Annotated in this window: 108 protein-coding genes and 1 pseudogene (1 of these 109 only partly in view); 57 read left to right on the forward strand and 52 right to left on the reverse strand. The window is 69.3% G+C overall.

Annotated features, from left to right (window positions below):
• Positions 1-1,392, forward strand: a 1,392-nt coding sequence (locus MUN33_RS08245; RefSeq protein WP_244804447.1) for a cbb3-type cytochrome c oxidase subunit I, incomplete at its 5' end; no start/stop codon positions are given.
• A 101-nt stretch (positions 1,393-1,493) separates the two neighbouring features.
• Here the strand turns inward: MUN33_RS08245 and MUN33_RS08250 are convergent.
• From MUN33_RS08250 to MUN33_RS08265, 4 genes are all read right to left on the reverse strand, one after another.
• Positions 1,494-2,363 (reverse strand): alpha/beta hydrolase family protein, encoded by an 870-nt coding sequence (locus MUN33_RS08250; RefSeq protein ID WP_244804448.1) that lies wholly within the window; start codon positions 2,361-2,363, stop codon positions 1,494-1,496.
• A 94-nt stretch (positions 2,364-2,457) separates the two neighbouring features.
• On the reverse strand, positions 2,458-2,898 hold the full coding sequence (locus tag MUN33_RS08255; protein ID WP_244804449.1) for a hypothetical protein: 441 nt from the start codon (positions 2,896-2,898) through the stop codon (positions 2,458-2,460).
• Positions 2,899-3,180: 282 nt separating this feature from the next.
• Complete coding sequence (locus MUN33_RS08260; RefSeq protein ID WP_244804450.1) at positions 3,181-3,630, reverse strand: hypothetical protein; 450 nt, start codon at positions 3,628-3,630, stop codon at positions 3,181-3,183.
• A gap of 166 nt (positions 3,631-3,796) precedes the next feature.
• Positions 3,797-4,123: a YbjQ family protein gene (locus MUN33_RS08265; protein WP_244804451.1), complete on the reverse strand. Its 327-nt coding sequence runs from the start codon at positions 4,121-4,123 to the stop codon at positions 3,797-3,799.
• Between the two features lie 144 nt (positions 4,124-4,267).
• Between MUN33_RS08265 and MUN33_RS08270 the strand changes: the two genes are divergently transcribed.
• Both MUN33_RS08270 and MUN33_RS08275 read left to right on the forward strand, forming a co-directional pair.
• On the forward strand, positions 4,268-4,666 hold the full coding sequence (locus MUN33_RS08270; RefSeq protein ID WP_244804452.1) for a (deoxy)nucleoside triphosphate pyrophosphohydrolase: 399 nt from the start codon (positions 4,268-4,270) through the stop codon (positions 4,664-4,666).
• Entirely contained in the window at positions 4,663-7,548 is a 2,886-nt protein-coding gene (locus MUN33_RS08275; protein WP_244804453.1) for a DEAD/DEAH box helicase, read from the forward strand. The genes MUN33_RS08270 and MUN33_RS08275 overlap by 4 nt, the downstream gene beginning before the upstream one ends.
• A gap of 537 nt (positions 7,549-8,085) precedes the next feature.
• Here MUN33_RS08275 and MUN33_RS08280 read toward each other — a convergent pair.
• Genes MUN33_RS08280 through MUN33_RS08290 form a run of 3 tightly spaced genes read right to left on the reverse strand, consistent with a single transcriptional unit; the run spans position 8,086 to position 10,302 of the window.
• Positions 8,086-9,141 (reverse strand): FAD-dependent oxidoreductase, encoded by a 1,056-nt coding sequence (locus tag MUN33_RS08280; protein ID WP_244804454.1) that lies wholly within the window; start codon positions 9,139-9,141, stop codon positions 8,086-8,088.
• Between the two features lie 37 nt (positions 9,142-9,178).
• Positions 9,179-9,739: a pyridoxamine 5'-phosphate oxidase family protein gene (locus MUN33_RS08285; RefSeq protein WP_244804455.1), complete on the reverse strand. Its 561-nt coding sequence runs from the start codon at positions 9,737-9,739 to the stop codon at positions 9,179-9,181.
• Positions 9,736-10,302, reverse strand: a complete 567-nt coding sequence (locus MUN33_RS08290) for a dihydrofolate reductase family protein (protein WP_244804456.1) — start codon at positions 10,300-10,302, stop codon at positions 9,736-9,738. The genes MUN33_RS08285 and MUN33_RS08290 overlap by 4 nt, the downstream gene beginning before the upstream one ends.
• Before the next feature lie 78 nt (positions 10,303-10,380).
• Between MUN33_RS08290 and MUN33_RS08295 the strand changes: the two genes are divergently transcribed.
• Entirely contained in the window at positions 10,381-10,689 is a 309-nt protein-coding gene (locus MUN33_RS08295) for a helix-turn-helix domain-containing protein (RefSeq protein WP_255806701.1), read from the forward strand.
• Here MUN33_RS08295 and MUN33_RS08300 read toward each other — a convergent pair.
• The 5 genes from MUN33_RS08300 to MUN33_RS08320 form a co-directional block, all read right to left on the reverse strand.
• Positions 10,661-11,266: a ClpP family protease gene (locus MUN33_RS08300; RefSeq protein WP_244804457.1), complete on the reverse strand. Its 606-nt coding sequence runs from the start codon at positions 11,264-11,266 to the stop codon at positions 10,661-10,663. The genes MUN33_RS08295 and MUN33_RS08300 overlap by 29 nt on opposite strands.
• A gap of 1 nt (position 11,267) precedes the next feature.
• Complete coding sequence (locus MUN33_RS08305) at positions 11,268-11,900, reverse strand: ClpP family protease (RefSeq protein ID WP_244804458.1); 633 nt, start codon at positions 11,898-11,900, stop codon at positions 11,268-11,270.
• A 225-nt stretch (positions 11,901-12,125) separates the two neighbouring features.
• On the reverse strand, positions 12,126-13,334 hold the full coding sequence (gene nagA, locus MUN33_RS08310) for an N-acetylglucosamine-6-phosphate deacetylase (protein WP_244804459.1): 1,209 nt from the start codon (positions 13,332-13,334) through the stop codon (positions 12,126-12,128).
• Positions 13,331-14,116, reverse strand: coding sequence for a glucosamine-6-phosphate deaminase (nagB, locus tag MUN33_RS08315; RefSeq protein WP_244804460.1), 786 nt, complete (start codon positions 14,114-14,116; stop codon positions 13,331-13,333). Before nagB ends, nagA begins: the two co-directional genes overlap by 4 nt.
• 8 nt (positions 14,117-14,124) lie before the next feature.
• Positions 14,125-16,170: a PTS sugar transporter subunit IIABC gene (locus MUN33_RS08320; protein ID WP_244804675.1), complete on the reverse strand. Its 2,046-nt coding sequence runs from the start codon at positions 16,168-16,170 to the stop codon at positions 14,125-14,127.
• 235 nt (positions 16,171-16,405) lie between these two features.
• Between MUN33_RS08320 and MUN33_RS08325 the strand changes: the two genes are divergently transcribed.
• Entirely contained in the window at positions 16,406-17,101 is a 696-nt protein-coding gene (locus MUN33_RS08325; protein ID WP_244804461.1) for a GntR family transcriptional regulator, read from the forward strand.
• Between the two features lie 53 nt (positions 17,102-17,154).
• Here MUN33_RS08325 and MUN33_RS08330 read toward each other — a convergent pair whose 3' ends face one another.
• The 4 genes from MUN33_RS08330 to MUN33_RS08345 all read right to left on the reverse strand — a co-directional run bounded on the left by MUN33_RS08330 (position 17,155) and on the right by MUN33_RS08345 (position 21,733).
• On the reverse strand, positions 17,155-18,810 hold the full coding sequence (locus tag MUN33_RS08330) for an OPT/YSL family transporter (protein WP_244804462.1): 1,656 nt from the start codon (positions 18,808-18,810) through the stop codon (positions 17,155-17,157).
• A gap of 66 nt (positions 18,811-18,876) precedes the next feature.
• Positions 18,877-19,821: a DUF1177 domain-containing protein gene (locus MUN33_RS08335; RefSeq protein ID WP_244804463.1), complete on the reverse strand. Its 945-nt coding sequence runs from the start codon at positions 19,819-19,821 to the stop codon at positions 18,877-18,879.
• Positions 19,821-20,549: a dipeptidase PepE gene (gene pepE, locus MUN33_RS08340; protein ID WP_244804464.1), complete on the reverse strand. Its 729-nt coding sequence runs from the start codon at positions 20,547-20,549 to the stop codon at positions 19,821-19,823. Before pepE ends, MUN33_RS08335 begins: the two co-directional genes overlap by 1 nt.
• Positions 20,546-21,733 (reverse strand): aminotransferase class V-fold PLP-dependent enzyme, encoded by a 1,188-nt coding sequence (locus MUN33_RS08345; RefSeq protein ID WP_244804465.1) that lies wholly within the window; start codon positions 21,731-21,733, stop codon positions 20,546-20,548. The genes pepE and MUN33_RS08345 overlap by 4 nt, the downstream gene beginning before the upstream one ends.
• 125 nt (positions 21,734-21,858) lie before the next feature.
• Here MUN33_RS08345 and MUN33_RS08350 point away from each other — a divergent pair, with 125 nt between their 5' ends.
• A complete protein-coding gene (locus tag MUN33_RS08350; protein ID WP_244804466.1) occupies positions 21,859-22,611 on the forward strand; it encodes an IclR family transcriptional regulator in 753 nt (250 codons plus the stop codon).
• 54 nt (positions 22,612-22,665) lie between these two features.
• On the opposite strand, the gene MUN33_RS08355 is transcribed toward MUN33_RS08350, so the two are convergent.
• Together MUN33_RS08355 and MUN33_RS08360 are read right to left on the reverse strand one after the other, a co-directional pair.
• On the reverse strand, positions 22,666-22,842 hold the full coding sequence (locus MUN33_RS08355) for a hypothetical protein (protein ID WP_244804467.1): 177 nt from the start codon (positions 22,840-22,842) through the stop codon (positions 22,666-22,668).
• Positions 22,843-22,867: 25 nt separating this feature from the next.
• Positions 22,868-23,563: a TetR/AcrR family transcriptional regulator gene (locus MUN33_RS08360; RefSeq protein WP_244804468.1), complete on the reverse strand. Its 696-nt coding sequence runs from the start codon at positions 23,561-23,563 to the stop codon at positions 22,868-22,870.
• A 91-nt stretch (positions 23,564-23,654) separates the two neighbouring features.
• On the opposite strand from MUN33_RS08360, the gene MUN33_RS08365 reads away from it, so the two are divergent.
• From MUN33_RS08365 to MUN33_RS08375, 3 genes are read left to right on the forward strand one after another with little or no spacing between them, the layout of a single operon-like run.
• Positions 23,655-24,410, forward strand: coding sequence for an SDR family oxidoreductase (locus MUN33_RS08365; protein ID WP_244804469.1), 756 nt, complete (start codon positions 23,655-23,657; stop codon positions 24,408-24,410).
• A 13-nt stretch (positions 24,411-24,423) separates the two neighbouring features.
• Positions 24,424-24,795: a nuclear transport factor 2 family protein gene (locus MUN33_RS08370; protein WP_244804470.1), complete on the forward strand. Its 372-nt coding sequence runs from the start codon at positions 24,424-24,426 to the stop codon at positions 24,793-24,795.
• 4 nt (positions 24,796-24,799) lie between these two features.
• On the forward strand, positions 24,800-25,966 hold the full coding sequence (locus MUN33_RS08375) for a low temperature requirement protein A (protein WP_244804471.1): 1,167 nt from the start codon (positions 24,800-24,802) through the stop codon (positions 25,964-25,966).
• A 24-nt stretch (positions 25,967-25,990) separates the two neighbouring features.
• On the opposite strand, the gene MUN33_RS08380 is transcribed toward MUN33_RS08375, so the two are convergent.
• The 8 genes from MUN33_RS08380 to MUN33_RS08415 all read right to left on the reverse strand — a co-directional run bounded on the left by MUN33_RS08380 (position 25,991) and on the right by MUN33_RS08415 (position 37,376).
• The gene (locus MUN33_RS08380) at positions 25,991-27,385 is read right to left on the reverse strand and encodes an aldehyde dehydrogenase family protein (RefSeq protein ID WP_244804472.1); all 1,395 of its coding nucleotides are present in this window, start codon (positions 27,383-27,385) and stop codon (positions 25,991-25,993) included.
• Positions 27,386-27,410: 25 nt separating this feature from the next.
• Positions 27,411-29,063 (reverse strand): amidohydrolase, encoded by a 1,653-nt coding sequence (locus MUN33_RS08385; RefSeq protein ID WP_244804473.1) that lies wholly within the window; start codon positions 29,061-29,063, stop codon positions 27,411-27,413.
• Positions 29,064-29,071: 8 nt separating this feature from the next.
• Complete coding sequence (locus MUN33_RS08390) at positions 29,072-30,406, reverse strand: purine-cytosine permease family protein (RefSeq protein ID WP_439647846.1); 1,335 nt, start codon at positions 30,404-30,406, stop codon at positions 29,072-29,074.
• A 149-nt stretch (positions 30,407-30,555) separates the two neighbouring features.
• Complete coding sequence (locus tag MUN33_RS08395) at positions 30,556-32,355, reverse strand: amidase (protein WP_439647844.1); 1,800 nt, start codon at positions 32,353-32,355, stop codon at positions 30,556-30,558.
• Positions 32,348-33,409 (reverse strand): agmatine deiminase family protein, encoded by a 1,062-nt coding sequence (locus MUN33_RS08400; protein WP_244804475.1) that lies wholly within the window; start codon positions 33,407-33,409, stop codon positions 32,348-32,350. Before MUN33_RS08400 ends, MUN33_RS08395 begins: the two co-directional genes overlap by 8 nt.
• A complete protein-coding gene (locus tag MUN33_RS08405; protein WP_244804476.1) occupies positions 33,406-34,965 on the reverse strand; it encodes an APC family permease in 1,560 nt (519 codons plus the stop codon). Before MUN33_RS08405 ends, MUN33_RS08400 begins: the two co-directional genes overlap by 4 nt.
• Positions 34,962-35,885 carry a universal stress protein gene (locus MUN33_RS08410; protein ID WP_244804477.1) on the reverse strand — a complete coding sequence of 308 codons (924 nt, stop codon included), beginning with the start codon at positions 35,883-35,885 and terminating at the stop codon, positions 34,962-34,964. The genes MUN33_RS08405 and MUN33_RS08410 overlap by 4 nt, the downstream gene beginning before the upstream one ends.
• Before the next feature lie 3 nt (positions 35,886-35,888).
• Entirely contained in the window at positions 35,889-37,376 is a 1,488-nt protein-coding gene (locus tag MUN33_RS08415) for a flavin monoamine oxidase family protein (RefSeq protein WP_244804478.1), read from the reverse strand.
• 250 nt (positions 37,377-37,626) lie between these two features.
• Here MUN33_RS08415 and MUN33_RS08420 point away from each other — a divergent pair, with 250 nt between their 5' ends.
• Positions 37,627-38,361: a TetR/AcrR family transcriptional regulator gene (locus tag MUN33_RS08420; RefSeq protein ID WP_244804479.1), complete on the forward strand. Its 735-nt coding sequence runs from the start codon at positions 37,627-37,629 to the stop codon at positions 38,359-38,361.
• On the opposite strand, the gene speB is transcribed toward MUN33_RS08420, so the two are convergent.
• Together speB and MUN33_RS08430 are read right to left on the reverse strand one after the other, a co-directional pair.
• On the reverse strand, positions 38,321-39,316 hold the full coding sequence (speB, locus tag MUN33_RS08425; RefSeq protein ID WP_244804480.1) for an agmatinase: 996 nt from the start codon (positions 39,314-39,316) through the stop codon (positions 38,321-38,323). The two genes, MUN33_RS08420 and speB, sit on opposite strands and share 41 nt — an antisense overlap.
• A 37-nt stretch (positions 39,317-39,353) precedes the next feature.
• Positions 39,354-39,920, reverse strand: a complete 567-nt coding sequence (locus tag MUN33_RS08430; RefSeq protein ID WP_244804481.1) for a helix-turn-helix domain-containing protein — start codon at positions 39,918-39,920, stop codon at positions 39,354-39,356.
• A gap of 179 nt (positions 39,921-40,099) precedes the next feature.
• Here MUN33_RS08430 and MUN33_RS08435 point away from each other — a divergent pair, with 179 nt between their 5' ends.
• Positions 40,100-41,605 (forward strand): sodium:solute symporter family protein, encoded by a 1,506-nt coding sequence (locus tag MUN33_RS08435; protein WP_244804482.1) that lies wholly within the window; start codon positions 40,100-40,102, stop codon positions 41,603-41,605.
• A gap of 116 nt (positions 41,606-41,721) precedes the next feature.
• Entirely contained in the window at positions 41,722-43,446 is a 1,725-nt protein-coding gene (locus MUN33_RS08440) for a thiamine pyrophosphate-binding protein (RefSeq protein ID WP_244804483.1), read from the forward strand.
• 10 nt (positions 43,447-43,456) lie between these two features.
• Here MUN33_RS08440 and MUN33_RS08445 read toward each other — a convergent pair whose 3' ends face one another.
• Entirely contained in the window at positions 43,457-44,965 is a 1,509-nt protein-coding gene (locus MUN33_RS08445; RefSeq protein ID WP_244804484.1) for a PucR family transcriptional regulator, read from the reverse strand.
• Positions 44,966-45,123: 158 nt separating this feature from the next.
• Between MUN33_RS08445 and gabT the strand changes: the two genes are divergently transcribed.
• From gabT to aqpZ, 3 genes are all read left to right on the forward strand, one after another.
• Positions 45,124-46,455: a 4-aminobutyrate--2-oxoglutarate transaminase gene (gabT, locus tag MUN33_RS08450; RefSeq protein ID WP_244804485.1), complete on the forward strand. Its 1,332-nt coding sequence runs from the start codon at positions 45,124-45,126 to the stop codon at positions 46,453-46,455.
• 25 nt (positions 46,456-46,480) lie between these two features.
• Positions 46,481-47,944 carry an NAD-dependent succinate-semialdehyde dehydrogenase gene (locus MUN33_RS08455; protein ID WP_244804486.1) on the forward strand — a complete coding sequence of 488 codons (1,464 nt, stop codon included), beginning with the start codon at positions 46,481-46,483 and terminating at the stop codon, positions 47,942-47,944.
• 201 nt (positions 47,945-48,145) lie between these two features.
• Complete coding sequence (gene aqpZ / locus MUN33_RS08460) at positions 48,146-48,922, forward strand: aquaporin Z (protein WP_244804487.1); 777 nt, start codon at positions 48,146-48,148, stop codon at positions 48,920-48,922.
• Positions 48,923-48,945: 23 nt separating this feature from the next.
• On the opposite strand, the gene phnE is transcribed toward aqpZ, so the two are convergent.
• From phnE to MUN33_RS08480, 4 genes are read right to left on the reverse strand one after another with little or no spacing between them, the layout of a single operon-like run.
• Complete coding sequence (phnE, locus tag MUN33_RS08465) at positions 48,946-49,770, reverse strand: phosphonate ABC transporter, permease protein PhnE (protein ID WP_244804488.1); 825 nt, start codon at positions 49,768-49,770, stop codon at positions 48,946-48,948.
• On the reverse strand, positions 49,767-50,540 hold the full coding sequence (locus MUN33_RS08470) for a phosphonate ABC transporter ATP-binding protein (RefSeq protein ID WP_244804489.1): 774 nt from the start codon (positions 50,538-50,540) through the stop codon (positions 49,767-49,769). Before MUN33_RS08470 ends, phnE begins: the two co-directional genes overlap by 4 nt.
• Complete coding sequence (locus tag MUN33_RS08475; RefSeq protein WP_244804490.1) at positions 50,537-51,463, reverse strand: phosphate/phosphite/phosphonate ABC transporter substrate-binding protein; 927 nt, start codon at positions 51,461-51,463, stop codon at positions 50,537-50,539. The genes MUN33_RS08470 and MUN33_RS08475 overlap by 4 nt, the downstream gene beginning before the upstream one ends.
• Before the next feature lie 8 nt (positions 51,464-51,471).
• Positions 51,472-52,593, reverse strand: coding sequence for a TIGR03364 family FAD-dependent oxidoreductase (locus MUN33_RS08480; RefSeq protein WP_244804491.1), 1,122 nt, complete (start codon positions 52,591-52,593; stop codon positions 51,472-51,474).
• Positions 52,594-52,750: 157 nt separating this feature from the next.
• On the opposite strand from MUN33_RS08480, the gene MUN33_RS08485 reads away from it, so the two are divergent.
• The 25 genes from MUN33_RS08485 (at position 52,751) to MUN33_RS08605 (ending at position 74,459) form a co-directional block, all read left to right on the forward strand.
• Positions 52,751-53,521 (forward strand): GntR family transcriptional regulator, encoded by a 771-nt coding sequence (locus MUN33_RS08485; RefSeq protein ID WP_244804492.1) that lies wholly within the window; start codon positions 52,751-52,753, stop codon positions 53,519-53,521.
• Positions 53,518-54,249: an HAD family hydrolase gene (locus MUN33_RS08490; protein WP_244804493.1), complete on the forward strand. Its 732-nt coding sequence runs from the start codon at positions 53,518-53,520 to the stop codon at positions 54,247-54,249. Before MUN33_RS08485 ends, MUN33_RS08490 begins: the two co-directional genes overlap by 4 nt.
• 124 nt (positions 54,250-54,373) lie before the next feature.
• Entirely contained in the window at positions 54,374-54,739 is a 366-nt protein-coding gene (locus MUN33_RS08495) for a RidA family protein (RefSeq protein WP_244804494.1), read from the forward strand.
• Positions 54,736-55,254: a MarR family winged helix-turn-helix transcriptional regulator gene (locus MUN33_RS08500; protein WP_244804495.1), complete on the forward strand. Its 519-nt coding sequence runs from the start codon at positions 54,736-54,738 to the stop codon at positions 55,252-55,254. The genes MUN33_RS08495 and MUN33_RS08500 overlap by 4 nt, the downstream gene beginning before the upstream one ends.
• Before the next feature lie 411 nt (positions 55,255-55,665).
• On the forward strand, positions 55,666-57,240 hold the full coding sequence (locus MUN33_RS08505) for an aldehyde dehydrogenase (RefSeq protein WP_244804496.1): 1,575 nt from the start codon (positions 55,666-55,668) through the stop codon (positions 57,238-57,240).
• Positions 57,237-58,169 (forward strand): VOC family protein, encoded by a 933-nt coding sequence (locus MUN33_RS08510; protein ID WP_244804497.1) that lies wholly within the window; start codon positions 57,237-57,239, stop codon positions 58,167-58,169. The genes MUN33_RS08505 and MUN33_RS08510 overlap by 4 nt, the downstream gene beginning before the upstream one ends.
• 29 nt (positions 58,170-58,198) lie before the next feature.
• A complete protein-coding gene (locus MUN33_RS08515) occupies positions 58,199-59,062 on the forward strand; it encodes an alpha/beta fold hydrolase (protein ID WP_244804498.1) in 864 nt (287 codons plus the stop codon).
• A gap of 30 nt (positions 59,063-59,092) precedes the next feature.
• Positions 59,093-59,611, forward strand: a complete 519-nt coding sequence (locus MUN33_RS08520; RefSeq protein WP_244804499.1) for a cupin domain-containing protein — start codon at positions 59,093-59,095, stop codon at positions 59,609-59,611.
• A gap of 5 nt (positions 59,612-59,616) precedes the next feature.
• Positions 59,617-60,363 carry an SDR family NAD(P)-dependent oxidoreductase gene (locus tag MUN33_RS08525; protein WP_244804500.1) on the forward strand — a complete coding sequence of 249 codons (747 nt, stop codon included), beginning with the start codon at positions 59,617-59,619 and terminating at the stop codon, positions 60,361-60,363.
• Positions 60,364-60,402: 39 nt separating this feature from the next.
• Entirely contained in the window at positions 60,403-61,185 is a 783-nt protein-coding gene (locus MUN33_RS08530) for an SDR family oxidoreductase (protein ID WP_244804501.1), read from the forward strand.
• Positions 61,178-62,905, forward strand: coding sequence for a thiamine pyrophosphate-binding protein (locus tag MUN33_RS08535; protein ID WP_244804502.1), 1,728 nt, complete (start codon positions 61,178-61,180; stop codon positions 62,903-62,905). Before MUN33_RS08530 ends, MUN33_RS08535 begins: the two co-directional genes overlap by 8 nt.
• Entirely contained in the window at positions 62,898-63,857 is a 960-nt protein-coding gene (locus tag MUN33_RS08540; protein ID WP_244804503.1) for a PDR/VanB family oxidoreductase, read from the forward strand. Before MUN33_RS08535 ends, MUN33_RS08540 begins: the two co-directional genes overlap by 8 nt.
• Before the next feature lie 44 nt (positions 63,858-63,901).
• Positions 63,902-64,117 carry a recombinase-like helix-turn-helix domain-containing protein gene (locus tag MUN33_RS08545; protein WP_244804504.1) on the forward strand — a complete coding sequence of 72 codons (216 nt, stop codon included), beginning with the start codon at positions 63,902-63,904 and terminating at the stop codon, positions 64,115-64,117.
• Positions 64,118-64,124: 7 nt separating this feature from the next.
• Positions 64,125-65,195, forward strand: a complete 1,071-nt coding sequence (locus MUN33_RS08550) for a Rieske 2Fe-2S domain-containing protein (RefSeq protein WP_244804505.1) — start codon at positions 64,125-64,127, stop codon at positions 65,193-65,195.
• 41 nt (positions 65,196-65,236) lie between these two features.
• Positions 65,237-66,397 carry an FAD-dependent monooxygenase gene (locus MUN33_RS08555; RefSeq protein ID WP_244804506.1) on the forward strand — a complete coding sequence of 387 codons (1,161 nt, stop codon included), beginning with the start codon at positions 65,237-65,239 and terminating at the stop codon, positions 66,395-66,397.
• Positions 66,394-67,185, forward strand: coding sequence for an ABC transporter permease (locus MUN33_RS08560; RefSeq protein ID WP_244804507.1), 792 nt, complete (start codon positions 66,394-66,396; stop codon positions 67,183-67,185). The genes MUN33_RS08555 and MUN33_RS08560 overlap by 4 nt, the downstream gene beginning before the upstream one ends.
• Entirely contained in the window at positions 67,182-68,042 is an 861-nt protein-coding gene (locus MUN33_RS08565; RefSeq protein WP_244804508.1) for an ABC transporter permease, read from the forward strand. Before MUN33_RS08560 ends, MUN33_RS08565 begins: the two co-directional genes overlap by 4 nt.
• Positions 68,035-68,865, forward strand: a complete 831-nt coding sequence (locus MUN33_RS08570) for an ABC transporter ATP-binding protein (protein WP_244804509.1) — start codon at positions 68,035-68,037, stop codon at positions 68,863-68,865. Before MUN33_RS08565 ends, MUN33_RS08570 begins: the two co-directional genes overlap by 8 nt.
• 80 nt (positions 68,866-68,945) lie before the next feature.
• The gene (locus MUN33_RS08575; protein ID WP_244804510.1) at positions 68,946-69,953 is read left to right on the forward strand and encodes an ABC transporter substrate-binding protein; all 1,008 of its coding nucleotides are present in this window, start codon (positions 68,946-68,948) and stop codon (positions 69,951-69,953) included.
• A 79-nt stretch (positions 69,954-70,032) separates the two neighbouring features.
• A complete protein-coding gene (locus tag MUN33_RS08580) occupies positions 70,033-70,593 on the forward strand; it encodes a 2-oxo-4-hydroxy-4-carboxy-5-ureidoimidazoline decarboxylase (protein WP_244804511.1) in 561 nt (186 codons plus the stop codon).
• A complete protein-coding gene (uraH, locus tag MUN33_RS08585; RefSeq protein ID WP_244804512.1) occupies positions 70,590-70,934 on the forward strand; it encodes a hydroxyisourate hydrolase in 345 nt (114 codons plus the stop codon). The genes MUN33_RS08580 and uraH overlap by 4 nt, the downstream gene beginning before the upstream one ends.
• 5 nt (positions 70,935-70,939) lie before the next feature.
• Positions 70,940-72,358, forward strand: a complete 1,419-nt coding sequence (locus tag MUN33_RS08590; RefSeq protein ID WP_244804513.1) for a nucleobase:cation symporter-2 family protein — start codon at positions 70,940-70,942, stop codon at positions 72,356-72,358.
• Between the two features lie 24 nt (positions 72,359-72,382).
• Positions 72,383-73,450 carry an MBL fold metallo-hydrolase gene (locus MUN33_RS08595; protein WP_244804514.1) on the forward strand — a complete coding sequence of 356 codons (1,068 nt, stop codon included), beginning with the start codon at positions 72,383-72,385 and terminating at the stop codon, positions 73,448-73,450.
• Positions 73,447-74,109 carry a DUF6226 family protein gene (locus MUN33_RS08600; protein WP_244804515.1) on the forward strand — a complete coding sequence of 221 codons (663 nt, stop codon included), beginning with the start codon at positions 73,447-73,449 and terminating at the stop codon, positions 74,107-74,109. The genes MUN33_RS08595 and MUN33_RS08600 overlap by 4 nt, the downstream gene beginning before the upstream one ends.
• A gap of 62 nt (positions 74,110-74,171) precedes the next feature.
• A complete protein-coding gene (locus MUN33_RS08605; RefSeq protein WP_244804516.1) occupies positions 74,172-74,459 on the forward strand; it encodes a chorismate mutase in 288 nt (95 codons plus the stop codon).
• 29 nt (positions 74,460-74,488) lie between these two features.
• Here the strand turns inward: MUN33_RS08605 and MUN33_RS08610 are convergent, their stop codons facing one another.
• Positions 74,489-74,977 (reverse strand): glutathione peroxidase, encoded by a 489-nt coding sequence (locus MUN33_RS08610; RefSeq protein WP_244804677.1) that lies wholly within the window; start codon positions 74,975-74,977, stop codon positions 74,489-74,491.
• Between the two features lie 399 nt (positions 74,978-75,376).
• A pseudogene (locus MUN33_RS08615) lies at positions 75,377-76,114 on the reverse strand (helix-turn-helix transcriptional regulator); the annotation flags it as partial.
• On the opposite strand from MUN33_RS08615, the gene MUN33_RS08620 reads away from it, so the two are divergent.
• Positions 76,113-76,496 carry a VOC family protein gene (locus tag MUN33_RS08620; RefSeq protein WP_244804517.1) on the forward strand — a complete coding sequence of 128 codons (384 nt, stop codon included), beginning with the start codon at positions 76,113-76,115 and terminating at the stop codon, positions 76,494-76,496. The pseudogene MUN33_RS08615 and the gene MUN33_RS08620 sit on opposite strands and share 2 nt — an antisense overlap.
• Here MUN33_RS08620 and MUN33_RS08625 read toward each other — a convergent pair.
• From MUN33_RS08625 to MUN33_RS08650, 6 genes are all read right to left on the reverse strand, one after another.
• Positions 76,471-76,794, reverse strand: coding sequence for a GtrA family protein (locus MUN33_RS08625; RefSeq protein ID WP_244804518.1), 324 nt, complete (start codon positions 76,792-76,794; stop codon positions 76,471-76,473). The two genes, MUN33_RS08620 and MUN33_RS08625, sit on opposite strands and share 26 nt — an antisense overlap.
• Entirely contained in the window at positions 76,767-78,311 is a 1,545-nt protein-coding gene (locus MUN33_RS14160; RefSeq protein WP_305037382.1) for an NAD(P)-binding domain-containing protein, read from the reverse strand. Before MUN33_RS14160 ends, MUN33_RS08625 begins: the two co-directional genes overlap by 28 nt.
• A gap of 151 nt (positions 78,312-78,462) precedes the next feature.
• Positions 78,463-79,530: an allantoicase gene (gene alc, locus MUN33_RS08635; RefSeq protein ID WP_244804519.1), complete on the reverse strand. Its 1,068-nt coding sequence runs from the start codon at positions 79,528-79,530 to the stop codon at positions 78,463-78,465.
• A gap of 8 nt (positions 79,531-79,538) precedes the next feature.
• Complete coding sequence (gene allB / locus MUN33_RS08640) at positions 79,539-81,146, reverse strand: allantoinase AllB (RefSeq protein WP_244804520.1); 1,608 nt, start codon at positions 81,144-81,146, stop codon at positions 79,539-79,541.
• Positions 81,147-81,167: 21 nt separating this feature from the next.
• Positions 81,168-82,514: a DUF6986 family protein gene (locus MUN33_RS08645; RefSeq protein WP_244804521.1), complete on the reverse strand. Its 1,347-nt coding sequence runs from the start codon at positions 82,512-82,514 to the stop codon at positions 81,168-81,170.
• Between the two features lie 66 nt (positions 82,515-82,580).
• On the reverse strand, positions 82,581-84,695 hold the full coding sequence (locus tag MUN33_RS08650; protein ID WP_244804522.1) for a PhoX family protein: 2,115 nt from the start codon (positions 84,693-84,695) through the stop codon (positions 82,581-82,583).
• A 356-nt stretch (positions 84,696-85,051) separates the two neighbouring features.
• Here MUN33_RS08650 and MUN33_RS08655 point away from each other — a divergent pair, with 356 nt between their 5' ends.
• The 3 genes from MUN33_RS08655 to MUN33_RS08665 all read left to right on the forward strand — a co-directional run bounded on the left by MUN33_RS08655 (position 85,052) and on the right by MUN33_RS08665 (position 88,172).
• The gene (locus MUN33_RS08655) at positions 85,052-86,488 is read left to right on the forward strand and encodes an MFS transporter (RefSeq protein ID WP_244804678.1); all 1,437 of its coding nucleotides are present in this window, start codon (positions 85,052-85,054) and stop codon (positions 86,486-86,488) included.
• A gap of 7 nt (positions 86,489-86,495) precedes the next feature.
• The gene (locus MUN33_RS08660) at positions 86,496-87,020 is read left to right on the forward strand and encodes a TetR/AcrR family transcriptional regulator (RefSeq protein WP_244804523.1); all 525 of its coding nucleotides are present in this window, start codon (positions 86,496-86,498) and stop codon (positions 87,018-87,020) included.
• A 141-nt stretch (positions 87,021-87,161) separates the two neighbouring features.
• Positions 87,162-88,172, forward strand: a complete 1,011-nt coding sequence (locus tag MUN33_RS08665) for a tetratricopeptide repeat protein (RefSeq protein ID WP_244804524.1) — start codon at positions 87,162-87,164, stop codon at positions 88,170-88,172.
• 66 nt (positions 88,173-88,238) lie between these two features.
• On the opposite strand, the gene MUN33_RS08670 is transcribed toward MUN33_RS08665, so the two are convergent.
• A complete protein-coding gene (locus MUN33_RS08670; RefSeq protein ID WP_244804525.1) occupies positions 88,239-89,336 on the reverse strand; it encodes a GTP-binding protein in 1,098 nt (365 codons plus the stop codon).
• A complete protein-coding gene (gene aztA, locus MUN33_RS08675; RefSeq protein WP_244804526.1) occupies positions 89,333-89,968 on the reverse strand; it encodes a zinc ABC transporter ATP-binding protein AztA in 636 nt (211 codons plus the stop codon). The genes MUN33_RS08670 and aztA overlap by 4 nt, the downstream gene beginning before the upstream one ends.
• Positions 89,969-89,997: 29 nt before the next feature.
• Between aztA and aztB the strand changes: the two genes are divergently transcribed.
• From aztB to aztD, 4 genes are all read left to right on the forward strand, one after another.
• Entirely contained in the window at positions 89,998-90,849 is an 852-nt protein-coding gene (gene aztB / locus MUN33_RS08680) for a zinc ABC transporter permease AztB (RefSeq protein WP_244804527.1), read from the forward strand.
• A gap of 102 nt (positions 90,850-90,951) precedes the next feature.
• Entirely contained in the window at positions 90,952-92,136 is a 1,185-nt protein-coding gene (locus MUN33_RS08685) for a hypothetical protein (protein ID WP_244804528.1), read from the forward strand.
• On the forward strand, positions 92,136-93,050 hold the full coding sequence (aztC, locus tag MUN33_RS08690) for a zinc ABC transporter substrate-binding protein AztC (protein WP_244804529.1): 915 nt from the start codon (positions 92,136-92,138) through the stop codon (positions 93,048-93,050). The genes MUN33_RS08685 and aztC overlap by 1 nt, the downstream gene beginning before the upstream one ends.
• A 40-nt stretch (positions 93,051-93,090) precedes the next feature.
• Complete coding sequence (gene aztD / locus MUN33_RS08695) at positions 93,091-94,371, forward strand: zinc metallochaperone AztD (RefSeq protein ID WP_244804530.1); 1,281 nt, start codon at positions 93,091-93,093, stop codon at positions 94,369-94,371.
• Positions 94,372-94,456: 85 nt separating this feature from the next.
• Here aztD and MUN33_RS08700 read toward each other — a convergent pair whose 3' ends face one another.
• The 4 genes from MUN33_RS08700 to MUN33_RS08715 form a co-directional block, all read right to left on the reverse strand.
• On the reverse strand, positions 94,457-95,371 hold the full coding sequence (locus MUN33_RS08700) for an RCC1 domain-containing protein (protein WP_244804531.1): 915 nt from the start codon (positions 95,369-95,371) through the stop codon (positions 94,457-94,459).
• A 69-nt stretch (positions 95,372-95,440) separates the two neighbouring features.
• Positions 95,441-96,049: a hypothetical protein gene (locus MUN33_RS08705; RefSeq protein ID WP_244804532.1), complete on the reverse strand. Its 609-nt coding sequence runs from the start codon at positions 96,047-96,049 to the stop codon at positions 95,441-95,443.
• A 24-nt stretch (positions 96,050-96,073) separates the two neighbouring features.
• Positions 96,074-97,660, reverse strand: a complete 1,587-nt coding sequence (locus MUN33_RS08710; protein ID WP_244804533.1) for an SAM-dependent methyltransferase — start codon at positions 97,658-97,660, stop codon at positions 96,074-96,076.
• Positions 97,661-97,672: 12 nt separating this feature from the next.
• Positions 97,673-99,064 carry a YibE/F family protein gene (locus MUN33_RS08715; protein ID WP_244804534.1) on the reverse strand — a complete coding sequence of 464 codons (1,392 nt, stop codon included), beginning with the start codon at positions 99,062-99,064 and terminating at the stop codon, positions 97,673-97,675.
• A 112-nt stretch (positions 99,065-99,176) separates the two neighbouring features.
• On the opposite strand from MUN33_RS08715, the gene MUN33_RS08720 reads away from it, so the two are divergent.
• The 6 genes from MUN33_RS08720 (at position 99,177) to MUN33_RS08745 (ending at position 104,811) form a co-directional block, all read left to right on the forward strand.
• Entirely contained in the window at positions 99,177-99,773 is a 597-nt protein-coding gene (locus tag MUN33_RS08720; protein WP_244804535.1) for a TetR/AcrR family transcriptional regulator, read from the forward strand.
• Entirely contained in the window at positions 99,770-100,675 is a 906-nt protein-coding gene (locus MUN33_RS08725) for an ABC transporter ATP-binding protein (protein WP_244804536.1), read from the forward strand. The genes MUN33_RS08720 and MUN33_RS08725 overlap by 4 nt, the downstream gene beginning before the upstream one ends.
• Entirely contained in the window at positions 100,672-102,285 is a 1,614-nt protein-coding gene (locus MUN33_RS08730; protein ID WP_244804537.1) for an ABC transporter permease, read from the forward strand. The genes MUN33_RS08725 and MUN33_RS08730 overlap by 4 nt, the downstream gene beginning before the upstream one ends.
• A 193-nt stretch (positions 102,286-102,478) precedes the next feature.
• Positions 102,479-104,125 carry an ATP-binding cassette domain-containing protein gene (locus MUN33_RS08735; RefSeq protein ID WP_244804538.1) on the forward strand — a complete coding sequence of 549 codons (1,647 nt, stop codon included), beginning with the start codon at positions 102,479-102,481 and terminating at the stop codon, positions 104,123-104,125.
• Positions 104,126-104,188: 63 nt separating this feature from the next.
• A complete protein-coding gene (locus MUN33_RS08740) occupies positions 104,189-104,608 on the forward strand; it encodes a hypothetical protein (protein WP_244804539.1) in 420 nt (139 codons plus the stop codon).
• On the forward strand, positions 104,608-104,811 hold the full coding sequence (locus MUN33_RS08745; RefSeq protein WP_244804540.1) for a hypothetical protein: 204 nt from the start codon (positions 104,608-104,610) through the stop codon (positions 104,809-104,811). Before MUN33_RS08740 ends, MUN33_RS08745 begins: the two co-directional genes overlap by 1 nt.
• Positions 104,812-104,815: 4 nt before the next feature.
• On the opposite strand, the gene MUN33_RS08750 is transcribed toward MUN33_RS08745, so the two are convergent.
• The 3 genes from MUN33_RS08750 to MUN33_RS08760 all read right to left on the reverse strand — a co-directional run bounded on the left by MUN33_RS08750 (position 104,816) and on the right by MUN33_RS08760 (position 107,258).
• Positions 104,816-105,301, reverse strand: a complete 486-nt coding sequence (locus tag MUN33_RS08750; protein ID WP_244804541.1) for a hypothetical protein — start codon at positions 105,299-105,301, stop codon at positions 104,816-104,818.
• Between the two features lie 135 nt (positions 105,302-105,436).
• Positions 105,437-106,672: a Dyp-type peroxidase gene (locus MUN33_RS08755; protein ID WP_244804542.1), complete on the reverse strand. Its 1,236-nt coding sequence runs from the start codon at positions 106,670-106,672 to the stop codon at positions 105,437-105,439.
• Complete coding sequence (locus MUN33_RS08760; RefSeq protein WP_244804543.1) at positions 106,659-107,258, reverse strand: copper chaperone PCu(A)C; 600 nt, start codon at positions 107,256-107,258, stop codon at positions 106,659-106,661. The genes MUN33_RS08755 and MUN33_RS08760 overlap by 14 nt, the downstream gene beginning before the upstream one ends.
• 194 nt (positions 107,259-107,452) lie before the next feature.
• Here MUN33_RS08760 and MUN33_RS08765 point away from each other — a divergent pair, with 194 nt between their 5' ends.
• Positions 107,453-108,925, forward strand: coding sequence for a PepSY-associated TM helix domain-containing protein (locus MUN33_RS08765; protein ID WP_244804544.1), 1,473 nt, complete (start codon positions 107,453-107,455; stop codon positions 108,923-108,925).
• Here the strand turns inward: MUN33_RS08765 and MUN33_RS08770 are convergent.
• Both MUN33_RS08770 and MUN33_RS08775 read right to left on the reverse strand, forming a co-directional pair.
• Positions 108,906-110,288 carry an L-serine ammonia-lyase gene (locus MUN33_RS08770; protein ID WP_244804545.1) on the reverse strand — a complete coding sequence of 461 codons (1,383 nt, stop codon included), beginning with the start codon at positions 110,286-110,288 and terminating at the stop codon, positions 108,906-108,908. The two genes, MUN33_RS08765 and MUN33_RS08770, sit on opposite strands and share 20 nt — an antisense overlap.
• Before the next feature lie 2 nt (positions 110,289-110,290).
• The gene (locus MUN33_RS08775) at positions 110,291-111,505 is read right to left on the reverse strand and encodes an amidohydrolase (protein WP_244804546.1); all 1,215 of its coding nucleotides are present in this window, start codon (positions 111,503-111,505) and stop codon (positions 110,291-110,293) included.
• Between the two features lie 137 nt (positions 111,506-111,642).
• Between MUN33_RS08775 and MUN33_RS08780 the strand changes: the two genes are divergently transcribed.
• Together MUN33_RS08780 and MUN33_RS08785 are read left to right on the forward strand one after the other, a co-directional pair.
• Positions 111,643-112,635, forward strand: a complete 993-nt coding sequence (locus tag MUN33_RS08780; protein WP_244804547.1) for an Lrp/AsnC family transcriptional regulator — start codon at positions 111,643-111,645, stop codon at positions 112,633-112,635.
• Positions 112,636-112,808: 173 nt separating this feature from the next.
• Positions 112,809-113,208: the beginning of a DUF3100 domain-containing protein gene (locus MUN33_RS08785; protein ID WP_244804548.1), read on the forward strand. 953 nt of this gene lie beyond the right edge of the window; 400 of the gene's 1,353 nt are visible here — the first part of the coding sequence; it begins with the start codon at positions 112,809-112,811; the stop codon falls past the right edge of the window.

The following is a 113,208-nucleotide window of genomic DNA, read 5'->3' on the forward strand; positions in this document are numbered from 1 at the left end:
TTCGCCAACTACATCATGCCGCTGCAGATCGGTGCACCGGACGTGGCCTTCCCCCGGCTGAACGCCTTCGGCTTCTGGCTGACCACCTGGGGCGGCATCATCATGCTCACCGGCTTCCTCACCCCCGGTGGCGCGGCGGACTTCGGCTGGACGATGTACATGCCGCTGGCGGACGCCATCCACTCGCCCGGTGTGGGCTCGCAGTTGTGGATCGTCGGTGTCGGTGTCGGCGGCGTCGGCAGCATCCTCGCCGGCGTCAACATGATCACCACGATCCTGTGCCTGCGTGCGCCCGGTATGACGATGTTCCGCATGCCGGTGTTCACCTGGAACATCCTGGTGATGTCCCTGCTGGTGCTGCTGATCTTCCCGCTGCTGACCGCGGCCGCACTCGGTGTGCTCTACGACCGCCTGCTCGGCGGCCATATCTACGACCCGGCCAACGGTGGCGCGATCCTGTGGCAGCACCTGTTCTGGTTCTTCGGCCACCCCGAGGTCTACGTCCTGGCCCTGCCGTTCTTCGGCATCGTCTCCGAGATCTTCCCGGTGTTCTCCCGTAAGCCGATGTTCGGTTACGTCGGCCTGGTGTTCGCCACGCTGTCGATCGCGGCGCTGTCGCTGGCGGTGTGGGCGCACCACATGTTCGTCACCGGTGCGGTGCTGCTGCCGTTCTTCAGCTTCATGACCTTCCTGATCGCCGTGCCGACCGGCATGAAGTTCTTCAACTGGCTGGGCACGATGTGGAAGGGCCGGATCACCTTCGACACGCCGATGATCTTCGCGATCGGCTTCTTCGTCACTTTCCTGTTCGGTGGTCTGACCGGTGTGATGCTGGCCTCGCCGGCACTGGACTTCCAGCTCTCGGACTCCTACTTCGTGGTGGCGCACTTCCACTACACCCTGTACGGCACGGTGGCGTTCGCGACCTTCGCCGGCGTGTACTTCTGGTTCCCGAAGATGACCGGCCGGATGCTGGACGAGAAGCTGGGCAAGATCCACTTCTGGCTGACCTTCATCGGCTTCCACGCCACGTTCCTGGTGCAGCACTGGCTGGGCAACATGGGTATGCCGCGTCGCTACGCCGACTACCTGGATTCGGACGGGTTCACGGTGCTGAACCAGGTGTCCACCATCGGTGCCCTGATCCTGGGTGTCTCGGTGCTGCCGTTCGTGTGGAACGTGTTCAAGTCCTGGCGTTACGGTGAGGTCGTCACCGTGGACGACCCGTGGGGGTACGGCAACTCGTTGGAGTGGGCCACGTCCTGCCCGCCGCCGCGGCACAACTTCACCTCGATGCCGAAGATCCGTTCGGAGCGTCCGGCGTTCGAGCTGCACTATCCGCACATGGTGAAGACCGTTCGCGGAGAGGCGCACGTGGGACGCCACTTCTGAGATCCCGGCGTCCTGCCCCGTCCGTTCCCCCTGACCGCCCCGTCCGGCTTCGGCCGGCGGGGCGGTACGGGTGTCTCCGGTGTCTCCGGTGTTTCCGGCCCCTACGGCTGCGCGGTGACCTGGTCGGACAACCAGTCCGACACCCGGGTCCAGTACCCGGAGTTCCTGGTCCGGAAGAACCCCATGTGCCCGAGCGAGTCCCCGGCCCGTGGGGTGACGTCGACCTCGTCGATGTCGGCCGAGCGCATCCGGCGGGTCAGCACGGTGGTCGCTTCACGGGTCGCCCAGAGGTCGTCGGTGAAGCACACCGACTGGACCGGCATGTCCGCGGCGGCGTACCGGGCCCCGAAGTCGAAGCCGGGGTCGTCGAAGAAGTAGTTCTCCTTCCTGCTCCAGCCCGCCCACTGCGTCAGGGCACCGACCGGGATAGGTTTGCCCATGCCGAGCCGCGCGACCGGCACCCTCCCCGTGATCCGCGCTGTCAACGGGATGATGATGTTGAAGAAGGCCCACACCCTCGCCTTCTCCTTCACCTCCGGGATGAGGGCGGTGACGCCGGCGTGACTGGCGACCATGGCCAGCGCGTCGACCGGGGACTGCTGTTGGACCGCGATCTGCCCGTGCGCGCCGACACTGTGGCCCACGGCCAGGAGGCCGAGGTCGGGCCACCGCTCCCTGGCGAACGCGTTCGCGGCGGGGATGTCCTCGAACATCCAGGTGGACATGGCGATGTCCCGGCGGCGGTCGTCGCCGGGTGCCGCGGTGTCCCCGCATCCGGAGTAGTCGTAGATCAGTACCGAGAACCCCTGGTCGGCGAGGTGTCCGGCGAAAGCCCGGTAGAGCCCCTGGGACACCGCCGTCGCGGGGTGGACGACGACAGCGGCCCGTGCTCCCGGGGTGTCGATGATCCCCGCCGTCAGGGCGCGCCCGTGGGACGTGGGGATCTCGACCGTCTCGAAAGTATGTGTCATGCAACACACTCTAGTGGTGGGAGGCGCTCATGTGTCTCTATCTGCATAAGCACACTCCCGGTGGCGCGGCCCTGTTCCCGCGCTCTGGAGGGTGTCAGCGGATGAGTGCGAGGATCTGCGTGATCCAGCCCTTCTCGATGAGGAAGAGGACGGTCTTCAGCGCGGCCGGGTTATCCGCCAGGAAGGAGAACACCGCGATGATGTCGCTGACGCTCACCCCGGCGCCCTGCAGTGCCATGAAGATGGTGACGATGTCGCCCACACTCACGCCGGCCTGGAGCAGCGCGGTGACCACGGTGACGGCGGCGCCGATCTCGCCGCCGTTGATCTCACCGAGGCTGCCGACGGCGTCGAAGGGGCCGGCCTTCTCGCCGTTGAGGCTGCTGACCAGGTCGGCGGGCAGCGAGGAGGTTGCGGAGGCGCCGGCGTCGCCCGTGGAGTCGGCGACGGCCGTGGGTGCGAAGACGAGGGCGGGGGTGACGACGACGGCGGCGATACCGGCCTTGATGCGGCGGGAGACGGGTGGGAGGTTCATGGCACATGCTTTCTGCTCGTGAAATGTCTGGCCTAGAACCATAGCAGTGCAGCGCACGGGGCGCCCACGGAGTGGAGCGCGACCCGTGCCGACCCGCGCTGGCAGAGGTGCCGGTCCATTGGCAGAGTTCCCGGTCGTTTCGGACCGGTAGAACGACGGTCGCCTCTGTCACGCTGCCGACTGCTCTGCCACCGGCACCGGGCGGACAGAAGAAGGAGGCCCCCGCGTCGTGCGGAAACCTCCTGACAGGTTCAGCCGGTGCTGCAGGTGCAGTCGGTGCTGCTACTCGGCGGTGGCTGCGCCGTCTGCTGCGTCGGACGCGCCGTCGGCGCCATCAGTGTCGTCGGTGTCGTCGGCGCCGGACTCGTCGCCGAGGGAGCCGGTGACGGACCCGATGACGTCGCCGACCGTGGCGTCGTCGCCGTTGACCAGGGAGATGACCTCGAGGATGGTGTCCAGGGAGACACCGCCACCGACGACGTCACTGATGACCCCGGCGACCTTCGACCAGTCGGCGTCGGACAGGGAGGACGCGGCGTCCTCCGAGCCGATGCCCTCGGGAAGCGAGCCGCCGGTGGTGTCCTCCGGGGAGGTGGTGGGCGCGTCCGCCGAGGGGGAGTCAGTGTCGTCGGCGAGCGCGGCCGGCGCGGCGAGGACCAGGGCGGGTGCGAGTGCGACGGCGGCGATGCCGGCGCGGGAGAGGCGGGAGGAGCGGAGAGTGGAGAGGCCCATGGTGGGGTCCTTTCAGGTGAGGGGTGTCGTACGTCTGCGAAGTGTAGGGGACGTTCCGGAGGCTGTCCAGGGTTCGGTGCGGTCCGTATCCCCGATGAACACCGCGTCTGCGGTGGCCGGGAGGACGTTCGTGTTGGCAGGACGAGGACGATAGTCTCTGGCTGTGTCAGGCGTGGGGGCCGAGTGTGACGGCGGTACCGGACGCGCAGACCATCATCATGCCGCCCTGGCCGAGGTTCTCGTAGTCCAGGTCGACCCCGACGACGGCGTCTGCCCCGAGCTCGGTGGCCCGCTGGACCATCTCACCGAGGGCGTTCTCTCGCGCACGGAGCACTTCGCCCTCGTAGCTGTTACTCCGGCCGCCGACGATGTTCCTGATGCCGGCGCCGATGTCCTTGAACATGTTGATGCCGACGATCGTCTCCCCGGAGACGACGCGGAGGTAACCGGTGATGGCGTGGCCTTCGACGCCGTTGGTGGTGGTGACGATCATGACTGCGCTCCTTCGGATTGGTGGCGTGGGGTTGAGCCCTGTCACGGGCATCGGCTTCCATGATGCCCGAACGGGAACGGTGTCGCTTGGTGCTATGCCTTGGACGGCGCGAGGCCGGATGTAATGCTTGTTAGGCTGAAGCGCATGACAAAGCGGATCAATGTCGTCGGAGCGGTTCTGACGGACGGGACGAGGGTTCTCGCAGCGCAACGTGGCGAAGGCATGTCGTTGGCCGGCATGTGGGAGTTTCCAGGCGGCAAAATCGAGGCGGGGGAAAGCCCTGAGGAGGCGCTTCGCCGGGAGCTTAAAGAAGAGCTCTTGTGCGTGGCAGAGATCGGGGACCGGGTGGAGACAACGGAGTATGAGTATGACTTCGGCACCGTGGTACTGACGACATACTTTGGGACGATCATTGACAGGGAACCAACGTTGACTGAACACTCCGAAGTGCGTTGGGTCGAAGCGCATGACCTTCCCGAGCTGCAGTGGGCCCCTGCCGATATCCCGGCAGTTAATCGCGTCGTCGCATACCTCGGCGCATGAGCATGGAGGATAACCCGGTAAGTGCCGGGACAGCATACGGATTCCTCGACCGGGAGGTCGACTCGGAGCACCTCTACCACCCCAGGCTCATCGCCAACCGGGATGGTAACACTATGGTCCGTGCGATCACTGAGGAGATGCGTCGCTCGGTACGAGTTGACTTTTCAGTAGCCTTCATTACGCCGGGGGCTTTGGGGCTGATCAAGCAGGCGCTGCGCAATTTTGACGGTGTCGTCCGGATCATCACATCGACCTACCTTGACTTCAATGAGCCTGATATGTTTCGAGAACTCCTTAATCTCGATAATGTAGAAGTGCTTATCCATCCTGGCACGGAAGGCGGATTCCATGCCAAGGGCTATGTCTTCACTCAGGAGGAGACGCTTTCTGCCATCATCGGTAGTTCTAACCTCACCCGAAATGCTCTGACGAAGAATCAGGAGTGGAACCTCCGTTTCTCCGCGCTTCCTGAAGGCGATATCACGTATCAATTACGTGCAGCAATCGACGAGCAGTGTGCAGAGTCTCGGCCCCTGACCCGAGAATGGATTGACAACTACGAGCAGGATCGACAGATTCGCATCGTACCGATGATGTCACAGGCCATCGAAAACGGCGAGATTCCGTTAGGTCCGATCGTTCCCAATGCGATGCAGAAGGAAGCGCTGACCGAAATCCGTTCGGTGCGGGATGCAGGGGAGGGGCGCGCTCTCGTTATCTCCGCAACGGGAACGGGAAAGACCATTCTGGCAGCCCTTGCGGCGCGCGAGTTTAACCCCCGCCGCATGCTCTTCATCGTGCACCGAGAGCAGATTCTCGACAAGGCAATGAGTGAGTTCCGTCGTGTCCTCGAAGCTGACCCGGACGAGATTGGCCGCGTTGTCGGAAATCAGAAGGAGGACGATAAGCGGTTCGTCTTCGCCATGGTCCAGACTCTATCTAAGGAGGAGTATATCCAGAGTCTTGCTCCTGATTCCTTCGATCTCATCATTATTGACGAGGTGCATCGTGCCGGCGCCGCCAGCTATGAGCGCGTGATTGAGCATTTCGATCCAGAATTTCTTCTAGGTTTGACCGCAACCCCCGAGCGGACCGATGACACAAACATATTTGAGATGTTTGACCATAATGTCCCATATGAAATTCGCCTCCAGGAAGCTCTTGAGGCGGATATGCTGGCACCCTTCGACTACTACGGCGTTACGGAATATATCGACGATATCGGTGATCTTCAGGAAGATACCGGACGTCTTAGTAAGCTAGTTGCTCCGGACCGCGTCGAGTACATTCTCGAAATGCTACGCGCGTATGGCTTCCCTTCAGGCGTCAAGGGACTGATGTTCTGCAGCAGCCGGCAGGAGGCGCATGAGCTCTCGGAATTGTTAAATACGAGGACCCTCAACGGCCGGGAACTTCGGACACGTCCTCTGACCGGCGAGTCGACCGCGGAAGAGCGTGAAGTGGCGATGGGGGACCTTGCGGATGGTCGGCTCGACTATATTCTTACTCGCGATATCTTCAACGAGGGAATCGATATTCCGTCAGTGAATCAAGTCGTGATGCTGCGCAATACCGATTCTAGTATTGTGTTTACCCAGCAGCTTGGTCGAGGGTTGCGGAAGAGCGAAGGCAAGGACCATCTCCGTGTCATTGACTTCATCGGAAACTATAAGAACAACTTCCTCATCCCTGTTGCGCTGTTCGGCGATCATAGTTTGAACAGTGATTCTGTCAAGGAGAAGTTGATCAAGGCGCAGACCTCGGGAGTGATCGCTGGGATCTCAAGTGTGAACTTCGATGAGATTTCACGCCAGCGTGTCCTTGATTCGCTCGCGAAATCGAGACTAGACAGCGCGCATAATCTCAAGAGTGCTATTCGCAGTCTCGGAAATAGGATTGGCCGAACGCCGATGCTTATCGATTTTGCACATCATGAGACGGCGGACCCGGTAGTTCTTGCTACGAAGAAGCGTTGCTATTGGAACCTTCTTTCGGGCTTCGGTCTTTCTGCTTCGGTGCCGTACGCCGACGAGGCTTCATATCTTTCGTTGCTCGATAGTGAACTATTGAACGGGAAGCGTCCGCATGAGCTCCTCCTTATTCAGGCACTATTGAATCAGAGGACGATCACGCGGGATTCTTTCGCGCAGCTTCTGGTTGAGCGTGGGTGTGCTGCCGACGACGCGACCATTTCGTCTGTGGAGCGCATCCTGACTCTGTCTTTCTTTACGAAGGAAGAGAAGAAAAAGTATGGCCCTCACCCGGTGATAGATATCTCTGATGGTCAGTATCGACTGAACCGCGAATTCGTCCGACTGTATGATGCCGGCACGGCATTCGCAACTCATGTCGATGACGCTGTCGCGACCGGAATATACCTGTCGCGCCATAGTAAATCATGGCAGGGTAAGCTCGTCGAGGGGCATCAGTACACCCGTAAGGATGTCTGCCGCTTGCTGAACTTTGAAACTAATCAGTACAGCACGCTCTACGGTTATAAGACAGACTCTTATTCGAATACGTGTCCAATCTTCATTACCTATGAGAAGTCGGATGAGATTTCCGCGACCACTCAGTATGAGGATGGGTTCGACGATGAAGCAACCATCAACTGGTTTACGAAGAGTCGAACTTCCTTGAGAAGCAAACGAGAAATGGATATTGCAGCGAACGCGTTCCCGCTACATGTCTTCGTGAAGAAGGATGACGTGGATGGAAGCGATTTCTTCTACTTGGGTGGCGCTAAAGCTAGGGACGCATTCGACACGCATATCAAGGATAAGAATGGCAAGGACGTCCCGATCGTAAACATGAAGCTGGATCTGGAACATTCGGTGAGTGCCGGGCTCTATGGCTATCTCACTGCGCCATCAATGAAGTAGTCACGCTGTTGGCTACATTGCCGTGAATGCATCTCGCAATGCATGTGCGGCTGCGGGCTCTCGTCGCCACACCCGTTCGCCGCTCAGTTCCATGTAGGCCTGTTCAAGGGTGCATCCTCGGAGGAGCCGGCGAGCTCGGATGGCGTCGTCGGCGTCACGGATCCATTCCGCTCGTTCGGTGTGGCTGAGTGAGTCCATGGTCGTCTTTCATCTGGGGGATCTGTCTCATCCAAGGGTATCCGGGCGGTGCGACGCGATGAACGGCGTGTTCCCACGTGTACTGGATCCTTGATGCGTTATCGCGTTCGTAGCCGGGCCGCCGGTAACTCGAACGTGCTGAGGGGACGTGCAGCGACCGGTCGCCGAGCTATGAGCCCCGATGCCTCGGGCCTGGGCCGGTGACGAGGCTGATCGCCGACACAACCTAGAGACACGGCGGTCCGGTTGTGGATGGAGTGGGGTGCCGAACCCCGAAGTTATCCACAGGGGTGGGGGTCAATGTGAACACATTGTGGACAACGCTGTGGATAAGTTTCGTCAGGACAGCCCGCCGCGCCCGCCGACACCGACAGCCTCGCCGACAAGCTCCACCACGCGCTCCGCCGTGCCCCACGACAGCGTGACCCCTGCGCCACCGTGACCGTAGGCGGCGATCACGGGAAGGGCGTACCCGTCGACCCGCTCCAGGCGCACCGTCTCCCGCGTCGGGCGCAGCCCCGCCCCGTGCCCGAGTATCGGCAGCTCCTTCAGCTCCGGGACCAGCGCCTCCGCGCGGGACAGGATCGCCTCGGCCGTGGCCTGGTCCGGCGTCTCGTCCCAGGACCCCGCCTCGGCCGTCCCTCCGACCACGATCTCGTCCTCCCGGGGGAAGACGTAGGTCATGGCCGTGGGGTCGTCGGAGTCCACGGTCCACCCGATCAACCGCGGCCCGTCCTCGCCGCCGTCACCGTTGGCGAAGACCATCACCTGGCCCCGCACCGGGGCCACGGCGTCGTCCCCGCCGAGGAGCTCACCGCCCCGCAGCCCGCCGGCGACGACCACAGCGTCCGCCGACCCCGACAGGTCATCCAGCGAGGTCACGGTGCGCCACTGGAAGGCCACGCCGCTCATCCGGCACGAGTCCATCAGCCACGCCAGGTAACGGGAGGTCATGATCATCGGCAAGGTGGCCCGGACGCCTCCCTCGACCGGGCGGACGGCGTCGTCGCCCAGCACGGACACGACCGGCGGCACCCACGAGCGGTCCGGCGGGTCGAGGCGTTCGTGGAACATGCCGGTGCGCATCTGCACCGGTGGGACGTCGTCGGTGAAGTCGTCGGCACCCGCCGATGGGTCGTCTGTATCAACGCTCTCGGCGAGGGTCGCCAGTTCGACGAACCGCCGCAGGGAGCGTTCGAGGACGGCCTCCGCTCCCTCGGCGCGGTACGGGAACCACAGGGCGCCGGCCAGCGCGGAGACCGTGTCGCCGGGCCCGTGGTCGGCGACGACGGTGACCTCGTGGCCGGCCTCGGCGAGGTCGTGGGCGCAGGACAGGCCGATGACGCCGGCGCCGATGACGGTGACTCTGGATGGGGTGGGGGATGTGGATGGCATGGGGCCCATTGTCTCACCGGGGTCGCCGTGGTCGCCCTCAGCCCGGCAGGACGCTGGTCGTCCACCCGCTGGTGGTACGGGTGTACCGTACCCGACGCGACGGTCCGTCGTCGTCACCCTCCCAGAACAGGTACTCACGGGGGACCACGGCGAAGACCGCCCACGTCGCCGGCGGGTCCTGCCTGCCCAGGTCAGGGTTCTCCCGGTCGAACTCCGCCCACCGACGGCGCCGCTCCCGAGGCGATGCCCGGGCCAGGTCAGGGCTGTTCATCCAGGCGAGTAGCTGCAGGTAGCGGGGCTGACCGGCGTAGATCACGTGTTCGGTCTCCTCGTCGGCCCGGACGACGTCGCCGACCACCGTGGCCTGCCGGGAGCCGTCACCGGTCAGTACCGTCAGGGAGGCCCTGGGGTCCGAGCCGATGTCATGCACCTTCTGCGACCGGCTGTCAGTGTGGAACAGCACGCCACCGTCCCCGCGGACACCGTTGACGTTTACCGTGCGGGTCCGTGGATAGCCGTCCCCGTCCACCGTGGCAAGTGTCATCAGGGTGGGGGAGTCGTCGAGGTGGTCGATGAACAGCCGGACGGGACCGCTCACAGGCGCTCCCCGGAGACCACGTCGTACTTCAGCTGCACCATCCCGTTACCGAAACCCCGCGACGAACGCAGCGCCAGCGACATCGCCACGTCGGGCAGGAACCGCAGGCCGCCGCCGACGGTGACCGGGCAGACGAGCATGTGGATCTGGTCGACCAGTCCGAGCCGCAGTGCCTCCGCGGCGAGGGTGGGGCCGTCGACCGTCAGGTCACCGTCGGCGTTCTTCAGGCGCTGCACGTCGGCGGCACGGAACTCGCGCTCCAGGGTCGTGTTCCCGGTCCACACCTCCGGCAGGGTGGTGGAGTAGACGACCTTCTGCGCCGCACACCAGATCCCCGCCCAGACGGCGGACTCCTCCGACTGTGCGGCGGCCTCGGGGTCGGTCTCCCAGACGTGCATCATCTCGTACATCCGACGGCCGTACAGGTAGGTGCGGACCGACGCGGTGTCGGCGTTGATGGCGGCGAGCACCTCCTCGTCGGGCACGGCCCAGTCGAAGTGTCCGTCCCGGTCGGCGACGAAACCGTCCGCCGACACGATCATCGAGTAGATCAGATGGCCCATGGCGTGCCTCCTGGTGTCGCGTACCCCGAGGATACGTGTCTCCACCGACGGGCGGGCCGGACGTTCTACGATGGTGCCATGGGCACCGAAGCGCAGCACGACGAGACCGTCATCCCGTTCCGGCGGAAGACCGGGCGGCCGGCGACGCTCTGGCGTGAGGTCCTCGGCCGTGAGATCCGTCGCGAACGCGCCGCGCGGCAGGACCGCCTGGTCGACACCGCCGAACGGGCCGGCATCTCGGCGCAGTACCTCTCGGAGCTCGAGCGGGGGCTGAAGGACCCGTCCTCCGAGGTCCTCGAGGCGGTGGCAGGGGCACTGGGGAAGTCGTCGTTCGACCTGGTGCGGTCGGCGGCGGCACCTACCGGGCCGGTGCTCCTCGCCGCGTGAGGACCCGGTCGACCACCCCGTAGTCCAGCGCCGCCTCCGGCGTCAGGACGAGCTGGCGTTCGGTGTCCTCCCGCACCTGTTCCGGGGTGCGGCCACAGTGCAGGGCGAGGATCGCCTCCTGCAGCCGCCGGACCCGCTCCATCTCCTCGGCCTCGATGATCAGGTCGGGGATGGTGCCGCGTCCGCCCTCGGCGGCGGGCGGCGTGAGGACGACGCGGCCGTTGTGCAGGATTGACCGGTGGCCGTGTTCGCCTCCGGCCAGCAACAGCGCGGCGGAGGCCACCGCCTGCCCCACGCAGGTGGTCTCCACCCGGGGCCGGATGAACTGCATGCAGTCGTAGATCGCCATGGTCGCGGACTGCGAGCCGCCGGGGGAGTTGACGTACAGGGACAGCGGCGCGTCGGGGTTGTCGCTCTCCAGGTGCAGTAACTGGGCGATCACGGTGTTGGCGACCCCGTCGTCGACGGGGGTGCCGAGGTAGATGATGCGTTCGTCGAGCAGGCGGCTGTAGATGTCGACGGTCTTCTCGCCGGTGGGCGTCTGGGTGGTGACGTACGGGACCGGGTACGACGACATCTCAGTTCACCCCCAGTCCGAGCGCCGCACGGCGGGCCGTCAGTCCGTCCGGCCCGGTGATCAGGCCGAGGTCGTCGATGACCCGGTCGACGAAGCCGTACTCCTTCGCCTGCTCGGCGGTGAACCACCGGTCGCGGAGGGAGTCGCGGGTGACCTTGTCGAGCGGCTGCCCGGTGTCCTCGGCGACGCAGGTCAGGACGGTGTCCCGGGTGTGCCTGATGTCGGCGGCCTGGATCTCGATGTCCTGGGCGGTGCCGCCGATCCCGCCGGAGCCCTGGTGCAACAGCACCTTTGCGTGGGGCAGGGTGAAGCGTTTGCCGGGGGTGCCGGCGGAGAGCAGGAACTGGCCGGCACTGTAGGCCATGCCGATGTTCACGGTGGCGACGTCGTTGGGGATGCCGCGCATGGTGTCGCGGATGGCGAGCATGCCGGGGACGGAACCGCCGGGGGAGTTGATGAGCAAGATGATGTCCGCGGTGGCGTCGCGGGAGGCGAGGAGCAGCAGTGAGGTGCACAGCCGGTTGGCGGTGTCCTGCTCCAGCGCGTCGCCGAGGACGATGATGCGGCGTTCGTAGAGATCCCGGTAGATCTCCTGGTCGAGGGTGCGGGTGGGGTCGGGGTTGTTCTCTGGCATGGGACCCACCCTGCGGACGGTCGCGGTGCAGGGCAATGCCCCGCTGCCGACGGCGGATCTGCTGTGAGCGGATCGCCGGCCGGCCAGCGGGGCAACCGTCGCACCCCATCAGTTTCCTAAGTAAAACTGACCTGGGGTTTTACGAGAGTAAGAACCTTATCGGGTGCGACTGTCGCAGCGCCGCGGGCCGGTGCGCCCGGCCCACCGGCCCCCAACCTCGCCCCGTCACCCGCCGGCGACCACGGTCCCGCCACGCAACACCGTGGTGACCTGCAGGTCGGCATCCAGGACGACCATGTCGGCACGTCCGCCGACCTGGAGGCCGACGACCGGGAAGCCGACGGCGCGGGCCGGGTTCACCGAGGTCTGACGGACGGCCTGGAGCAGCGTGGCATCGGCGTCGGAGACGTCACCGCCCCCGGGGCAGCTGTGTGCCACGGCGAACCGGAAGAGCTGGTCCATGGTGGCGGTGCTGCCGGCGATGGTGTCGGTGCCTGCCACGTGGGCGACGCCACCGGTGACGTCCACACCCAGGGTGCCGAGACTGTAGCTGCCGTCGGGCATGCCGGCGGCAGCCATGGCGTCGGTGACCAGGGTGACGCGGTCGGGGCCGACGAGCTCGCAGACCCCCCGGTAGAGCGCGGGGTGCAGGTGCACGCCGTCGCCGATCATCTCCACGGTGACCCGCGGGTCCTCGACCAGGGCGGTGACGGGCCCGGGTTCGCGGTGGTGGACCGGGCGCATGGCGTTGAACAGGTGGGTGCCCACCCGGGCGCCGGCGTCGATGGCGGCGATGGTCTGTTCGTAGGACGCGTCGGTGTGGCCGACGGCGGCGACCGCTCCGGCGTCGACGACCTGCCGGACGGCGTCCAGGGCACCGTCGAGTTCGGGGGCGATGGTGACCATGCGGACGGTGCCGTCGGCGGCGTCGAGGACGCGGGCGAGTTCGCCGGCGTCGGGGTGTCCGGGGTGGCGCAGCGCCGTGGGGTCGTGGGCCCCCTTCTTCGACGGGGCCAGCCAGGGTCCTTCGAGGTGGATGCCGGCGACGAGGCCGTCGCGGACGTGCCGGGACAGCACGTCGACTTCACGGAGCAGCTCCCCGGGGTGGGCGGAGACCAGGGAGGCCATGATGGTCGTCGTCCCGTGGGCGGCGTGCATGGCCACGGCGGTGGCGGTCTCCTCGTCGGTGGCGACGGGGAATGCGCCGCCACCCCCGCCGTGGACGTGCATGTCCACGAAGCCGGGGACGACGGTCGCCGCGCCGAGGACGAGGTCGCCGTCGGCGGTGGGCCGGGGTGGTTCACCGGCGCCGAGGGCGGTGACGGTCCCGTCGGTGACCTCCACCCAGCCGGGGCGCAGGACCTCGTCGCCGGTGACGAGGACGTCGGCGGTGACGAGCCTGGTCGGCCCCGTCGGCCCAGTCGGCCCCGTCACAGCCCCTGCCAGACGGGCTTGGCGGCGTAGGTCTGCCGGTAGTAGTTCGCCAGCTGGAGACGTCCGGCGGCGGCTTCGTCGACCAGCACGGAGACGTGCGGGTGGTGCTGCAGGATCGTGGCGGGCCACAGGGCGCTCACGCCGCCTTCGGCCAGCTGGTGCACGGCCTCGGCCTTGTTCTGCCCGGTGGCGACGAGCACGATGTGGCGTGCCTCCATGATGGTCCCGAGTCCCTGGGTGAGGCACTGGGTGGGGACCCGGTCGAGGTCGTCGTCGAAGAAGCGGGCGTTGTCGATGCGGGTCTGGCGGGTGAGGGTCTTGATGCGCGTGCGGGAGGCCAGGGACGAGCCGGGCTCGTTGAAGGCGATGTGGCCGTCGGTGCCGATGCCCAGGATCTGCAGGTCCACGCCACCGGCGGCGCGGATGGCGTCCTCGTAGTTCTGGCAGGCCGCGGGGATGTCGGTCGCCAGTCCGTCGGGGCCCTGGACGGAGCCGGGCCGGAAGTCGACGCGGGAGGTGAACTCGCGGTGGATGACGTTGGCGTAGCGCTCCGGGTGGGCGGCGTCGAGGCCGACGTACTCGTCGAGGGTGAAGGCGCGGGCCTGGGCGAAGGAGACCTCCCCGGCGTCGTGCCGGGCGGCGAGGTCGTTGTAGATCGGCAGGGGGGAGGAGCCGGTCGCCAGGCCGAGGACGGCGTCGGGCTTACGGTCGAGCAGTGCGACGACGGCGCCGCCGGCGAGTTCACCGGCGGCGTCGGCGTCCGGGAGGATGATGATTTCCATGTGGGTCCCTACTTCTTCTTTTTCTTCGTGACGGTGAACAGCGGGCGCATGGTGGACACCGGCGCGGAGGGCTCGACGAGGCCGTCGACGGTGGCGCCGCGGGCGTCCATCACCACCACGGGTACCACGGTGGGGTAGCCGGTCGCGGCGACGGCGCCGACGTCGTAGGTGATGACCGGCTGGCCCTGGACCACGCGGTCGCCCTTGGCGACGTGGGCGGTGAACCCCTCGCCCTTGAGCTTCACGGTGTCCAGGCCGAGGTGCACGAGCACGGCGGTCTTGTCGTCGGTCATGATGGCGTAGGCGTGCGGCAGCAGCTGCATGATCTTGCCGGACACCGGGGCGACGGCCTCGACCACGCCGTCGGCCCCACCGTCGGGCTCGATGGCCAGGCCCGGGCCGACGGAACCGGCGGCGAAGGTCTTGTCCGGGACCTCGGACAGGGCGACGGTGCGGCCCTGGACCGGGGCGCGGACCAGCGTGGGTTCGGGGAGTGCGTCGGTGTCCGCTGCGGGTGTCTCGGGCTCGACCGGTGCGACGACGGGTTCGGTCGCCGGTGCGGGGGCCGTCGCCGGGGCGGCGCCGGCCAGGGCGGCCCGGATCTCCTCCTTCAGGACGTCCGACTGGGTGCCGAAGACGGCCTGGACGTTGTTGCCGACCTCCATGACCCCGGCGGCGCCGAGGGCCTGCAGGGCGCCCTTGTTCACCACGCTCTTGTCGGCGACCTCCATGCGCAGGCGGGTGATGCAGGCGTCGACGCCCACAAGGTTGTCGCGTCCGCCGAATGCGGCGATGAACTGCTCGGCACGCTCGGAGCCGACGGCACCGTCGGCGTCCTGGGCGGCCTGGGAGGCCTCGAACTCGTCGTCGGGCAGGCGGCCCGGCAGGCGCAGGTTCCACCGGGTGATCGCGAAGCGGAACATCAGGTAGTAGACCACGGCGAAGACCAGACCCTGGGCGATCAGCAGCAGGATGTTGTGTGCGGCGGGGGCCCGGCCGTAGAGTAGCAGGTCCACGAGTCCGGCCGAGAAGGAGAAGCCGAGGTGGATGTCCAGCATGTTGGCGATCGCCAGGGACAGGCCGGTCAGCACGGCGTGGATCACGTACAGCGGGAACGCCAGGAACATGAAGGCGAACTCGAGGGGCTCGGTGATACCGGTGATGAAGGCGGTGAGTCCGGCGGCGCCGAAGATGCCGACGGCCACGGTCCGCTGCCGCGGCTTGGCGACGTGGATCATCGCCAGGGCGGCGGCGGGCAGGCCGAACATCAGGATGGGGTAGAAGCCCGAGGTCAGCGTGCCGGCGGCGGGGTCGCCGGCGGCGAAGCGGGTGAGCTCACCGCTGACGAGGCCGTTGGCGCCCTCGTAGTCGCCGTAGATGAACCAGATGAAGGTGTTCAGGATGTGGTGCAGGCCCAGCGGGATCAGCATGCGGTTGGCGAAACCGTAGACGAACGCGCCCAGCGCCCCGGAGCCGGCGATGAACTCACCGACGGAGGTCAGGCCGCTGTTGAACAGCGGGTAGACGTAGGACATGGCGAAGCTGACGAAGAGCACCGCCAGGGAGACGACGATGGGCACGAAGCGGCGTCCGCCGAAGAAGCCCAGGTACGGGGGTAGCTCGATGTCGTGGTACCGGTCGAACAGCCACGCGGTGATCAGACCGACGATGATGCCGCCGAAGACGCTGTAGTCGATCATCGCCTGGTCGCCGGCGGCGTCGGTGACACCCTCCAGGACGACCGGGGACATGGATTCGAAGACGGCGGTCATCACCAGGTAGCCGGCGACCGCGGCGAGGGCGGTGGAGCCGTCGGCCTTCTTCGCGAAGCCGATGGCCACACCCACTGCGAAGAGGAACGCCAGGCTGCCGAAGAGGGAGTCGCCGGCGGCGCTCATCGAGTCGAAGAACGGGCCGATGACGGGGATGTCGGTGCCGCCGAGCATGTCGTCCTGGCCGAGGCGCAGCAGGATGCCGGCGGCGGGCAGCAGGGCGATCGGCAGCATGAGGCTCTTGCCGAGCCGCTGCAGTTGGGCGAATCCGGGGATGCTCAGTCCCTTGCGCTTCCCGGTCTTCTTTCCCGTGTTCTTCCCTGTGTTCTTCCCGGGGCCGCTGTCGGCGGGTCCGGGGTCCTGGGTGGTGTCTGGGGTGGTCACGTGAGGCTCCTCGCGTCAGTGGGGCCCGGGCCGGGCCAGTACGGACAATATTGGACTAGACCAATTCGCTGTGTCAAGGGTCACGTCGGACGGCCGATTGTCTGGTCTACACCAGTGCCGGTACGGTGGAGCCATGAAGGTGCCCAAGTATTACCTGGTCAAGAACCAGATCATCGAGCTCACCGCGGGGCTCGAGCCCGGCACCGCCGTGCCCGCCGAACGTGAACTCGCCGAACGGTTCGGCACCTCGCGCACCACCGTGCGTCAGGCCATCGCCGAGCTGGTCGCGGACGGACGACTCGAGCGCGCCCAGGGCAGGGGCACGTTCGTGGCGTCGCCGAAGATGCTGCTGCTGCCGCAGGTCTCGTTCTCCAGCAACGCGATGTCGCAGGGCTGGCGTCCCGGTCGCGTCGTCGTCTCCGCCCGCTGCGAGGGGGCATCCGGGGTGGTGCGGGAGAAGCTCCGGCTGGAGGAGGGGGAACAGGTCACCCGTTTCGAGGTGCTGCGGACCGTGGATGGCGAGCCGCTCGCCCACGAGACCGTGCACCTGCCCGGGGACCTCACCGAACTGTCTGAACGGCTGGAGGCGCAGGACTCGCTGTACCGGATGCTGGGCGCCGACTACGACATGGGCATCCGGGAGGTCGAGGACGTCGTAGAGACGATCCCGTGTGACCCGGTGCGCGCCGACCTGCTCGGGGTGAGCACGGGGCAGCCGCTGCTCCTGGTCCACCGCACCGGGTTCGGTGAGGGGGGACGTCCCGTGGAGTGGACGGAGTCCGCCTTCCGCGGTGACCGTTACCGGTTCGTCTCGCGGCGGACGTTGTAGCGCTGCCGTCGCTGAGGCGGTAGAGCCTGCCGGGACTACTGGTACTACTGTTCCTACTGTGCGACCTTGCCGACGTTGAACACACTGTCACCGGCGATGATGCCGGCACCGAACAGGGACAGGCTCGTGTCGTCGGGGCCGCGCAACCGCCGCCACACCACCCGGGTCGCCAAGGCGATCAGAACAAGCCAACCGGCGTGCGGGGTGGCCACGAGTAGCCCGGTGGCGAACAACACCCCCATTTGTCGGGTCGAGCCACCCACGAGCTGGATCACTGCCCCGGGGATCGCCCACAGCGCCATCGTTGTCGCTACATCGGGGTCGGAGATCCCCGCGGTGATCGTCTCGGCGAAGACGGTGGCGGACGGTGGGATGCCTCCGTCCCCGAACAGCCCCTGCCAGGACACCGCGACGACGCCGATCGCCACGACGATGGCGATGATGGACGCCTTGAGCTGTTCGCGCCGCCCGACGAGTTCGTACTCCCGCCAGGGGCGGGTCTCCCGGCGCAGGATCCAACCGGCCTTGTAGTCGTAGCCCATGTCGGCGAACGCTGGCCCAGTGGCCGAGCAGTAGGCCACGAGGATGACCAGTGGAACGGTCGGGATGCCGAGGAACAGTCCGAAGATCAGGAAGATGAGTGTGACGGCGAAAGCAGGGAACCAGCCCGCGTGCATGGCGGCCAGGCCGACGATCAGTTCGTGGACTATGGCGGCGACACCGGCGAACAGCACGAATCCGAACAGGCCCGATCCGGAGAGGTCGGAAGTCGCACCTCCGATGAGTGCGATGAACAGGGCGCCCAGCACGAAGAGGATGTACCCGGTGCTCATCGCACGGCCCAGCGCGGCATCGGTGATGGTGTAACCGAGGGTCTCGTCCTTCGCGACCTCATCCAGACGAGCGGCTTCCGAGCGCTTTCCGGAGGTGGTCCGTGACTTGACGATGATCCACGCGACCTGCAGCAACGCGACGACACCGGCGCCGATCATGAAGCCGTGGGCGACGTAGAGTTCGCTGAGGTCGATGTCCCACAGCACCGGCGTGTACTGCGCGATCAGTAGTCCGAAAGCGAACATCAGCAGGGCCCAGAGGTTGCCGATCAAGGCGACACCCGCAGCTGACATCGGCAACGACAGCAGGGACCCCGCGACACCGACGACGGCCCCGCCGAGGAGGATGACGACGCGTCGTCCGCCGACCACCCCGGCACGGATGGTCTCCGCCGAGGCGACACCGGGTGGCCACGGGGCCGACGCCGGCATGAACCGGGACCCGAAGGCGCGGAACAGCACGAACACGTCGACCGCGACGCCGATGGAACAGCCGAGAAGCATCGGCCACACGAGTTCGGGCTGCCCGAGTGCATACGGGATGGCTATGGGGGCGAGGAGGCCGTTGGCGGCGGCGAACGTCGACGTCGAGATCGCCGTCTGCAGCAGGTTCTGCCGGTGCGGGTTCTTGAACTTACGTAGTCCGGCGAAGGACGCCCGGCCGATCATCATCGCGATAACCGCGCCGATGACACTGGTGTTGGCCGAGATGCCCAGTGTGGTGATCAGGTGGACGCCGATGATCGAGCCGAGCAGGCTCAGCACTACACAGAGGACGAGGACACCGGGTTCGTAGGCCCGGGGATGGCGTGGCGGCGTAGCGGGAGGCGCACCTGGAGGTGTGGTGGTGCCGTGTGCTGCGGGTGGATTGTCCATGATGGCTCTTTCTCACGGGGGAGGGTGGGGCCGGGCGCGGTGCGGTGGCAGCGCGCCCTGACCGCCCTATTGCTGGAAGCGGTCCATGGGGCCGTAGCGTTCGGTCAAGGTGGCGACCTCGACGGAATCGACGAAGCTCACCTCTCCCCGGCCGAACTGTTTGGCCGCCTGGACGGCGAAACGGGTGGCGTCGAACAAGGCTGTCTCGTAGCTCGCGCCGGTGGAGGACCCGGGGACGACTGCTTTGGCGGTGAGCGCAACGCCCACGACCGGGGCATCTGTGGCGACCGTGGGCTGCATGATCGAGTTGAAGTGCCTCAGGCCGTTGTCGTACGGCGTGATGTCCTGCTGCGCCAGGGGGAACGTCCTGGCAGGCTCACCTGTCGCGTACTCCAGCAGTGTGACCAGGTCATTAGCGACCGGAAGCAGGTAGCCCGACTGGGCGGTCGGGGAGATCGCGACACCACGGTGATTGATCAGTCGGTTTCCCTTCGAGGTGTCGAAGGACAGGATCGCGTCCATCGAGGTGTCGACCTCGTGGGTGTTCATGACGTCCGATGCCAGCGGGGTGCCCATGAAGTCGACCGGTTCCCTCGGGGTGATGCTCACGTGGGTCGCCACGTGGGTGGTGACGACGACGTCCCCGTCGGCCTGTCCGCCGGCGGCTGCGAGGCGTATGAGCCGAAGCGCCGCCGCAAGCACGACTATCGACCCGTCGGCGTCGGACACGAAGCCGATCCGCTCCGGTTGCGCCTGCTGGGCCCCGAGGCGGCCGATCAGGCCCAGGGTCGGGGCATCGCCACCGGACGAGGCACCGTCCGTCCCCGGGATCGTGACCTTGATGAAGTCGCAGAGCCTGGAGGTGTCCTCCGGCTCGTCGTAGCTGACCCGTTCCACGTCGACGCGGACGCCGGGTGCGGCCGGGGAACGAAGCAGCCCGGCGATGCGCTCTCCGGTGAGCCCCGGGTCGTCCATGAGGTCGCAGATTTCCATGATTTCGCGGAGTGACATCAGTTGACCGGTCCTTTCAGGTCGGTGAGGGGGAAGCGTCGGTTCCGCCCGAGGTCGGCCGGGGTGGCCCCGTGTGTGAAGACGAGTGCGTCGTGCTCGCCGAGAATCTCTCCGTCGGTGCCGTCGACCAACAGGGCGCCGCCCTCGTAGAGCGCCAGGACATCCTCGGTCGGGTTGATCTCCGTGAACTCCAGGAGCCGTTCTTCCCGGCTCTCACCGTTGTGGCCCTGAGGCTTGCCGGGAATGAAGTGGGGGTTGATCTGGAAGGGGACGAGACCGATGGCGGTGAGCGTCGGGGGTTCGACGATGGGCATGTCGTTCGTCGTGCGGATGGTGGGGGTGGCCACGTTCGTCCCGGCGCTCCATCCGATGTAGGAGGCATGTCCACCGGTGACGCGGTCCCGGATCGCGTCGACGAGTCCGGCCTCGTAGAGCCGGTTCAGGAGAGCGAAACTGTTGCCCCCGCCGACCGCGATGACGTCGGCGTCGTTGACGGCGGCCACGGGGTCGTCGAACCTGTGCACCGAGGTCAGCTCCGCGTCCGCGGCGATGAACGCAGGGGATGCAAGGGCCTCGTAGGTGTCGTAACTGAAGGAGACCGCGGCGTAGGGGATGAAGAGGACCTTGCGGCTCGTCCCGTCCAGAATGGTGCGGAGTTGCCGGTCGGCATGTTCCAGGTAGCCCAGGTTGTCCTTGCGGGAACTGCTCATGAGGAGTGCTCGTGTCATCGGGCGTGGTCCTTCCTTGTCGAGACCGCGTCGATGAACCGGTCGATCTCCTGGCGGGTGTTGAAGTAGTTGAGCGAGATGCGGGCCATCTTCTCGATGCCGTACTCCGCGAGGATCGGGCCGGCCATGAAATGACCTGACTCGATGATGATGCCCCTGTCTTCCAGGGACGTCGTGAGGTGGTCCGGGTCAACGCCGCGGAGGTTGAAAGGGATGATTCCCAGGCGCCGTGAATCGTCCTCCGGGCCGTAGATGTCCACCTCGCCGAGGGCCCGTAGGCGGCCGGCCGCATAGTCCGTGAGCTCGCGGACGGTCTGGTGGATGTGGTCGATGCCGGTCTTCCGGACGGCCTCGACGGCGCCGCCCAGGGCGAGGATGGCTGGGACGTTGGGGGAGCCGGCCTCCAGGCGGCGGGCGGTCGGGGGAACGGTCACGTCGCCGGTCCCGGGATCGATCTGTGTGTTCCACCATCCGGCGAGTGTCGGACGGAGCTGGTCGGTGAGTGCGGAGCGTACGGCGAGGACGCCGGACCCTTCGATTCCGCGCAGCCCCTTGCGGGTGCACGCGGAGATGAAGTCGCAGTGCCAGTCGTCGAAACCCAGGGGGACGATGCCGAGCGACTGCGCGGCATCGACATGGGTGAGGACCCCGTGGGACGCGGCGACCTCGCAGATGTCGCGGACGGGTTGGACGACGCCCGTCACGTTGGACAGTGAGGCGAAGGTGACCAGCCGGGTGCGGTCGGTGATCGCCTCGGCGATTGCCTCGGGGTCGAGTACCCCGGTTGCCCCGGCTTCCACGGTGACGACCGTGACTCCCACGTCCTGTTCAAGCATGCGCCAGATGGCGACGTTGCTCAGCATCTCGGTGTCGGGGACGATGATCTCGTCACCCTCGTTCCACCGCAGTCCACGGGCCACGAGACAGATCGCTTCGGTGCCGTTGCGGGTGAATGCGATTTCTTCGGGAGTGGCCTGGAACAGGGTCGCGGTTTCGGACCGGATCTCCTCCAGCCGCGTGTAGATCTCGCTCCTGAAACGGGGCAGGTAGGGGCCGACGTCCCCGGTCTTCCTGAGGTACTCGACGGCGGCGTCGACGGCTTCCCGGACGGGCGGCGCTGCGGCGGCGGTGTCGAAGTACACATAGTCCGTGCCGGGCTCATCAGCTGAGGTCACGTCTGTCACAGAGAACTCCTTCCTTGGTGTCGTGGGTCTCATCCGGCGGTAGGTTCCGTCTCGGATCACTTCCCAGACTCAGGTACCCGTTTCGTGAGAGCAATAGCTTTCCCGCTATGCGGTAAAGTGGTTACATGGTTGACACGCTGAAGAGCGCGGAACGGGTCCTCGCGACACTTCTGTTGTTCGACGCTGACCGGAGGGAGGTCGGCGTCTCTGAACTGGCACGCCTCCTGGGATGCTCGACGTCGACGGCGATGAGGACGATCACCGCTCTCACGGCGATGGACTTCCTACGCCAGGACCCGCGCCGTAGGACCTACCGGCTCAGTGGTCGGGTCCTCGGGCTGGCACGGACCTGGCACGGAACGGCCTCACTGGCTAACCAGACCAGAGGGGTGGTCGCGAAGTTGGCGGAGGACACGGGGTTCACAGCGACGTTCGCCGTCGCCGACCATGCGCACATGAGGGCAGTGGTCGCGGTAGACGGCGTCGAAGGGCCGCTGCGCAATTATCCGATGACCGGCGAGCTGTTCCCTGCGCATGTGGGTGCGATCTCGAAGGCCTACTACGCGTTCCTTCCGTCGATCATGCGTGACCAGTTCACCGGCAGGCGGCCGATGGCGCACTACACGGAGAACACCAGGACCGGAGCGACGGATATCGAGGAACAGTTCGCCGAGATCCGGAAGAACGGCTACTGCTCAACGAAGGGCGAGTACGACGCGGACGTTGCCGCACTCGCGATGCCGATCCGGACGACGAAGGACCCGCTCGGATCGGTGTCCGTGGCGACGAAGGGCGAGCTCGAGATCACCCAGGAGTTGCTGGACCGGGTCGCCGAGGCCGCGAAGGAGATCGGTGGCCTGATGGGGCGACGGCAGTGATTCCTCCCGCGTGACTTCCCACGGGGGCGGTAGGCGTGTGCCCGTCGCCGGTGGTCAGCCCTGCTGGCCCATCTTGTTGGCGCGGAGCTTGGCGAGGATGCCGACGACCATCAGCAGCAGGCCTGCGGCGAGGAACCGGTCGGGGAGGACGCTGAGCACGCCGAGGATCACGACGAGCAGGCCCAGGAGCTCGGCGGTCCAGGCGAGGGCGTTCATTCTTCCGGTGGTCATGGGGTGTCTCCTCGGGTCGTGGGGTTCACGGGGTCATGTTTTGCAGGCGGTGCAGCCACTCCTGGAGCAGCCGGGTCTCGGCGGTGCCGAGGGTCTCCGGGTGGGCGGCGGCGAGTTCCGACACCATGGAGAGGGCCCGGTGGGTCGACGCGTCCTGTCCGGGGGCGGTTCCGGTGATGGCACCTATTACGCCTTCACGCACCGCGGTCGACAACTCGGGGTCGGCGTACCCCTGAATGATCTGCCGCAGCGTCACCCCGATGTTGGTGGCCAGGATGTGGGCTTTCGCCTGTTCCGGGGGAACGACGAGGCGCCCCTGTTCCGCGGCTGCCGTGGTGAGCCCGAGCAGGATCTCGGCGGGACGGGACTGGGCGGCCGGGGCCTGGCCGGGCTGCACCTTGCCGTACATCAGGGCGTAGAAGCCCGGGTTCGCCAGGCCGAAGTCGACGTGGGCATCCCACCCGGTGCGGATGTCCTGGATCGGGTCGCCGGACCATTCCATGGCCTGTTTCTCGGAAATGTACATGTCGAAACCGTGCTCGACAACGGCGTCGGCGAGGCCCTGTTTGGAGCCGAAGAAGTGGTACGCCGTCGGGAGTTTGACGCCTACGACCTCGCACACTGCCCGCAGGGAGAAGTCCTCGCCGGGGGAGCGGGCGATCATGTCTGCGGCTGCGTCGATCAGCTTCTCCCTCGTTCCTGTCGACACGTCCCTGGCCATGCTGCTACAGTAGCGCACATATCACCGATATATGAACCCATGTCGTTGATAATGAGCACTGTCAGACACCCACGCACCACAGGAGGAACCCATGACTGCACACTCACTCGAAGGAAAGAACGTCCTGGTCGCCGGCGGCGGCAAGAATCTCGGCGGGCTGGTGGCACGCCAGTCCGCCGAGGCCGGCGCCAACGTGGTGATCCACTACAACTCGGACTCCAGTCGCGGGGACGCGCAGGAGACCCTCGCCGCGGTCGAGGCGCAGGGTGTCCGGGCGGCACTCGTCCAGGCCGACCTGACCGTCCCGGAGAACGTCGCGACCCTCTTCGCCGAGGCGGAGCAGGCCGTGGGGCGTATCGACGTCGCGGTCAACACCGTGGGCAAGGTGCTGCGGAAGCCGATCGTGGACACTACCGAGGACGAGTACGACTCGATGCTCGACATCAACGCCAAGGCCGCCTACTTCTTCCTCAAGGAGGCCGGACGGCACCTGGCCGACGGCGGCAAGGTCATCACCGTCGTCACCGCTCTGCTCGCCGCCTTCACCGACGGCTACTCCACCTACGCCGGCGGCAAAGCCCCGGTGGAGCACTTCACCCGCGCCGCGGCCAAGGAGTTCGCCGACCGCGGGATCTCGGTGAACGCTGTGGCGCCCGGCCCGATGGACACGCCGTTCTTCTACGGGCAGGAGACGCCTGAGCGGGTCGAGTTCCACAAGTCCCAGGCCATGGGGAACCAGCTCACCCAGATCGAGGACATCGCCCCGATCATCCGGTTCCTCGCCACCGAAGGATGGTGGATCACCGGGCAGACGATCTTCGCCAACGGCGGCTACACCACGCGGTAGGAGGGGGTTGACCATGGATACACCCGGAAACAATGTCAACAATGTCAACAATGTCAACAATGTCAACAATGTCGCTGAACCGGTGGCGTCTTTTCTCGCTGCGGTGAACGCGCATGACCGGCAGGCGTTCCGCGACACGTTCACACAGGACAGCGTCGTGAACGACTGGGGTCAGGTCATTACCGGTCGTGACAACATCGAAAAGTGGAGCGACACGGCGTTCGTCGGGTCACAGCCCCACTTCACCGTCGAGCGGACGTCCACCACCGACGGTACGGTCACCGTCATCGGTGACTGGCGGTCAACCCACGCCAACGGGCCGTCACGGTTCGACTTCGACATCGACGGTGACAGGATCACCACGATGACGATCAGTGAGGGATGAGCGAGTGCGTGTGCAGGTACCGTCCGTGGAACGCGCCGGGGCCCACCGCTCCGAGGTCGGACCGGTCGAATTGTTCTTCGACCTGGTCTACGTGTTCGCCATCATCCAGCTCTCCCACCTGCTGATCGGCAACCTGTCCTGGGGCGGGGCGGCACAGACCGGTGTCATCTTCGCGGCGGTCTGGTGGGGATGGAACTACACGGCCTGGGCGATGAACTGGTTGAACCCCCGGAGTCCGTCTGTCCAGCTTCTCAACGCTGTCCTGATGCTGACCGCCCTCGGTATGTCCGTGGCCATACCCGACGCATTCGGTGGTGGTGCATGGTTGTTCGTCGGGTGCTACCTGGCGATGGGGATCCTGCGGCCTGTGTTCATGATGGTGGCCTTCCGTGGGCGACAACTCGCCTCGAACTACCGGATGTTGCTCGGGTGGACACTCCTGGCGGGGGTGTTCTGGATCGCTGGCGCGGCCTTGCCGGAGCAGTGGCGGCTGGGGCTGTGGCTGGTCGCGGTGATCGTGGATTACGCGGCACCGTTGCTGCACTACCGGCTGCCCGGCATCGGGGCAGCCCCCATGGACCGGTGGGACACGGACGCGGAGCACCTGGCCGAACGTAACCGCCTGGTGTTCATCATCGCGCTCGGCGAGTCCATACTCCTCATGGGCGGTGTGCTCGTCGAGAGGGGTGAGGCCAGCCTCTCACTCGCGCTGAGCCTGGTGGTCGGTTTCGCTTCGTTGTTCGTCCTCTGGTGGAACTACTTCGCTGCGGCGGGCCCCACCGCGACCGGTGGAAGCGAGTCGACCGGGGCTCTACGTTCCGCGTACGCCTACGCACACGCGCTCATGGTGCTCGGGGCCATTCTCGTCGCGGTATCCACTGAACTGCGGCTGTCGCATGACCACCTCGACTCGGCGACTGTCGTGGTCACCATCGGCGGGCCGGTGGTGTACCTGGTGGGAAACATCCTCTTCCTCCGGTCGAGGTTCGGGAGGCTCGCTGCCTCCCGGCTCGTCGCGACGGCTGTCCTGGGCGTCATGGCGGTGGTGGCACTGCTCTACGTCGACGAGATACCGGTGATCGTGCTCAGTCTCTGCGTGTTCGCGGTGACCGGGTCACTGGCAGGGTATACGGTGCGGAACGGACGCGGCGTCCGGACCCCGGCGTCGTGATGTCGCCGGGGCCGTGAGCCTGCTCTACTTCTTCACGGAGAACAGACGCTTGTTGACGAACTCGTCCATGCCCAGCGGTCCGAGCTCCCGGCCGTAGCCGGAGCGCTTCACCCCGCCGAAGGGCATCTCCTCGGTCTCCGGGGCGGACTGGTTGACCCCGACCATGCCGGCCTGGAGGCCCTCGGCGAAGGCCTCGGCGCGGCCCTCCTCGGTGGCGAAGACGGTGGAGCCCAGGCCGTACTGGGTGTCGTTCGCCAGTGCCAGCGCCTCCTCGTCCGAGGCGACCTTGTACACCTGTACCACCGGGCCGAAGAACTCCTCGTAGTAGATGTCGGAGCCGACCTCGATGTCGGTGAGCACGGCGGGGGAGACGTAGAAACCGTCGGCGTAGTCCCCGCCGAGGCGCTCGCCGCCGGTGCGCAGCGTCGCGCCGGCATCCACGGCCGTGGTGATCTGCGAGACGATCTTGTCCGCGGCGGCCTCGGACGACAGCGGCCCGAAGGCCTCGAGCACGTTGTCGACCTTCGCCGGGTCGGCCGGGGTGAGGGCGCCGATGATGTGGACGGCCTCGTCGACGAACGCGTCGTAGATGTCCTCGTGGACGATGATGCGCTTGTTGGAGTTGCAGGCCTGGCCGGTGTTCTCCAGGCGGACCCCCAGCGCGGTGCGTGCCGCGGCGCGGACGTCGTCGCTGGACAGGATCACGTAGGGGTCGGAGCCGCCGAGTTCGAGCACGGCCTTCTTCAGGGCCGCGCCGGCCTGGGCGGCGATCGCGGCCCCGGCACGCTCGGAGCCGGTGAGTGAGACGCCCTGGACGCGCGGGTCCTCGATGACGGTGGAGATCTGGTCGTGGGTGGCGAAGATGTTGGTGTACACGCCGTCCGGCACCCCGGCGTCGGCCATGATCTTCTCGATGGCCAGGGCGGACTCCGGCACGCTCTCGGCGTGCTTGAGCAGGATGGTGTTGCCCAGCATCAGGTTCGGCGCGGCGAAACGGGCGACCTGGTAGTAGGGGTAGTTCCACGGCATGATGCCCAGCAGTGCGCCGACGGGACGCCGCTGCACCACCGTCCGGGACTCCGCGGTGTCCTCGATGACGAGGTCCTCGGTGAGCGTGGCGGCGTGGTCGGCGTAGTAGCGGAAGATGTCGCCGCTGAACTCGGCCTCGCCGGGCGCCTCGGCGACGGGCTTGCCCATCTCGCGGGTGATGATCGCCCCGAGCTCGTCCTGACGCTCGGCGAACAGGTCGGCGACCCGGCGGACGATCTCGGCACGCTCGGCGATGCTGGTCGCGCCCCAGGACGCCGCGGCACGGTGCGCGGCGTCGAGTGCGGCGCTGATCTGCGCGTCGGTGGCGTGGTCGTGCTCGGACAGGACGGCACCGGTGGCGACGTCGATGCTGCGGTAAGAGATGGTCATGGTGTGCTCCTTGGTGGTCGGGAAGTCAGTTCTTGTCAGCGTGGTCTGTGGCGGCGGAGTACGCGCATTCCCCGTGGACGTGGGTGGCGATGACCTCGGCGCCGAGCAGTTCTCGGGGATCGGTGTCGAGCGGGTTGACGTCCAGTTCGATGAAGTTCGCCCGGAACCCGGGGCGAATACGTCCGACATTCTCCATATACCCAGCGTAGGCACCTCCGGCAGTGAGTGCAGTGAGCGCCTCGGCCGGGGTGAATGCACGCTCCGGATGATAAGGGGGAAGGCCCGGGGACAGTGACGATCCTCCGGTCAGCGCGATGTAGAGGTTCGGCAGTGCCTCATGGGGTGCCGTCGGTGCGTCGGTACCGAGGGTGATGGGAACCCCGGACTCCCGGAACTTGTGCCACGGGAAGCCCCGTTCCTGCCGTTCATCACCGAGGACGGCCTTCCAGTTGTCCATGATCGCCGGATCGCTGTGTACCGGCTGCATGGATGCGACGGCTCCGAGGTCGGCCATCCGCCGGATGGTGCCGTCGGTGACACTCTCGAGGTGTTCGATGCGGTGCCGGCGGGACCTGATGCCGCTCCCGTTTTCCGCGGAACAGTACTCGAGGACCTCGATCGCGATCTCGCTGGTGCGGTCGCCGATGGCGTGCATGGCGATCTGCAGCCCGGCGGCATCGGCGGCAGCGGCCACCGGCTTCATACGGTCGGCGTCCCAGATGGGGTCGGTGTTGGAACCGTCGGCGTACGGGCAGCACATTGTGGCGGTCTTGGCGTCGATGACCCCGTCCATGATGAACTTCACCCCGGAGATCCGGAACCATTCGGATTCTCCGCTGCGCTCCAGCTCATCGCGTAATGCGGTGGCCCGGTCCACCTGGTTCAGGTTCGCCCGGGCGTCGCTTTCGGCGATCATCAGGATGTGTCCGGTGACGGGGAACGGCAGCCGTCCATCGCGTGCGACCAGCGTACGCAGGGCCTCGATCTCCGGTTCTGTCAGCGCCATGTCGGTCACTCCGGTCACGCCGGACGCCAGGTAGGCGGTGAACGCGCGACGCAGTGAACGGATCCTGTCCTCCAGAGTGGAGATGCTGTCGAGGAAATCCCAGGCGTATTTCCGCCCTGCTGTCTCGTAGAGGAGCCCGGTGGCTTCCCCGGAACTGTCACGTGCGATCTCGCCGCCGACAGGGTCGGGGGTGTCCCGGTCAACCCCGGCCTCCTGCAACGCAGCGGAGTTCAACCAGGTCGAGTGGAGATCGTTGGCGTCGAGGTAGACGGGAATGTCGGGGAGGACCTCATCGAGCATCGCCGCCGTGGGGTGGGTGTCGCCGACGGCGTCGAACAACCAACCACCGCCGAGGACGCGTGGAGCCTCCGGGTTCGCTTCCTTCCACCGCAGGAGCCGCTCCCGGATGTCATCCAGTGTCCGGCAGTCGCGCAGCTGCGCTTTGCCGAGTGCGGTACCGAACGACGCCAGATGGGTGTGTGAATCGATGACCCCCGGGGAGATGAAGCGCCCGCCCAGGTCGACTTCCGTTGCACCGGGGGCGGTCGCGCGGACGTCGTCGACGGAACCCACTGCACTGACGACACCATCGGTGACCGCGAACGACTCCTCGGTGCGTCCGTCCGGTTCTGCGGTGAAGACGACGGCGTTGACGTAGATCGTGGTTGACATGGTTTCTCCTAACGTTGGGTGCGGGTGGCGGTCATGGAGTCGGAGCGGACCTGCTTCCCGGCGAGGACGACATAGGATGCGGCGGCGACGATCATTCCCGACGGGATGGACAGGTCGAGTCCGGTGAGGTCGGACAGGGACCCGACGAAGACATCGGTGTCGATGAAAAGCGTGGCCGCGACCCCGCCGAGAACGAGGCTCACCAGGCCGGGCCAGTTCCACCCGTTGCGGTACCAGAAGCGGCTGGTGCGGGTCTCGTCGAACAGATCCGGGTCGTTGTACCGGTTCCTCCTGAGGAGCACGTCGGTGACGAACACCGCGATCAACGGCCCGGCGGCGACCACGACGAGTTGCAGGAGCAGTGAGACGGAGGTGGTGAAGTCGTAGATCGCCACGGAGACGATCGTCAGGACGGTTCCGATGACCGCGATGATGAGGGTGGACGGGATCCTGCGGATGGGGATCCCCAACGCCTGCAGGGACAGACTGGCGCTGTAGGTGGTCATGCCGTTGAGGCCGATGGCGGCGACGATCACCGCCAGCGCGAATACCGGGAAGAACCAGGATGGCAGACCGGTCTCGAACGCGCCCATGGGGTCGCCGAGCATGTCGAAGCCGGCACCGGTGGCGATCAACGCGCCGATCATGGTGAACAGGATGCCGGGGAGTGCACCGCCGAAGCCGGTGGCAGCCGCGGTCTTCCACACCGGTGTCGACCGCGGGAGGTAGCGTGCCATGTCGGGGCTGTTGACGAAGGACAGTGGGGTGGAACCGAGGATCGTCACCCCGACTGTCATCGCGGATACCAACGCCGTCCCGGTGAGTTTCTCCGCAGGTTCGTAGCTGAAGTCGAAGTGGGGGAACATGAACACCGTCGCCAGCAGGAAGACGACGACAAGCCCGTTCGCGACGTAGGGATACAGCCGGGTAATCAGCCCATGCCCGTAGATGGCGACGAGCACCGTGACCGAGGCGATGACGATCACCACGGCGACGCCGACCAGCTCTGTGGACGGGACACCGATGCGGTTGAGGAGGCCGAGTCCGTTGACGGAGGCGGACGACCAGGTCAGCGACAGATAGACGGCGGCGAGGAGCCACCCGTAGAGGCCGACGATGGCCTTGTTGCCCCGCAGTCCGTAGAATGCGCGGCTGATCACGGATCCGGAGGTGCCGGCGGCGGGGCCGCTGCCGGCGATGACGCCGACGAAGATCCATCCCAGGTTCGCGATGACGGTGACCGCCAGGGTCTGCAGGAGGCTGAGCCCGAGACCCGCAACCATCAGTGCGCCCATCGTGACGGTGAGGAAGCTGATACTCGGGGTGGCCCATACCCAGAACAGTGACCCCGGTTTGCCACCCCGGTCCTCATCCGAGATGTACTCGATACCACGGGATTCCGGACCGGCGCGGGTACCGGTCTCCTCGCCCCCGGTGTCTGTGTGGGTGGGGTCGTGGGGTTCTGACGGTGTGACGAGGGGTTCTGTGATGCTCATTTTCTCGGCTTTCTGGTGGTGGGCGTGGTGCGGTGTGGTGGTGTCCGCCTGGTCCCGCCCGGTGCGGTGGCCTCGATACCCGCCCCGAGCTGGAGCAGACGGTTGTCGTCCCAGCCGCGTCCGGCGATCGTGAGCCCGACCGGCATCCCGGTCTCCGGGACCGTGCCCATCGGCACGGTGACCGTCGGGATCCCGAGGTGCCGGGGCACCAGGTTGCCGTTGGCGACCCAGACACCGTTGCGCCAGGCGAGGTCGGCGGAGTCGGGGTTGGTGTCGGCGTCGGCGGGACCGGTGTCGGCCATGGCGGGGAAGACGACTGCGTCGAGTCCCAGGTCGTCCATCCAGTCCTCCAGGTCGACCCGTCGGGTCTCCTCCAGCCCCCAGACGCCGTCCGGCAACGGCCGGAAGGCCGGGTGGTCGGTCACGTCGTCCGGGCCGGTGTACCCGAACCCCGCGATGACCGAGGGGTAGGTGGCGATGTCGTCGTCGAAGCCGTTGTAGCGGTCGGGCAGGGCGCCCTCCGGGTGGGGGAAGATGCGCGCCCCGTCGACGCTGGTGAGGGAGTGCAATGCCGGGTCGCCGTTGGCCTGCAGGAAGTCCTCCCAGGACCAGGCGGCCAGTGCGCCGACCTCCAGGTCGAGGTAGTCCGCGCTGACCAGCCCCCGGGTGGAGACCGTCGGCGCCCCGGGGCGGTCGCCCTCGTAGTTGGTGACCACGGGGAAGTCGACCTCGACGACGGTGGCACCGGCCGCCTCAAGGTCGGCACGCAGTGACCGCCACAGCGCGACGACCGCATCCGACGTCTCGATCCGACGGCCCATCGGGCCGCCGACACCGGGGTCTCCGGTGCGGTCGCCACCGGTTCCCGCCTCCCCGTCGGCGTTGACGTACATCGCGGGGACGCCGAGACGTACACCGGACAGGTCCGGAGCGTCCTCGAGCAGTGCCCGGTAGGATTCCGGCCTGACCTCGGAGGACGCCGGAACGTCCACCCACGGCTGCATCCGCCAGAAGTCCCCGCGGGTGGTGTGGTCGTCGGCGACGATGACGTCGAGCACCTCGGCCATGTCGGCCATGGACCGGGTGTGGGGGACGACGACGTCCATGGTCGGGACCAGCGGCCAGTTGCCGCGGGTGGAGATCACCCCGCGCGACGGCGTGTAGGCGCACAGGGAGTTGCACGACGCCGGCGCCCGTCCGGACGACCAGGTCTCCTCGCCCAGCCCGAAGGCGGCGAACTCCGCGGTGGTCGCGCTGCCGGAACCGTTCGACGATCCGGAGGCGAAGGCACTGGTCAGGTAGTCGGCGTTGTAGGGGCTCTCGGCCCGTCCGTGGAGGCCGCGCTGCATCCCGCCGTTCGCCATCGGCGGCATGGTGGTCAGGCCGGTCAGGATGGCCCCGGCCGCCCGGAGGCGTTCGATGGTGAAGGCGTCCCGTTGCGCGACGAGGTCGGCGAAGGCCGGCGAGCCGGCGGAGGCGGTCAGACCGCGGGCCAGGTAGGACTCCTTCGCGGTGTAGGGGATGCCATCCAACGGTCCGCGGGTCGTGCCGGTGCGGCGCCGTTCGTCCGAGGCGCGGGCCTCGTCCAGTGCCCGGGGGTTGTCGACGATCACCGCGTTGAGGGGGACGCCGCCGTCGGCGGCGAGTCCGTCGCCGCGCGCCGGGTCGGGACGGTCGAAGCGGGCGGCCCGGGCGCGGTAGGCCTCCACCAGGGCGACGGCCGTCGTCGTGCCGTTCTCCAGGTCGGTGCGCAGGTCGGCGACGGACTTGCCGGTCACGTCGTAGGTGTCAGCCACGGCGCACCTCCGGGGAGACCGCGGGTTGTTGCTGGGTGATGCAGTGGATGCCGCCGCCGAAGGCGAAGATGTCGCGGGCGTCGACGAGCTCCACGGTGCGTCCGGGGTAGGCCGCGGCGAGGATCCCACGGGCCCGTTCGTCGGCCTCCTCGTCGCCGAAGGCGCACAGGATGACGGCCCCGTTGCAGACCAGGTGGTTGATGTAGGAGTAGTCCACCCAGCCCTCGTCGTCGCGCAGGGCGGACGGCGCGGGGAGGTCGACGACGGTCAGCGGTGCGCCGTCCGCGTCGACCGCGGCCTCCAGGACCTCGCGGAGCCGGCGGGTGACCTCGTGGTCGGGGTGCTCGGGGTTGTCCTGGCGGTGCAGGAGGACGTGGCCGGCCTCGGTGAACGTGGCGACGATGTCCACGTGCCCGCGGGTGCCGAATCCGTCGTAGTCCCGGGTGAGCCCGCGGGGCAGCCAGATGGCGTGCCGGGTTCCCAGTCGCGCGTGGATCTCCTGCTCGACCTGCTCTTTCGTCCATCCGGGGTTGCGGTCGGGGTCGAGCTGGACGGTGTCGGTGAGCAGGACGGTGCCGCGCCCGTCGACGTGCAGGCCGCCTCCTTCGGCGACCAGCGGGGAGTCGTCGACGGGGACGTCGGCGAGCCCGGCGACGGTGGTGGCGAGGCGGGCGTCGTCGTCCCAGGCGGCCCAGGACTGCGCGCCCCACCCGTTGAAGATCCAGTTCACCGCGCGCAGTGACCCGTCGTCGGTGTGGACGAAGGTGGGTCCGGAGTCGCGGATCCAGGCGTCGTCGAGCGGTGCGGTGACCAGGGTGACAGCGGATCGACCGGTGCTGTCGGCGAGCATGTCGCGCGCGACCGGTTCGTCGTCGGGGTCGACGACCAGGGTGACCGGCTCGTACCGGGCGACGGTACGGGCGACCGTGACCCAGGCGTCGCGTGCCCGGGCGAGGGTGTCGGACCCCTCGGGCCCGAAGGTGTCGTTGGCGGTGGGGAAGGACATCCACGTCTGCTCGTGGGCGGCCCATTCTGCAGGCATGACGGTCGTCATCGGATCAGCTCCTCGGTGGTGTCGGTGATGTCGGCTGTATCGGTGGTGTCGGTGGTCGACTCGGAGACGGGCAGGGTCTCACCGCGGAAGAACGCGGGGTGGAAGACCCGGGTCCACAGCATCAGCGCCACCCCGATGAGCAGCACGCCGACGCCGAGGATGAAGACCATGCCGATACCGGCGATCGAGTTCCCGGACCCGTAGCCCGGGTCGAGCGAGTCCACGGCGGTCTGGACGAACATGATCAGCAGGACGACCCCGCCGACCAGGGGGAACAGGAAGCGGAAGAAGATGCTGCGGGTGGAGGCGAACAACTCCTTGCGGAAGTACCACACGCAGGCCAGCGCGGTGATGCCGTAGTAGAAGCAGATCATCAGGCCCAGGGCGGTGATCGTGTCCCACAGGGCGTTCTCGCTGATCAACCGCGTGACCGTGTAGAAGGCGCCCGCGGCGACGGCGGAGGTGACCGTCGCGACGGACGGTGTGCGGAACCGCGGGCTGATCTTCGCGAACACCGGTGGCAGCGCCTGGTAGTAGCCCATGGCCAGCAGGGTCCGCGACGGGGAGATCATCGTGGAGTTCAGGGAGGAGAAGGACGAGGTCAGCACCGTGATCGACATGAGGATCGCGAACGGTCCCATCACCGGGCCCGCCAGGGCCGCGAACAGCGACTCCTGGTTCGCCGGGTTGCCGGCGCCCAGTCCCTCCGAGCCGGTGCCCGCCCACGCGACCACGCCGACGGCGCACAGTGTGTAGATCGCGATGATGATCAGCACGGTGATCGTGGACGCCCGGCTGGCCGTGGTCTTCGGGTCCTTGGTTTCCTCGTTCATCGTCAGCGTGGTGTCCCAGCCCCAGAACATGAAGATGGACAGGGAGACGCCCGCGGCCATGACCGGGAAGCTCCCGATGCCCGCCGGGTTGAACCAGTCGAGGCTGATCGGTGTGGGGTCGAAGGAGCTGCCGTTGTTCGCCTGGACGATCGCCGAGACCGCGAAGGCGGTGAGCACCACCAGTTGGACGGCGACGAGGACGTACTGCACCATCTTCGTCGACCCCAGCCCCCGGTAGGAGATCCAGGCGGCGACGGCGATGAAGACGAGTGTGGTGGGGATGTTCACCCAGAGGTTCCGGGTGAGGTCGGCGATCCCCTGGTTGTCGAGGATCTGGCCGAGGAGGATGTAGAAGAAGTCCACGGCGACGGCCGCCAGGTTCGACAGCACGATGACCGTCGCGGCGATCAGCCCCCAGCCGCCCATCCAGCCGATCCACGGGGAGAAGGCCTTGGTGGCCCAGGTGAAGGACGTCCCGGAGTCGGGGAGGCGGGAGTTGAGTTCCCGGTAGCCGAAGGCGACCAGGAGCATCGGCAGGAACCCGAGGATGAGGATCGCGGGGACGTGGGCGCCGACCTCGGCGATGGTGGGGCCCAGGCCGGAGGTCAGGGTGTAGGCGGGGGCGATGCACCCCACACCGATCACGACGGTGCCGAGCACACCGATCTGCCCGGTGGCGAGGCCCTTGCCGGTGTCCTGTCGTTCTGTGCTGTTCCCGGTCATGTGCGGCTCCCGTCCGTCGGGGGATTCCGGCTGAACACGGTGTAGCCGGACGGGATGACGACCACGGGTACCGGGGCGACCCGCAGCATCTTCTTCGCCGTCGACCCGAGGAACATGCGGCCGTGCGCGGCGAGCCGGGACGAGGCCACGAGGACGATCTCGTCGTCGTGCCAGGTGAGTTCGGCCATGGCGGAGGGCACGTCGCGCCCGGTGGCGATGTGGGTGGTGGCGCGGCCGTCCTCGACGAGTTCGGTGGCGTCCTCCGCCAGCCGTTTCGAGGCGTAGGTCTCGAGGTCCTCGAGGACCCCGGTCGCCACCTCGGCCCGGTCGACCGGAACCGCGCGGTCGGAGTGGTCCAGGGTGACCAGCGACACCAGCCGGAGCGGGATGTCCCGGCCGCGGGCGGTGATGATCGCCTCGCCGATGAGGTCGGTGGCCCCGCGCCGGGGACCGAACATGGCGGTGACGTGCCCGATCGGGCCGGGCCGGTCGTAGCCTGTCGGGGCGAGGGCGACCGGGACGTCCGCGGTGTGCAGGAGGTTCGTGGCCATCGTGCCCAGCCGGTGACGGTGCAGCACGGCGCCCGGACGTGGGCCGACGACGATGAGGTCGGCGTGGAGCCGGTGGGCCGCGCTGAGCAGGCCCTCGGGGGCGGACTGGTCCGCGACGAGGTGGGTGGAGCAGCGGACGTCGTCGGGGACCGTCGTCGCCGCTTCGTCGAGCCAGTCCTGCAGCTGCCGGTCACGGATGTCCTCGTAGCTGCCGTCGTACGGCAGGGAGCTGTTGAAGGGGTTCTCGGCGGGTACGACCATCACCAGGTGGAGGTGGGCGTCGCGGTCACGCGCGACCGCGACACCGAGGTGGAGGGCGTCGCGTCCGCTGGATGTCGCGCTGTACCCGACGATGATGTTGGTACCCATGGCTCACAGCCCCTCGATGATGGTGCGGGCCACTGCCTCGCCCTGTCGGACGGCGCCGTCGACGTGCTGGTAGCCCTCGGCGGCGATGTCGGAGCACGCGTAGTGGATCGGGCCGGTCGGCCGGTTCTGCAGGTGCCCCCAGCGGTGGAGTCCGCCGAGGTCGTAGCTGGTGGCGTAGGCGCCGCGGGTCCATTCCTCGGCGGCCATGTCGGACAGGTAGAAGGCGATCGGGTGCATGGTCTCCGGCCCGAGGTAGTCGGCCATCGCGGAGAGGATGGCCTCCCTGCGCTCGGCCTCCGGCAGGGCCCACATCTGCTCGGCGTAGACGTCGGAGACGAAGCCCACGAGGGTGCCGTTGGTGTCCTCGACCGGGGTGCCGTCGGCGTCGGTCTGCACGTTGGTGTTGTCGTAGACCTCCTGGACCAGCCGTCCGCCGCCGAAGCAGGTGCCGGACAGGCCCTTGTCACGCCAGAACGGGGTCTCGTAGACGGCGTGGACCTTGATGACCAGGCCCATGGAGATGTGCTGGTGGGCGATGTGCTGTTCGCGGGGCATCGGCGGGACGAACTGGATGCGGCTGTACAGGTTCGGGGGCACGGCGAGCACCACGTTCCTCGCGTGCACGGTCACCTTGTCGGAGACGACGGTGACGGTGCCGGGGGCGCCGTTGTCCGGGACGCCGTTGCGGACGTCGGCGGGGACGTTGTTGGCCTCGTCGGCGGTGGTGGGGTCGACCCCGGACCAGGTCAGCTGGCGTGCCGGCGACGACAGGACGATGTCGCCGCCGAGTTCACGGATGCGCTCGGCCAGGGTGAGGGACACCGACTGCATACCGCCGACGACCCGCTTGTCGAGGATGAAGTCCTCGTCGACCAGGTTGGAGAAGGAGCCGGCGGAGGCGGCCATCAGGACCGCCTGCAGCGTGGAGAACGCGTAGGACGGTTTGGTCAGCATGCCGGAGGCGACGTAGATCGACACGTTGTCGATGGCCTCCCGGTCGTCGCTGTGCCGGGCGAGCCAGTCGCGGAAGGGGACGGTGTCGAGTTCGGCGGCACGTTCGGCGGCCCACGGTGCCTCGGCACCGACCTCGGCGGCGAGGTCGTCCAGCAGGGCGATGAGCTTGTCCATCTCGGCCTCGGTCTCCTCGGTGCACGGGAGACGGTCACCTTCGTAGGTGTGGCGGGACCCGTCCGGCGAGACGTACACGGACTTGCCCTTGCGGTAGCGCTGGTAGGTCTGCAGGCCGAGCTCGTCGACCAGGTCAGTCAGCCGGGTCTGGTCGGGGGAGATCCACTGGCCGCCGATCTCGATGAAGTGCGGTGTGCCGTCGTCGGCGACGGCGGTGCCGTTCCAGGTGCGGCCGCCGACGCGGTCGCGGGCCTCGACGACGGTGACGGTCTTCCCGGCCTTGGCGAGGGTGTGGGCGGCGGTGAGGCCGGCGGGACCTGCGCCGATGACGACGACGTCTCGTTCATGAGTGGTGGTGTTCACGTGTATGTCCTCCTTGTTAAATGAACCACATTCGTTTATCGAGACCGTACATCCGCATCGCCCGGAACGCCAGGTTTTGGGCCGGAAATACTTCACGCCGGTCTGTCCGGGTCGCTGTCCGACCCGGTGATGCGGGGTGCATGACCTGCGGAGATGTTGCCCTGTCCGCTGAGGTAAATTGTGTGTGACATGTGTGTCCCCCGGCCGAACCCGGCCGGCTGGTACGGCAGTGGGAGAGGCCTGGACAGTTATGGCAGAAGGTCACACGGACCGCAGGACGGGTCGTCGCGCCGGGAGGCCGACGGCACCCGTGCTCGACCGGGTGCGTATCGCGGACGCCGCGCTGGCGCTGGTCACGGAGGAGGGGCAGGGGCGGCTCACGATGAAACGGTTGGCGGACCGTCTGGGCGTGGCGGTGTCGGCGCTCTACAACCACATCGCCAACAAGGCCGACCTGCTGCTGTTGGTCGAGGACGCGGTGATGTCGCGGGTGGACGCCTCGGCGTTGGGGGCGCTGGTGCACGCCGCGGACCCCCGGGGTGGGTTGGCGGACGCCCTACGCTCCTGGGGGCGGTCGTACCGGGACGTCTTCGCGGTGTACCCGGAGCTCGTCCCGCTCATCGCCACGATGCCGGTGTCCGGTGCGCCCGCCACCCGTCGGATGTACGAGACGGTGTCCGCCGGACTGGTGGCGGCCGGGGTCCCCGTGTCACAGGTGGTGGCGGTGATCGTCGCCTTCGAGTCGTTCCTCTACGGCTCGGCGATGGACGCGAACGCACCGATGGAGATCTTCTCGTCGGCGCCGGAGGAGTCGGATGCACCGACGTTCCAGTCGGTGGTGCAGGCGTTCACGGCGCGGGTGACGGAGGCCCCGTCCGGGGCCGCGAACCCGTACGCCGACGACCCCTTCGAATGGGGGCTGGAGGCTCTCGTCGCCCGGGTCGCTACCGGTCCTTCCCCGCACGGAGGTCGGCCATCAGCGTGATCAGGTCGTAGGCGATGTGTGAGGCCGAGATGCCGGTGATCTCGGCGTGGTCGTAGGCCGGTGCGACCTCGACGACGTCCGCGCCGACGATGTCGAGCCCGCGCAGGCCGCGCAGGATCTCCAGGATCTCCCGGCTGGTCAGCCCGCCGGCTTCCGGGGTGCCCGTGCCGGGGGCGTGGGCGGGGTCGAGGACGTCGATGTCGACCGAGATGTACAGCGGGCGGTCGCCGACCCGGTCGCGCAGCCGGGCGACGATCTCGTCGACCCCCTGACGGAAGACGTCGGAGCTGGTCAGGATGCCGAAGCCGAAACGCCTGTCGTCCTCCAGGTCCTTGTGGCCGTAGAGCGGGCCGCGGGTGCCGACGTGGCAGAGCGCCTCGGTGTCGACGACGCCTTCCTCGACGGCGCGCCGGAACGGGGTGCCGTGGGTGTAGTCGGCGCCGAAGTAGGTGTCCCAGGTGTCCAGGTGGGCGTCGAAGTGCAGGAAGGCGACGGGTTGGCCGGCCCGCTTCGTGGCGGCCCGCAGCAGCGGGAGGGCGATGGTGTGGTCGCCGCCGATGGTCAGCAATGAGCTGCCGTCGCCGGTGAGCTCGAGTGCGTCGTTCTCGACGGCCTCGATGGCCTCGTGGATGTTGAAGGGGTTGACCGCCATGTCGCCGGCGTCGGCGACCTGGACCTGCGCGAACGGTGAGGTGTCGGTCGCCGGGTTGTAGGGGCGCAGCAGTCGTGAGGACTGGCGGACGTGCCCGGAGCCGAACCGGGCGCCCGACCGGTAGGACACGCCGGTGTCGAAGGGGACGCCCACGACCTTGATGTCCGCGGTCCTCCCGTCGGCGGCGAGGTCCCGGAGGCGGGGCAGCAGTGCGAAGGTGGACTCCCCGCTGTACCGGGGGACGAGCGAGGAGTCGACCGGTCCGATGTTTCCGTTGTCGATGACCCGGGGGCTGTTCAGCATGAGTGTGCCTTTCGTGGTGTCGTCGGGGGGGGGCGGTTCAGCTGGTCACGAGGACCCAGAGGACCGTCGCGGGTTCTGGTGTCGGGTTGCGCCAGGAGTGCGGTTCGGAGCCCGGGAGGGTGACCGTGTCCCCGGCGTGCATGTGGATCTCCTGGTCGGGGGTCTGGAGGACGAACTGCCCGGAGATGACGTGCACGGACTCCACCGTGCAGTCCATGGTGTACAGCTCGTCCTCGCCGGTGCCGTGCCCCTCGATGACGGCGTGCAGGATCCGGAGGTCACGGCGCCCACGGGGCGTGACCAGCCGTTCGGTGATGCCGTCCCCGCCGAGGTTGACGAGCGGGGCGTCGTCGAGGGGGATGAGGTCGGTGTCGGGGGTGTCGAGGATCGCGCCCGGGGGCACCCCCAGGACCTCGCAGATGGTGACCAGTGAGGCCACGGACGGGCTGGTGACGTCGCGCTCCACCCGGGACAGGAACCCCTTGGAGAGTCCGGTGGCCTGGGACAGCTGGTCCAGGGTGATCCGGTTCTGCTGGCGTAGGGCGCGCAGGCGGCGTCCCGGGCGCGAACTGTAACCGCCGGACTCGGCGGGAAGCGATTTCACGGCACCGCACCTCTCTGTTGACCAATGGATAAAAAGTGTTGCCTGTCGGACAACTACGCACTAGTGTAGGCCGTCACATGCCACCAATCAAGCGATCTGCACCACATGAACCGCGGGTGCCGGTGTCGACCGGGCACCCGTGCGACAGATCCCTCGATTGACCAATCCTCTGACGGGAGATGCTTGTGAACTGGTTAAACACTGTCATCATCGTGCTCTACCTGGCTGTCATGCTGTGGTTCGGCTGGTGGGGCCAGCGGAAGGTCAGCAACCGGGCCGACTACCTCGTGGCCGGCCGGCGCCTCGGGCCCCTGTTCTACGCGGGCACCATGGCCGCCGTGGTCCTCGGCGGGGCGTCGGCCGTCGGTGGGATGGGCCTGGGGTACGAGTTCGGCATCTCGGGGTTCTGGCTGGTCACCGCCATCGGCGTGGGCGTGCTGATCCTGAGCCTGTGCTTCGCCCCGCTGCTGCAGCGGCTGCGGATCTACACCGTCACCCAGATGCTGGGCCTCCGCTACGGGGGCACCACCACCCGTGTCGCCTCGGTGGTCATGCTCGGGTACACGGTCATGCTCACCGTCACCTCGACCAGCGCCTATGCGTCGATCTTCATGGTCCTGTTCGGCTGGGACCGGTGGCTGGCGCTGGTCGTCGGCGGCGGGATCGTCCTGTTCTACTCCACCACCGGCGGCATGTGGTCGATCACCCTGGCCGACATGGCGCAGATCACCGTGATCACCGTGGCCGTCTTCCTGCTGATGCTCCCCATGTCCTTCAGCGACGCCGGTGGATGGTCCGGCATGCAGGAACGCCTGGGATCGGAGTTCTTCGACGTCGGCGGCATCGGGTTGCAGTCGATCATCACCTACTTCGTCGTCTACACGCTGGGACTGCTGATCGGCCAGGACATCTGGCAGCGGGTCTTCACCGCGCGTTCGCCCCAGGTCGCCCGCTGGGGCGGCGCCGGCGCGGCGGTGTACTGCATCCTGTTCGCCGTCGCCGGAGCCGTCGTCGGCATGGCCGCGGCAGTCCTGCTGCCGGGCATCGGGGCCCGTGACGACGTCTACGCCCAGGTCGCCACCGAGATCCTCCCCGCCGGCCTCGGCGGTATCGCCCTGGCCGGTGGGCTCGCCGCAATGATGTCCACGGCCTCGGGCGGATTGATCGCCGCCTCCACGGTGGCCAAGGAGGATGTCGTCCCGCTGCTGCGGGACATGGTCGGGAAACCGGCCTCGGCGACCGGCGCAGACGGCGGTAGCGGCGACGATAGCGACGAGGTCGCGGGCAACCGGATGTGGGTCCTCGGTCTCGGGGTGCTGACCCTGGTCGTCGCGATGGTGGTCCCGGACGTGGTCGCCGCGCTGACCATCGCCTACGACCTCCTCGTCGGCGGCCTGCTCGTGGCGATCCTCGGCGGGATAGTCTGGCGACGCGGCACCGGCAAGGGCGCGATGTGGTCCATGGTGGCCGGGACGCTGGGAACCGTCGTCACCATGACCGTCATGGAGGTCAGGGCGCAGGAGAGCCTCGGCGGCATCCTGGCGAACGAGCCGATCTACGTGGGCCTCGTCCTCTCCTTCGTGGTCTACGTCGCGGTGTCCCTGGCGACGCGTCCGACCGCCCCGGAGGTCCTGGACGCCTGGAAGGCGCGCGTCTCCGGGAACGAACCCGTCGCGGCAGAGTAACCGGACCGACCCCCCGCTGACCCCCGCCGACCCCAGACACGGAGGGCACGCCCGTCCAAGGAGTGCCGGAACCCGACTGACCGGCCGCACGGCCACATGCCCCCTGAGGAGGAGACATGACCGACAACCAGCCATACGGCACCCCACGGCCCGCACACCGCATCGGCGGTGACGTGGTCCTCGAGACGCTGGGTGCCCTCGGCGCCCGCGGGGTGGTCGGACTGCCCGGCCAACACGCCCTCGGCCTGTTCGACGCCCTGCGCCGCTCCGACCTGCCCTACCTCGGCGCCCGGGTGGAGAACAACGCCGGGTTCATGGCAGACGGCCTCGCCCGCGCCACCGGGTCGGTGGCACCGCTGCTGCTGTCCACCGGCCCCGGGGCGCTCACCTCCCTCGCCGCACTGCAGGAGGCGGCCGCCTCGTCCATCCCCGTCCTCGCGCTGAGCGCCCAGGTGCCCGTCGCCGGACTCGGTGGCGGCAGGCACGGCTACCTGCACGAACTGCCCATGCAGTCGGACTCCTTCCGGGGCGTGGTCAAGCACGTCGTCACGGTGCGTGCCATGGGCCAGATCCCCACCGCCGTGGCCGAGGCCTGGCGTGTCGCCGCGACCGCGCCACAGGGGCCCGTCCTCGTCGAGGTGCCGCAGGACATCCTCCTCGCCGACGCGGACGCGACCGTCCCGCCGCTGACCGCCCCCGGTGCCGCCGTCTTCGCCGAGGCACCGTCGTTGACCCCGGTCGCCGGCATCGTCGGGCACGCCGCCGACCTGCTGTGCGGTGCCCGCCGTCCCGCGGTCCTCGCCGGGGGAGGGGTCGTGCGCTCCGGGGCGCAGGCGGAGCTCGCCGCCCTCGCCGAACGCCTCGACGCCCCGGTGGTCACCACCATCGGCGGCAAGGGCGCGCTGCCGTGGAGCCACCCGCTGTCGGCGCGGTCCTGGATCGAGGACATCGCCACCACCGAATTCCTCGAGGACGCCGACGTCCTCCTCATCGTCGGGAGCGGGGTGGGGGAGCTGTCCAGCAACTACCACACCTTCGCCCCGCAGGGCACGGTCATCCAGGTCGAGGCCGACCTCGGCAAACTCGGCTCCAACCACCCCGGCGTCGGCATCCACGGCGACGCCCGCCTCACGTTGTCCCGGCTCGACGACCTCGTCGCGGCGCGCGGGCGGGCGTCCGAACCTGCCCGCCGGGAGGATGCGGCACGGCGCATCGCCGGGCTGCTGGCCACCGTGGACGCCCGGATCGCCGGCCAGGGCCTGGAGAAGGAACGCCGGCTCATCGACGGGCTGCGCGACGCGTTGCCCGACGACACCGCCGTGTTCTGGGACATGACGGTGCTGGCGTACTGGGCGTGGTCGGCATGGGACGTCCGCGACGACGAGTTCGCCTCCGCGCAGGGCGCCGGCGGGCTCGGCTACGGCTTCCCCGCCGCGCTGGGTGCGGCGTTCGGACGCCGGGTCACCGGTGGCGGCGACCACGGCTCCGTCCTCGCCGTCTCCGGCGACGGCGGTGCGCTGTACGGCATCGCGGAACTCGCCGTCGCCGCCCAGAACACGCTGCCGGTCGTGTGGCTGATCGTCGACGACGGCGGCTACGGGATCCTCCGCGACTACATGGAGGGCGAGTTCGGCACGGCCACGGCCACAGAGCTGACCCGCCCCGACTACGTGGCGTTGGCGGAGTCCTTCGGTGTCACGGCGGAGGCCGCCACCGTCGAGGACGCCCCGGACGCCGTCGCCCGCGCCCTGGCGTCCGGCGAACCGCGGGTCGTCGTCGTGTCCGCGGTGCTCGACCTCTTCGCGCCGACGCATCTCGACCGGCGCGACCGGCGCGACTGACCGACGGGAGTCAGCGTCCGGACGGGCGGACCGACACCAGCAGCAGCTCCGCGCGGACCACGGGGTCGTCCAGGTCCACCTCGCAGATCGCGGCGACGCGGTCCAGACGGGAGCGTACGGTGTGACGGTGCACGCCCAACGCCTCCGCCGTCGGGGCGACCCGGGCCCCGCTGCGCAGCCAGGTCAGCAGCGTCGTCGACAGGTCGCCGTCCGGGGCGAGCCGGTCGACGGTCTCCGCGGCGCGCCGGTCCAGGGCGGACCGCACCTCGGGCTGCCCCAGCCAGCCCGCCCCCGCCTCGTACGGGCCGACGTGGCGCCCCGGTGTCAGCGCCCGCGCCGCCGCCTCGAGCCGCTGCACCCGCTCATTGGTGACCCCGCCCCAGGCCACCGGTTCCCCGACGGCGACCCGCACGTGCGCGGCGGCGTCGCCGAACTCCTCCGCGACCGCCGCCACCGCCCGCGACCCCCGGAACAGGAACAACGCACCCGCGGCGTCGGCGTCCGTGCCCGGCAGGTCGGTGACGAAGATGTGGCGGCCCGCCCGCGACGCCGCCCGGTCCGCGGCGGCGACCGCCCGGTCCAGGTCGGCCCGACGGTCCGCCGCGACGACCACGGGCCGGACGAGCCCGTCGCCGTCGGCGGCGTCGTCGAGCACCCGGCCCATCGACTGGTCCCCGCCGTCCAGCCCGAGCAACAGCTGCAGGGCCAGGGAGTTCAGGCCGGTACGGCTGCGCCGCAGGTAGGCGGGACGCTGCAGCAGGATGTCGGCGAGGCCGGCGGCGTGCTTGATCACCGAGCGGTCGTGCGGGCTGAACGGGTGCCCGGCGACGACGGTGACCAGGTGGAACCGGTCGCCCTGCGGGGACATGCGCTGGGTGATCCGCCACGTGCGGCCGTCGCTGTCGGCGCCGCTGGCACGCTGCCGGCGGGCGACGGCCACCGCGGACCGTCCCGCCCGGTCGTGGTGCCCGTGCACCCGGCCGTCACTGTCGGTCACGGCCACGGCGGCGTCGAGCTGACGGGCCGTGGTGGTGACCAGTTCGTCGAGACCGCCGCGGACGGCGGTGGCGCTGAGCTTCTCCTGGGCGACGACCAGCCCCTCCTGGCCACGGCGGCTACGGCGGGCCCGCTCCTCGGTCACGGCGTTGAGGATCGAGATGAACGCGGTGTGGCGGGGGACCTCGAACACCGCGATCCCGTGACCCCGGGCCGCGGTGACCAGCGAGTCCGGGACGGCGGGGAAGAACAGGCCGGTGCCGACGCCGACCGCGGTGACCCCGGCCTCGGCGAGCCGGTCGACGTAGGCGGGGAAGGGGTCGTTGTCGTCGGAGACGTCCCTGCTCAGGGCCACGCCGACCGTCAGGACCACGGCCCGGGGCTGCAGGAACTCCCGCGGGTCGGTGAGCTCGGTCGGCTGGATCACCGAGAACCCCGCTTCCGGGTCGCCCGGAGGGCACAGCATCCGCAGGTCGAGGGAGCGCTGGGCGCGGAGCCACCGCAGGGGGATGTCGTCGGTCATGGACCGACTGTACATAAATACGGTCGAAGTTCGACAGTAAGGCCATGTCGCCCACGACACATCCCGTCGCATAATGGCCCGAGAACACCGAGAACACCGAGAACACCGAGAACACCGAGAACACCGAGTACACCGAGTACACCGTGAAGGAGCCACCCATGAAGGACCTCAGCTACCGCCTCCCGCAGGAACGCTCACTCGTCACCTCCGGGCCCGGGCCCCGCAGCACGGCCTTGGCCGCCCGACGCGACGCCGTCGTCCCCCGTGCGGTGACCCCGAACCTGCCGCACTACATCGTCGACGCCGACGGTGGCGTCCTCGTCGACGCGGACGGCAACTCCTTCGTCGACTTCGCGTCCGGCATCGCCGTGACCACCGTCGGCGCGTCCAACCAGGCCGTGGTCGAGGCCGTCGGCGACGCCGCCTCGCACTTCACCCACACCTGCTTCATGATCTCGCCGTACGAGTCCTACATCCGCGTGGCGGAGAAGCTCGCCGAGATCACCCCCGGCGACCACGACAAGCGCACCGTGCTGTTCAACTCCGGCTCCGAGGCCGTGGAGAACGCCGTCAAGATCGCCCGCAGCTACACCGGACGCGACGGCGTCGCCGTCTTCGACCGCGCCTACCACGGCCGCACCAACCTGACGATGGCCATGACCGCGAAGAACATGCCCTACAAGTCCGGTTTCGGCCCCTTCGCCTCCGAGGTCTACCGCGCACCGGTGTCCTACCCGCTGCGCGACGGACTGACCGGCGCCGAGGCCGCCGAGCGCGCGATCACCGCCCTGGAGCAGCAGGTCGGCGCCGCCAACCTGGCCTGCGTGGTCATCGAGCCGATCCAGGGCGAGGGCGGGTTCATCGACCCCGCCGAGGGTTTCCTGCCGGCCCTCGCCGACTGGTGCCGCGCCAACGACGTCGTCTTCGTCGCCGACGAGATCCAGGCCGGCATGTGCCGCACCGGCGACTGGTTCGCCTCCGACCACGAGGACGTGGTCCCCGACCTGGTCACCGTCGCCAAGGGCGTCGCCGGCGGCATGCCGCTGTCCGCCGTCGTCGGACGCGCCGAGATCATGGACGCCCCGCACCCCGGCGGCCTCGGCGGCACCTACGGCGGCAACCCCGTGGCCTGCGCCGCGGCCCTCGCCGCCATCGAGCAGATGGAGACCCACGACCTCAACGGCCGCGCCCGTGAGATCGAGGCCGTCGTCCGCGAGGTGCTCGAGCCCCTGGTCGGTGCCGGGACCGGCCTCGCCGAGGTCCGTGGCCGCGGCGCCATGATCGCCCTCGAGTTCACCGACGCCGACGGCCGCCCCGACGCCGCCACCACCGCGGCGATCGCCGCGGCCTGCAAGGCCCAGGGCGTGCTCATCCTCACCTGCGGCATGGACGGCAACGTCGTCCGCCTGCTCCCGCCGCTGGTGATCAGCGAGGACCTGCTCCGCGACGGCCTCGGCGTGCTCGCCGACGCCATCCGTGCACAGAAGTAGACGAGAAACCACCAGGAGACACACCATGACCGACCGCACACTCCCGTCCGACCTGACCGACCTGCTCGCCGCTCAGGTCGGCGAGGTCGACAGCACCTTCGACGTCGAGGACCCCGCCACCGGCGAGGTGCTCGTCACCGTGCCCGACCGCTCCGCCGCCGACGCCCTCGACGCCCTCGGCCGCGCCGTGGAGGCCCAGAAGATCTGGCAGGACGTCCCGCCGCAGCGCCGCTCCGACGTGCTCACCCGCGTCTTCCAGATCATCGGGGAGCGCTCCGAGGACTTCGCCACCACCATGACCCTGGAGATGGGCAAGCCGCTGGCGGAGGCCCGCGGCGAGGTCACCTACGGCAACAGCTACTTCCGCTGGTTCGCCGGCGAGGCCGTCCGCATCCCGGGACGCTTCACCCAGGCACCCGCCGGCAACGGGCACATCCTCGTCTCGAAGCACCCGGTGGGCCCCGTCCTCGCGATCACCCCGTGGAACTTCCCGCTGGCGATGGCCACCCGCAAGATCGCCCCGGCCCTGGCCGCCGGTTGCCCGGTGGTCGTGAAGCCCGCCAAGGAGACCCCGCTGACGATGATCCTCGTCGGCGAGGTCATCCGGCAGGCCCTCGACGAGGTCAGCGACGAGTTCGGCGACCTCTCCGGGCTGGTCACCATCGTGCCGTCCACCCGCTCCGGCGCGATCTCCGAGGCCCTGATGGCCGACGACCGCCTGCGCAAGGTCACCTTCACCGGCTCCACACCGGTCGGCGCGACGCTGGTCCGCCAGTCCGCCGACCAGCTGCTGCGCACCTCCATGGAGCTCGGCGGCAACGCCCCCTTCGTCATCGCCGCCGACGCCGACCTGGACCTCGCGCTCACCGGTGCGATGGCCGCGAAGATGCGCAACGGCGGCGAGGCCTGCATCGCCGCGAACCGCTTCCTCGTCGACTCCTCCGTCGCCGGGGAGTTCACCCGGCGTCTCACCGAATCGATGTCGCAGGTCACCATGGGTCACGGCCTGGACGAGGGCACCACCCTGGGGCCGATGATCACCGCGAAGCAGCGTGACGGCATCGCCGCGCTCGTCGATGAGGCCGTCGCCGCCGGTGCGACGGTCACCACCGGCGGCACCGTCCCGGAGGGCCCGGGCTACTTCTACCCGGCCACCGTCCTGACGGACGTCCCGGAGGACGCCCGGATTCTGCACGAGGAGATCTTCGGCCCCGTCGCCACCGTCAGCACCTTCGACACCCTCGAGGAAGGCGTGGCGATGGCGAACGACACCGAGTTCGGCCTGGCAGCCTACGGTTTCACCGGCTCCCTGGAGAACGCCCAGTACCTGGCGGCGAACCTGGAGGCCGGCATGGTCGGCATCAACCGGGGCGCGATCTCGGACGCGGCCGCACCCTTCGGCGGCGTGAAGCAGTCCGGCTTCGGCCGCGAGGGCGGCACCGAGGGCATCGAGGAGTACCTCGAGGCGCGGTACGTCGCGTTGAACTGACCGGGCGGCGTCCGGTAACGCTGACCGGTGGCGCCGTCCGGGCGTACCGAAACGAGCCTGGCGGCCGTGAACTGACCATGTTCACGGCCGCCAGGCTCGTTTACGTACACCCAGGTTTTTGGCCCGGGGGTATTCCCATCATGCGGGAGGCGTGTTACTAAGGAGGCCCACCCATGTGGCACAACTGAACAAGGAGACACCATGCACACCCCTCCCATGTCCAAGAGACTCTGGGCCGAGTTCCTCGGCACGTTCTGGCTCGTCTTCGGCGGCTGCGGTTCCGCCGTGCTCGCAGCGAAAGTCATCGCGCAGGATTCCGGCGGTACCGTCAACATGGGCATCGGCTTCGTCGGTGTCGCCCTCGCCTTCGGCCTGACCGTCGTCACCGCCGCCTACGCCGTGGGCCACATCTCCGGTGGCCACTTCAATCCGGCGGTGACCCTGGGCTGTGCGCTGGCCAGGCGCGTCGAGTGGTCCGTGGTGGTCCCCTACTGGGTGGCCCAGGTCGTCGGCGCCACGGTGGCCGGCGCGGTGCTGTGGGTCGTCGCGGACGGGAAGAACGGTTTCAGTGCGTCAGAGTCCGGGTTCGCCACCAACGGTTACGGCGACCTGTCGCCGGACGGCTACTCCCTGGCCGCGGTCGCGCTCACCGAGGTCGTGCTGACCGCGGTGTTCCTGTGGGTGATCCTGGGGGTGACCTCGAAGAAGGCCCCGGCAGGTTTCGCCCCGCTCGCCATCGGCCTGGCCCTCACGCTGATCCACCTGATCTCGATCCCGGTGTCCAACACCTCGGTGAACCCCGCCCGTTCCCTCGGTGTGGCCTGGTTCGCCGGTGGGGACGCCCTGGGCCAGGTGTGGCTGTTCCTCGTGGCACCGTTGGTCGGTGCCGCCGTCGCGGGCGTGAGCTACGCCTTCCTCACCGGTGACGAGGACGAGGAACCTGCGGAGAAGGAGGCCCGCGTCGGCGCCGGCGCCTGAGTGCTAGAGCCGGTCAGGGCCGGTCAGAGCCGGCGCCGCAGCCAGGCGGAGAACTGGTCGACGAGGACCACGAGGATGAGCACCATGATGATGTAGGTGAACATCTCGTCGAACTGGAAGGTCTTGATCGACCGGTTGATCAGCAGCCCGATGCCGCCGGCACCGACGAGACCCAGCACCAGCGAGCTGCGGACGTTCACGTCGAAGCGGTAGAGCAGCAGCCCGGTGATCTGCGGCAGCGACATCGGCACGGTGGCGTGGGCGAGCTGCTGCAGGCGGGACGCCCCGGCGGTGCGTAGCGCGGTCTGCGGTCCCTGGTCGGTGTCTTCCACGGCCTCGGCCCAGAGCTTGCCCATCACGCCGGTGTTGTGCAGGATCAGCGCCATCACGCCGGCGAAGGGGCCCAGGCCCACGGCGGTGACGAGGATGAGGGCGAAGACGATGTCGGGGACGGCGCGCAGGAACGACAGGATGCTGCGGCACGCCTGGTAGACGAGCCTGTTGGAGGTCACGGTCCGGGCCGCGCCCATGGCCAGCACGATGGCGAAGGGCACGGAGAACGTGGTGCCGAGCAGGCCGATCCACAGGGTGGTGAGCAGGCCGTCCAGCCCGGGACGGATCACGGTGTCCCAGTCGAGGTCCGGCGGGACGGCCTCGGCGAAGAAGCTGACGATGTTCGACCAGCCGGCGACGAGGCGTTCGACGTAGAAGTCGGTGCTGCCGACCGCCACCCAGTGCACGGCGACGAGGGCGAGCAGACCGATGCCCCAGCCGATGTTCCGGCGGGTGGTGTCCTGCCGGGGAACCGGCGCGGGGGCGACGAGGGGTGGGGTGGTTTTCGTTGTCATGGCTGGGTCTCCGGTGTCCCGTCGGCGGTGTAGAGGCGTGAAACGGTGTCGAGGTCGGTGTCGGCGGCGGGTCGGTTGAAGGCGACCCGGCCCTGGCGCAGGCCGACGACGGAGTCGCAGTAGCCCAGGGCGAGTTCGGGTTGGTGGACCACGGCGACACAGGCCACGTCCGCCGCCCGGGTGATGTCCCGGAGCAGCTCCATGACCTGGTGTGCCGCGGTCGGGTCGAGGGCGGAGGTCGGTTCGTCGGCGAGGATCACCGCGGGCCGCTGGCACAGGGCCCGGGCGACGGCGACGCGCTGCTGCTGGCCGCCGGACAGTGACCCGGCCCGGTGGTGCGCCCGGTCGGAGAGGCCGACCTGCTCCAGGCAGCCCATCGCCTCCTCCCTGAGTGAGGTGGGGAAGGTCAGCGGGGTCATGCTGCGCCAGCCGGGGATGTGGGCGAGGCCACCGGTGCAGACATTGTCGAGCACGGTCCGTCGGGGGACCAGGTGGACCTTCTGGAAGACCATGGCGGTGCCGACGCCGGTCGGGACGCTGACGTCCCCGCGGTCGTGGGTCTCGAGTCCCGCCATGATGCGCAGTGCGGTGGATTTGCCGCTGCCGTTGGCGCCGAGCAGGGCGAGCATCTCGCCGCGGTGCGCGTCGAGCGAGACGTCGTGCAGGACGTGGTTGGTGCCGAAGCTCTTGGCGATGTGGGTGACGCGGACGAGGCGTTCGGTGGCGACGTCGGTGGGGTGGGTCATGGTGACGGAGGTCTGGTCGGTCATTCGACGTCCTCAGGGGTCATGCCGAGCTCGTCGGCGAGGTGGAAGAGCGAGCGGTAATCGTCTTTGGTGACGGGGACCAGCGGGCCGGGCGGGTCGACGTCGAGGAAGGCGGCGACCTCGGTGATGGTCTCCGGGCTGAGGCTGGTCAGCGCCTCGCGGAGGTTCTCCTTGAGTTCGGGGTTGGCGTCGCCGGGGATGGTGATCGGGTCGTTGGGGATGGGGTCGGACGTCCAGATCTGCCGGAAGTCGTCCGGGTTGAACGTCCCTTCGGCGGTGGCGCTGGCGAGGGTCTGGGAGTTGATCTGGGCGGCGTCGACGGCACCGTTCTTCAGGGAGAGCAGGGCCTCGGGGTGCCCGCCGGTGTAGTCCATGGTGAGGTCGTCCTCGGTGAGTCCGGCCTCGGAGACGGCCATGCGCGGCAGGGCGTCGCCGGAGGTCGAGCCGACCCCGCCGAGGGCGAGCTGGCGTCCCCGCAGGTCGTCGATGGTCCGGACCGGCGAGTCCTTCTGCACCCAGATCCCGGCGGTGTAGGTGGACAGGTTGCCCTCGGCGTCGCCGAAGGAGACGATGGGTTCGGCCTGGGCGATCCGGTCGGCGAAGACGTAGCCCAGCGGGCCGAACTGGCCGAGGTTGAGCGAGCCGTTGCGCATGGCCAGCACCTCGGCGGAGTAGTCCTCGACGATCTGGACCTCGACCCCGCAGTCCAGGGTCTCGCTGAGGTCCTCGGCGATGACCTGGTAGGCAGGTTCGAGTTTGTCGGGGGCCTCGTAGGGTTCGATGCCGAAGGCGATCCTGCCGTTGGGGCAGACCGGGTCGTCCGGCCCACGGCCGCCGGGGGCGCAGGCGGTGGTGAGCACAGAGGCCAGGGCGGTGACGGTGGCGAGGGCGGCGACGGCGGTGGTGCGGAGGAACCTGTTCTTCACGGCGGCGGTCATTTCCCCGGGGCGTCGGCCCCGGTGAGGACGAGGTCGGCGATGCCGAAGGACAGGGTCATCCCGATGCCGGAGGTGACCACCGCGACGGTGGTGCGGCCGTCCGGCCGGTGCAGCACGAGGTTCGTCGACGGGGAGTCGGCGTAGCGTCCCTGCCAGCGCTGGCGGACGACCGGCTGCCCGATGCCGAGGTAGCGGGTGGTGCGGTCGAGGAGCAGGTCGGACTGGTCGGCGTCGATGAAGGGTTCGGGGGAGGTGGCGTAGTCGTGGGAGTCGCCGACGAGGATGCCGCCGGGGACCGACGTGGCCATGACGTTGGCGATGGCCTCGGTGAGGGCCGGTTCGCGGCCGACGAGTTCGCGCCGCAGGTCGTCGACCGAGGGCATGGCGGCGATGCCGTCGTAGCGGGTCATGGAGGTGCCGGTCAGCATCGCCAGGTCGTCCGGGATGCCGGACGGCCGGTCGATGAGGGCCATGGTGAGTGTGCAGGTCCGTACGCCGTGTTCGTCGACGAGGTCGGGGAAGATGTCGTTGAGGTGCTCGCCGGGGCAGACGACGGTCTGTGCCGCCCGGAAGGTGCCGCGGCTGGTGTGCACCTCGCCGTCGCCGACGGCGTGCACGGAGGTGCGCCAGCTGAAGCGCACGCCCCGGGCGACGAGGTGCCGGGCGAGTGCCGGGGCGGCCTCCCGGGGATTGACGCGCATGTCGCGGGGCAGGTGGGCGCCGCCGAGGCAGTCGAGGGCGGGGTTGCCGAGCCTGTCGCGGACGGTGCCGGGGCCGAGCAGGCGGACGTCGGCGTCGCCCCGGTGCGCGTGGAACTCCTCGAGGACCTGCATCTCGGCGGCGGTGACGGCGGGCAGGACGGTGCCGGGGCGGGACGCCCGGAAGCCGGCGTCGGCCGCGGCGGCGGCCCAGCCGTCGGCGGAGACGGCGCCGAGGTCGCGGAGGTCGTCGGACTGGGCGGTGAAGCAGGCGTGGCCGAAGTTCTGGACGGAGGCGCCGACCGGGCGGTCGGAGCGGTCGATGACGTGGACGGAGAGCCCGTCGCGGTGTGCTCTCCAGGCCGTCGCCAGGCCGAGGATGCCGGCTCCGACGACGATGAGGTCTGCTGTGTCGGTCATGGTGCTCATTGTGGGGTGGTGCCGACGTCCTGTCCACACTTGTACGTACAAGTTCATGAACAGTTCACGTGTTCACGGTCCATTCACGACAAGTTCCCCTCGGGTTCCCGGGGAACTATGGACAATCAGCAGGTGGATGCTGCTAACCTCAGGTGCCATGCACTCCGACCGCGTCCCGAACTTGCACGTACAACTTCAGGACTACCTCCGCGACATGATCACCTCCGGTGAGCTGAAACCCGGTGACCCCATCCCCAGCGAGGCCGAGCTCTGCCGACGTTTCAACACCTCGCGCAGTCCCGTCCGGCAGGCCGTCACCGCCCTGCGGGCCGAGGGGCTGCTCTCCGGCGGGCAGGGACGCCGTTCGATCGTGCAGTCCCGGGCCAGCTCCCAGAGCTTCACCACGCTGCTGTCCTTCACCGAATGGTGCCGCTCCCTCGGCGCGGAGCCGGGGCAGCACACCCTGGAGCTGGCACGTCGTCCCGGGACCGACGAGGTCACCGCCTCCTTCGGTCTGGAGCCCGGCGCCGCCGTCGTCGAGGTCCTGCGCCTGCGGACCATGGACGGGACGCCGGCGATGCTCGAACGGGCGGCCTTCCCGCCGGACGTCGGCAAGCACCTCTTCGACTTCGACACCGACGCCGGGTCGATCTACGAGCACCTCACCGGCTGCGGCGTCGAGCTCTACCGCGCCGAGAACCGCATCGACGCCCTCGGCGCCCCGGACGTCGACGCCGGCCACCTCGGCGTCGCGCCGGACGCCCCGCTGCTGCGGGTGCAACGGCGCACCAGCGACCCGCGTGGGCGCCTGCTCGAGATCGCCGACGACCGGTACCTGCCGGACAGGGCCGCCTTCACCGTCGTCAACACCCGTTCCGGGGCAGCCGGGCTCTCGCTGCTCCCCTCCACCGACAGGACAGCATCATGACCCTCATCGTCTGCGACATCGCCGGAACCACCGTCAACGAGGACGGCATCGTCTACCGCGAACTGCGCGCCTGCGTGGAACGCCGCGGTGTCACCGTCACCGCCGACCAGGTCAACGCGGTGAAAGGCACGGAGAAGAGGTCGGCGATCACCGCCCTGCTCACCGCGGGAGGACGGGGGACCTCGGAGGAGGAGGTCGCGGAGACCTTCGCCGACTTCATGGACGGTCTGCGCCGCGCCTACGCCGAGCAGCCGCCCAGCCCCGTCGCCGGGGTGGAGGACCGGCTGCGCGCGGTCCGCGCGGCCGGCGGGTCCATCGCGCTGACCACCGGTTTCCAGCGCGACATCGCCGAGGTCGTCCTCCGCGCGTGCGGGTGGGGCGTCCGGCGGTTCTCCGTCGCGCCGGGGGAGGGGCACGTCCCCGCGCTCGAGGCGACCGGCGACGCGGGGTTCACCGTCGACGCACTGGTCACGTCCGACACGGTGCCGGCGGGGCGGCCGGCCCCGTACCTGATCCACCGCGCGATGGAGATGACCGGCGTGGCGTCCGTCGACGACGTCGTGTCGGTGGGGGACACCGTCGCTGACCTGCAGGCGGCGGCGAACGCGGGGGTCCGCGGCGTCGGTGTGCTCACCGGGTCGGTGGCGCGTGAGGTCCTGGAGGCGCAGCCGCATGCGCTGGTGCTCGACAGCCTCGCCGACCTGCCGGAGCTCGACGAGGTGCGGTAGGCGGACCGCGGCGCGTGCCGTCCCCCGTCTGATTCCGCACCGGCAACAATCGCTCTCTAAGAATCTATCCGCTAAACTACTTCGTGAAAGTAATGGCAGCGGACCCCGAGGAAAGAGAGCGACGATGTCCGGCACCAGTTCCGACCACCCCTACAACCCCGCGAAGCGGGCCGGATCCCACATCTACGTGTCCGGCGCACTGTCGGTCGACGCCGACTACCGGCCGGTGTCCGGGCGCCGTGAGGCGCTGGACGCCGCGTACGACCGCATGGTCGAGCGGCTGGCCACGGAAGGGGGGACCCCGGGAGACGTCGTCAAGCTCACGTATTATGTGACAGACCTATCCCTCCGTGAAGAGGCCAACCAGCAGTTCGTCGACAACTTCGCGGAGACGGGTGCAGCCCGCACCTTCCTGGAGGTCTCCCGACTTCCGTACGGTGCCTCGGTCGAGATTGACGCCATAGCGGTGACGGAGAGAGAGAACGCATGAGTTCAGAGGAGACCCCGGACTACGTCGACGGGATCATCGCGCAGTGGGCGAGGGTCGAGCCCGGGCTCGACGTCTCCCCGCTGCGGGTGTTCGGGCGCCTGCACAGGGCCTATCTCCTCTACAGCCACATCATCAGCGAGACCTTCGACGAGTACGGGATCAACCAGGCCGGATTCGACGTGCTGGCCTCGTTGAAACGGACGGGGCCGGACGCCACCGTCACACCGACGGAACTGGCGACGCAGTCCCTGGTGACCTCGGGAGGGGTGTCGCTGAGGCTCAACCGTCTCGAGGACGCCGGGCTCGTCGAACGCATCCGCGGACGGCAGGACCGGCGTGCCGTGGGGGTGCGGCTCACGGAGAAGGGCGACGAGCTCGTCTCGCGCGTCGCGCGTCACCACTTCGCCCGGGAGGCGGAGCTGCTCAGCGACCTCAGCGACGACGAGCAGCGTGTCCTGTCGGACCTGTTGCGGAGACTGTTCCACTCCCTCAACGCGGGGCAGGCCCCCGCCTGACGGCCGGATTCGCCCCGTACTGACCGCCGCAGACTGACAGTCTGCGGCGGTCACGTCTGTCCGGGCCCGGCTCCGGCGGGGATATGTATGTTGGTGGTCACATCGGGGGAACGGTGTGTTCCTGGACACCGGGGGTGATCGACGGGGGTGGTTGCGGGAGTCCGGGGATGTATTTCTTTGCCGGAAATAACTTAGCGATGAACTGCACTTCTTAGGGTCACCGTAGTTCCCTGCTGCGCCGACAGTGGTCTTTTCAGCGCGGAACGCATTGAGTGACCCGGCTCACCCATCTAGTATTGCGCCAAATAGTAAAGCGGTAAGTAATCAAGTGAGGAAGCGACCGCTGACCGCGTACCCCGCACCACCGGTCCGGCGAGACGAACCAGAGACCACGCCAGAGGAGCTGAACACATGACGGTCACCCCAGAGAAGACCCCGGAGAAGGACCCGGAGAAGATTCCGGACCTCCGCGTCGTCGACGCCGTCCGCCTCCACGGTGACTGGGTCACCGGCGCCGGGGACCTGTACACCGTCGTCGACCCCGCCACCGGGGCAGAGGTCCAGACGATCCACCAGATCTCCGCGGAGCAGGCCCGCGCCGCCATCGACGCCGCGGACACCGCCTTCCGGACGTCCGGGTGGCGGGACCTGATGCCCCACGAGCGGGCAGCTGGGCTCCGCCGCATCGCCGACGGCATCGACAGGAACCGGGAACGGCTCGCCAGGATCCAGACGGCGAACACGGGCAAGACCCTCACCGAGACCACGAAACTCGTCGCCAGTGCCGCCGGCACCTTCCGCTACTACGCGGCGGCCGTGGAGTCCCGTCAGGAGGCGGTGACCCCCCGGCGCGGCCCCTGGGACACGGTGAGCGTCCTGGAGCCGTTGGGTGTGGTCGCCGCGATCACCCCGTGGAACTCGCCGATCGCCTCCGACGCGCAGAAGATCGCCCCGGCCCTCGCGGCGGGTAACGCCGTGGTCCTCAAGCCGGCGGAGTGGACGCCCCTGGTGGCCATGGCGTTGATGGAGATCGTCGTCGCGTCCGGGCTGCCCGAGGGGCTGGTGACCGTCCTGCCCGGCAAGAGCGCCGTCATCGGCGACGCGATCACCGGGCACCCTGCCGTGGCGAAGATCTCGTTCACCGGTGGCACCGGGGCCGGCAAGCGCATCGCCCACCAGGCGGCCGACCGGCTGATCCCGACCACGCTGGAGCTCGGCGGGAAGTCGCCGACGATCGTGTGCGAGGACGCCGACGTCGACCAGGCACTCCAGGGGGTGTTGTTCGGGATCTTCTCGTCGACCGGGCAGAGCTGTATCGCCGGGTCCCGGCTGTTCGTGCACCGCAGCATCTACCGGGGGTTCGTCGACGAACTCGTCCGGCGCGCCCGGCAGTTGCGGATCGGCCCGGGGACGGACCCCGCCACCGACGTCGGCCCGCTGGTGCACGCGCGTCACCGCGACACCGTCCACGGGTACGTGGAGCGGGCGCGGGGTGAGGGCGGGACCGTCCTGTGCGGCGGGAAGGCCCCGGACGCGACGGAACTGGCGGACGGGAACTACTACGAGCCGACCGTGATCGAGGGGCTGGCGAACTCGAGCGACACCTGCCAGGAGGAGATCTTCGGCCCGGTGCTCGTCTGCCTGCCCTTCGACGACGAGGACGACCTGGTGGACCAGGCCAACGACACCGTGTACGGCCTGGCGGTGGGGATCTGGACGCCCGCGTACCTGCGTGCCCGGCGGCTGGCCCGGCGTATCGACGCCGGCACCGTCTGGATCAACACCTACAAGCAGTTCAGCATCTCGACCCCGTTCTCCGGGTTCAAGGACTCCGGTCTCGGGGTCGACAAGGGGCTGGACGGTCTCGCCGAGTACTCGAAGAGGAAGAGCCTCTACTGGGGTCTGGACCAGGCCCCGATGGGGTGGGGGAGGCCGACACCCCACCCCTCCGACCACGACACGTCACACACCGAGGAGACATCATGACCACTGCACAGCATCCACCGGTCGCGCAGCTGCGGAAGCTCCGGTTCGTCGAACTCCGGACCTCTGAGCTGGCCGACTCCACGGAGTTCTACTCCGGTGCCTGGGGACTCGAGGTCGTCGAGAAGGAGAAGGACACCTCGTGGCTGCGGGGCACCGGGTCCGAGCACCACATCCTCCAGCTGACCGACGCCGACAAGAACGGTCTGGGCCGCATCAGCTTCGCGGTCGGCACCCCGCGGGAGGTCGACGAGGCGGCGCGCCGGCTCGAGGCACGGAACATCCCGATCATCTCGGGCCCCGGGCCCTCGGAGAACGCCGGTGAAGGCTACAGCGTGAGCTTCATCGACCCGGAGGGCCGCCGGATCGAGCTTCTCGCGGACTTCTGGGCGGTGCCGGAGCGGCACACCGCCGACGCGATCCCGAAGGGCGTGACCCATGTCGTGCTGAACACCGCCGACATCGACACCGCCGTGGCGTTCTACTGCGACGTGCTGGGGATGCGGGTGTCGGACTGGTCGGAGCACCAGATGGCGTTCCTGCGCTGCAACAGCGACCACCATTCGATCGCCTTCAACCAGGCGCAGTGGGCCTCGGTCAACCACGTGGCCTACGAGATGCCGTCGGTGAACGACTTCATGCGCGGTATCGGACGGCTCAAGCAGTCCGGTGTCACCCCGCTCTGGGGTCCGGGCCGCCACGGCCCCGGCGACAACACCTTCTCGTACTTCGGTGACCCCGCCGGCCTGGTCTGCGAGTTCACCTCGGAGATCGCCCAGGTCGACGAGGACCAGTGGCTGTGCCGGGTGTGGCGCCGGGTGCCGGAGCTGTCCGACACCTGGGGCACCGCGGGGCCGCCGAGCAAGGACGTCCGTTCCCACATGGCGGGCATCCCGGACGAGGGGTCCTTCCACCTCCTCGACAACCGCTGACCCGCCACCACCGACACGAAAGGACCGTGATGACCACCATCGAACCAGCACCGTCCGTGAGGGAGGGGCCCTCGGGCGTCCACCTCACGGAGGCCGGGGACGGCATCCCCGTGTTCCTTCTCCACGGTATCGGCAGTTCCGGTGCGGTCTTCGACGACCAGCTGCCGTTGCTGGCCGACGAGCACCACGTCGTCGCCTGGGACGCCCCGGGCTACGGCCGGTCGGCCGACCCGGACGGCCCCCTGGGGATCGACGACTTCGCCGACATCGCCGCCGAGTGCATCCGCACCTGTTTCGACGACGGGGCGCACGTCGTCGGGATGTCTTGGGGCGGTGTCATCGCGACACGGCTGGCCCTGCGGCACCCGGAGCTCGTCCGGAGCCTGATCCTCGGCTCGTCGACGGTCGGCTCCGGCGGGGACCCCGGCAAGGCGGGGCAGATGCGTGGCCGTCCGGAGGAGCTCGGGCGGGTCGGGGCGGCGGCGTTCGCCGGGGACCGTGCGGTCCGCCTCGTCTCCCCGGACGCCACCGCGGAGCTGAAGCAGCAGGCGACCGCGCTGATGGAGTCGTCCATCCGGCTGCCCGGCTACGGCTACGCGGCGGAGTCCATGGCCACCACCGACCACACCGACGACCTCGGTGACGTCGCCGTCCCGACCCTGGTGTTCTGGGGCGACCGGGACGAGGTCACCGGGCGGGCCGCCGCGGTGCCGCTGATCGCCGGCATCCCCGGGGCGGTCGGTGTGGAGGTCCGCCACGCCGGGCACCTCACGAACCTGGAGTCCCCGGAGAACGTGACCACCTGGATCGCCTCGTTCGCCCTCATCGCCGAACGGATGAAGGAATCCGGACGGTACCTCAAGTCCACCCCACTGCCCGCTGCAGCCCTGTAGCGGAGCACCCCACCGAAAGGAACCACCACCATGTCCGACAACCAGCTGACCTACAACGACACCGTCGACCTCGCCGACTACACCGACTCGCTGGTCCTCACCCGTGAGAGCCGGTACGAGGACTGGGACACGCTCAACTTCCAGACCAAGGCCGGCGACCAGTTCGCCCGGGCGCAGATCCGCTACGTCGGTTCCGGTGCCACCGGCAACCACGACACGGACTCCCGGACCATCCCGTCGCGGGGCTTCACCTTCTCCAACATGCTCCTGCCCGCCGGGGCGGAGGGCCCGGAGCACACCCACAACGACGTCGAGGAGGCGTTCTTCGTCCTCGAAGGTGAGGTCGACGTCAGCGTCCACCGCGGTACCGAGGTCGTCACCCGCACCCTGGGCTACCGCGACATGATCGTGGTGCCGGCCGGGGTCCCCCGTAGCCTGAAGAACAACACCGACAAGCCCGCCCTGTTCTGCGTGATCATCGGCGCCCAGAAGCCGGAGATCCCGACGTACCCGGAGACCTCCGTGATGCACGGGATCACCAGGGACTGATCGCGATGGCTGTTCCACGGACACTCCTGGTCACCGGAGCAGGCCGCGGCCTCGGACGGACGATCGCCCTCGACCTGGCACGCTGCGGCTGGCACCTCTGGCTCGCGGACATCCGGGACAGCGCGGTGCAGGACACCGCGCGCCGGATCGTCAACGCCGGTGGGTCGGCGTCCCCGCTGGCCGTGGACATCTCCGACCCGGACGCTGTCGCCGACCTGGGCCGGGAGCTGCAGGCGGCGGGGCCGTTGCACGGCCTGGTGAACTGCGCCGCCCTGGCCGACGGTGTCGGCGGGTCGCCGGTGCACGAACTCCCCCTCGCCGAGTGGGACCGTGTGCTGTCGGTCAACCTCCGTGGCAGCTTCCTGATGCTCCGCATGGCGGCCCCGTTGATCATCGCCGCCGGTGGCGGGGCGGTCGTCAACATCGGCTCCGACGCGGCGACGAACGGGTCGGCGAACCTGGCCCACTACATCACCTCCAAGGGCGGACTGGCGGCCCTCACCCGGGCCGCCGCCAGCGACCTGGGCCCCCACGGGGTCACGGTGAACACCGTCTCGCCCGGGCTCACCGAGTCCGAGTCGGCGGCGAAGGTGCCGGAGACACGCCACGAGGAGTACCGGCGGCAACGCGCCCTGCTGCGCGACCAGCAGCCCACCGACATCACCGGGGTGGTCCGGCTCCTGCTGTCCGACGAGGGCAGCTACATCACCGGCCAGGAGATCCTCGTCAACGGCGGATTCGTCTTCCGCTGATCACCCAGCAACTACTGAAGTGGAAAGGAGGCACGGACGATGGACCTGCAACTCAGCGGGAAGACGTTCGTCGTGACCGGCGGGAGCTCCGGCATCGGCCTGGCCACGGTCGACGCCCTCACCGGGGAGGGCGCCTCGGTCGTGACCTGTGCCCGGGACCCCGAGCGGCTACGGCAGGCGGTGGCGGGGCTGTCCCGCAGCGACCTGGTCACCACCGTCGGGTGTGACGTCCGCTCCGGCGACGACGTCCGGGCGATGGCGGAGACCGTCCGGGAGCGGTTCGGTGTCCTCGACGGGGTCGTCAACAACGCCGGGGGGTCACGGATGGTCCCGCTGTCCGAGATGACCGCGGCGGACTGGCAGGACGAGCTGTCGTTGAAGTTCACGCCCGTCCTCAACAGCGTCGATCACCTGGTCCCGCTGATGGCCGACGCCGACTCCCCGGCGATGGTCAACCTCAACGCGGTCCTGGCCCGGCAGCCCGAACCGGCCCTCGCGGCGACGTCCGCGGCACGTGCCGGACTGCTGAACCTCACCAAGTCCCTGTCCCACAGCCTCGCCGCCGCGCGGGTCCGGGTGAACTCGGTGTGCCTCGGGCTCATCGACACCGGCCAGTGGCGGCGACGCTACGAGAAGGCGGACGGCTACACCAGCTACGACGACTTCTCGCGGGACATCGCCGCCGACCGGGGGATCGTCCTCGGCCGGTTCGGACGCGCCGACGAGGTCGCCCCGGTCGTCTCGTTCCTGCTCTCGCCCCGTGCGTCCTACATCACCGGAGCGACGGTCGACGTCGCCGGAGGAGTCAACCGATATGTCTGATACACAGTCCCCGACCACCTACCGCAACGGCGGTGAACTGCTGGCGGACATCCTGTCCGAGGCCGGCGTGGACACCGTGTTCGGGATCATCTCAGTACACAACCTGCCGCTGGTCGAGGCGGTGTCGAGCCGCCTGCGGTTCGTCCCGGTCCGGCACGAGGCCGCCGCGGTGAACGCCGCCGACGGCTACGCCCGGGCGAGCGGCACCCTCGGGTGCGCACTGACCAGCACCGGCACCGGTGCGGGCAACGCCGCTGGGTCACTGATCGAGTCGTTGAGCTCGGCGACCTCGGTGCTGCACGTCACCGGCCAGATCCAGAGCCGGTACCTGGGCTCGGGCCGCGGGTTCATCCACGAGACCCGCGACCAGAAGGGCATGCTCGACGCCGTCTCCCGCGCGGCGTTCACCATCACCGAGGCGGACGACGCCGCGCCGGTGCTGCGCCGGGCGGCGGCGCTCGCCGTCGACGCCGTCGGCGGCCCGGTCAGCGTGGAGTGGCCGATCGACCTGCAGTTCGCGCCGACGACGGACACCGGCGACGGTGCCGGCAGTGTCGACGGCGCCGCCCTGCCTGAGCCGGTCGCCCCCCGCGTGCCGGACACCGGCGAACTCGAGGCGGCACTGAAGTTGCTGTCGTCGGCCCGCCGGCCGCTGCTGTGGCTCGGCGGCGGGGCGACCGGCCGTGAGGCCCGGGACCTGGCCGTCCACCTGGCGGAGTCCTGGGGCGCGGGCGTGGTCACCAGCAACTCCGGGCGCGGCGCGGTCCCCGAGGACCATGACCTGTGCATCGGCAACTACGCGGCGAGCCCGGCCGGACGTGGGCTGCTGGCCGAGGCCGACTGCCTCCTCACAGTCGGCACCCACTTCCGGTCCAACGAGACCTCGGACTACACCGTGGAGATCCCGCGGCTCCACGTCCAGGTCGACCAGGACGCCGCGGCGATCGGCCGGGTCTACCCCGCACAGGCGGGCGTCCACGGCGACGCCGCCGAGGTGCTGGGCTACCTGGTGGACAACCGGGCGGCGCTGCGGTCCGACAAGGACTGGCGGCGGCGCGTCACCGCGGCACGGGAGGAGTGCCGCCGCCGTCAGCGCGACGGCCTCGGCGACCACGCCGCGTTCGCCGACGCGCTCCGCGACATCCTGCCGGACGGGTCGCCGGTCGCCCGCGACGTCACCATCGCCTCGAGCTCCTGGGGCAACCGTCTGCTCCCGATGCCTACCCCCGGGGTGAACATCTTCCCGCGCGGCGGTGGCATCGGCCAGGGCCTGGCGATGGCCATCGGCGCGGCGGCGGCCGTCCCCGACCAGCCGGTGGTCTCCATCTGCGGCGACGGTGGCCTCGCCGTCCACCTCGGCGAGATGCTCACCCTCGCCCAGGAGAACCCGTGGCTGGTGCTGCTGGTGTTCAACGACGGCGGGTACGGCGTCCTGCGGAACATGCAGGACTCCATGGGTAACGACCGCACCGGTGTCGACCTGGCCACCCCGGACTTCCGGATGCTCGCCGCCGCCTGCGGCCTCGACTACGCCCGGATCAGCTCCCCCGACGAGGTGCACGGCGTGCTCGCCGACGCCGTGGCGCTGACCTCCGCGGTGGTGGTCGAGGTCGACCTCGCCGCCTACGGCGACATGCCGGCGCCGTTCACCCCGCCGGTGAGCGTGCCCGACGGCGATGAGGAGGACGAGAACGACGGGGACGGTGAGGACGATGAGTGACCAGTGCACGGTCCCGGTGGTCGTCCAGGCCATGCGGGTGGAGGCCGACGGCGTCCTGTCCCTGGAACTCCGCCGGCCCGACGGGACGGCCCTGCCGTCGTGGACCCCCGGGGCCCACCTCGACGTGGCCGTCGGCAACGGACTCGTCCGGCAGTACTCGCTGTGCGGTGACCCCGCGGACACGGGTACCTACCGGCTCGGCGTCCTTAAGGAGGTCGCCGGACGGGGCGGCTCCGTGCAGGTGCACGACGTCCTCCGGCCCGGCCAGGAGATCGCCGTGTCGGAACCGCGGAACAACTTCGCGGTCAACGACAACGGCAAGCCGCTGGTCTTCATCGCCGGCGGGATCGGCATCACCCCGATCCTCGCGATGGCACGGGAGGCCGCGGCCACCGGGCGGGACTTCCACCTCTACTACGGAGGCCGGACCCGGGCGTCGATGGCCTTCCTCGACGAGATCGCCGCCCTCGGTGACCACGCCACGGTCACCAGTGACGACGAGGACGGCATCCTCGACCTCGACGGCATCCTCGCCGGGCTGGAGGACGGTGACCGCGAAGTCTACGTCTGCGGCCCGACCGGGCTCCTCGACGCGGTCGAGGCGAGGTCGGAGGCGTGGCCGGACGGCACGTTCCACTGCGAACGGTTCGTCGCCCGGAAGGTCGAGGCCCCGGTCGACGGGGAACGGGAGTTCACCGTCGTCTGCGCCGACAGTGGCGTCCGGGTGACCGTCCCGGTGGACTGCACCATCCTCGGCGAACTGGAGAAGGCGGGGATCGACCTGCCCCACTCCTGCCGGGAAGGCACCTGCGGCACCTGCGAGACGGACATCGTCTCCGGCGTCCCCGACCACCGCGACTCCCTGCTGTCCCGTGAGGAGCGGGAGTCCGGGGAGACGATGCTGATCTGCGTCTCCCGGGCGGCGTCGGACGTCCTCGAACTCGACATCTGACGGCATCTGAAGAATCCGCAACTGACCAGGAGGAATGACTGACCATGACACGCTACCTTGAACCGACGCAATCGCGGCACGGCGCACCGACCAACTACGAGTTGCAGCTCGCCCACGCCGTCGAGGCCCTGTTCAGCGCCGGGGCGGACACGCCCGAGGTGCTGGCCGAAGGGCTCAACAACGCCGACGTCCCCGGCCCCGGTGGTTCCCCGTGGACCGCCGAGAGCTTCCGCAACGAAATGTCACGACTGGGAGAGTGAACGACCGATGGCCAACTACTACACCCCGGAATTCTCCGAGGACTTCCTGTACAAGAACGGTCTCCGCGACCGGTGGTACGCCGTGTGCCCGTCGTCCTTCGTGGAGCACGGACGCATCCGGAAGATCCGCCGCCTCGGCCAGGATTGGATCCTCTACCGCGAGACCACCGGCGCCGTGCGCATGCTGGAGGACCGGTGCCCGCACCGCGGGGCGCCGCTGAACCAGGCCACGCACCTCGGTGACCGCGTCGGATGCAAGTACCACGGCGTCCAGGTCGACGGCACCGGCACCGTACGGTCCGTCCCCGGCATGCCCGGTTGCGAGATCGAGGGACAGCGCCTGGTCACCGCCCCGCAGGTCAAGGAGTTCGCCGGCGCCGTGTTCGCCTGGTTCGGTACCGACGCCGACGCCGAACCGGCGGAACTGACCTTCCCGGACCCGCTGACCGACGAGGGGACCTCGGCGTTCCTCTGCTACGCCGAATGGGGCGTGAACTGGCGGTTCGCCCTGGAGAACCTGCTGGACCCGATGCACGGCACGTTCCTGCACCACGAGTCGCACTCGATGTCGGAGGGCGACACCAAGGCGAAGTTCCAGATCCGTGAGTCCGACCGCGGCTTCTTCTTCGAGAAGACCGACCAGGTCGGGGTCAACTTCGACTGGGTCGAGCTGTGCCACACCGGTGCCGACTGGGTCGACCTGAGCATCCCCTACCCGGCGTCCGCGGGGCCCGGCGGCTCCTTCGGCATCGTCGGCATGGTCATTCCGATCGACGACGAGACCTGCGGTGTCTTCTTCTGGCGGTACCGCCAGGTCACCGGCTGGCTGCGCGACACCTGGCGGTTCCTGTACCGCACCACCCTAGAGCCGAGGCACTGGCACGTCCTCGAACAGGACCGGGTGATGCTCGAGGGCATGGCACCGGACGCGGACGCCGCGGAGAACCTCTACCAGCACGACCTCGGTGTGATGCGCATCCGCCGACTGTTCCGCAAGCAGGCGAAGAAGCAGGCCAAGGCTCTCGCCCCCGCAGCCGCACAGGGCACTGCCGGCCGTCCCCGGGCCGGGACAGCATGACCCCGGAGGGCGGCCACCGCCCCCTACCCAAGGAGATCAGCATGAAGACAGCAATCGTCGGAGGCGGCGTCGGCGGCCTCGCCCTGGCCGTGGGCCTCGTCCAACGGGGCGTGGACGTGGTCGTCTACGAACAGGCGCCGCAGTTCGGCCAGGTCGGCGCCGACGTCAACCTGACCCCGAACTCGACCCGCGCCCTCGACGGCCTGCACGCCGAGCTCGGCGCCCGGCTCCGGGAGACCGGGGCACGTCCGCAACGCCGGCTGAGCCGCCGGTGGGACACCGGTGAGGTCACCTCGGACCTGCCGATGGGTGACACCGCCGAAGAACAGTATGGCGCACCGCAGTTGACCGTCCACCGGGCGACGCTGCTCGACGCACTCCGGGAGCTGCTCCCGGAGGGGGTCCTGCAGCTGGGCCACCGGGTCGAGCGCATCGAGCAGTCCGCCGACGCGGTCCGCGTGCATTTCGGTGGCGACCGCCCGGCGGTCGACGTCGACGTCCTCGTGGGCGCCGACGGCATCCACTCGGTGGTGCGTGACACCCTCTTCGGCCCGCAGGACGCCGAGTACACCGGCATCGTCGCCTACCGTGCCGTCGTGCCGAACGACCGCCTGGCGGGGGTGGGGAACCTGGACTCGTTCACCAAGTGGTGGGGGCCGGACACGGGACGCCAACTGGTCACCTTCCCGCTGAACCGGGGCGAGGACCTGTTCGTCTTCGCCACGGTGGGCCAGCCCGAATGGGTCGCGGAATCCTGGACGACCACCGCGGACGCCGCCGAGTTCCGTGGACAGTACGCCGACTTCCACCCGGAGGTCGGCACGATCCTCGGCGCCTGCGACCAGGTGATGAAGTCCGCGCTGCGGGTCCGGGACCCCATGCCGCGGTGGAGCGAGGGCCGGGTCACGCTGCTCGGCGACGCCTGCCACCCCATGACGCCCTTCATGGCGCAGGGGGCGGGCCAGGCGATCGAGGACGCGGTGGTGCTGTGCCGCGCCCTGACCGGGGACGACCTGCCTGTCGACGAGCGGCTGCTCGCCTACGAGGACGCCCGGCGCGAACGCACCGGCCGGATCCAGCTGACCTCGCGGGCGAACGACTGGCTCAAATCCGGTGACCAGGCGGACTGGTTGTACGGGTACGACGCCTGGACCGTCCCGCTGGGTGGCTCCACGCGCCGGGAGAACGGGGTGGCGGGATGAAAGCCGTCCGCGAACCCCTGTCCACCACCCGCACACTGGTGCTCGGTACCGTCGGCGTGATCGGGTCCGGCCTCGTCGCCGAACTGGTCATGAGGTCGGGTCTGATCACCATCGAGGGGCTGCCGATCCCTAGCCAGGTCCTCGCCGGTGCGGTGGAGCTCGTCCCCGACGCCGCCTTCTGGGGGAACGTCGGTTTCACCCTGGGGGAGTGGGGCCTGGGGATGCTCATCGCCAGCGTCGCCGGTGTGGTGCTGGGCGGCCTGATGGGCGCGTTCCGGTCCTGGTACACCGCCTTCGAATGGCCGGTGGAGGCGTTCCGTGTGCTCCCGTCGGTCGCCCTGGCGCCGATCCTGGTGCTCGTCGTGGGGCGGGGGATGGTCTCGCTGTCCCTCGCCGTGGCACTGGCGTGTGTCTGGCCGATCCTGCTGAACACCATGTACGGGGTGCGGGGTGTCGACCCCACGGCGGTGAACACCGCCCGGACGTTCGGCCTGAACAGACTGCAGATCCTGTCGCGGATCAAGATCCCCTCGGCCCTGCCGTTCGCGTTCACCGGTATCCGTATCTCCGCGTCCATCGGCCTGCTCGTGGCGGTGTCGGTGGAGCTGCTGGTCGGTGACGGCTCCGGTATCGGCGGGTTCATCCTGACCCAGTCCGCCAACGCGGCGAACCTGGACGCGGTGTACGCGGCGACGATCTTCGCCGGCGTCATCGGTGTCGTCGTGAACGTGGTGCTGTCACGTATCGACACACTGCTTTTCGCCTGGAAGAAGGGACTCGAGCAATGACCCTCAAGACCGACAAGACCGACAACACCGTGAGGTCCGGCGGTTCCACCGCGGCAGGCACGTCGTCGGCGGCCCCCCGGCTGGTGGCGGGGCTGTGGACGGTCGTGCTGCGGCTGGCCGTGCCGGTGCTCATCGTCATCGCCTGGTGGGCGGTGTCCCAGACCGAGATCACGGGGCTGTTCGTCCCGACGCCGGCTGAGGCCGTGCAGACCTTCTGGGACGAGTTCGTCGTCGGTGACGCCGTCGTCACCCACACGGTGCCGAGCCTGGTCCGGGCCCTCGTGGGGCTCGGGGTGGCGATCGTCGTCGGCATCGCCGTCGGCGTGGCGCTGGGAACCTCGACGATCCTCACCGGCCTGTTCCAGCCCCTGGTCCACCTGGGGCGTTCGCTGCCGTCCCCCGCGCTGCTGGGAGTGTTCTTCCTGCTGTTCGGTGTGGGGGACGCCCCGAAGATCTTCCTCATCGCCTTCGCGGTGGTGTGGCCGATCCTGCTCAACACGATCGACGGCGTCGGCGCCGTCGGTGAGGTCCGTGCCCAGGCGGCGCAGGTGTTCCGCATCCCGGCGCACCGGGTGCTGACGATGATCGTGCTGCCGGGTGCGGCGCCGAAGATCTTCGCCGGGATCCGGACGTCGATGTCGTACTCGTTGATCATGATGATCATCTCGGAGCTCCAGCGTTCCGAGAACGGCCTCGGCTACCTGCTGGTGCAGGCCCAGCGGAACTTCGACTTCGGGACCTTCTTCGCTGTCCTGATCATGCTCGTGATTATCGGCGTGGTCTTCAACCTCGTCTTCAAGGCGATCGAACGCCGCGTCCTGGCGTGGCACAGAGGAGTCACTGATCAACATGACTGACACCACACACACCACCGGCGCCACCGGCGCTACCGGCGCTGTCGGCGCCGTCCCGGAGCTGCAGCTGGACGGGCTGTCGAAGTCCTACGGCGACAACCTCGCGGTCCGGTCGATCACCGCGTCGGTGCCGGCGCACAAGATCACCGTGATCGTCGGGCCGTCCGGCTGCGGCAAGTCCACGCTGCTGCGGATGATCTCCGGGCTGGACAAGCCGACCTCCGGTTCCACCGCCTTCAAGGGCACCCCCGTCAACGGCGTCCCGCAGGGGCTGGCGATGGTCTTCCAGGACTACTCGCGGTCACTGTTCCCGTGGATGCGTGTCGCCAAGAACATCGCCTTCCCCATCAAGGACCTCCCCGCCGAGGAGCGCGACCGCAGGGTCCGGGAGAGCATCGAGGCCGTGGGCCTGGCGGGGAAGGAGCACCTCTACCCGTGGCAGATGTCCGGCGGTATGCAGCAGCGTGTGGCGATCGCCCGGGCACTGGCGTCCCAGCCGGAGCTGCTGCTGATGGACGAGCCCTACGCCTCGGTGGACGCGCAGACCCGGGCGGACCTCGAGGACCTGCTGATGACGATCCAGACGAACCTGGGCATCACGGTGCTGGTGGTCACCCACGACATCGACGAGAGCGTGTACCTGGCCGACCAGATCGTGGTGCTGTCGAAGCCCCCGAGCGTGGTCGCCGAGGTGATCGACGTCGGCCTGGAGCGGCCGCGGGACCACCTGAAGACCAAGACCTCCGAGGAGTTCATCGACATCCGGGCCCGCGTGACCGCGCTGCTCCGCCCGTCGGCGACCGCCGAAGAGATCCGCAACACCTGAGTCACCCTGAGTCACCCTGAGCCAGACCTGAGCCACCCTGAGCCACGTGCCCGACCCCGGAACCACCACTGGAGGAGAACATGTTCACCACGCGCAAGACGACCAGCAGGACGAGTAGGACGACCACGGCGAAGGCGGTGGGTGCCCTCGGCGCCGCCGCGCTCCTCGCCTTCACCACCGCCTGCGGCGGGGGCGGGGACGGGGCGTCGGGCGGGGAGGGTGGTCTGGAGAAGACCTCCGTGACCGTCGGTGCCCTGCCTATCGCGGACTTCTCGACCCTGTGGTGGGCCGAGGAGAAGGGCTTCTTCGAGGAGGAGGGGCTCGACGTCACCATCGAACCGGTCCAGGGCGGTCCCGTCGGCGCCCAGATGGTGGCGACCGGGGAGCTGGACTTCACCACGTCGACGACGTTCAACACCATGAGCGCCACGGACAACGGCATGCCCGTCGACACGGCGGCGTCGCTGAGTGGTTCCGCGGACAACTCGATCGCCATGTACGTCAACCCGGACTCCGACATCCAGGGGATCGAGGACCTCGACGGCAAGACCATCGGCATCAACAACACCAACAACACCGGCGACGTGACCTTCCGCGCGCTGGCCGACCATCTCGGTGTCGACGTCGAGCCCACCTTCATCGAGGTCCCGTTCACGGAGATGCTGACCGGCGTGCAGTCCGGGTCGATCGACGTGGGCTACTCGCCGGAGCCGTTCCTCAGTGCTGCCTGGGACGCCGGGATGCGGCAGATCGTCGACCTGACCGAGGGACCGAACCACGAGATCGCCACGTCCAACATCGTCTCGGGCAAGGCGTTCCTCGGCCGGAACCCCAACACCGCGGCGGCGTTCGCCCGGGCCCTGTACGCGGCGAACGAGGACATCCTGGCCAAGGAACAGGAGTGGCGGGACTGGTTGCCGTCCATCGCGCAGCTCGACGAGGGCACGGCACAGCAGCTGCCGATGCCGGTGTTCGCCACCGAGATGGACGAGGAAGGTATCGGGCACGTCGCCGACCTGATGATCGAGCAGGGCATCATCAGCGAGGACTACGACGCCTCGGAGTTCATCTGGACGCCGGAGGACTGACCCGCCGCCCCGCCGAACTTCTCGCCCGGGTAATTCCCGGGTAACCGCGGGGAAACAGGGGGTGTGGAGACTGGGGGCCATGCTGAGCCCCGTACCGACGCCGTCACCGGCGACAACGCAGACACCGATCCCCGCCACCGTCACCCTCGACGGGTTCAACCGGGCACCGGCGGAGGAACTCGTCGACCGGGTGGCCGGGTTGTTCGCCGGCAGGACGCTCGCGGCGGCCCTCGTGGACGTCCGGCCGTTCGCCACCGTGGACGCGCTCTGCGACGCGGCGTCCACCCTGTTCCACGAGCAGGACGACGCGGAGATCCTGGCGTCGGTCAACGCCCACCCGCCGATCGGCGGCACCGTCGCCGCGGGGAGCATGTCCGCCGCCGAGCAGTCGGCGGCCACACACGACGGTGAGCTACAGGCGATCCGGGACCTGCAGCCGGTCTACCGGGACCGGTTCGGGTGGAACTACCTGGTACGGGCCGCCGGACGCGACAGCCGGCAGATCCTCGACGACCTCGTCGAGCGGCTCGGCCACGGGCCGGACGAGGAGTGGCCGGTGGTGCTGGACAACCTCGACGCGATCAACCGGCTGCGGTTGCGAGGCTTCGTCTCCGCCGCACCGGAGGAGGTCGAGGCATGAGCGTGTCCACCCGTGCCGTGTCCACCTGTGTCGTGTCCACTCATGTCCTGGACACCGCCACCGGCGTGCCGGCGGCCGGGGTCGGGGTCGCGTTGTATTCGGGGCAGGACGTCCCGGTCGAGCAGGGCGTCACCGACGGCGACGGCCGTCACCGCTTCTCCGCGCTGCCGGGGCCGGGTACCTACCGGCTGCGTTTCGACACCGGGGCGTACTTCGCGGCCACCGGCCGGGCGTCGCTGTACCCCTTCGTCGACGTCACCTTCGACATCACGGCCACCGGGAAGCTCCACGTCCCCCTGCTGCTGTCACCGTTCGGCTACTCCACCTACCAGGGGAGTTGACCAGGATGGACACCGGCGGGCACGTCCCCGGAATGATCGGCGCCACCGCGCCGGACGGCACCCACCCCGTCGACCAGCGGCCGCCGCTGGCCCGGACGGTCGTCCTGGGGCTCCAGCACGTCCTGGCGATGTACGCCGGGGCCATCGCCGTGCCACTCATCGTCGGTGGGGCCCTGGTGGCCGCCGGACAGTTCGACGCGGGGCACATGCACCACCTCATCGTCGCCGACCTGTTCGTCGCCGGTGTGGCGTCGGTGGTCCAGTCGCTGGGGCTCTGGCGGTTCGGCGCCCGGCTGCCGTTGATCCAGGGGGTGTCGTTCGTCTCGGTCGCACCGATGATCGCCATCGGCTCCGAGCACGGCATCACCGCGATCTACGGTTCGGTCATCGTCACCGGGGTGGTCATGATGCTGGTCGCACCGTTCTTCGCCCGGATCGTGACGTTCTTCCCGCCGTTGGTCGTCGGCACGGTCATCACCGTGGTGGGGTTGTCGCTGCTGTCCGTCGCCGCCGGGTGGCTGTTCGACCGGGATGCCCCGGCGGCAGAACAGGGGACGGGCGGGAACCTGCTGCTGGGGCTCGGCACCCTGGTCACGGTGATCTGCATCCACCGGTTCGCCCCGGCGGCGTGGAGGTCGATGGCGGTGCTGGGCGGCATCGTCGTCGGTACCGTCGTCGGCGTGGTCCTCGGCGCGGGTGACTTCTCGGCGGTGGCGGAGGCGGACTGGGTGGGGGTTCCGGCACCGTTCCAGTTCGGCACGCCCACCTTCGATGTCGTCTCGATCCTCACGATGGTGCTGGTCGGGCTGGTGATCATGACGGAGACCAGCGGGGACATCGTCGCGGTCGGGGACATCACCGGCCGCCGTGTCACCGCACGGACCCTCGCCGACGGTCTGCGGGCCGACGGCCTGGCCACCGTCCTCGGCGGCGTCTTCAACACGTTCCCCTATTCGGCGTTCGCCCAGAATGTCGGCCTGGTGTCGTTGTCGCGGGTGGCGAGCCGCTACGTGGTGACCGCGGCCGGGCTGATCCTCGTGGTCCTGGGGCTGTTGCCGAAGGTCGGTGAGGTCGCCGCGGGTATCCCGGCCCCGGTGCTCGGTGGGGCGGGTGTCGCCCTGTTCGGCATGGTCGCCGCCGCGGGGATCCGGACGCTGTCCACGGTGACCTGGACGGAGACCCGCTCACTGATCGTGGGCGTGTCCGTGGCCGTGGCGATGCTGCCGACCGTGTTCGACGGGTTGTACGCGAACCTGCCTCCGGCGGTGGAGACGGTGCTCGACAGCGGCATCACCGTGGGCGCGGTGACGGTGATCCTGCTGAACCTGCTGCTCAACCGGGAGGGAGACGGCCACCGGGCGCAACCGTCGCGCCATGGTACACCTGACGATGTCGGGGCTGCCACGTCTGCGCCTGCGCGGTGAGGGCGACGGGTAGGCTGACTGCACATGGCAGTACGTGACGACAGCGGCATCACCCCGATCTTCCGCGCCCAGCACCAGGCGGCGACCGCCGGCAAGGTCCCCGCGCCGGTCCGGGTCAGCACCGACGACGGTGAACTGTGGGTCCGTGCTGTGCCGATGCCCGGTGCCGGGGTGATGAACAGCGTGTTGTCCACGGTGCATCTCGGCGACCGCGGGGTCACCGTCGTCGACCCGGGGTGGGCCGGCGGTAAGGCGCAGGACGCCGCGGGCAACGTCCTGCGTCCCCTCGACGATTTCCTCCGCGAGCGTGGCCGACGCCTGGAGGACGTCACCGACGTGGTCGTCACCCACGCCCACCCCGACCATGTCGGCGGCGCGGCGGAGATGCTGCGGGCGACCGGGGCGCGCTACCACCTGGGGACCGTCGAGCAACGCACCGTGGACGCCGCCCGCACCGGCCGGTCGCAGGACGACTACGCCGTGGACCGTCACGCCATCGGAGCCCCGGACGGGGTGCTCGACAAGTACCCGTTCCCGTTGGCGAAGAAGGGGTTGCCGCCGTTCATCCCGCGCCAGCGCCCCGACGCGACGGTGGAGGACGGCGACCTGCTGACCGACCACGGCGTGACCGCTGAACTCGGGTGGCGCGCGGTGCTCACCCCCGGGCACACCCCGGGGCACCTGTGCTTCGCCGACGACCGGCGCAAGCTGCTGGTCGCCGCCGACCACGTGCTGCCGGAGATCTTCCCCGGCATCGGGCTGGGGGTGGCGTCGCTGGGTGGCAACCCGGTGAAGGACTACCTGGCGGGACTGGACCGGTTGGCGGAGTTCGACGACTACACGGTGATCCCCGGACACGGGTACTGCTTCACCGGGCTCGCCGCCCGGCGGCGGGAGACCCGGGAGCATGTCATGGAGCGCGCCGGGGAGGTGTCACGGGTGCTGGAGTGGAACCCGGAGATCAGCGTGTGGCGCCTGGCGGGGCGTCTGACCTGGAGCGGCGGGTGGGAGTCGCTGGCGGACTCGCCGATGGTGTGGTCGGCGATCCGGCAGACGATGATGTACCGGGACCTGGTGCTGGAGGGGGCGTGAAGGACGACATCCTCGCCGCGGTGGACCGCGAGTACGCCACTGACCCACTCAGTGCCGTGACCTGGGACGCCCCGCACGCCGACGTCGAGATCCGGGAAGAGGAGTACTCGCGGGTCACGGAACCGGGACGCTATCGGATCGTCGGTGCGCGGGTGGACGCGTGGGAGCGGACGTTGGTCGGTCTCGGCCTGGCGCGCTCACAGGGGATCGTCACACCGTCGGACTGGACACAGGCACCGTCGCAGGACGCGGTGCTGCTGGTTCCGACGGTGGAGGGGGCGCAACCCCTGGTGTTGGTGAAAAGCGCGTTCGACGACATCCCGGCGACGGTGCTCATCGCCGGTACCGGCGGAGCCGGGGCGGGGTCGGGAGCCCGCGCGGTCGGCGATGCGCCGGGGTGCGCATGCGACGGCTGCGATGGCGGGAGCGGGCAGCTTCTCGAAGACGTGGACGAACTGGTGTGGAGCGTGGTCGGTGGTTTCGTCCGTGTGTGGGGCGATGGCTGGCTCGCCGAGCAGCGGGAGGACCGCACACACATCAGTCGGAAAGGGGGAGCCAGGATCCCGTATCCGCAGGCGGAGATCTTCGACATGGCACGCGCCGGGAAGATCACCCGGGACACCGTGCTCATCGGGGAGCCCTGGTACGCGGCAGGGTGACGCGCGCGGCTGCGCCGTTGTGTCGTGCCAGGGTGGGCTGTGCGTTCCGTACTGTCAGGGGTATGGAGACGCCGAAACACACACTCGCCGACATCCGCGGGCAGATCGACACCCTTGACCGGGAGATCATCCGCCTCATCGCTGAGAGGCAGCAGCGGGTCATCGCCGCAGGTTCGTTGAAGAGCGACGAAGCCGCCGTGCGGGCCCCGGACAGGGTGGAGCAGGTCATAGCGAAAGTGCGGGCAGTAGCCGACGACGTCGGCGCATCGCCGCAGGTGGTCGAGACCACGTATCGCGCCATGATCGGGGCATTCATCGATCTTGAGCTGGCGCATCACCGCGAGGGGTAGACACGCGACTCAGCGGTGTTCGCGCGCGGCTACAGCGCCTTCTCGACCGCCTCGATGATCTCGGGTGCGTCCGGTACGGTGGCGGGGCGGAAACGGGCGAGGACCTCGCCGTCCTTGCTGACGAGGAACTTCTCGAAGTTCCACTCCACGTCCCCGGCGTTGCCGTCGGCGTCGGGGGTTGTGGTGAGCTCGGCGAAGAGCGGGTGGGCGTCGTCACCGTTGACGTCGAGTTTCTCCGTCAGCGGGAAGGTCACGCCGTAGGTCGCCGAACAGAACTCCGCGATCTCGTCGGGGGTGCCGGGCTCCTGGCCCATGAACTGGTTGCAGGGTGCGCCGAGGACGGTGAGGCCCCGGTCGCGGTAGGCACGGGCGAGCTTCTCGAGGGCGGTGTACTGCGGTGTGAGTCCGCATTTCGACGCGACGTTGACGATGAGCATCGGACCGGGGAGGTCCCGGAGATCGAGCTCGCTGCCGTCGAGGGCGCGCACGGGGATGGTCCTGATGTCGGTGGAAGCCATGTGCGCGATGGTACGCGCCTGTCCGTCGGTCGCGCCGGTACATGGCTGCTCGTGACGCGCGACAATGCCCCTGGACAGGTCAACGATCAGGGACCTGGCCTCCGGAGGGCCAAGGACGTTGACAGAGTCCCCGAACTGCAGCAGCTGACGGACTCCACCGATCTGGGCGTAGGTGACGGTTATCCGAACGGTCCCTGCTGTAGGTCCGTCGTCGATGGCGGCCAGGCGCGAGCCGAGGATCCGTTCCGCAAGGTCGAGTTTCCTGCGGTCCAGTTCGGCGACGACAGCGACCGTCCCTTCTGGCTGCTCAAGTGACGCGGCCAGAGACGCAGAGACGGACGCCAGGGTTTCTCCTGGGCGCAGTCGCCGAGGTTCGTCCAGGACCGACCATGACGCCAAACGCCCTGTGGCGTATTGCCGTGGGACGCCGTCCCGGTCAGCGATGAGGTACCAGCGGCCTCCCCGTCCGAGCAGACCATAGGGGTCCACGATGCGGTCGTCTACCGACTCCTCCCCGCTACGACGGTACCGGATGACCAGTCGACTCCCGTTGCGGATATCCGCGGCCAGTGCAGCCACATCGCCATTCGAGGGGGCCACAGAGAACCATGGGCGATTGTCTACGGTGACGATGTGTGACAAGGGCAGAACACCGGGACGTTGCTCCGGTCCGGCTGGACGGAGTTTTCCCAATGCCGCTGTCGCCAGAGCCTCCATCCCGAGCTCGGTCGCACGGTCTACATCGAGTCCCGTGACGCGCAGCAGGTCTTTTTCCCGGGTGGAGAGCCCGGAGACGGGGAATCGTCCGCTCGGCAGAAGCGACACCCCGCCGTACCTTCCGGGTTTGGTCACGAGGGCGACACCTGCGTCGGACAGGACGGCGAGGTCACGGTGGACCGTCCGGGGTGACACCCCCAGTTCTTGCGCGAGTTCGGGGACTGTCGACCGTCCGCGTGCCTTGAGGACGCTCAGTAGGTCGAACAGTCGTTGTGGACGGGACATCCTGGTGCCTTTCGCGAATTTTTCCGGCACGGAAACTGAACCATGACAGCTTCTGTCATGGTATCGCCCCAGACTCGGTGTCGGAGGCGGCGGACCACGGCGCCTCGTCCATTCCGAGCGAAAGGAGGCCACCATGGCCACCCCGAATCCCTACACCTTCATCATCTACGTCAGCGATGCGCAGGCGGCTGCAGCGTTCTATGGAGACCTGCTCGACATCACGCCGGTATTCGATTCTCCGAGGTTCATCGCCTTCGAGTTGTCTCCCGGCGTCCAACTGGCGGTGTGGAGCGGGTCCGACGTATTCGGCGACACTGTCGTACCGGGTACTGCGCTGACTCGTACCAGCGAGCTGTGCCTGTCCCTGGGCAGTGCCGAGCAGATCGACGCACGCTTCACGGACTGGCGGTCGCGTGGCGTGCAGATCGTGGCGGAACCGTACGACGATGTCTTCGGTCGGACGTTCGTCGCCGCCGACCCAGACGGCAATCTCATACGTGTCGCACCGGTCGACTGACCGGGACGTGGCTGTCAGGCGCCGGCCGGGGTCCCCGGAACACCCAGAAGTTCTGCAGCAGGAAGTTCAGGGTGGTCGCCACGCCCTGGGAGACGAACCAGGACCAGAAGGTGACGTCGGGCAGGGTGGGGAAGGCGTGCCCGATGGCCCAGTCGACGAGCACGGCGGCGGTGAAACAGACGACGTAGGACGCTGCGGCACGGGACTTCTCCGGCAGGGAGCGTTCACCGCTGAAGGTGAGGACGCTGTTCAGGTAGTACGCCACCGCACTCAGTACCGCGGCGAGGTCGGGAACCACGCCTCGCCGGCACGGTGCGGACCCACGGTGTCGATCTCCCGGTGCTCGAAGTCCCGGAAGTCCGCGAAGAAGTCCGGCCAGTTCTCCCTGGTGATGTCGGTGGCGATGCGGTTGGCCAGCCGGGTCAGTCCGGCGTAGATCCCGGACAGCTGGTTGCCCGCCACGCCGTGCGACGCACGCGCGCCGGTGGACAGGTGGAACAGCCGCGGGAGGTAGGACGCGGCGTCCGGTGCCGCACCCGCCTTCGGCTGGAACTGGAAGCCGTCCCCCAGGTACGGGCAGTTGCCCAGCGGGTGCCCGGCGGCCGGGGCGAACCGGTCTGCCCACAGGGCGATGTCCGGCAGGAACTCGCTCAGTTCGGGCCGAAGACCCAGGTCCACCGTGTACCCCGTCGCGGAGATCACGTAGTCGCCGACATGGGTCCCGCCGTGGTCGTCGGTCACGACCACCTCGGGCCCGTCCGCGCCGTCCCGGACCTCGGCGGTGGCCCACCGTGTGTCGGTCAGCAGCCGGAAGTTGTCGTGGGCGAAGGCGCGCCACACCGAGGCCTGCGTGGGTGGCTGCGGTAGCCCGCCGTTGACCAGGGAGAACTCCCATTTCTGCTCGTCGGTGAGGTCGAAGAAGTGCTCCTGCATGCCGGGGAACTCCATCCAGCGCAGCGAGTTCTGCCGCGGGATGTCCGCGCGGCGGACGTGCATCTCCACGCTCGCCGCACCGGCCTCCAGTGCGACGGAGGCGTTGTCGAAGCCGCTGGCGCCGCCACCGAGCACGATCACCCGCCTGCCCCGCAGCGCGGCGACGTCGACGGGGTCCTGGGTGTGCGCCCGGACCTGCGGTGGCAGGGCCTCGACCAGCGGCGGCAGGAACACCCCGCCACCGCCGGTGAGCCCCATGGCGAAGACGACACGACGGGCGCGGTAGGTCACGGGCCGGTTGTCCCGCAGGGCCGCGACGTGGAAGTAGCCGTCGTCGTCCGGCCTGGTCACCCCCGTGATACAGGTGTGGAAGTCGACGTCGGTGCCGGTGGTCTCCCGGTACCAGGTCAGGTAGTCGTTCCAGTCCTCCCGCGGGGTCAGGTCGGTGACGGCCCAGGCCTCGGCACCGTACCTCGCCTCGAACCAGCGTGCGGTGTGCAGTGCGGGGACGTCGAGCTCGATGCCCTTCATGTTCTTCGGGCTGCGCAGCGTGTGCATCCGGGCGTACCGGGTCCAGCAGCCGGCCTCCTGCGGCGGACCGGCCTCCAGCACCTTCACCGCGCCGATCCGGTGGCGCGACAGGGCGAACGCCGTGCCGAGCCCCGCCTGGCCACCGCCGATCACCAGTACGTTCCAAGCGCCGTCGGCGGGGGCCGGCACCCAGTCGTGGTTGTGCCCGGTCAGCGCCATGTCGGCGCGGGCCTGCGCGGTCAGCGCCGCCAGGTTCGCCCGGGCCACGTCGTCGGGCACCGGTGCCGGCCGGTGGCGTCGGGCAGGACTGCTCTCTGTGCCGGGGTTGTCACGGGGGATCACGCGGGTCATCGGTCGATCGGCTCCGTTCGCGTCGTCGGCGCCCGGGGTGGGCGGCTGTCAGAAGCGAGAGTCTAGGAACCGCCTGTTTCGACGGGGTTTCGCGCGGATGTTCCCGTGGTTCCGAAAGGAGCCGGGGAGAAAAAGCCCTTCTACCTGCTGTCTACCAGCGGCTCTCGATGTCCAGCCGGCCCTCGTCGGTGAGTTCGCCCCACACCCGCATCCGGGAGACACCCCCGTCGGGGTAGACGTCGGCACGGACGGCGACGACCGGCGTCGGCCCGGTGGTGCCCTCGGCGGGGTCGGACACGGCGAACCGGTGCCGGGTGTCCGGCAGCACGCGGGTCCTGCCGACGAGTTCGACCTCCTCGCCGTCGGCGGTGATTCCGGTGAGCTTCACGTCGCCGGGGGCGTTGAACACGAAGTAGGACGTGTCGAATTCGATCCAGCGCACCCGGCCCTCCCCGGCGAGCCGCACGGTGACTGCGTCGTTGCTGTCGGTGCCGTCGTCGCGGCGTCGGGCGTTCTCCCAGCCGCCGCCCATGTCGTGGGCACGGCCCAGGGCGATGATCTGGTCCGGGTGCGAGTAGAACATGTTCGTGCACTCGGTCACCCGCCCGCCGTTCTCCACCGCGGCCAGGTCGATCGTGCCGGTGATGAAGCGGGGGTCCGGGGCGGGTTGGCCGTGGACGCGGAGCCGGGCGATGCCGCCGTCGGGGATCATCTCCAGCTTCACGTGCGTCACGCGGCGGGCCGAGGCGTCCCCGGCGGGGAAGATCTCGATGTGGTGCCTGTGGTCGCCCCGGGCGTCCGTCGGCGGGACGAGGGTGAACCACCGGTCGTCCGGCAGGGCGGCGATCTCCTCACCGCTGAGGTACTCGTCGCAGGTCAGTCCATGGACCGCGAACTGGGGCGGGTAGTTCCCGGTGAACCAGGCGGTGTCGACGACGATCCCCGTGAGATGCCCAGGCACGCCCAGGCGCACGATCGCGGCGTCGTTCCCGCCGACCTCGTCGTGGCGTCGGCGCCGGGTCTCCCACCCGTCGTAGACCTTGCCCTTGTTGCCGAACTCCGTGGGGTCGAACGTCGGCTCGTGCGGCATGATGAGGTTCTCGCGCTCGGCGAAGGACTCGTCGGACGCCCACACCACCGACCCGGCCAGCGCACGGCTGGCGAGATCGGGGTAGGACAGGAAGTCAGGGCGCTCAGGGTGCTCGGTGTGCTCGGTCATGGTGGTCCTCAGGGTCGGAGGGTGAGGGGACGGACACCGGCGGGGAAGACGACGTGGTCCTCCAGGTCGGCGGCGGGGACGTGCGGGGTGGACGGGCGGACGTAGACGGTCTCGCCGCCGATCCAGGTGCGGGTCACGACGCCGGCGAGGGCGCGTTGGGCGTAGGCGGTGATCTTGTTGCGCTGGTGCAGTTCGTCGGGCAGGACGACGAAGGCGTCGTCCGCGCTGACGGTGGCGAGATCGGCGCGGCGTCCGGTGGCGATCGCACCGCGGTCGGCCAGGCCCGCCCATTCCGCCGGGGCCTGGCACATCCAGCCGACGACGTCGGCCAGGGACAGCCCCCGCAGCCGCGCCTGCGACCACACCACCGGCAGGCCCAGCTGAACCGAGCCGATGCCGCCCCACGCCTCACCGAAGGAGCCGCCGGACCCGCGGCCGTCGGCGCCACCGGCACCGAGGTCGTTGCCGGTGGCGGCGAGGGCGGAGAAGGCGGTGAGTTCGTTGCGCTCATTGGCGGACGCCTGTGCCTCGGCGACGCCGGCGAACTTCTTCAGCTCCGCGGTGCAGGGGGAGTGGTCGGAGACCACCGTGGAGATGACCCCGTCCATCAGGCCCTTCCACAGGCGTTCCCGGTTCCCGGCGGTGCGTACCGGCGGGCAGCACTTGAACTGGGTGGCGCCGTTCTGGATCTCCTCCGAGAACAGCGACAGGTAGTGCGGGCACGTCTCGGCGGTGATCCGGACTCCCCGCTCCTGGGCGGCGGCGATCTGGTCGATGGAGCCGGAGTCGGACAGGTGCAGGATGTGCGCCCGGCAGCCGGTGGCCTCGGCGGCGTCGATCACCGTGGCGATCGCTGTCGCCTCCGCGGAGGACGGGCGGGACGCCAGGAAGCTGTCGAAGGTCTCGTCGATGCCCCCGGCGGCGTCGACCCTGGCTTCCCCGGCGGCGATCTCGTCGGCGTCCTCGGCGTGGACGATCAGCAGGCCGTCGAACTCCGCGATCTCCGCCATCGCCTGGTGCAGCTGCCCGGTGGACAGCGGCCGGAACTCGTCCACCCCGGAATGGAGCAGGAAGCACTTGAAGCCGAAGACACCCCGGTCCCACAGGGCCCGCAGGTCACCGGTGCCGAGGTTCTCCGGCACCACCCCGCCCCAGAAACCGACGTTGACCTTCGCCTGCGGGGCGGCGACGTCCTGCTTGGCGTCGAGTGCGTCTACGGTGACGGTGGAGGGGACCGAGTTCAGCGGCATGTCCAGCAGCGTGGTCACCCCACCGGCGGCGGCCGCGCGGGTCACCGGGGCGAACCCCTCCCAGTCGGTGCGTCCGGGCTCGTTGACGTGGACGTGGGTGTCCACCAGACCCGGGATCAGGACCTGGTCGTCCGGGACGTCGACCACCGTCACCCCGGTGCCACCGGTGCCGTCGGTGTCCTCGGTGCCGCCGTATTCCGGGGGGACCGGCGCGTCCCGCCCGTCGAGGACGGCGAGGATCCGCCCGCCGCCGACGAGCACGGTCACCGGCCCCTGGACCGGGGTGCGGTCAGCGTCGCGCAGGTACACCGCCCGTGCCGCGCGGTAGACCACGCTGAGCGTCGTGCCTTCTGTGCCGTCTGTCATGTCGTGTTCTCCTCTCGGTCGTCACACTCGTCCCTTGACCTGCAGACTACGCAACTGCGCGTGGTCCAGCCCGGTGGTCGCCAACTCGTGGTCGGTGACGGCACCGCAGCCGTGGGCGCGCCGCAGGTAGCCGGCCATCGCCTTGGCGGTGGCCGGTTCATCCATCCACCGGCTGGTGTCGCCGGCGACGTACGCCCGCAGCCGGTCCGCGGTGACCCGCCAGTCCGACCGGAAGTAGGCGATGGTGGTCAGGTGGCGGGTCACCAGCTGGTGGGCGTGCAGGTCCCAGCCCTGCCGGATGCCGCGCCGCAGATGCCGGCGCACCAGGTGGTGGTGGATACGCCAGCCCTCCAGCACCTCCTCGCGGGTGCCGACGGGGATACGGTTGGTGGACCCGTCGGAGAGCTCCACCCCGACCGCCGTCGTCGCCACCTGCAGCACGTCCTTGGCATGGTCGGCGACGGGATGCTCCAGGGACTGCGCGGCGGCGTCGACTCCCAGGGAGGCGGAGTAGTCGTAGGTGCCGTAGTGCAGGGACAGCACGCGCCCCTCACCGGCGGAGATGAGGCGGGCGGGTTCGGCGGCACCGTCCTCGGCGAGGATCGCCTGCGGCGTCTCGACCTGCACCTCGAAGGGGAGCTCGGGCACACCGAGGGTGGACTCCAGGGCACGCAGCACCTCGACGAAGGCCTCGACCTGCCGGTGGTGCTGCACCTTCGGCAGGGTCAGCCGCAACGCCCGGCGGTCCTGCTCCAGGACCGTACGCAGGACGTCGCGCTCGGCGAGCCCCTCCAGGACGATGGCGAGGGTGCGCAGGCCGCGGTCGCGCACGGCCGGGTCGAAGGACCTGAACCGGATCCCGGCGAAGGCCGGTGCCGGGGATGCGGCGTCGCCCGGTGCACCGCCCGGTGCGCCGAACCAGTCGGCCAGCACCTCGGCGGCCTGGCGTGCCCGGGTGTCCTCGTCGGCGTCCCTCGCGTCGGGCGCGACGCCGCGCTGGGTGAAACCGTCCTCGAAATCGATGCGCAGGTCCTCGACCGGTTCACGCAGCAGTTTCGCCCGGGTGAGCTCACCGACGGTGTCCGCGTGCGCCTCGGCGACGCCGAGTTCACGGGCGAGGTCTGCGGGGTGGCCGTAGGCGTCGAGGGCGGCCAGGGCGTCCGACCCCCACCGTCGGGGGAGGTCCGCGCCGGGGGCGCCGTCGCCCACGACGAGGTGGGCGGGCACGTACACGGTGTGCACCGGCTGGCGCCAGGTGACCGGTGTCGCCCAGCGCCCGGGCACCAGCGGGTCGATGTCCGCCAGTGCGGAGTCGGCGAGGGCGGTGAGCGCCGGCAGGACGCCGGGGACGGTGCTGGGGACAGACACGGGGTACTCCTCGGCGGGGACGGGGTGTTTTCCCCGGATGTTACGTCATCGGACCCCGTCCCCGTCCTATCCGCCGATGGGGCCGTTGTCGTTCTTCCACACGACCACGGTCGACGGCCGGGCCAGCGAGGTGCCGCCGTCGGGCCAGTGCGACGAGGCGTTCTCCACGGTGGCCTCGTCGTTCTCGCCGGGGTGCTGCACGTTGACCAGCACGCGGGTGTCGGTGACGACCGGCCCGCAGGTCTCCGCCTCGAAGGGGACGGTGAGGAACTGCTTGGTCAGGCCACGGGTCGCCCCCTCCAGGGAGACGGCGAACAGGCCGTCGTTGGACCCCAGGGCGTTGCCGTCGGTGGAGATCCACAGGTTGCCGCGCGGGTCGAAGGCGAGGTTGTCGGGGCAGGAGATGGGGGAGACGCTGGACGCGTCGAATCCGCCGAAGTACGTCTCCGCCGCGCCCGGGTCGCCGCAGACCAGCAGCAGGTTCCAGGTGAAGTCCTCGCCGGCGTGGTCGTCGTCCATCTCCAGGACGTACCCGTTCTTGTTCTCCTTGACCGGGGCGTACTCCATCGCCGGCTCGTCGTCCTTCCCGGGACGCGCGGCGCCGCGGTACTGGTTGTTGGTCAACGCGGCGTAGACCCGGCCGGTGGTGGGGTGCGGCTGGACGTCCTCGGGACGGTCCATCTTCGTCGCCCCGACCTTGTCGCCGGCGAGGCGGGTGAAGATGAGCACCTCTTCGCCGGACATCCCGTCGACGTGGGACTCGGCGGTGCCGTCCGGACGGCAGGTGGCGAGCTTCACCCAGCGGCCGGTGCCGTCGTAGGCCCCGTCCTCCGGCAGGGTGTTCTCCCGGAAGTCGTCGGAGTTGCCCTCGAACACGGCGACGTAGAGGACGCCTTCGTCGAGGGCCTTCATGTTCTCGCGCCGGGCCGCGGCCGCCTGGCGCGGGGAGTCGGCGGGGGCGTCGACGAACTTCTTCGAGGACACGAACTTGTAGATGTACTCGAAACGCGAGTCGTCGCCGGAGTACGACACGATGGTGCCGTCGTCGGTGACGTGGATCGCGGCGGCCTCGTGCTTGAACCGGCCGAGCGCGGTGTGCTTGACGGGCGTGGAGTTCGGGTCCCACGGGTCGACCTCGACGACCCAGTTGAAGCGGTGCGCCTCGTTGGGCTCCTTGGCGATGTCGAAGCGGTCGTGGAAGCGCTCCCACTTGCGGGCGGTCTCGGCGTCCTCCATGCCGTAGCGGGCGAACCGCTCCTGCGCCGTCTTGCCCTTGGCGTCCGCACCGCCGGCGAAGTACTGGTCGACGTTCTCCTCGCCGGACAGGATCGTGCCCCAGGGGGTCACGCTGCCGGCACAGTTGTTGAGTGTCCCGCGCACGCGGGTGCCGGTCGGGTCCGCGGAGGTCTTCATCAAGTCGTGGCCGGCGGCCGGTCCGGTGACAAGGAACTCGGTGTCGCCGGTGATGCGCCGGTTGTAGCGGCCGATGACCGGTGCGAGGTGCCCGTCGGAGGTGTTGCCCTCGACCTCCACGACGGACAGCCCGTGGTTGGCGATCTCGATGAGGACCTGGTCCTCGGTGGGGTTGTCGGTGTCGTACCCGGGGAACATCTGCTGCGGGGTGGTGTACTCGTGGCTGGCGAGCAGGAGGTAGCGGTTGTCCTCCCCGGCGACCGGCACCAGTTCGCCGAAGTCGCAGTTGTAGCCGAACTGCTTCGCGGCGCCCTCGGGGGTCTGCTTGTCGACGGACCACGGTGCGGCGCCTTCGACGACGGCGTCGCCCCAACGGATGACGACCTCGCTGCTGTAGCCGGCGGGGACGGTGACCGCGTCCTTGGTGTTCGGTGCGACCATGTCGAAGCGCATGCCGGCCGGGGCGGACGGCGTACCGGCACCGGCCGCGCGGGACGACGACGCCGTCGTCGAGGCTGCCGGTGAGGAGCCGTCGCCGCAGGCGGCGAGGAGGCTGCCGCCCCCGACGACGACCGCCGCGGTGCCGGCGCCGCGCAGCAGGCTACGGCGGTCGAACTCCCGGCGCACGATGTCGCGGAAGTAGGTGTTGCCGGAGGTGTTGGGGACCGGCTTGGAGCAGGCGTCGCCGCACTTGTACACGCAGGTGCGGTGGGAGCGGCTGGAGGTGAAGTCTGATGTGGACAGGAGGTTTCGGCCGAGCAGCGGCATGGGTGTCTCTTCTCGTCGGGTCGTCACAGCGTGGTCGGTGGACGAATCTAGGGAGCCCGGGCGTCGTGAGGCTGTCCGGTAGGTGGACGGAAGGTGAACTCCGTCACCACCAGCGCCGATGGTGTTGTAACTGTAACGTACGTTCGGTACAGTTCGGGACCGTGCACAACCCGTGCGGAAGGAACCAGGACGCACCGTCGGACACCGGTGGCGACTGGGATACACAGGAGGTAACGACCGTGAGCCACACGAAGACGACGACGGCGGGGCCGGCGTCCGGGCGTCCGGGCGGAGGTGCCGGGACCCCCGCCGCACCCTCGGCCACCACGCCGGCCCAGCGGTGGACGTTCCTCGGCATCATCAGCCTCGGGCTCTTCCTCGTCGGCGCGGACAACTCGATCCTCTACACGGCCCTGCCGGTGCTGCGCGACGAACTGCAGACCACCGCACTGCAGGGGCTGTGGATCATCAACGCCTACCCGCTGGTGCTCGTCGGGCTGCTGCTCGGCACCGGCACCCTCGGCGACAAGATCGGCCACCGCGTCATGTTCCTCACCGGGGTGAGCGTCTTCGGCGTCGGCTCGCTGCTCGCGGCCTTCTCGCCGAACGCGTGGATGCTCATCGCCGCCCGCGCCGTCCTCGGGTTCGGTGCGGCGACGATGATGCCCGCCACCCTGGCGCTGATCCGCCAGACCTTCACCGACGTCCGTGAACGCAACACCGCCATCGGCATCTGGGGGTCCGTCGCCGTCGTCGGCGCGGCGTCCGGGCCGGTGATGGGCGGGTTCCTGCTGGAGCACTTCCACTGGGGCACCGTCTTCCTGATCAACGTGCCGGTCGCGGTCGCCATCCTCGTGGCGACCGCCGCGTACGCCCCCGCCAACTATGCCGACCCGTCCCGCCACTGGGACGTGCTGTCCTCGGTGTGGGCCATGCTGACGATGGTCGGTGCGGTCATGGCGATCAAGGAGATCGCCAACTCCGAGGGCAGTGCGGGCCTGGTCCTGGGCTCGGTCGGTGTGGCGCTCGTCGGCGCCGTGCTCTTCGCGCACCGCCAGAACCTGCTGAAGCGACGGGGCATGCCCGCGCTGCTGGAGTTCGCGATCTTCCGCGACCGCATGTTCGCCGGCGGCACCCTCGCCGCGATGTTCGCGATGTTCGTGCTGGCAGGTGCGGAGCTGATGACCACGCAGCGCTTCCAGACCTCGGGCGGGTTCAGCCCCCTGGAGGCCGGGCTGCTGGTCGCCTCCGCGGCGGTGCCCGCCATCCCCGCGTCGATCCTCGGCGGCATGAACCTGCACCGTCTCGGCTTCCGCACGCTGATCACCGGTGGATTCGTCATCGGGGCGGCGGGTGTGGCCACCGTGGTGTGGGCCGTCCCGGACCAGCCGCTGTGGGCCGCCGTGATCGGCCTGGGCCTGGTCGGTGTCGGCTCGGGCTGCGTGATGTCGGTGTCGTCGTCGGCCATCATCGGTTCGGCCCCGGAGAGTAAGGCGGGGATGGCGTCGTCGGTGGAGGCGATCTCCTACGAGTTCGGCACGCTGCTGTCGGTGGCTATCCTGGGTAGCCTGATGCCGATGTTCTACGCGATGCGTGCCCCCGCCGAGGTCGCGCACGACGTGGACCACGGAGTGGACCATCCGGTGTTCGGTGCCGCGGCCGCGGACGCCTACGACACCGGCTACCTGCTGGTGCTGGTGATCGGTGGCGTCGTCGCCGTCGTCGCCGCCCTGGTGACGGCCTGGTGCTTCCGTGGCAACCCGAAGGAGGCGAAGTACTCTGCGCACGAGTAAGAAGGACGTGATCCTGCGGGCGGCCGTCGGCATCGTCGAGGCGGACGGCCTGGACGCGGTGACCTACGAGTCCCTCGCCGAGGCGTCCGGGATGTCCAAGTCGGGGCTGGTCTACCACTTCCCCTCGCGCCACGAGCTGATGCTCGGGGTGCACCGGTATCTCGCCGACCAGTGGGAGGACGACCTGGAGACCGCGGCCGGTGGCCCGGCGGACCAGGTGTCGGCGTCGGAGCGGTTGCGGGCGATGGTGTTGTCGTTGAGCCGCTCGGCGACCCGTGCGGACCTGCTGCTGCAGGTGGACTCCCGCACACACCGGGATTTCGTCGAGGTGTGGCGGGCGGTCGACCAGCGGTGGCTGCCGGCGGTCGACGGGGTCGAGGAGCCGGGGGAGGGCGGTGACCTGAAGCGTGCGGCGTACCTGGTGCAGATGCTGGCCGACGGTCTCTGGATCCACGACCACGTGCACGACCACCCGCTGACCGCGGCACAACGCACGGCGCTGACGGCGGCGATCCTGGAGCTCATCCCCTAGGGGCTATCGCCGATTACGTCTCTGCCACATTCCACATTGAGAGATGTGCAGGTCAGGGTGTTTTTTGGGTGGGGCGTTTGAGGCGGAGGCGTAATCGGCCAGGGTCGTCACCACCGGCCGGGGCGCCTACAGTGGGCGGCGATGACCCACGCACACGACCACCACGACTCCTGCACCCCCGACCTCGACCGCGACCTGGTGGTCACGGGTGCCCGGCCGGCCGGGGAGTCGCCTGGCCACGACCGGCGCCGGCCGCAGACACCGCCGCCACCACCTCCTCCTGCGGCACCTGTCGTCGAGGTGACCCCGCTGTCGCTGGAGACGGAGGTCATCGCCCGGTCGTCGCAGGTCCCGGTGGTGGTCCTCCTCGGTTCGTCGGTCGATCCGCGGACGTCGACGCTGCGCCGTGAATTGGAGAACCGTGCCCATGCGGCCCGGTTGAGGTGGATCCTCGGCGTGGTCGACGCCGACCGGTTCCCGCAGGTCGTCGGGGCCTTCCGGCCTGCGGCGCTTCCGTCGGTGGTCGTCGTGGCCGGTGGCACGGGTGTCGGCACCTGGACCACGGCGGACGGTGAGGTCGACTGCGGGGAGTGGGCCGGGGAGGTCGTCGCGACTGTCGCCGGACGGCTCGAGGGGCTTCCGGAGGATGCACCCGTCGACGGTGGCAGGGAGGCGACCGTCGGCGGCTCCGTCGTCACGGACCCCCGGCTCCGGGAGGCGGCGGAGCTGGTCGGACGAGGGGAGGCGGAGGCTGCGCTGGCACTCTACGACCGGATGCTCGCCGAGTACACCGACCCTGCTGCGGTAGGGGCTCTGCGTCGGGCGCGGGCGGCCGTGGCCGTGTTGGCGCGTACCCGGGACATGGACCGTTCGGCGGTGTTGTCGGCGGTGGCGGACGCGCGGCGAGGTCGGCAGGAGGAGCCGGGCACCGACGGTACCGGCGGCACCGTCGACTCCGTCCTGCGTGCCGCGGATGTGCTGGTCCTCCTCGACAGGCCGGTCGAGGCGGTGCAGTTGCTGTCCGGGTCCCTCGTGCATGCCGCGGATGTGGAGAGCATTCGTCCCCGGCTCCTGGAGATGCTGCATCTACTCGACCCCGGTCACCCGGCGGTGTCGGAGGCGCGGCGGACGCTGGCTGCGGCCGTTTTCTGAGAACCCCGGCCGATGTCGGTCGACGGGGGCCCTGACCAACAACGGGCGGGGCCGCGAGCCCCACGGTCACTGTACGAGACCGAAGACTTCCGCGTCGCTGAGCATGGCGGCTTCCAGCTTCCGGAGCAGCGCGGCGCCGTCGAGCTGCACCCCGATGAGCACCACCTCGTTTCCTGGCTCCAGACCGGCACCTCTCCAGGATGCCGCAGGTCGGATCGACAAGTCGGGTCCGGCCTGGTGCCACACCTGGGCATATTCGAGGCGGTCGGCGATCCAGCAGTAACCCTTCGACCGGACCAGTCCCGCGGTGGAGCGCAGTGCCTCGAGGAGTCGTCCGCGGTCGAAGGGACGCTCTCCCCGAAACACGACAGAGCTTATGCCGTACTCCTCGGTCTCCGGGGTGTGGGGGTTCGCCAGTTCCTCGGTGTATCCCTGGTAGGCCCGCGCGGTGGCTTCGTTGTACAGGCGCGCCCCCAGGATTTCCCCGGTGGCGGCACGTCCGTGGACCAGCCCGTCCACCATCACATCGATATACGCCCGCGGGTTCATGCGCCGGACCAGGGTCATGGTTGCTGCAAGCCGGTCCGCGGAGACAAGGTCCGACTTGGTGACGTAGATGCGGTCAGCGAACTCGACCTGGTCGACGAGCAGGTCGGCGACGGTGCGTTCGTCGTCCGGCGTGGCGCCGCGGTCGGCGTCCTGTAGCAGGGTCCGCCCGCCGAGCCCGTCGAGGAACTGGACGGCGTCGACGAGCGTGACCATGGTGTCGATCGGAGCGAGATCGGCGAGCCGAGTGCCGTCGTCCCACTGCCACTCGAAGGTCGCGGCCACCGGCATCGGTTCGGAGATCCCCGTCGACTCGATGAGGATGTGGTCGTAGATTTCAGCGCGGGAAAGGGCCCCGACAGATTCGACGAGGTCGTCGCGCAGTGTGCAGCAGATACAGCCGTTGGTCAGTTCCACGAAATGGTCCTCCCCGCGGGTGAGAAGGCCTTCGCCCGCGATGAGGGCGGCGTCGATGTTGATCTCGGAGAAGTCGTTGACGATGACGGCGATGCGACGGCCGTCACGGTTCGCCAGGACGGCGTTGAGCAGTGTGGTCTTGCCAGAACCGAGGAATCCGGACAGGACGGTCACCGGGGTGCGACGGCGCGTGGCGGTCATACCGGCTCCACCACCCGTCCGTGGTCGAGGACGACGACCCGGTCGGCGCTGTCCGCCTGGTGCCGGTGGTGCGTGGCGATGACGACCGTGGCGCCGGCCTGACTCTCCGCGCGGACCGCCTCGTCGATCATCCTGACGGTGGTGGTGTCCACTGCCGACAGTGGTTCGTCCAGCAGGAGCAGGGGAGCCTGCTGGGCCAGCCCCTGAGCGATGAAGGTGCGTTGACGCTGCCCGCCGGACAGGTCACTGAGGGTGCGGTCGGCGAGGTCGGTGATGCCCATGCGGTCCATGGAGGTGTCGATGAACTCCCGGTCGTGCCGGGTGAGTGGGCGGAGCAGGCCGCGGGCCCGCCACCGTCCCATGGACACGGTCCGGCGGACGGTCACGGGGAACAGGTCGGGTGCGGTGCTGTGTTGGGGTACCAGGGCGGTGTTGGACGGGACGCCGGTCGTCGTTCCTGAAGCAGGGGTCAACGTGCCGGCGAGGATGCCGAGCAGGGTCGATTTTCCGGAGCCGTTGCCGCCGACGAGCGCGGTGACGGTCCCCGGTTCGAGGGTGACGGTGACTGACCGGAGGGACGGTATCCGTGCGTAGTGGTGGGAGATGCCTGTGAGGCGGACTGGTTCACACATTCCTTCATGATAATGATAATCATTATCAAATGGAATTCCTGACAGCTCCCTTCGAGGTCTCGTTCGTCTTCCGGGCACTGCTGGCCGGAGGGTTCGCCGCTGTGCTCTGTGCCTGTATCGGCACCTGGGTCGTGTTGCGTGGACTCGCGTTCTTCGGCGACGCGATGAGTCACGGCATGTTGCCCGGCGTGGCGGTGGCGGCCCTGCTCGGCGGGAACCTCATGCTCGGCGCGGCGGTCAGTGCGCTGGTGATGTCACTGGGGGTCGTCACGGTCAGTCGCACGTCGCGGTTGTCGCAGGACGTGGGTATCGGCCTGCAGTTCATCACGATGCTGTCGCTGGGGGTGGTGATCGTCTCGCACTCCGGGTCGTTCGCCGTCGACCTCACGGCCTTTTTGTTCGGCGACGTCCTCGGTGTCACCCGCGGCGACGTCCTCGTCATCGCCGTCGCCGCCGTTATCGGGGGTCTGGCGTGCCTTGTGTTGCACCGACCGTTCACGGCTCTGACGTTCGACGAGCGTAAAGCGCACACGCTGGGGTTGTGGCCGGGAGCGGCGCACGTGGGGATGCTGGTCCTCGTCGCGGTGGCGACGGTGGCATCGTTCCAGGTGGTCGGTACTCTCCTCGTCTTCGGGTTGTTGATCGGTCCTCCTGCGACGGCGTTGTTGCTGGTCCGGGGGATCGGTCGGGTCATGGCGGTGGCGGCGGTGGTCGGGGTGGCGCAGGTGTATGTCGGACTGCTGGTCAGCTGGTACGCGGAGACTGCTGCGGGGGCGACGGTGACCCTGTTGGGCGGGGTGTGCTTCCTGGTCGTCTTGGTGGCAAAGGCGGTTGTGTGTAGAGTCGGCATCCGTACTGCAAATGATAATCATTATCAGTAGAGGAGAATGATGACGTTACAGCGCAGAACACGCGCCCGTCCGCCCGTTCCGTCCCGTCGCCTTGCCGCCGTCGTCGCAGCTCTTGCCGTCCCTACCCTGGTCATGGGGCTGGCTGCCTGCGGTGTCGAGGACTCCGGATCGGAGCCGGCCGCCACCTCCGGTGCGACCGACATGCCCCACGGCTACGTCGAGGGCGCGGACGAAGCCACCGAACCCCAGGTGCGGCTGTCCACCGTCGACGCCGACACCGGTGCACTCACCCTGGTCGACCTGCTGACGGGTGACCCGGTGGATGCGCCGGCGGGACCCGCCGGGGAGCAGTCGGTCGTGCTCAAGGAGTCCGACGGCCGGTTCCTGTTCACCGCCGACGACACCGGCGTCACTGTCACTGACACCGGCGTATGGACCGTCGACCACGGCGATCACAACCACTACTACCGGTCCGACCCCTCCCTGGTCGGCACGGTGGACGGCGACACCCCCGGCCACGTGGTCTCCAACGGCTCGCAGGTCGCGATGTTCTTCGACGGCGACGGCGCGGTGAAGGTCGTCCCGCGACAGGGGCTCGGGGACGGGGAGCTGACCGAGGACGTCTCGTTCGACGTCGGTGCCCACCACGGGGTTGCGGTCCCTTTCGAGGACCACGTCCTGACCACGGTTCCCGGGGCCGGTGACGGGGATCTCCCCGCCGAGATCGCACTGTACGACGACAGCGGTGAGGAGGCGTCGGGCGAGCTCACCGGTGAGACCACATGCCCCGAGATTCACGGTGCGGCAGGCCTCCGCGACCATGCGACTTTCGCATGCGGGGAAGGTGTCCTGACAGTGGACGACGATCTCACCGCCACTGTCACCCCGTACCCGCAGGACGCGGACGGGCGTGCGTGGTCGCTGGTGGCGGGCCGGGACGTCGTGGCTGCGCCGTTCGAAGACGGCGGGCTTGGAGTCCTCGACCCGGAATCGGGCGAGTGGCACGTCGCCGATACCGATGCCCCGGTGGTCTCAGCGGCGGTCGCACCGGATGACTCGACCGTCTTCGCCGTTGACGAGGACGGCGTGGGCTATGTGGTCGACGCCGGCTCCGGCGAGGTCACCGCGCAGCGACAGCTGGTGGACGGCGGTGGCGACACGGCTCCGTCGGTCGTCCTCACCCGGGAGCGCGGATATGTCTCCGACCCGGCGGCCGGCACCGTCGCCGAGCTTGATGTGCGGGACAACCTGCGCGAAGCTCGCAGCATCGACGTCGGCGGACACCCCGCGGCAATCGCTGTGACGGGGGACAAGTGATGAACCGCCTCCGAATCCTCACCGCCACACTGGTCTCCGGGTTGCTCGCCTCCGTCCTCGTGGCCTGTGGCAGTGACGCCGAACGTCCGAGCATCGTGGTCACCACGAACATCCTCGGTGACGTCGTCTCCCGGCTCGTCGGCGACTCCGCGGACGTCCGGGTCCTGATGAAACCCAACGCCGACCCGCACTCCTTCGGTATCTCGGCGCGTGAGGCCGGGGACATGCAGCAGGCCGACCTCATCGTCGCCAACGGGCTGGGACTCGAGGAAGGACTTGGATCGAACCTCGACAACGCCCGCGAAGAAGGGGTCGACGTCCTCGAAGTCGGTGAAGAGATCGACCCGCTCCCGTACGCCTCGGGCGGGGACGAAGGCGACCTTGACCCGCACTTCTGGACGGATCCCGGCCGCATGGTCACCGCCGCGGGCATCATCGCCGACCACCTGGCAGACGCGGTCGACAGTGACGTCGGCGAGGAGATCCGGTCCTCCGCCGCGGCCTACCGTGCGGAGCTGGATGACCTCGATACCGAGGTGACAGAGCTCCTGGGCTCTGTGCCGGAGGACCGTCGGAAACTGGTGACCAACCACCACGTGTTCGGCTACCTCGCCGACCGCTTCGGCTACGACGTGATCGGCACCGTCATCCCCGGCGGCACCACCCTGGCCGCACCGTCGGCGGCGGACCTGCGGGACCTGAGTACCACTGTCCGTGACAACCGGGTCCCGGCGATCTTCGCCGACTCCTCCCAACCTCAGCGCCTCGCCGACGTCCTCGCCGACGAGGCCGGGATCACCGTCGACGTGGTCCCCCTGTTCACCGAATCGCTCACCGGGCCGGACGGTGAGGCGGACACCTACATCGACATGCAACGCACGAACGCCGAGCGTATCGCTGACGCGCTCGGCTGACACCTGACTTTCACCTGACCCTCGAGAAGGAGAACCCATCATGGCCCCAACGTCCCGGATCCACAACCCACGCCGCCTCCGCCGTAGCGCCACCGCCGCGGTGGCGGCGAGCCTCTCCGCCGTCCTGGCCCTGTCCGCCTGCTCGTCCGGTGAGGGCGACGGCGACCGTGCGGAGGAACCCACCGCCGAGGCGCAGGCCGTCGACGCCCCGCAACCCCGCATCCTGACCACCTACGACGGGGGCGTCCTCACCCTCGACGCCACCACCCTGGAGGTGATCTCGGACGAGAAGGTCGACGGCTTCAACCGGCTGAACCCGCTCGGCGACGGTCGCCACGCCCTGTTGTCCACCGGGGACGGCTTCCGGCTCGTCGACGCAGGCGTCTGGACCGAGCCGCACGGCGACCACACCCACAGCTACGCCGGGGAGCCCGTCCTCACCGACACGGTCTTCGGTACCGACACCCCCGGTCATGTGGTCAGCCACGACGGCAACGTCGCCCTGTTCGGTGACGGTGACGGGAAGATCCAGCTGTTCAAGGCCGAGGACTTCCGCGGCATCTCCGGCGGCGACGGCGACGACGTCCCGGAGCCGACGGTGGTGATGGTGGACGACCCCCACCATGGGGTCGCCGTGGAGCTGTCGGACGGGACGTTGCTGCACACCGAAGGGACGGAGGAGCACCGTGACACCGTCGTGGCGGTCAGTACCGATGGTCAGGAGATCGCGTCCAGCAACGACTGCGAAGGCGTGCACGGGGAAGCGACCGCCGCCGGCGAGGCCGTCTCCTTCGGCTGCGAAGACGGTGTCCTGGTCTACAAGGACGGTGGGTTCACCAAGATCGATGCCGAGGACCGCTACGGGCGCTCCGGCAACCAGGCCGGGACCGACACATCCCCGGTGGTTCTCGGCGACTACAAGGTCGACGAGGACGCGGAACTCGAGCGTCCGACCAGGATCAAGCTGACGAACACGGAGGACAACACCGCGCGCCTCGTGGACCTGGGGACCTCCTACAGTTTCCGTTCGCTCGCCCGCGGGCCCGAAGGTGAGGCGTTGGTGCTGGGGACCGACGGAAAACTGCACGTCATCGACCCAGAGACCGGCGAGGAGACCGCCGCCTGGCAGGTCGTGAACGAATGGGAGGAGCCGGTGGAGTGGCAGGAGGCCCGCCCGACCCTGTTCGTCCAGGGAGACCGCGCGTACGTCTCTGAACCGTCCACCAAGGAGCTCCACGTGGTGGACCTGTCCACCGGGGAAATCCTGACCTCCGCCGAGCTTCCCGAGACCCCGAACGAGCTGACCGGCGTCACCGGGTAGCGGCCAGTAACCAGCCCCGGAAGTGATCGACGGCGGAACCTCGTGTGGGGCGACAATAGTCGGGTTTTCCTGGTTCTTCGGCGTTCTAGTCTCCGTCAGGACGGCGGATGTTTACCCAGGATGCGACATCTCGTCTACCGTCGGCGTCGTTCCCGGCACTTACGAGAGTGCCGTCAGCGCATAGGCCAAGCGTGTGGGTGGATCCCGCTGCGATCGCGACCACGTCCCTCCATAGTGCGACATCGAATTGTCCGTAGCTGTTGTCGCCAACCGCGAGAACACGACCGGTTGCAGTCACGCCCACGGTGTGATGGCTCCCGGTGGACACCGCTACGATTTCTTCCCGCTGGGCGACGGCGCTTTCCACAGACGCCGGGCCCCTTGTGGTGAGGACTTTCCCGTCTCGCCTTAAACCGATGGTGTGGAAGCAACCGGCGGCCACGGCAGTGAGGTCCTGCCATTCTTCGACGGCACACTGACCCCGCTGGTTGTTGCCGGTTGCCAGGGCTGATCCGTCCTCGCGCAAACCGACTGAGTGCCAGTCTCCGCACGAGACCGCTGTGATATCTCGCCAGGTCTCCGTGTCGCACGCGTCCTCGGCACGGCGGCCGGTCGCCACTACCGTCCCGTCCAGCCGGACGCCGAGCGTACGTCGCCAGCCTGCTGCTACTGCTGCGATGTCGCGCCATTCCCCGATGTCACACTGCCGGTCGTGATTCCACCCTGTCGCCAGCACGGAGCAGTCGGAACGAAGAGCGACGGTGTGCGATTTTCCTGTGTTCCCGGCGGTGTGAACATTGCCTGCCGCGACGGCGATCACGTTCTCCCAGCGGTCGACATCACATTCGCCGGCTCTGCCATCACCGACTGCCACCACTGTGCCATTCTGTTGTACCGCGACCGAGTGACGACGGGCAGCCGCCAACACCGCCCCTTTTCCTCGAACCGCTGGCTCCATATAATCAGGATAGGCTTTCTCTCCAGTTTTCAGCATCGTCATTGGCGCGGACGTGGAACACCATCCGAGTCCATTTGGAGGCGATACACGGGCTGGCGGTGGATGCCGGCGTCACCGGGTAGCGGACAGTAACCAGTCCCGGAAGTGGTCGACGGCGGAACGGTACCCGCCAGGGTACGTGGATTCCAGGGTGGCCTCGGCCCTCTGGAGGAAGAGTTCACTGAGGTCCACCTTCATCTCCCTGCTCCATTCGAGACGTCCGTCATCGAGAGAGGTGTCGGTCTGCGCTCCTGGATATTCCGCAGTCGTACGGCTTCTGTCCCGGGAAATACGTAGGAATGATCCGGTGCTGTCGGAGTGGATCTCCACATCGCCGAATATGAGGGTGGTGTACTTCCTGCACATCATTCCGCCTGTGCTGCATGGCCTTTCATGCAGCAGCCAGTGCCGCACATCGTTGACAGCCGCAGTGTAGCCGCCCGGGTAGGACGTCTCCAGTTCGTCCGTGGCCCGACGGAGGAGTCGCTCGCTCAGGGAGATCTTCTCGTCCCGTGTCCAGGCGGACCTGCCCTGCTCCAACGGTGTGTCCGTATGCGTGTCGGGCGTCGTCCACTGCAGCCGGGAACCGTCCGGCCGGCAGATACGCACGGAGGATCCGCTCCAGTCCGAGTAGATCTCCACTGTGCCGAAACGCAAGGTCGTGAACTGCGTGATGTCCATGCGGCGTCACCGGGTAGCGGCCCGTCACCGCCGCCGCAGCAGGACGACGCGGTCCGGGTGCCCGCCGACCTCGCCGTCGAGGCCGATGACGGCACGGTCCACCGTCTCGTCGCGGACGAGCTCCCAGGTGTCGTCGTCGAATCCGAGTGCGTCGACGGCCCCGTACTCCTCGGGGGCGGCGTCCGGCATGACGTGCGACAGGAGGAACAGGTACCCGCCGGGGGCGACCAGTTCGCCGGCGTCGAGGAGCAGCGCGGAGCGCCGGCCCTGCGACGGGCCGTGCAGGTAGCTGGCGGTGACCAGGTCGAACGGGGCGGACCCGTCGGTGGCGGCGGCATCCGCCAGGCCCTGCACGCCGACGTCGGTGAAGCGCACCCCGTCGACGCCTGCGGCGGCCGCGGCGTCCTGCGCCCGGCGGACGGCCGTGGCCGAGACCTCGACGCCGAGGGTGTCCCACCCCTGCTGCGCGAGCCAGACGGCGTCCGCGCCCTCACCGCAGCCGATGTCCGCGGCCCGGCCGCGGGCGGTCCCGGCACCTCCGAGTTCCTCGGTCAGCACCCTCACCAGTGACGGGTTCGGACGCCCCGACCACCTGGGCGGCGCCTGCGCGTAGGTGGTCTCCCAGAAACCGTCGTCGGCGACCTCGGGCCAGTCGTGGTGGGAGCTCGGCGCGGTGAGCGCGTGCACCGCGTTGTCGGTGTCCTCGGTGACCAGCGTGGTGTTGAGCATGCCCGCGGTCATCGACGCCTGCCCCATGGCGGTCGGCACGTTGGCGCGCGGGTCGACGACGTTGCCCGCCGCCCACACCCGCGGGTGGCTGGTCTGCCCGACGGCGTCGACCGCCACGAAGGAGCCGACCCCGGGGACCTCGGTGCGGTCCAGGCCCAGGGGTGCGAGGAACCCGTCGCGCGGGCGCGAGTGCGGGTGCAGTCCGATCGCGTCGACCGGGTGGACGGCGCCGTCCTCGGTGCGCACGCCGGTGAGCGTCCCGTCCGTGGCGGTGATCCCGGCAACCGGGGAGGTCACGACGGTGACGCCGCGGGCGTCGAAGCGTTGCCGGGTGGCGTCGTCCAGCTGGCTGAGCACGGTGGCGTCGGTGATGAAGACGGTGAGGTCGTCGGTCCAGTTGCGGACGAGCTGGGCGTAGTGGAAGTGCATGGGGGACGATGCCAGGACACCGATGCGCCGGTTACGGTGCTCCCAGCCGTGGCAGTAGGGGCACTGGAAAGCGGTGGAGCCCCAGTGATCCGCGAGGCCCGGGATGTCGGGCAGGGTGTCGTCGATGCCGCTGGCGACGAAGACCGCGCGGGCGTAGGCGACGGCACCGTCGGCGCAGGTGACCTTCAGGCCACGGACGATCTCGGTGACCGACTCGACGCTGCCGGTGGTGACGGTGACACCGTAGGTGTCGAGTTCGGCGCGGCCCTTGTCCAGGAGGTCCAGCGGCGGCACACCGTCATGGCCGAGGACGCCGTGCATGTGCGGGGCGAACCGGTTACGGGGTGCGGCGGAGTCGATGACGAGGACGTCGCGCCGGGCCCTGCCGAGGAGTTCCGCCGCGCTGAGTCCGGCCGCGCCGCCGCCGATGACGATGATGTCGTGTGCTCTCATGCCCCTACTCTGTCAGGCCTGCCGCCCCTGCCGCCACACCGACGAGGTCGTGACCGCGGCGATGGCGGTGGTCAGGGGAACGGCGGCGACCAGCGCCAGCGAGCCGGTGGCCGAGCGGAGGATCTCGGTGGCCATGATGTCCGAGGTCAGGATGTGCCCCAGGTCGCGTCCGGACACGCTGAGCAGCACCAGCAGTGGCAGTGCGGCGCCGGCGTAGGACAGCACCAGGGTGTACACGGTGGAGGCCAGGTGGTCGCGTCCGACGCGCATCGCGGTGCCGAAGAGACGCAGGTTCGACGCGGTGGGGTCGAGTTGGCGCAGCTCGGCGATCGTCGAGGCCTGGGCCACGGTCACGTCGTTGAGCACGCCGAGGGTACCGATGATGAACCCCGCGAGCAGCAGCCCGCTGATCGACAGCCCCGGCAGGTACAGCATGATCTGCATGTTGTTCTCGTCGGCGAGGCCGCGTAGCTGGTTGGTGTCGATCGCCAGCCACGCGAGCGCGGTGCCCACCAGCATCGCGGCGAGGGTGCCTCCCAGGGAGGACGCGGTCTTCCAGTTCATGCCGTGGACCAGGAACAGCGCCAGGTACAGCACCGCGGCGCAGGCGGTGACGGCCAGCAGCACCGGGTCGCCGCCGCGGGCCAGGGCGGGCAGCAGGAAGATCCCGAAGATGCCGAGTGTGACCCCGAGGCCCAGGATGGAGCGGAACCCGCGCCATGCGCCGACCACCACGACGGCCACGAGGGTCAGGATCAGCCACACCCACACCGGTGTGGTGCGTTCGTAGTCCTGGAAGCCGTAGGTGCGTCCGCCGTCGTCGGTGGTGCCGGTGGTCATCAGGATGTCCTGGCCCACGGGGAGGTCGGGGGAGCCTTCGGAGTCGGGCACCGCGAGCAGGGTGCGGCGTCCTTCCTCCGGCCCGGAGGTGATGTCGACGATCACCTGCGGGCAGGGTGCCGCCGCGTCGCCGGCGGCGCTGGGGTGGCCGGTGGGTGGGGCGGTGTCGAAGGAGCGTCCGATGGCCGGCGAGTTGCACGCGCCGGAGGTCTCCAGGGCGACGGTGCCGTGGGTGACCTCCTGGGCCAGTCCGGAGGTCTGGTGGAAGCTGTCGCCGGTCTCGGGCTCGCCCTGGGGCCACTGCAGGACCACGGCGACGGAGGTGGCCACGAAGCCGGCGACCAGGGCGATGAACAGGATCGACCGGGGTAGCGTCCATTCGATCCGCCGGGGGTCGAGGTTGCGCGGGTGCATCCGTTCGGCCAGCGGACGGTCGTCGGACGTGCCGTGGCCGTGTGCGTGGCTGTGTCCGTGCTGCGCGGCCGCGGCGAGGGGGTCGGACGGGGCCGCGGCAGGCGTGTCCTTCTTCTGCCGGGATGGCGCGGGGGCGTGGTGGCGTCCCAAAACAGGCTGCTTTCTCTCGGGGTGCTCTCGGGGATGGTGCAGGGTGACGCACCTGAGGATAGCCGGGACCGGCCCTTGACACGCAGGGCTGAACAAGCGTTTAATATTGAACATGCGTTCAGACAACAGGTCCGCCGACATCCTCGAGGCTGCCGTGGCGGAGTTCGCCGACCGCGGGTTCGGGGCGGCCACCGTCCGGGGGATCGCCGGCGCCGCCGGGGTGTCCCCGGGCCTCGTCCTACACCACTACGGCTCCCGGGACGGGCTGCGGCAGGCGTGCGACGACCACGTCTTCGACACCCTCACCGAGGCGAAGCGGGCCAACGCGGCGGGAGGGACCGCCGCGCTGCCGGTCATGCTGGCCAGCCCGCGGATGCGGGTCTACGTCCACTACCTCGTGGCGTCGCTGGTCGACCCGTCCGACCACGGGCAGCGGTTCTTCGACCACTACGTCGACACGATCGAGGGGATCCTCGACGACGGCTTCGCCGGCTACACCTTCCGTGAGGCGCAGGGGGAGGCCGCCGGCGACCGACGGGCCAGGGCGTGCACCGTGGCGTTGCTGGGCCTCGCCCCGGCCATGCTGCACCAGCGGATCGGCAGCGTGCTGGGCACACCGGACATGGCCGACACCTTCGCCCGCCTGGCGCCGCAATTGTTCGACATCTACCGCAACGGGCTCATCGAAGACGACGAGGAGAAGTCATGACACAATCCACCACCCCTGCCGTCGACCTGCAGGGGGTCACCAAACGCTACGGCCACGTCACCGCGCTCGACGGGCTCACCCTCCAGGTGGAGCACGGGGAGGTCCACGGTTTCCTCGGACCGAACGGCGCGGGGAAGTCCACGACGATCCGGATCCTGCTGGGGATCCTCCGACACGACGAGGGTCACGCCCGGATCCTCGGCGGCGACCCCTGGAAGGACGCCGTCGGCCTGCACCGGCGTCTGGCCTACGTCCCCGGCGACGTGGAGCTGTGGCCGAACCTCACCGGTGGTGAGGCGATCGACCTCTTCGCCCGGCTGCGGGGTGGCGTGGACACCCGTCGACGCGACGAGCTGATCGAGCGTTTCCAGCTCGACCCCCGCAAGAAGGGACGCACCTACTCCAAGGGCAACCGGCAGAAGGTCGCGTTGATCTCGGCGTTGGCGTCCGACGTGGACCTGCTGCTCCTCGATGAGCCGACGTCGGGCCTCGACCCGCTGATGGAGGCGGTGTTCCAGGAGTGCATCCGCGAGGCGGTGCGCGACGACGGACGGACCGTGCTGCTGTCCAGCCACATCCTCGCCCAGGTCGAGGCGCTGGCCGACCGCATCTCGATCATCCGGGCCGGCCGCGACGTGGAGACCGGGACGCTGGACGACCTGCGTCACCTGCAGCGCACCGCGGTCTCCGTGCGGACCAGCCGCCCGTTGGACGGCTTCGCCGACCGGGCGGGCGTCCACGACCTCACCGTGGACGGCGGCGGACACGTGCACTTCGCGGCGGACACCGTCGCCCTGCCCGGCATCATGGACGAACTGGCGTCCCACGGGGTCGAGACACTCACGGCGACGCCGCCGACGCTGGAACAGCTGCTGCTGAGCCACTACGGGGAGGAGTCATGACCGGGACATGGACCCTGCTGCGGTTCATGCTGCGCCGTGACCGGGTCCGCCTGCCCGGGTGGGTGCTCGGCATGGCCGCGCTGACCGCCTACTTCGCCAACGCGCTCGGCACCGTGCTGGACCAGGAGTCCCTGGAGGGGTTCGCGTCGGTGCTGACGACACCGGTGATGGGCCTGATCGGCGGCCCCGGCTACGGCTTCGACGCGATCACCCTGCCACGCCTGTTCGTGGGGGAGTACGGCCTGGTCCTGATGGTCGGCGCGGCGATCATGACGTTGACCACCATGTCCCGGCACACCCGGGTGGAGGAGCAGACGGGGCGGGCCGAACTGCTGCGCGCCAACGTCGTCGGACGGCACGCCCAGCTCGCCGCGGCGTGGGTGCTGTCCGCGACGATGACCGTCCTGCTGACGGTGGCCGTGTGGGGCGCCCTCCAGTTCTCGTCGATGGCGCCGGAACCGACGTCGTCGAACCTGCTGTTCGCCGCCGGCGTCGGTGCGGTGGGCCTGGTGTTCGCCGGGGTGGCGGCCGTGACCGTCCAGCTGTCCCCGTTCTCCCGGGCGGGGTCGTCGGTGGCCGGTGCGGTCCTGGCGGTCGCCTTCGTCGTCCGCGGCCTGGGCGACATGTCGGCGCTGCAGCACGGGCACCACGGCGGGATCGCCTGGCTGTCCTGGCTCTCCCCGCTGGGGTGGTCGCAGCAGACCGCGCCGTACACCCTGGACCGGTGGTGGCCGTTGCTGCTCGCCGTCGCCGCCGCACTGGTCCTGACCGGTGCCGGGGTGGCCCTGCAGTCACGTCGCGACCTGGGCGCCGGGCTTGTCGCGGACCGGCCCGGGCCGACGGCGGCGGCACCCTGGTTGTCCACGCCGGTGGCGCTGGCCTTCCGGCTGCAGCGGGCGTCCCTGGTGGGGTGGTCGGTCGCCATCCTGGTGGCGGGCGTGATCTTCGGGGTGTTCACCGGGCCGATGGCCGACGGTGCGGAGGCGATGCCGGACGAGATCCTGGCGGTCTTCGGCGGGGCCGCGGGCATCGTCGACGGCTACCTGGGGTTCATGGGCATCTACTTCGCGGTGATGGTCGCCGTGTACGCCCTGCTGTCGGTGCAGGCGCTGAGGGGCCAGGAGCAGGGGTTCCACACCGAGACGGTCCTGTCCACCGCGGTGTCCAGGCCGTCGTGGCTGCTGTCCTGGACCGGGGTGACCACGCTGGGCGCGGTGTGGCTGCTGTTCCTCGCCGGGCTCGGGTCGGGTCTCGGCGCCGCGGCCGGTCTCGGCGACGCCGGGCTCGTGGGGCCGACACTGCTGGGGCACGTCGCGCAGACCCCGGCGGTGTGGGTGCTGCTCGGGGTGGCGGTCCTGCTCTACGGGCTCGTCCCGCGGCTGGTCGGTCTGGCCTGGGTGGCGCTCGGCTGCTCCACCCTGTTCGTGCTCTTCGGTGAGATGGTCGACCTGCCCGAGGGGGTCCTCGACACCTCCGTGTTCCGGCACGTCGGGCAGTATCCCGGCGAGGCGTTGTCCTGGGGTGCGGTCGGCGTGCTCACGGTGGTGGCCGTGCTGCTCACGGCCCTGGGGACCGGGGCGTTCCGGCGCCGTGACCTGGTCACCACCTGAGGTGGACTGCTAGGCTGGACGGTATGACTGACATGGGATTCTCGATCGCCAGGATCTGGGGCCACCGCTGACGGCGGTGGGGACTCCCGTTTCCTGACTGACTCCTCCACCGCCGTGCCGACGATGATTCATCGCCGGGCGGCGGATTTTCTGCTGCCCGGCTCCGGACCACGACCCTGGAGTACACGGACACATGTCCCGTCAGAACAACCCCGAAGAACACCATGCCCATATCCGCGCTGTCGACCTCGGCGTCACCGTCGCCGGACGCCGGATCCTCACCGGCGTGACCGCCACCGTCCCACCCGGCACCCGCCTGCTCGTCGTCGGTGAGAACGGCGTCGGCAAGAGTACCCTGCTGCACACCCTCGCCGGACTCCGCGAGCCGGACGCCGGTACCGTGACCCGCACCGGCACCGTCACCCTGGTGCAGCAGGACATGGCCGACGACCCCGGGCGCACCGTCGGTGACCTCATCGCCGGCGCCACTGCGGAGGCCGACCGGGCCCTCGCCGAGCTCGACGCGGCGGCCCTCGCACTCACCGACGGCACCCCCGGTGCCGACCAGGCCTACGCCCGGGCCCTGGACCGCGCCACCGGCCTCGATGCCTGGGACGCCGCCCGCCGCGTCGACGTCGCCCTGGCCGGGCTCGACGCCTGCACCGACCGCGGCCGTGAGCTGGCCACCCTGTCCCACGGACAGCGCTACCGGGTGCGGTTGGCCTGTGCGCTGGGCAGCGACGGCATCCTCCTTCTCGACGAGCCGACCAACCACCTCGACGCCACGGCACTGGGCTTCCTCACCTCGCAGGTGGTGGCGCACCGCGGCCCGGTGGCGGTGGTCACCCACGACCGTGCCCTGCTACGGGACCTCAGCGCCGACGGCCGGTGCACCTTCCTCGACCTCGACCCGACGTCCGACGGGATGCCCCGGACGACCACCGGCACCTACGACGAATGGGTCGCCCGGCGCAGGGCGGAACGGGAACACTGGGAGCAGGAGTACGCCGTACAGGTCGCCGAACACCGGCGTCTCGAGACCGCCGTCGACGAGGCGCGGGCGAGGCTGACCACCGGCTGGCGTCCGGAGAAGGGCCACTTCAAGCACAAACGCGCCACCCGGGCGGCCGGCACGGTGCAGACCCTGCACCGCAGGCAGGACGCCCTGGACCGGCACGCGGTGGACGTGCCGGAACCACCGATGCGGCTGCACTGGCCGGAGCTCGCCGTGGCACCGGGCCGCACCCTGCTGACCTGCGACGGGGTGACGGTGGACGGGCGGCTGGCGGCCCCGGTCTCCGTCGAGCTCTCCGGTGGCGACCGCCTCGTGGTCACCGGGCCGAACGGGGCCGGGAAGTCCACCCTCGTCGACGTCCTGCGTGGCGCCCTTGCGCCGACGACGGGTAGCTGCCACGTCCACGACGGGGTGCGGGTCAGCGTCCTGACCCAGCATGACCCGTCGTGGAAGGACGCCGCCGGGCGGGACACCCCCGCGGCCGAGGTGTACGACCGGGCCGCGGGGCCGGACGGGCCGGCGTTGTCGTCGCTCGGCCTGCTCGACCGGACGGCCCGGTCCACTCCGGTGGGCCGACTGTCGCAGGGGCAGCGACGGCGCCTGCACCTGGCGCTGTGCCTGGCCACGCGTCCTGACCTGCTCGTCCTCGACGAGCCGACGAACCACCTCTCGGCCACGTTGGTGGACGAGCTGACCGTCGCGCTGCGGGAGACCGCGGCGGCCGTCGTCGTGGTCACCCACGACCGGCAGATGCTGCGGGACCTCGTGGGCCGGGACGGGGAGACGGGCGGGACGGGCCGGTGGCCGGTGCTGGCGCTGGGATGACGGCTTCCCCGGCCGTCGCGCATGGTTAGGACACCGGACGGCGGAAGCGCTAGCCTGGGATCCATGTCCACACTCAGCCACGCCCCGGTCGCGGAGGCCCGGGAGACTGCGGCGCCGGTGTCGTCCGCCGACCGGTTCATGCTCCGGTTGCTCCGCGTGAAGGAGGTCGACCGGATCGACATGGAGGCGGTCGCCGGCGCCCACCGGGCGTTCCGCTGGGCGATCGTGTTCTCCGCCGTGCGGTGCACGATCACCTACCTGCTGGTGCCGATCCTGATCCCCGTTGTCAGCGTGGCGGGGATGGTCGCGACGCCGTTGAGCATCACCCTGTGCCTGCTGGCGCTGGTGAACGGGACGGTGAGCATGCGCCGCTTCTGGCGTACCGACCACCCGGGCAAGTGGACGTACACATGGTTCATGGCGGTGGTGTTCCTGATCCTCATCGGGACGCTCGCCTACGAGTTCATTGGATTGGTGTCGTGATGAAACCCGAGTCTGAGGCTCCCGAGGTCACCGAAGTTACTGAGTTCACCGAGTCCCCGGAGGGCATGGAGGGCATGGAGGGCATGGAGGAGTACCCCCGGCAGCCGGAGATCCCCGGGTCGTCCACGGCAGACGTGGTGACGCTGCTGTTCATGGCGGTGATGATCCTCGCCACGGTGGGGTGCTTCATCTTCCTCATGTGAGGGGTCAGGGGGTCAGCATCACCCGGCACTCCTCGGTGGTGGCGTTCTCGACGCATTCGGCCCACTCGCGTTGGCCGTCCACCCACGGGTGGCTGGGCGTCTGCCCCTGGTTGAGCTGCCAGACGTAGTTGTCGCACATGATCGCCGTCCCGTCGGCGGCGACGGCGGTACGTCCGATGTCCGCACCGATGCACTGGTCGCCGAGCTGCGGCCCGGTGACGACCGGGGCGGGTGCGGGCGCAGGTACCGGTGCCGGTTCAGGCGACGGAGCCGGCGCGGGGTCGGGTGCGACCTCGCCTCTGGTCGGATCCGGCTCGGACGGCGGGGGTGCGGTGGTCGTGGCGGCTGTGGTGGCTGTGGCGGTCGACGTGGAGGTGCTGGTGGCGGCCGGGGTGGTGTTCGGGGTGGTGGTGTCGTCGTCGGAGCATCCGGTCAGCACGGCGGCGAGGGCGGGGAGGCAGATCAGAGCTGTGAGTGTCCTGTGGCGCATGGAAGAAGCGTAGGTCATCTGCTTCTCCCGGGAAAAGCTCCGTCACTCCTCGACGACCGGTCCTGCGTCAGGTGCCGGAATCCGGGATCCGCTGCCACCGGTCGCCGGATTCCGGTACCCGAATACGGCGGCCGGTCACCCCAGCAGGTCCTCGCCCCAGTAACTCTCGCCGTCCGTCCCACCGGGGACGTGGAACACCGCCGAGCCCACGTGGGTGATCCACTCGTTCAGCCGGTCGCCGTCGGCCAGGCGCCGCTGCACCGGGATGAAGGACGTCCGCGGATCCCGCTGGAAGCAGGTGAAGACCAGGCCGGTGTCGGAGAGGTCGATCAACTCGGCGTCCTGCAGGCCTGCGGGCCCGGCGGTGACGGGCAGGTCGTAGTTGTACGCGCGCCGCAGCATGCGCTCGGCGTCGCCGTCGCGCGAGGTCGCCAGGGCCACGTGGGAGTGGGCGTCGATGAGGGGCAGGCCGTCGTCGCCGACCTTGTCCACGTCGACGTCGGCGAACTCGTCCCCGCCGCTCAGCGGGGCGCCCTCGACGATGGTCCGGCCCATCGCGACCTCGCGGGTGCTGCGGTCCACGGACTCCCACTCCGGCATGTCGAAGGCGATGCGCCGCACGATCATGCAGGTCCCGCCGTCGTCGTTCCACACCTGGGCGTCCAGTTCGGCGTCGGAGCGCGGGTTGACCGTCCCGTCCTTGAACCCGAAGAGGTTGCGCGGGGTGCCGGGCTCGCCGTCGGTGACGGGGATGTCGAGGAAACCGGTCTGGCTCCAGGACGGCCGGACGTAGTCGGCGCCGCCGCGGACGAGGACGCGCAGGGCGTGGGAGACGGTGGTGCGGTCGTCGCCGCAGATCTGCAGGACGATGTCGCGGTCGCCCCAGGTGTCGTCCAGTTCATCCGCGGCGAAGCGGGGCAATGGGCGCAGCCACGAGGGTGCCTTGTCGGAGATGCCGGCGGCGGCGTACAGGCCCGCCCCGAAACCGCAGGTGACGGTGAGGTTCCCCGGGTTCGTCGACAGTTCCGGCTCCAGGTCGGCCAGCACAGGGGTGCCGGCGCAGAGGCGTCGGGCGTCGCCGGTCCAGATCCGCAGGAGACGTTGGACGGTGGTGCGGTCGGCACCGTCGCGCAGGGAGAAGGCGACGGTGGTGTTGTGGGACTGGGGCGGGGTGGCGATGCCGGCCTGGTGCGCGCCGTCGAAGGGGACGGTGGACGGGGCGTCCTCCGCCGCGGCGGCCGGAACCTCCCGGTTGTCGGCGCAGGACGCGGTGACACCGGCGGCACCGAGCACACCGAGGGTACCGAGACCGCTGAGGAATCCGCGCCGGGTCAGGCCCCGGTGCACCGTGTGCGGGTCAGTGCCCGGCATGGTCGCCGTGCTCGTCGCCTGTGCCTTCTGTGCCGTCAGCGCCCTCGGTGCCCTCTGTGCCGTAGTCCTCGTGGGCGGACTGCTGCACACGCACGGGGATGTCCTTGATCTCGTAGGTGGTGCCGTCCTCGGCGGTGAGGGTGAGGGTGAGTGCGTCGCCGGCGGCGATCTCGTCGTGGTTCTCCATGATCATGATGTGGGTGCTGCCCGGTTCCATGTCGACGCTGCCGTTCGCCGGGACCACGAGTCCGTCGTCGGTCTCCTTCATGATGCCGTCGACGGTCTCGTGGAACTGGTAGACGCCCTCGAGGTCACCGGTGGCGCGGGTGAGGTGGATGTCCTCGTCGGTGGAGTTGGTCAGTTCGCCGAAGACGGCGGTCATGGAGGTCTCGGTGTCCTTGGCGCCGACGTAGCCGTCCGAGAACGTGAGGGCATCGCCGCTCTGGGTGCTGTCCTGCCCGGCGGACGACGTCGTCTGTCCGGTGTCGGCGGTGTCGGCGGTGTCGCTGCCGCAGGCGGCGAGCCCGAGGGCGAGGACGGAGGCGAGGGCGGCGGCGGTGAGGCGGCGCGTCGTGGTGTCGGTCATCGAACACTCCTGGAGGTCACGGATGAGTCTGATCTACTGGTCAACCTACTAGTCGGCCCGTTGATCGGAAGAGTTCCGGAACGTCGCCGGGATCACCTCCGGGGGTGGTGGGCGGCCCCGGTCCGTACCCCCGTGCGACGCCGCGCCGGAACCGACGGGCCCGCGGATCCGACAACTCCGTCGTGACCAGCACCGTGACGAACGCATCCTCCCGCCCGCCGTCCCCGCCGCGCCCGGGTGGCGTCGGGGACCGTCGGCAGCACAGCCTGCTGCGGCGCCTGCACTTCTTCGCCGGGGTGCTGTGCGCCCCGTTGATCCTCGTCGCGGCGGTGACCGGCCTGCTCTACGCCGTCGCCCCGACGGTGGAGCAGGTGACGAACCGGCCCATGCTCACCGCCGAGGCCCCCGACGGCGCGACGGAGGCCGACCGGGTCCCGGTGAGCGCGCTGGTGTCGACGGCGCAGGCGGCGCACCCGGACCTGGCCCTGGCGGGGGTGCGGATCGGTGACGACGACGAGACCACCCGCGTGCTGTTCAGCGACCCGGACCTGCCGGAGTCCACGCTGCGGGCGGTGTTCCTGGACCCCTGGACCGGGGAGGTGACCGGTGACAGCACCCAGTACGGCAGCTCCGGGTCGCTGCCGTTGCGGCAGTGGATCGCCGACGGCCACCGCACCGCGTGGCTCGGCGAGCCGGGGCGCCTGTACTCCGAGACCGCGGCGAGCTGGTTGGGTGTCCTCGCGGTCGGCGGCGTGGTGATGTGGTGGCAGCGGCAACCGACGGGCCGGACAGGACGGACAGGCTCCTCGAGGGTCCGGGCGATGCTGCGTACCGGCGGCGCCGGCCGGGTCCGGACGATGCGGCTGCACGGGGCGACGGGGACGCTGGTGGTGGCGGGCATGGTGTTCCTGACCGTCACCGGGCTGACCTGGTCGTCGGTGGCCGGCGGCACGATCGGGGAGGTGCGTGCGTCGTTGGACTGGGGCACACCGTCGGTGTCGTCGTCGCTGCCGGGGGCGCAGGAGGTCAGCCCGTCCGCCGACGCCGGCGCGCACGCCGGGCACAGCGGGCACGGTGACCACCCGCCGGGTGGTGCGGTGCGGGTCAGCGGGTTGAACGCCGGGTCAGTCGACCGTGTCGCGGCGACGGCGGTGCAGGAGCTGCGCACCCCGTTGACGGTCACACCTCCGACGGTGGAGGGGCAGGCGTGGACGGCCGCCGAGGACCGCGCCGCCTACCGGCTGACCAACGACGCGGTGGCGGTCGACTGGGCCACCGGGGAGGTCACCGACCGTCTCGACTTCACCGACTGGCCCCTGGCGGCGCAGGCGACGAGCTGGCTGATCCAGCTGCACATGGGCACCCTGTTCGGGCTGCCGAACCAGATCGTGCTCGCCGCCTTGGCCGCCGCGATCATCGCGATGGTCTGCTGGGGTTACGCGATGTGGTGGAAGCGGCGCCCCGTCGGAAGCCCGGCCGGGCGCCTGGCCGGCCCGCCCCGCCGGGTCCCGTGGTCACGTCCCACCGCGGGCACCGTCGTCCTGGTCGCCGCGCTGGTCGCCTACGGGGTCGTCGCCCCGCTGTTCGGCGTGACCTGCCTGGCCTTCGTCCTGGTCAGTGCGCTGTGGGACGCGGTGCGGCGCAGAGTCAGCACTCCACCACGTTGACGGCGAGCCCGCCGCGGCTGGTCTCCTTGTACTTGTCGTTCATGTCGGCACCGGTCTCGCGCATGGTCTGGATGACGGCGTCGAGAGAGACCACGTGGGAGCCGTCGCCGGCGAGCGCGATGCGGGCGGCGGTGACGGCGGTGGAGGCGGCGACGGCGTTGCGTTCGATGCAGGGGATCTGCACCAGCCCGCCGATCGGGTCGCAGGTCAGCCCGAGGTGGTGCTCCACGGCGATCTCGGCGGCGTTCTCCACCTGTGCGGCGGTGCCGCCGCGGACCGCACAGAACCCGGCGGCGGCCATCGCGCAGGCGGAGCCGACCTCGGCCTGGCAGCCGCCCTCGGCGCCGGAGATCGAGGCGTTGGCCTTGATCAGTGAACCGACCGCCGCGGCGGTGAGCAGGAATGTGCGCACGTCGCGGTCGGTGGCTCCGGGGGTGGTCCGCCACCAGTAGTGCAGGACGGCGGGGATGATGCCGGCGGCGCCGTTGGTGGGGGCGGTGACGACGCGCCCGCCGGCGGCGTTCTCCTCATTGACGGCCAGGGCGTAGACGTGCAGCCATTCGTCGACGGCGGCGGTGGGGTCGTCCTCCAGGCGTCGGCGCATGGCGGCGGCGCGGCGCCGGACGTGCAGGCGTCCCGGCAGGACGCCGTCGGTGTGCAGTCCGGCGTCGACGCAGGTGCGCATCGTCGCCCAGATGGCGTCGATACCGTCGGTGACCTCGGCAGGGGAGCGGCGGGAGTATTCGGTGGCCCAGGCGACGTCGGCGATGGTGCGGCCGTCGGTGCACAGGGCGAGCAGGCCGGCGGCGTCACGGAACGCGGGGGCGTCCCCCGACGGTACCGCCGGTGCCGCGTCCCCTGTGCCCCCTGCGTCTCCCGTGTCTCCGACGCGTTCGATGAACCCGCCGCCGACGGACAGGTAGGTCTCCTCGACGGCCGGGGTGCCGGACCCGTCGACCCACGCCTGCAGCACCATGGTGTTCGGGTGGGGGAGGGCGCGCGAGGCCGGGTGGAAGACCACGTCGTCGCGGTGGAGGGCGACCGGGGTCCGGCCGTCGAGCAGCAGCCGGGTCGGTTCCCCGGTCAGCGCCGACCAGGCGCCGCGGACCTCGTCGGGGTCGCAGGTCTCCGGTGCCGCCCCGCGGAGTCCGGCGACGACGGCGTCGGGGGTGCCGTGGCCGCGTCCGGTCGCGGAGAGCGACCCGTGGAGCCCGACGGTGACCCGGGTGATGCCGGGCAGGTCGGCGACGCGGGCGGCGAAGTCCGCACCGGCGCGCATCGGGCCGACGGTGTGCGAGGACGACGGGCCGATGCCGATGGAGAACAGGTCGAGGGCGGAGACGTAGACCGTCGGGGAGGTCATGCTCAGGACTCTACCGTGGTCGCTCCGGCGGGACGGGCGGCCTGTCGGGCGAGCAGGTCGGAGCGGGACGCGGGGGTCAGCGCCACGGTGGCGGCGGCGAAGGCCAGGCCCTTGGCGGCGTCGATGGCGGCGTCGTCGCCGGCCGGGGTGGCCGCGGCGGTGGCGAAGCCGGTGGTGTGCGGCGGGGCGTCGGTGCCCAGCAGGGCGATCATCGGGTGGATCGAGGGCACGACCTGGGAGACGTTGCCCATGTCGGTGGAACCGCCGGTGCCCCCGGCCTGTGTGGCGACCTCGCGTCCGAGCCCGGTGAGGGCGTCGTCCCACGCCTGGGCGAGGAGGGGGTCCTGCACGAGGCTGGCGTAGCGGGGTTCGGTCTCCTCGACGGTCCAGGAGCACCCCGAGGCCAGGGCGCCGGCCTCGAAGCAGTTCATCACCCGTCGCTTGGCGTCCTCCAGGACGTCCATGTCGAAGGCACGGACTTCGGCGTCGACCTCGGTGTGGGCGGGGATGATGTTGGTGACGTCCCCGCCGTCGGTGACGACCCCGGCGACGCGCACGGAGTCGTCGAGCTGCTGCCGCAGCAGGCCGACGGACGTCAGGGCGACGGTGGCGGCGTCGAGGGCGTTGACCCCGTTCTGCGGTGCGGCGGCGGCGTGGGCGGGGGTGCCGGTGTAGGTGACCTTGAAGCGGTCGACGGCCTGGCTGCGGAAGGCCTCGCAGCGGGTGTCGGTGCCCGGCCCGCCGTGGGCCATGAGGGACACCGTGGCGTCCTCCCAGGCACCGTCGCGCAGCATCAGGACCTTCCCGCCGCCGTGTTCCTCGGCGGGGGTGCCGAGCAGCTTCACCCGGATGCCGGCGGGGTCGGCGATCTCGGCGAGCCCCAGGGCCGCACCGAGTCCGGCGGTGGCGATGATGTTGTGGCCGCAGGCGTGGCCGATGCCGGGCAGTGCGTCGTACTCGGCGCAGACGGCGACGACGAAGTCCCCGTCGCCGTAGGTGGCCTCGATCGCGGTGTCCAGGCCGTACACCCCGACGGTGACGTCGAAGCCGGCGGCGCGCAGTTCCTCGGCGACCAGCGCCGCGGAGTCGTGCTCCTCGAAGGCGAGCTCGGGGTGGGCGTGGAGGGTGTGGCTGATCTCGAGCAGCCGGTCGCGGTGGGCGTCGATGCGGGCGGTGACGGCCGCGGTGGCGGTGGCGGGGTCGAGGAGGTCGGTCATGCGGGGCTCCCGGGGGCGTGGCGGGTGCACGGGGTGGTGCACGGTTCAGGGGTAATGTGGGCCCAATGTAGTGAGTGGTGCACGGTTGCAGGACGGGTAGCAGGAAATCAACGGAAAATGGTCGGATGACGCAGGAAATGACACTTGACGCGCTCGACGAGCGACTGGTCCACGCCGTCCAGGTGGCGCCACGTGCGGCGTGGACGGGGCTCGCACCCGTCGTCGGGGCGGACCCGGTCACCCTCGCCCGCCGGTGGTCGCGGCTGCGTGACCAGGGGGCGGTCTACGTCACCGGTTACGGGTGGGACCCGGACGCGGTGTTCTCCCTCATCGAGATCGAGTGCCGGCCGGGGGACACCCTCCGGGTGGCGCAGGCGCTGGCGGAGGAGCGGGGCGCCTTCACCATCGACCTCACGGCCGGGGCCCGGGACATCATGCTCAGCCTGCTGACCCCGGACACCCCGGCGTTGGCGCGCTGGACGCTGGAGCACATCCAGCAGCTGGACGGGGTGCGGCGGGTGCGGACGCACCTGGTGTCCCGGATCGTCGCCGACGCGCAGGGGTGGCGGCTGCGTGCGCTCTCCCGGGACGAGGTGGACAAGGTCACCGCCGTCGGGGAACGTGCAGGACGCGGGACGATGCCGCGCCTCGCGCCGGGGGAGCTGGAGAAGGTCCGGGAGGCGCTGGCGGTGGACGGGCGGGCGTCGGCGACGCAGGTGGCGCAGGCCGCGGGGATCACCCCGCGGAAGGCCCGTGAGGTGGTCGCCGCGATGACCGCCACCGACCGCTACACCGTCCGGGTGGACGTGGCGCGTGCCCGGACGCCGTGGCCGGTGTCGGTGTGGTACTTCCTCCAGGTGCCGGCGGACAAGGTGTCGCGGGTCGGTCCGGTGCTCAGCAGGATCGACGAGGCGCGGCTCGTGGTGACGGCGACCGGTGAGTACAACGTGATCATGGCGGCGTGGCTGCGCTCGCTGAGGGAGGTGAACAAACTGGAGGCCGTGCTGGAGGAGCGGCTGTCCGGGGTGCGGATCGTCGACCGGTCCGTGGTGCTGCGTTCCCTGAAGCACCTCGGGCACCTCCTCGACGAGCACGGGGACGCCACCGGGCGGACGGTGCCCATGCCCTGACCGTCGGATCCTGCAGATCGGTCCCCGTGGCCGCTGTTTTCCTGCAACCTGGCGCATGTGTGGGGGAGGTCACGTATTTTCGCGCCATTCCCCGGTGCGGTGTCCCAGTGCGGTCCCCCGTGCGGACTCCCCGGGGGATACGCAGTGAACCCGCCACGAGAAGAGATCCCGCCATGAGCAACAAGCCCGCGGACGCGCCGTCGGTCGCCGCCGCACCCCGCGTCATCGCCCCGTCCCTGCGCGACCGTGGACTCTGGGTGCTGGCCGGACTGGTCGTCGTCATCGCCGCGGTCGCCCAGCTCATCGGCCCCCTCGAGATCTCGCTCGGGTTCGCCGCACTGTCCCTGCTGCCGATGATCTGGGCCCTGGTGATGGGCGTGGCGGTGTCGACACAACGGATCCGCCCGTTGCCGCTGGACCTGCAGCACGTGGCGAACGTGGTCATGGGGGCGGCGGTGCTGGTGCTGGTCGCCCGCCTGTCGTTCACCCTGGGGCCGAACATCCCGTTCCTGCTGGAGGCCGGGCCGGCGCTGCTGCTGCAGGAGGTCGGCAACATCATCGGCCCGATCTGTC

The sequence above is a fragment of the Corynebacterium kalidii genome, assembly GCF_022869005.1.
GTDB classification, from domain to species: domain Bacteria; phylum Actinomycetota; class Actinomycetes; order Mycobacteriales; family Mycobacteriaceae; genus Corynebacterium; species Corynebacterium kalidii.

Coding starts and splice junctions, on each gene's coding strand:
- MUN33_RS08250 (WP_244804448.1), bottom strand. CDS start 2,363: ATGACACATACTTTCGAGACGGTCGAGATCCCCACGTCCCACGGGCGC.
- MUN33_RS08255 (WP_244804449.1), bottom strand. CDS start 2,898: ATGAACCTCCCACCCGTCTCCCGCCGCATCAAGGCCGGTATCGCCGCC.
- MUN33_RS08260 (WP_244804450.1), bottom strand. CDS start 3,630: ATGGGCCTCTCCACTCTCCGCTCCTCCCGCCTCTCCCGCGCCGGCATC.
- MUN33_RS08265 (WP_244804451.1), bottom strand. CDS start 4,123: ATGATCGTCACCACCACCAACGGCGTCGAAGGCCACGCCATCACCGGT.
- MUN33_RS08270 (WP_244804452.1), top strand. CDS start 4,268: ATGACAAAGCGGATCAATGTCGTCGGAGCGGTTCTGACGGACGGGACG.
- MUN33_RS08275 (WP_244804453.1), top strand. CDS start 4,663: ATGAGCATGGAGGATAACCCGGTAAGTGCCGGGACAGCATACGGATTC.
- MUN33_RS08280 (WP_244804454.1), bottom strand. CDS start 9,141: ATGCCATCCACATCCCCCACCCCATCCAGAGTCACCGTCATCGGCGCC.
- MUN33_RS08290 (WP_244804456.1), bottom strand. CDS start 10,302: ATGGGCCATCTGATCTACTCGATGATCGTGTCGGCGGACGGTTTCGTC.
- MUN33_RS08295 (WP_255806701.1), top strand. CDS start 10,381: ATGGGCACCGAAGCGCAGCACGACGAGACCGTCATCCCGTTCCGGCGG.
- MUN33_RS08300 (WP_244804457.1), bottom strand. CDS start 11,266: ATGTCGTCGTACCCGGTCCCGTACGTCACCACCCAGACGCCCACCGGC.
- MUN33_RS08305 (WP_244804458.1), bottom strand. CDS start 11,900: ATGCCAGAGAACAACCCCGACCCCACCCGCACCCTCGACCAGGAGATC.
- nagB (WP_244804460.1), bottom strand. CDS start 14,116: ATGGAAATCATCATCCTCCCGGACGCCGACGCCGCCGGTGAACTCGCC.
- MUN33_RS08325 (WP_244804461.1), top strand. CDS start 16,406: ATGAAGGTGCCCAAGTATTACCTGGTCAAGAACCAGATCATCGAGCTC.
- MUN33_RS08330 (WP_244804462.1), bottom strand. CDS start 18,810: ATGGACAATCCACCCGCAGCACACGGCACCACCACACCTCCAGGTGCG.
- MUN33_RS08335 (WP_244804463.1), bottom strand. CDS start 19,821: ATGTCACTCCGCGAAATCATGGAAATCTGCGACCTCATGGACGACCCG.
- pepE (WP_244804464.1), bottom strand. CDS start 20,549: ATGACACGAGCACTCCTCATGAGCAGTTCCCGCAAGGACAACCTGGGC.
- MUN33_RS08350 (WP_244804466.1), top strand. CDS start 21,859: ATGGTTGACACGCTGAAGAGCGCGGAACGGGTCCTCGCGACACTTCTG.
- MUN33_RS08355 (WP_244804467.1), bottom strand. CDS start 22,842: ATGACCACCGGAAGAATGAACGCCCTCGCCTGGACCGCCGAGCTCCTG.
- MUN33_RS08360 (WP_244804468.1), bottom strand. CDS start 23,563: ATGGCCAGGGACGTGTCGACAGGAACGAGGGAGAAGCTGATCGACGCA.
- MUN33_RS08365 (WP_244804469.1), top strand. CDS start 23,655: ATGACTGCACACTCACTCGAAGGAAAGAACGTCCTGGTCGCCGGCGGC.
- MUN33_RS08370 (WP_244804470.1), top strand. CDS start 24,424: ATGGATACACCCGGAAACAATGTCAACAATGTCAACAATGTCAACAAT.
- MUN33_RS08380 (WP_244804472.1), bottom strand. CDS start 27,385: ATGACCATCTCTTACCGCAGCATCGACGTCGCCACCGGTGCCGTCCTG.
- MUN33_RS08385 (WP_244804473.1), bottom strand. CDS start 29,063: ATGTCAACCACGATCTACGTCAACGCCGTCGTCTTCACCGCAGAACCG.
- MUN33_RS08400 (WP_244804475.1), bottom strand. CDS start 33,409: ATGACGACCGTCATGCCTGCAGAATGGGCCGCCCACGAGCAGACGTGG.
- MUN33_RS08405 (WP_244804476.1), bottom strand. CDS start 34,965: ATGACCGGGAACAGCACAGAACGACAGGACACCGGCAAGGGCCTCGCC.
- MUN33_RS08410 (WP_244804477.1), bottom strand. CDS start 35,885: ATGGGTACCAACATCATCGTCGGGTACAGCGCGACATCCAGCGGACGC.
- MUN33_RS08420 (WP_244804479.1), top strand. CDS start 37,627: ATGGCAGAAGGTCACACGGACCGCAGGACGGGTCGTCGCGCCGGGAGG.
- speB (WP_244804480.1), bottom strand. CDS start 39,316: ATGCTGAACAGCCCCCGGGTCATCGACAACGGAAACATCGGACCGGTC.
- MUN33_RS08435 (WP_244804482.1), top strand. CDS start 40,100: ATGCTTGTGAACTGGTTAAACACTGTCATCATCGTGCTCTACCTGGCT.
- MUN33_RS08440 (WP_244804483.1), top strand. CDS start 41,722: ATGACCGACAACCAGCCATACGGCACCCCACGGCCCGCACACCGCATC.
- MUN33_RS08445 (WP_244804484.1), bottom strand. CDS start 44,965: ATGACCGACGACATCCCCCTGCGGTGGCTCCGCGCCCAGCGCTCCCTC.
- gabT (WP_244804485.1), top strand. CDS start 45,124: ATGAAGGACCTCAGCTACCGCCTCCCGCAGGAACGCTCACTCGTCACC.
- MUN33_RS08455 (WP_244804486.1), top strand. CDS start 46,481: ATGACCGACCGCACACTCCCGTCCGACCTGACCGACCTGCTCGCCGCT.
- aqpZ (WP_244804487.1), top strand. CDS start 48,146: ATGCACACCCCTCCCATGTCCAAGAGACTCTGGGCCGAGTTCCTCGGC.
- phnE (WP_244804488.1), bottom strand. CDS start 49,770: ATGACAACGAAAACCACCCCACCCCTCGTCGCCCCCGCGCCGGTTCCC.
- MUN33_RS08470 (WP_244804489.1), bottom strand. CDS start 50,540: ATGACCGACCAGACCTCCGTCACCATGACCCACCCCACCGACGTCGCC.
- MUN33_RS08480 (WP_244804491.1), bottom strand. CDS start 52,593: ATGACCGACACAGCAGACCTCATCGTCGTCGGAGCCGGCATCCTCGGC.
- MUN33_RS08485 (WP_244804492.1), top strand. CDS start 52,751: ATGCACTCCGACCGCGTCCCGAACTTGCACGTACAACTTCAGGACTAC.
- MUN33_RS08490 (WP_244804493.1), top strand. CDS start 53,518: ATGACCCTCATCGTCTGCGACATCGCCGGAACCACCGTCAACGAGGAC.
- MUN33_RS08495 (WP_244804494.1), top strand. CDS start 54,374: ATGTCCGGCACCAGTTCCGACCACCCCTACAACCCCGCGAAGCGGGCC.
- MUN33_RS08500 (WP_244804495.1), top strand. CDS start 54,736: ATGAGTTCAGAGGAGACCCCGGACTACGTCGACGGGATCATCGCGCAG.
- MUN33_RS08505 (WP_244804496.1), top strand. CDS start 55,666: ATGACGGTCACCCCAGAGAAGACCCCGGAGAAGGACCCGGAGAAGATT.
- MUN33_RS08510 (WP_244804497.1), top strand. CDS start 57,237: ATGACCACTGCACAGCATCCACCGGTCGCGCAGCTGCGGAAGCTCCGG.
- MUN33_RS08515 (WP_244804498.1), top strand. CDS start 58,199: ATGACCACCATCGAACCAGCACCGTCCGTGAGGGAGGGGCCCTCGGGC.
- MUN33_RS08520 (WP_244804499.1), top strand. CDS start 59,093: ATGTCCGACAACCAGCTGACCTACAACGACACCGTCGACCTCGCCGAC.
- MUN33_RS08525 (WP_244804500.1), top strand. CDS start 59,617: ATGGCTGTTCCACGGACACTCCTGGTCACCGGAGCAGGCCGCGGCCTC.
- MUN33_RS08530 (WP_244804501.1), top strand. CDS start 60,403: ATGGACCTGCAACTCAGCGGGAAGACGTTCGTCGTGACCGGCGGGAGC.
- MUN33_RS08535 (WP_244804502.1), top strand. CDS start 61,178: ATGTCTGATACACAGTCCCCGACCACCTACCGCAACGGCGGTGAACTG.
- MUN33_RS08540 (WP_244804503.1), top strand. CDS start 62,898: ATGAGTGACCAGTGCACGGTCCCGGTGGTCGTCCAGGCCATGCGGGTG.
- MUN33_RS08545 (WP_244804504.1), top strand. CDS start 63,902: ATGACACGCTACCTTGAACCGACGCAATCGCGGCACGGCGCACCGACC.
- MUN33_RS08550 (WP_244804505.1), top strand. CDS start 64,125: ATGGCCAACTACTACACCCCGGAATTCTCCGAGGACTTCCTGTACAAG.
- MUN33_RS08555 (WP_244804506.1), top strand. CDS start 65,237: ATGAAGACAGCAATCGTCGGAGGCGGCGTCGGCGGCCTCGCCCTGGCC.
- MUN33_RS08560 (WP_244804507.1), top strand. CDS start 66,394: ATGAAAGCCGTCCGCGAACCCCTGTCCACCACCCGCACACTGGTGCTC.
- MUN33_RS08565 (WP_244804508.1), top strand. CDS start 67,182: ATGACCCTCAAGACCGACAAGACCGACAACACCGTGAGGTCCGGCGGT.
- MUN33_RS08570 (WP_244804509.1), top strand. CDS start 68,035: ATGACTGACACCACACACACCACCGGCGCCACCGGCGCTACCGGCGCT.
- MUN33_RS08575 (WP_244804510.1), top strand. CDS start 68,946: ATGTTCACCACGCGCAAGACGACCAGCAGGACGAGTAGGACGACCACG.
- MUN33_RS08580 (WP_244804511.1), top strand. CDS start 70,033: ATGCTGAGCCCCGTACCGACGCCGTCACCGGCGACAACGCAGACACCG.
- uraH (WP_244804512.1), top strand. CDS start 70,590: ATGAGCGTGTCCACCCGTGCCGTGTCCACCTGTGTCGTGTCCACTCAT.
- MUN33_RS08590 (WP_244804513.1), top strand. CDS start 70,940: ATGGACACCGGCGGGCACGTCCCCGGAATGATCGGCGCCACCGCGCCG.
- MUN33_RS08595 (WP_244804514.1), top strand. CDS start 72,383: ATGGCAGTACGTGACGACAGCGGCATCACCCCGATCTTCCGCGCCCAG.
- MUN33_RS08605 (WP_244804516.1), top strand. CDS start 74,172: ATGGAGACGCCGAAACACACACTCGCCGACATCCGCGGGCAGATCGAC.
- MUN33_RS08610 (WP_244804677.1), bottom strand. CDS start 74,977: ATGGCTTCCACCGACATCAGGACCATCCCCGTGCGCGCCCTCGACGGC.
- MUN33_RS08620 (WP_244804517.1), top strand. CDS start 76,113: ATGGCCACCCCGAATCCCTACACCTTCATCATCTACGTCAGCGATGCG.
- MUN33_RS14160 (WP_305037382.1), bottom strand. CDS start 78,311: ATGACCCGCGTGATCCCCCGTGACAACCCCGGCACAGAGAGCAGTCCT.
- alc (WP_244804519.1), bottom strand. CDS start 79,530: ATGACCGAGCACACCGAGCACCCTGAGCGCCCTGACTTCCTGTCCTAC.
- allB (WP_244804520.1), bottom strand. CDS start 81,146: ATGACAGACGGCACAGAAGGCACGACGCTCAGCGTGGTCTACCGCGCG.
- MUN33_RS08650 (WP_244804522.1), bottom strand. CDS start 84,695: ATGCCGCTGCTCGGCCGAAACCTCCTGTCCACATCAGACTTCACCTCC.
- MUN33_RS08665 (WP_244804524.1), top strand. CDS start 87,162: ATGACCCACGCACACGACCACCACGACTCCTGCACCCCCGACCTCGAC.
- MUN33_RS08670 (WP_244804525.1), bottom strand. CDS start 89,336: ATGACCGCCACGCGCCGTCGCACCCCGGTGACCGTCCTGTCCGGATTC.
- aztA (WP_244804526.1), bottom strand. CDS start 89,968: ATGTGTGAACCAGTCCGCCTCACAGGCATCTCCCACCACTACGCACGG.
- aztB (WP_244804527.1), top strand. CDS start 89,998: ATGGAATTCCTGACAGCTCCCTTCGAGGTCTCGTTCGTCTTCCGGGCA.
- MUN33_RS08685 (WP_244804528.1), top strand. CDS start 90,952: ATGGGGCTGGCTGCCTGCGGTGTCGAGGACTCCGGATCGGAGCCGGCC.
- aztC (WP_244804529.1), top strand. CDS start 92,136: ATGAACCGCCTCCGAATCCTCACCGCCACACTGGTCTCCGGGTTGCTC.
- aztD (WP_244804530.1), top strand. CDS start 93,091: ATGGCCCCAACGTCCCGGATCCACAACCCACGCCGCCTCCGCCGTAGC.
- MUN33_RS08700 (WP_244804531.1), bottom strand. CDS start 95,371: ATGACGATGCTGAAAACTGGAGAGAAAGCCTATCCTGATTATATGGAG.
- MUN33_RS08705 (WP_244804532.1), bottom strand. CDS start 96,049: ATGGACATCACGCAGTTCACGACCTTGCGTTTCGGCACAGTGGAGATC.
- MUN33_RS08710 (WP_244804533.1), bottom strand. CDS start 97,660: ATGAGAGCACACGACATCATCGTCATCGGCGGCGGCGCGGCCGGACTC.
- MUN33_RS08720 (WP_244804535.1), top strand. CDS start 99,177: ATGCGTTCAGACAACAGGTCCGCCGACATCCTCGAGGCTGCCGTGGCG.
- MUN33_RS08725 (WP_244804536.1), top strand. CDS start 99,770: ATGACACAATCCACCACCCCTGCCGTCGACCTGCAGGGGGTCACCAAA.
- MUN33_RS08730 (WP_244804537.1), top strand. CDS start 100,672: ATGACCGGGACATGGACCCTGCTGCGGTTCATGCTGCGCCGTGACCGG.
- MUN33_RS08735 (WP_244804538.1), top strand. CDS start 102,479: ATGTCCCGTCAGAACAACCCCGAAGAACACCATGCCCATATCCGCGCT.
- MUN33_RS08740 (WP_244804539.1), top strand. CDS start 104,189: ATGTCCACACTCAGCCACGCCCCGGTCGCGGAGGCCCGGGAGACTGCG.
- MUN33_RS08745 (WP_244804540.1), top strand. CDS start 104,608: ATGAAACCCGAGTCTGAGGCTCCCGAGGTCACCGAAGTTACTGAGTTC.
- MUN33_RS08750 (WP_244804541.1), bottom strand. CDS start 105,301: ATGCGCCACAGGACACTCACAGCTCTGATCTGCCTCCCCGCCCTCGCC.
- MUN33_RS08755 (WP_244804542.1), bottom strand. CDS start 106,672: ATGCCGGGCACTGACCCGCACACGGTGCACCGGGGCCTGACCCGGCGC.
- MUN33_RS08760 (WP_244804543.1), bottom strand. CDS start 107,258: ATGACCGACACCACGACGCGCCGCCTCACCGCCGCCGCCCTCGCCTCC.
- MUN33_RS08770 (WP_244804545.1), bottom strand. CDS start 110,288: ATGACCTCCCCGACGGTCTACGTCTCCGCCCTCGACCTGTTCTCCATC.
- MUN33_RS08775 (WP_244804546.1), bottom strand. CDS start 111,505: ATGACCGACCTCCTCGACCCCGCCACCGCCACCGCGGCCGTCACCGCC.
- MUN33_RS08780 (WP_244804547.1), top strand. CDS start 111,643: ATGACACTTGACGCGCTCGACGAGCGACTGGTCCACGCCGTCCAGGTG.